The sequence below is a fragment of the Klebsiella scottii genome (genome assembly GCF_036561945.1).
Lineage (GTDB): Bacteria > Pseudomonadota > Gammaproteobacteria > Enterobacterales > Enterobacteriaceae > Klebsiella > Klebsiella scottii.
Genome location: NZ_JARXNI010000018.1, coordinates 288,358 through 392,722 on the forward strand (window position 1 = coordinate 288,358; position 104,365 = coordinate 392,722).

Annotated in this window: 90 protein-coding genes, 1 rRNA gene and 1 riboswitch; of the genes, 40 read left to right on the top strand and 51 right to left on the bottom strand. The window is 56.5% G+C overall.

Annotated features, from left to right (window positions below; translation table 11 throughout):
• The first annotated feature begins 40 nt into the window (after window positions 1-40).
• The gene (locus QFI97_RS03265) at window positions 41-724 is read left to right on the top strand and encodes a tetratricopeptide repeat protein (RefSeq protein WP_095104981.1); all 684 of its coding nucleotides are present in this window, start codon (window positions 41-43) and stop codon (window positions 722-724) included.
• Window positions 725-921: 197 nt separating this feature from the next.
• Here QFI97_RS03265 and gltP read toward each other — a convergent pair whose 3' ends face one another.
• Entirely contained in the window at window positions 922-2,232 is a 1,311-nt protein-coding gene (gene gltP / locus QFI97_RS03270) for a glutamate/aspartate:proton symporter GltP (RefSeq protein ID WP_095104979.1), read from the bottom strand.
• 414 nt (window positions 2,233-2,646) lie between these two features.
• On the opposite strand from gltP, the gene acs reads away from it, so the two are divergent.
• The 3 genes from acs (at window position 2,647) to actP (ending at window position 6,753) form a co-directional block, all read left to right on the top strand.
• A complete protein-coding gene (acs, locus tag QFI97_RS03275; protein ID WP_346430574.1) occupies window positions 2,647-4,602 on the top strand; it encodes an acetate--CoA ligase in 1,956 nt (651 codons plus the stop codon).
• Between the two features lie 190 nt (window positions 4,603-4,792).
• Complete coding sequence (locus tag QFI97_RS03280) at window positions 4,793-5,107, top strand: DUF485 domain-containing protein (RefSeq protein ID WP_045853423.1); 315 nt, start codon at window positions 4,793-4,795, stop codon at window positions 5,105-5,107.
• Window positions 5,104-6,753, top strand: coding sequence for a cation/acetate symporter ActP (gene actP, locus QFI97_RS03285; protein ID WP_095104973.1), 1,650 nt, complete (start codon window positions 5,104-5,106; stop codon window positions 6,751-6,753). The genes QFI97_RS03280 and actP overlap by 4 nt, the downstream gene beginning before the upstream one ends.
• Before the next feature lie 33 nt (window positions 6,754-6,786).
• Here actP and QFI97_RS03290 read toward each other — a convergent pair whose 3' ends face one another.
• Window positions 6,787-7,476 carry an LrgB family protein gene (locus QFI97_RS03290; RefSeq protein ID WP_095104971.1) on the bottom strand — a complete coding sequence of 230 codons (690 nt, stop codon included), beginning with the start codon at window positions 7,474-7,476 and terminating at the stop codon, window positions 6,787-6,789.
• Window positions 7,469-7,879: a CidA/LrgA family protein gene (locus QFI97_RS03295; RefSeq protein ID WP_331833776.1), complete on the bottom strand. Its 411-nt coding sequence runs from the start codon at window positions 7,877-7,879 to the stop codon at window positions 7,469-7,471. The genes QFI97_RS03290 and QFI97_RS03295 overlap by 8 nt, the downstream gene beginning before the upstream one ends.
• Window positions 7,880-7,982: 103 nt before the next feature.
• On the opposite strand from QFI97_RS03295, the gene QFI97_RS03300 reads away from it, so the two are divergent.
• Window positions 7,983-8,867, top strand: coding sequence for a LysR family transcriptional regulator (locus QFI97_RS03300; protein ID WP_331833777.1), 885 nt, complete (start codon window positions 7,983-7,985; stop codon window positions 8,865-8,867).
• Window positions 8,868-8,952: 85 nt separating this feature from the next.
• Here the strand turns inward: QFI97_RS03300 and QFI97_RS03305 are convergent, their stop codons facing one another.
• The 4 genes from QFI97_RS03305 to soxR all read right to left on the bottom strand — a co-directional run bounded on the left by QFI97_RS03305 (window position 8,953) and on the right by soxR (window position 13,876).
• A complete protein-coding gene (locus QFI97_RS03305) occupies window positions 8,953-10,599 on the bottom strand; it encodes a Na+/H+ antiporter (protein WP_095104965.1) in 1,647 nt (548 codons plus the stop codon).
• A gap of 148 nt (window positions 10,600-10,747) precedes the next feature.
• Window positions 10,748-12,097: an NCS2 family permease gene (locus QFI97_RS03310; RefSeq protein ID WP_095104963.1), complete on the bottom strand. Its 1,350-nt coding sequence runs from the start codon at window positions 12,095-12,097 to the stop codon at window positions 10,748-10,750.
• 393 nt (window positions 12,098-12,490) lie between these two features.
• A complete protein-coding gene (locus QFI97_RS03315) occupies window positions 12,491-13,159 on the bottom strand; it encodes a glutathione S-transferase family protein (RefSeq protein ID WP_331850313.1) in 669 nt (222 codons plus the stop codon).
• Window positions 13,160-13,417: 258 nt separating this feature from the next.
• Window positions 13,418-13,876: a redox-sensitive transcriptional activator SoxR gene (gene soxR, locus QFI97_RS03320; protein ID WP_095104955.1), complete on the bottom strand. Its 459-nt coding sequence runs from the start codon at window positions 13,874-13,876 to the stop codon at window positions 13,418-13,420.
• Window positions 13,877-13,960: 84 nt separating this feature from the next.
• Here soxR and soxS point away from each other — a divergent pair, with 84 nt between their 5' ends.
• Window positions 13,961-14,290 (top strand): superoxide response transcriptional regulator SoxS, encoded by a 330-nt coding sequence (gene soxS, locus QFI97_RS03325; protein ID WP_095104953.1) that lies wholly within the window; start codon window positions 13,961-13,963, stop codon window positions 14,288-14,290.
• Here the strand turns inward: soxS and pdeC are convergent.
• Window positions 14,275-15,879 carry a cyclic di-3',5'-guanosine monophosphate phosphodiesterase PdeC gene (gene pdeC / locus QFI97_RS03330; protein ID WP_346430575.1) on the bottom strand — a complete coding sequence of 535 codons (1,605 nt, stop codon included), beginning with the start codon at window positions 15,877-15,879 and terminating at the stop codon, window positions 14,275-14,277. The two genes, soxS and pdeC, sit on opposite strands and share 16 nt — an antisense overlap.
• A 542-nt stretch (window positions 15,880-16,421) precedes the next feature.
• On the opposite strand from pdeC, the gene QFI97_RS03335 reads away from it, so the two are divergent.
• Window positions 16,422-16,703, top strand: a complete 282-nt coding sequence (locus tag QFI97_RS03335; protein WP_095104949.1) for a YjcB family protein — start codon at window positions 16,422-16,424, stop codon at window positions 16,701-16,703.
• A 53-nt stretch (window positions 16,704-16,756) separates the two neighbouring features.
• Here the strand turns inward: QFI97_RS03335 and QFI97_RS03340 are convergent, their stop codons facing one another.
• The 4 genes from QFI97_RS03340 to QFI97_RS03355 all read right to left on the bottom strand — a co-directional run bounded on the left by QFI97_RS03340 (window position 16,757) and on the right by QFI97_RS03355 (window position 20,731).
• Complete coding sequence (locus tag QFI97_RS03340; RefSeq protein ID WP_095104995.1) at window positions 16,757-17,599, bottom strand: ABC transporter permease; 843 nt, start codon at window positions 17,597-17,599, stop codon at window positions 16,757-16,759.
• A 14-nt stretch (window positions 17,600-17,613) separates the two neighbouring features.
• Complete coding sequence (locus QFI97_RS03345) at window positions 17,614-18,444, bottom strand: ABC transporter permease (protein ID WP_095104947.1); 831 nt, start codon at window positions 18,442-18,444, stop codon at window positions 17,614-17,616.
• Window positions 18,445-18,512: 68 nt separating this feature from the next.
• Window positions 18,513-19,652 carry an ABC transporter substrate-binding protein gene (locus QFI97_RS03350; RefSeq protein WP_095104945.1) on the bottom strand — a complete coding sequence of 380 codons (1,140 nt, stop codon included), beginning with the start codon at window positions 19,650-19,652 and terminating at the stop codon, window positions 18,513-18,515.
• Between the two features lie 29 nt (window positions 19,653-19,681).
• A complete protein-coding gene (locus QFI97_RS03355) occupies window positions 19,682-20,731 on the bottom strand; it encodes an ABC transporter ATP-binding protein (RefSeq protein WP_346430598.1) in 1,050 nt (349 codons plus the stop codon).
• A gap of 171 nt (window positions 20,732-20,902) precedes the next feature.
• On the opposite strand from QFI97_RS03355, the gene QFI97_RS03360 reads away from it, so the two are divergent.
• The 3 genes from QFI97_RS03360 to QFI97_RS03370 all read left to right on the top strand — a co-directional run bounded on the left by QFI97_RS03360 (window position 20,903) and on the right by QFI97_RS03370 (window position 23,461).
• Complete coding sequence (locus QFI97_RS03360; RefSeq protein ID WP_346430576.1) at window positions 20,903-21,673, top strand: MBL fold metallo-hydrolase; 771 nt, start codon at window positions 20,903-20,905, stop codon at window positions 21,671-21,673.
• Complete coding sequence (locus QFI97_RS03365; RefSeq protein WP_095104939.1) at window positions 21,670-22,689, top strand: LacI family DNA-binding transcriptional regulator; 1,020 nt, start codon at window positions 21,670-21,672, stop codon at window positions 22,687-22,689. Before QFI97_RS03360 ends, QFI97_RS03365 begins: the two co-directional genes overlap by 4 nt.
• 76 nt (window positions 22,690-22,765) lie before the next feature.
• Window positions 22,766-23,461, top strand: a complete 696-nt coding sequence (locus QFI97_RS03370; protein ID WP_346430599.1) for an inositol monophosphatase family protein — start codon at window positions 22,766-22,768, stop codon at window positions 23,459-23,461.
• Window positions 23,462-23,475: 14 nt separating this feature from the next.
• Here QFI97_RS03370 and QFI97_RS03375 read toward each other — a convergent pair whose 3' ends face one another.
• The 6 genes from QFI97_RS03375 to QFI97_RS03400 form a co-directional block, all read right to left on the bottom strand.
• Window positions 23,476-24,153, bottom strand: a complete 678-nt coding sequence (locus QFI97_RS03375; protein WP_095104935.1) for a fimbria/pilus periplasmic chaperone — start codon at window positions 24,151-24,153, stop codon at window positions 23,476-23,478.
• A complete protein-coding gene (gene ecpD / locus QFI97_RS03380) occupies window positions 24,143-25,735 on the bottom strand; it encodes a fimbrial adhesin EcpD (protein ID WP_331833808.1) in 1,593 nt (530 codons plus the stop codon). Before ecpD ends, QFI97_RS03375 begins: the two co-directional genes overlap by 11 nt.
• 40 nt (window positions 25,736-25,775) lie before the next feature.
• Entirely contained in the window at window positions 25,776-28,304 is a 2,529-nt protein-coding gene (locus QFI97_RS03385) for a fimbrial biogenesis outer membrane usher protein (RefSeq protein WP_346430577.1), read from the bottom strand.
• Between the two features lie 24 nt (window positions 28,305-28,328).
• Window positions 28,329-28,997: an EcpB family pilus assembly chaperone gene (locus QFI97_RS03390; RefSeq protein ID WP_095104929.1), complete on the bottom strand. Its 669-nt coding sequence runs from the start codon at window positions 28,995-28,997 to the stop codon at window positions 28,329-28,331.
• A 61-nt stretch (window positions 28,998-29,058) separates the two neighbouring features.
• Entirely contained in the window at window positions 29,059-29,643 is a 585-nt protein-coding gene (gene ecpA / locus QFI97_RS03395) for a common pilus major fimbrillin subunit EcpA (RefSeq protein ID WP_346430578.1), read from the bottom strand.
• A 140-nt stretch (window positions 29,644-29,783) separates the two neighbouring features.
• The gene (locus QFI97_RS03400; protein WP_223261832.1) at window positions 29,784-30,380 is read right to left on the bottom strand and encodes a LuxR C-terminal-related transcriptional regulator; all 597 of its coding nucleotides are present in this window, start codon (window positions 30,378-30,380) and stop codon (window positions 29,784-29,786) included.
• A 449-nt stretch (window positions 30,381-30,829) separates the two neighbouring features.
• On the opposite strand from QFI97_RS03400, the gene QFI97_RS03405 reads away from it, so the two are divergent.
• Window positions 30,830-31,708 (top strand): transcriptional regulator, encoded by an 879-nt coding sequence (locus QFI97_RS03405; RefSeq protein WP_331833783.1) that lies wholly within the window; start codon window positions 30,830-30,832, stop codon window positions 31,706-31,708.
• A gap of 21 nt (window positions 31,709-31,729) precedes the next feature.
• Complete coding sequence (locus QFI97_RS03410; RefSeq protein WP_198389070.1) at window positions 31,730-32,197, top strand: hypothetical protein; 468 nt, start codon at window positions 31,730-31,732, stop codon at window positions 32,195-32,197.
• A gap of 11 nt (window positions 32,198-32,208) precedes the next feature.
• On the opposite strand, the gene iraM is transcribed toward QFI97_RS03410, so the two are convergent.
• Both iraM and bamA read right to left on the bottom strand, forming a co-directional pair.
• A complete protein-coding gene (gene iraM, locus QFI97_RS03415) occupies window positions 32,209-32,559 on the bottom strand; it encodes an anti-adapter protein IraM (protein ID WP_346430579.1) in 351 nt (116 codons plus the stop codon).
• Between the two features lie 443 nt (window positions 32,560-33,002).
• On the bottom strand, window positions 33,003-35,426 hold the full coding sequence (bamA, locus tag QFI97_RS03420) for an outer membrane protein assembly factor BamA (RefSeq protein ID WP_095104920.1): 2,424 nt from the start codon (window positions 35,424-35,426) through the stop codon (window positions 33,003-33,005).
• 653 nt (window positions 35,427-36,079) lie between these two features.
• Between bamA and QFI97_RS03425 the strand changes: the two genes are divergently transcribed.
• On the top strand, window positions 36,080-36,430 hold the full coding sequence (locus QFI97_RS03425; protein ID WP_095104918.1) for a helix-turn-helix transcriptional regulator: 351 nt from the start codon (window positions 36,080-36,082) through the stop codon (window positions 36,428-36,430).
• A gap of 83 nt (window positions 36,431-36,513) precedes the next feature.
• Window positions 36,514-38,064, top strand: coding sequence for an MltF family protein (locus tag QFI97_RS03430; RefSeq protein WP_346430580.1), 1,551 nt, complete (start codon window positions 36,514-36,516; stop codon window positions 38,062-38,064).
• An 84-nt stretch (window positions 38,065-38,148) separates the two neighbouring features.
• On the opposite strand, the gene QFI97_RS03435 is transcribed toward QFI97_RS03430, so the two are convergent.
• From QFI97_RS03435 to ssb1, 4 genes are all read right to left on the bottom strand, one after another.
• The gene (locus QFI97_RS03435) at window positions 38,149-39,492 is read right to left on the bottom strand and encodes a carbohydrate porin (protein ID WP_346430581.1); all 1,344 of its coding nucleotides are present in this window, start codon (window positions 39,490-39,492) and stop codon (window positions 38,149-38,151) included.
• A 277-nt stretch (window positions 39,493-39,769) separates the two neighbouring features.
• Window positions 39,770-41,164 carry an MFS transporter gene (locus QFI97_RS03440; RefSeq protein WP_346430582.1) on the bottom strand — a complete coding sequence of 465 codons (1,395 nt, stop codon included), beginning with the start codon at window positions 41,162-41,164 and terminating at the stop codon, window positions 39,770-39,772.
• Window positions 41,165-41,209: 45 nt separating this feature from the next.
• The gene (locus tag QFI97_RS03445) at window positions 41,210-42,298 is read right to left on the bottom strand and encodes a cellulase family glycosylhydrolase (protein ID WP_095104910.1); all 1,089 of its coding nucleotides are present in this window, start codon (window positions 42,296-42,298) and stop codon (window positions 41,210-41,212) included.
• 443 nt (window positions 42,299-42,741) lie between these two features.
• Entirely contained in the window at window positions 42,742-43,284 is a 543-nt protein-coding gene (gene ssb1 / locus QFI97_RS03450) for a single-stranded DNA-binding protein SSB1 (protein WP_095104908.1), read from the bottom strand.
• Between the two features lie 252 nt (window positions 43,285-43,536).
• On the opposite strand from ssb1, the gene uvrA reads away from it, so the two are divergent.
• A complete protein-coding gene (gene uvrA, locus QFI97_RS03455) occupies window positions 43,537-46,362 on the top strand; it encodes an excinuclease ABC subunit UvrA (RefSeq protein WP_095104906.1) in 2,826 nt (941 codons plus the stop codon).
• Here the strand turns inward: uvrA and QFI97_RS03460 are convergent, their stop codons facing one another.
• From QFI97_RS03460 to dnaB, 5 genes are all read right to left on the bottom strand, one after another.
• Entirely contained in the window at window positions 46,363-46,719 is a 357-nt protein-coding gene (locus QFI97_RS03460) for an MmcQ/YjbR family DNA-binding protein (protein WP_095104904.1), read from the bottom strand.
• Between the two features lie 238 nt (window positions 46,720-46,957).
• On the bottom strand, window positions 46,958-47,671 hold the full coding sequence (gene aphA, locus QFI97_RS03465) for an acid phosphatase AphA (RefSeq protein WP_095104902.1): 714 nt from the start codon (window positions 47,669-47,671) through the stop codon (window positions 46,958-46,960).
• Between the two features lie 286 nt (window positions 47,672-47,957).
• Window positions 47,958-49,151 carry an aromatic amino acid transaminase gene (gene tyrB / locus QFI97_RS03470; RefSeq protein WP_346430583.1) on the bottom strand — a complete coding sequence of 398 codons (1,194 nt, stop codon included), beginning with the start codon at window positions 49,149-49,151 and terminating at the stop codon, window positions 47,958-47,960.
• A gap of 221 nt (window positions 49,152-49,372) precedes the next feature.
• Window positions 49,373-50,452 (bottom strand): alanine racemase, encoded by a 1,080-nt coding sequence (gene alr, locus QFI97_RS03475; RefSeq protein WP_346430584.1) that lies wholly within the window; start codon window positions 50,450-50,452, stop codon window positions 49,373-49,375.
• Between the two features lie 143 nt (window positions 50,453-50,595).
• Window positions 50,596-52,011 (bottom strand): replicative DNA helicase, encoded by a 1,416-nt coding sequence (gene dnaB / locus QFI97_RS03480; RefSeq protein ID WP_045853454.1) that lies wholly within the window; start codon window positions 52,009-52,011, stop codon window positions 50,596-50,598.
• 63 nt (window positions 52,012-52,074) lie between these two features.
• Here dnaB and QFI97_RS03485 point away from each other — a divergent pair, with 63 nt between their 5' ends.
• Window positions 52,075-53,058, top strand: coding sequence for a quinone oxidoreductase (locus QFI97_RS03485; RefSeq protein WP_331833790.1), 984 nt, complete (start codon window positions 52,075-52,077; stop codon window positions 53,056-53,058).
• A gap of 608 nt (window positions 53,059-53,666) precedes the next feature.
• Here QFI97_RS03485 and pspG read toward each other — a convergent pair.
• From pspG to QFI97_RS03500, 3 genes are all read right to left on the bottom strand, one after another.
• Entirely contained in the window at window positions 53,667-53,909 is a 243-nt protein-coding gene (pspG, locus tag QFI97_RS03490; protein WP_331833791.1) for an envelope stress response protein PspG, read from the bottom strand.
• A gap of 146 nt (window positions 53,910-54,055) precedes the next feature.
• On the bottom strand, window positions 54,056-55,054 hold the full coding sequence (dusA, locus tag QFI97_RS03495) for a tRNA dihydrouridine(20/20a) synthase DusA (RefSeq protein WP_346430585.1): 999 nt from the start codon (window positions 55,052-55,054) through the stop codon (window positions 54,056-54,058).
• Window positions 55,055-55,157: 103 nt separating this feature from the next.
• Window positions 55,158-55,646 carry a cupin domain-containing protein gene (locus tag QFI97_RS03500; protein WP_095104892.1) on the bottom strand — a complete coding sequence of 163 codons (489 nt, stop codon included), beginning with the start codon at window positions 55,644-55,646 and terminating at the stop codon, window positions 55,158-55,160.
• Between the two features lie 114 nt (window positions 55,647-55,760).
• Between QFI97_RS03500 and zur the strand changes: the two genes are divergently transcribed.
• Window positions 55,761-56,276: a zinc uptake transcriptional repressor Zur gene (zur, locus tag QFI97_RS03505; RefSeq protein ID WP_095104890.1), complete on the top strand. Its 516-nt coding sequence runs from the start codon at window positions 55,761-55,763 to the stop codon at window positions 56,274-56,276.
• Between the two features lie 93 nt (window positions 56,277-56,369).
• Here zur and QFI97_RS03510 read toward each other — a convergent pair whose 3' ends face one another.
• The 4 genes from QFI97_RS03510 to QFI97_RS03525 all read right to left on the bottom strand — a co-directional run bounded on the left by QFI97_RS03510 (window position 56,370) and on the right by QFI97_RS03525 (window position 59,314).
• Window positions 56,370-56,579 (bottom strand): CsbD family protein, encoded by a 210-nt coding sequence (locus tag QFI97_RS03510; RefSeq protein WP_095104884.1) that lies wholly within the window; start codon window positions 56,577-56,579, stop codon window positions 56,370-56,372.
• Window positions 56,580-56,705: 126 nt separating this feature from the next.
• On the bottom strand, window positions 56,706-58,022 hold the full coding sequence (gene dinF / locus QFI97_RS03515; protein WP_346430586.1) for an MATE family efflux transporter DinF: 1,317 nt from the start codon (window positions 58,020-58,022) through the stop codon (window positions 56,706-56,708).
• A 71-nt stretch (window positions 58,023-58,093) separates the two neighbouring features.
• Entirely contained in the window at window positions 58,094-58,702 is a 609-nt protein-coding gene (lexA, locus tag QFI97_RS03520) for a transcriptional repressor LexA (RefSeq protein WP_095104880.1), read from the bottom strand.
• Between the two features lie 243 nt (window positions 58,703-58,945).
• Entirely contained in the window at window positions 58,946-59,314 is a 369-nt protein-coding gene (locus tag QFI97_RS03525; protein WP_095104878.1) for a diacylglycerol kinase, read from the bottom strand.
• Window positions 59,315-59,443: 129 nt separating this feature from the next.
• Between QFI97_RS03525 and plsB the strand changes: the two genes are divergently transcribed.
• Window positions 59,444-61,867, top strand: coding sequence for a glycerol-3-phosphate 1-O-acyltransferase PlsB (gene plsB, locus QFI97_RS03530; protein WP_331833794.1), 2,424 nt, complete (start codon window positions 59,444-59,446; stop codon window positions 61,865-61,867).
• A gap of 63 nt (window positions 61,868-61,930) precedes the next feature.
• On the opposite strand, the gene ubiA is transcribed toward plsB, so the two are convergent.
• The 5 genes from ubiA to malK form a co-directional block, all read right to left on the bottom strand.
• The gene (gene ubiA, locus QFI97_RS03535; RefSeq protein ID WP_095104874.1) at window positions 61,931-62,800 is read right to left on the bottom strand and encodes a 4-hydroxybenzoate octaprenyltransferase; all 870 of its coding nucleotides are present in this window, start codon (window positions 62,798-62,800) and stop codon (window positions 61,931-61,933) included.
• A gap of 12 nt (window positions 62,801-62,812) precedes the next feature.
• The gene (ubiC, locus tag QFI97_RS03540; protein WP_095104872.1) at window positions 62,813-63,310 is read right to left on the bottom strand and encodes a chorismate lyase; all 498 of its coding nucleotides are present in this window, start codon (window positions 63,308-63,310) and stop codon (window positions 62,813-62,815) included.
• Between the two features lie 187 nt (window positions 63,311-63,497).
• Window positions 63,498-64,442: a maltose operon protein MalM gene (malM, locus tag QFI97_RS03545; protein ID WP_346430587.1), complete on the bottom strand. Its 945-nt coding sequence runs from the start codon at window positions 64,440-64,442 to the stop codon at window positions 63,498-63,500.
• A 109-nt stretch (window positions 64,443-64,551) separates the two neighbouring features.
• On the bottom strand, window positions 64,552-65,862 hold the full coding sequence (locus tag QFI97_RS03550) for a maltoporin (protein ID WP_095104868.1): 1,311 nt from the start codon (window positions 65,860-65,862) through the stop codon (window positions 64,552-64,554).
• A gap of 100 nt (window positions 65,863-65,962) precedes the next feature.
• Window positions 65,963-67,072 (bottom strand): maltose/maltodextrin ABC transporter ATP-binding protein MalK, encoded by a 1,110-nt coding sequence (gene malK, locus QFI97_RS03555; RefSeq protein ID WP_095104866.1) that lies wholly within the window; start codon window positions 67,070-67,072, stop codon window positions 65,963-65,965.
• A gap of 369 nt (window positions 67,073-67,441) precedes the next feature.
• On the opposite strand from malK, the gene malE reads away from it, so the two are divergent.
• The 3 genes from malE (at window position 67,442) to malG (ending at window position 71,349) form a co-directional block, all read left to right on the top strand.
• On the top strand, window positions 67,442-68,632 hold the full coding sequence (gene malE, locus QFI97_RS03560) for a maltose/maltodextrin ABC transporter substrate-binding protein MalE (RefSeq protein ID WP_095104864.1): 1,191 nt from the start codon (window positions 67,442-67,444) through the stop codon (window positions 68,630-68,632).
• A gap of 125 nt (window positions 68,633-68,757) precedes the next feature.
• Window positions 68,758-70,302 (top strand): maltose ABC transporter permease MalF, encoded by a 1,545-nt coding sequence (malF, locus tag QFI97_RS03565; protein ID WP_346430588.1) that lies wholly within the window; start codon window positions 68,758-68,760, stop codon window positions 70,300-70,302.
• A 156-nt stretch (window positions 70,303-70,458) separates the two neighbouring features.
• Complete coding sequence (gene malG, locus QFI97_RS03570; RefSeq protein WP_041143584.1) at window positions 70,459-71,349, top strand: maltose ABC transporter permease MalG; 891 nt, start codon at window positions 70,459-70,461, stop codon at window positions 71,347-71,349.
• Window positions 71,350-71,543: 194 nt separating this feature from the next.
• Here malG and psiE read toward each other — a convergent pair whose 3' ends face one another.
• The gene (gene psiE / locus QFI97_RS03575; protein WP_095104860.1) at window positions 71,544-71,954 is read right to left on the bottom strand and encodes a phosphate-starvation-inducible protein PsiE; all 411 of its coding nucleotides are present in this window, start codon (window positions 71,952-71,954) and stop codon (window positions 71,544-71,546) included.
• A gap of 146 nt (window positions 71,955-72,100) precedes the next feature.
• Between psiE and QFI97_RS03580 the strand changes: the two genes are divergently transcribed.
• Window positions 72,101-72,619 (top strand): GNAT family N-acetyltransferase, encoded by a 519-nt coding sequence (locus tag QFI97_RS03580; RefSeq protein ID WP_346430589.1) that lies wholly within the window; start codon window positions 72,101-72,103, stop codon window positions 72,617-72,619.
• 2 nt (window positions 72,620-72,621) lie between these two features.
• Window positions 72,622-73,080, top strand: a complete 459-nt coding sequence (locus QFI97_RS03585) for an acyltransferase (RefSeq protein ID WP_331833796.1) — start codon at window positions 72,622-72,624, stop codon at window positions 73,078-73,080.
• Window positions 73,081-73,124: 44 nt separating this feature from the next.
• On the opposite strand, the gene pgi is transcribed toward QFI97_RS03585, so the two are convergent.
• Complete coding sequence (gene pgi, locus QFI97_RS03590; protein ID WP_095104854.1) at window positions 73,125-74,774, bottom strand: glucose-6-phosphate isomerase; 1,650 nt, start codon at window positions 74,772-74,774, stop codon at window positions 73,125-73,127.
• Between the two features lie 465 nt (window positions 74,775-75,239).
• Window positions 75,240-75,472, top strand: a riboswitch (Lysine riboswitch).
• Between the two features lie 173 nt (window positions 75,473-75,645).
• Here pgi and lysC point away from each other — a divergent pair.
• From lysC to QFI97_RS03605, 3 genes are all read left to right on the top strand, one after another.
• The gene (gene lysC / locus QFI97_RS03595) at window positions 75,646-76,995 is read left to right on the top strand and encodes a lysine-sensitive aspartokinase 3 (RefSeq protein ID WP_095104852.1); all 1,350 of its coding nucleotides are present in this window, start codon (window positions 75,646-75,648) and stop codon (window positions 76,993-76,995) included.
• Window positions 76,996-77,139: 144 nt separating this feature from the next.
• The gene (panS, locus tag QFI97_RS03600) at window positions 77,140-78,063 is read left to right on the top strand and encodes a ketopantoate/pantoate/pantothenate transporter PanS (RefSeq protein ID WP_331833798.1); all 924 of its coding nucleotides are present in this window, start codon (window positions 77,140-77,142) and stop codon (window positions 78,061-78,063) included.
• Between the two features lie 145 nt (window positions 78,064-78,208).
• Window positions 78,209-78,481 (top strand): YjbD family protein, encoded by a 273-nt coding sequence (locus QFI97_RS03605; protein ID WP_041143578.1) that lies wholly within the window; start codon window positions 78,209-78,211, stop codon window positions 78,479-78,481.
• Here QFI97_RS03605 and rluF read toward each other — a convergent pair.
• Complete coding sequence (gene rluF, locus QFI97_RS03610; protein ID WP_346430590.1) at window positions 78,478-79,347, bottom strand: 23S rRNA pseudouridine(2604) synthase RluF; 870 nt, start codon at window positions 79,345-79,347, stop codon at window positions 78,478-78,480. The genes QFI97_RS03605 and rluF overlap by 4 nt on opposite strands.
• Window positions 79,348-79,815: 468 nt before the next feature.
• Between rluF and QFI97_RS03615 the strand changes: the two genes are divergently transcribed.
• From QFI97_RS03615 to pepE, 9 genes are all read left to right on the top strand, one after another.
• Window positions 79,816-80,769: a sugar-binding transcriptional regulator gene (locus tag QFI97_RS03615; RefSeq protein WP_095104846.1), complete on the top strand. Its 954-nt coding sequence runs from the start codon at window positions 79,816-79,818 to the stop codon at window positions 80,767-80,769.
• A gap of 69 nt (window positions 80,770-80,838) precedes the next feature.
• Window positions 80,839-81,642: an SDR family oxidoreductase gene (locus tag QFI97_RS03620; protein WP_095104985.1), complete on the top strand. Its 804-nt coding sequence runs from the start codon at window positions 80,839-80,841 to the stop codon at window positions 81,640-81,642.
• Window positions 81,643-81,651: 9 nt separating this feature from the next.
• Complete coding sequence (locus tag QFI97_RS03625; RefSeq protein ID WP_095104830.1) at window positions 81,652-82,059, top strand: mannose/fructose/sorbose PTS transporter subunit IIA; 408 nt, start codon at window positions 81,652-81,654, stop codon at window positions 82,057-82,059.
• Window positions 82,059-82,553, top strand: coding sequence for a PTS sugar transporter subunit IIB (locus tag QFI97_RS03630; protein ID WP_041143573.1), 495 nt, complete (start codon window positions 82,059-82,061; stop codon window positions 82,551-82,553). The genes QFI97_RS03625 and QFI97_RS03630 overlap by 1 nt, the downstream gene beginning before the upstream one ends.
• A 137-nt stretch (window positions 82,554-82,690) precedes the next feature.
• Window positions 82,691-83,488 carry a PTS mannose/fructose/sorbose transporter subunit IIC gene (locus QFI97_RS03635; protein ID WP_095104828.1) on the top strand — a complete coding sequence of 266 codons (798 nt, stop codon included), beginning with the start codon at window positions 82,691-82,693 and terminating at the stop codon, window positions 83,486-83,488.
• An 11-nt stretch (window positions 83,489-83,499) separates the two neighbouring features.
• A complete protein-coding gene (locus tag QFI97_RS03640; RefSeq protein ID WP_041143571.1) occupies window positions 83,500-84,324 on the top strand; it encodes a PTS system mannose/fructose/sorbose family transporter subunit IID in 825 nt (274 codons plus the stop codon).
• Window positions 84,325-84,400: 76 nt separating this feature from the next.
• Window positions 84,401-85,630: an L-sorbose 1-phosphate reductase gene (gene sorE, locus QFI97_RS03645; RefSeq protein WP_095104826.1), complete on the top strand. Its 1,230-nt coding sequence runs from the start codon at window positions 84,401-84,403 to the stop codon at window positions 85,628-85,630.
• On the top strand, window positions 85,623-86,435 hold the full coding sequence (locus tag QFI97_RS03650) for a shikimate 5-dehydrogenase (RefSeq protein WP_331833801.1): 813 nt from the start codon (window positions 85,623-85,625) through the stop codon (window positions 86,433-86,435). The genes sorE and QFI97_RS03650 overlap by 8 nt, the downstream gene beginning before the upstream one ends.
• A gap of 235 nt (window positions 86,436-86,670) precedes the next feature.
• Window positions 86,671-87,360: a dipeptidase PepE gene (pepE, locus tag QFI97_RS03655; protein ID WP_331833802.1), complete on the top strand. Its 690-nt coding sequence runs from the start codon at window positions 86,671-86,673 to the stop codon at window positions 87,358-87,360.
• Window positions 87,361-87,460: 100 nt separating this feature from the next.
• Here pepE and QFI97_RS03660 read toward each other — a convergent pair whose 3' ends face one another.
• Window positions 87,461-89,092, bottom strand: coding sequence for a Na/Pi cotransporter family protein (locus QFI97_RS03660; RefSeq protein ID WP_095104820.1), 1,632 nt, complete (start codon window positions 89,090-89,092; stop codon window positions 87,461-87,463).
• A gap of 210 nt (window positions 89,093-89,302) precedes the next feature.
• On the bottom strand, window positions 89,303-92,986 hold the full coding sequence (metH, locus tag QFI97_RS03665; protein WP_346430591.1) for a methionine synthase: 3,684 nt from the start codon (window positions 92,984-92,986) through the stop codon (window positions 89,303-89,305).
• Between the two features lie 313 nt (window positions 92,987-93,299).
• On the opposite strand from metH, the gene iclR reads away from it, so the two are divergent.
• Both iclR and QFI97_RS03675 read left to right on the top strand, forming a co-directional pair.
• Window positions 93,300-94,127, top strand: a complete 828-nt coding sequence (iclR, locus tag QFI97_RS03670) for a glyoxylate bypass operon transcriptional repressor IclR (protein WP_095104816.1) — start codon at window positions 93,300-93,302, stop codon at window positions 94,125-94,127.
• A 10-nt stretch (window positions 94,128-94,137) separates the two neighbouring features.
• Entirely contained in the window at window positions 94,138-94,557 is a 420-nt protein-coding gene (locus QFI97_RS03675) for an ASCH domain-containing protein (protein ID WP_331833809.1), read from the top strand.
• A gap of 4 nt (window positions 94,558-94,561) precedes the next feature.
• On the opposite strand, the gene aceK is transcribed toward QFI97_RS03675, so the two are convergent.
• From aceK to metA, 4 genes are all read right to left on the bottom strand, one after another.
• Window positions 94,562-96,304: a bifunctional isocitrate dehydrogenase kinase/phosphatase gene (gene aceK, locus QFI97_RS03680; protein ID WP_331833804.1), complete on the bottom strand. Its 1,743-nt coding sequence runs from the start codon at window positions 96,302-96,304 to the stop codon at window positions 94,562-94,564.
• 49 nt (window positions 96,305-96,353) lie between these two features.
• Window positions 96,354-97,658: an isocitrate lyase gene (gene aceA, locus QFI97_RS03685; RefSeq protein ID WP_095104812.1), complete on the bottom strand. Its 1,305-nt coding sequence runs from the start codon at window positions 97,656-97,658 to the stop codon at window positions 96,354-96,356.
• Between the two features lie 34 nt (window positions 97,659-97,692).
• Complete coding sequence (aceB, locus tag QFI97_RS03690; protein ID WP_346430592.1) at window positions 97,693-99,294, bottom strand: malate synthase A; 1,602 nt, start codon at window positions 99,292-99,294, stop codon at window positions 97,693-97,695.
• A gap of 260 nt (window positions 99,295-99,554) precedes the next feature.
• The gene (metA, locus tag QFI97_RS03695) at window positions 99,555-100,484 is read right to left on the bottom strand and encodes a homoserine O-acetyltransferase MetA (protein WP_095104808.1); all 930 of its coding nucleotides are present in this window, start codon (window positions 100,482-100,484) and stop codon (window positions 99,555-99,557) included.
• Window positions 100,485-100,851: 367 nt separating this feature from the next.
• Between metA and QFI97_RS03700 the strand changes: the two genes are divergently transcribed.
• The 3 genes from QFI97_RS03700 to QFI97_RS03710 are packed head-to-tail and all read left to right on the top strand — an operon-like array spanning window position 100,852 to window position 104,193.
• Window positions 100,852-101,964, top strand: a complete 1,113-nt coding sequence (locus tag QFI97_RS03700; protein ID WP_346430593.1) for a mandelate racemase/muconate lactonizing enzyme family protein — start codon at window positions 100,852-100,854, stop codon at window positions 101,962-101,964.
• 59 nt (window positions 101,965-102,023) lie between these two features.
• Complete coding sequence (locus QFI97_RS03705) at window positions 102,024-103,394, top strand: MFS transporter (RefSeq protein WP_346430594.1); 1,371 nt, start codon at window positions 102,024-102,026, stop codon at window positions 103,392-103,394.
• Between the two features lie 52 nt (window positions 103,395-103,446).
• Window positions 103,447-104,193, top strand: coding sequence for a Crp/Fnr family transcriptional regulator (locus QFI97_RS03710; RefSeq protein ID WP_095104804.1), 747 nt, complete (start codon window positions 103,447-103,449; stop codon window positions 104,191-104,193).
• Window positions 104,194-104,244: 51 nt separating this feature from the next.
• Here the strand turns inward: QFI97_RS03710 and rrf are convergent.
• Window positions 104,245-104,360 (bottom strand): 5S ribosomal RNA (gene rrf, locus QFI97_RS03715).
• Between the last annotated feature and the right edge of the window lie 5 nt (window positions 104,361-104,365).

A 104,365-nucleotide genomic window follows, 5' to 3' on the forward strand; every position in this document is an offset into this window, starting at 1 on the left:
CCTTTATACTGCTCACAATGTTCTCTACCGATAATAAAAAATGAAATACCTCTATTTATTACTGGCGCTGGTCTCTGCCGCCACAAACGCCACGGAACCAGGCAGTCAGTACAAACAGCAGGCAGAATCGGGCGACCCGCGCGCGCAGTACTATCTCGCCGATACCTACGTCAGTTCGGGCGACTATCCGCAGGCCGAATACTGGGCGCAGAAGTCGGCGGAAAGCGGCGATGGCGATGCGCTGGCGCTGCTGGCGCAGCTGAAGATCCGCAACCCGCAGAACGCCGATTACAAGCAGGCCAGGCAGCTGGCGGAAAAGTCGGTGCAGGCCGGCAGCAAGGCCGGGGAGATCGTCCTTGCCCGGGTGCTGGTTAATCATCAGGCCGGCAAGCCGGACTATTCGCACGCCATAACCCTGCTACAGGACGCGGCCCAGGACCCGGAAAGCGACTCCGCCGTTGACGCGCAGATGCTGCTCGGGCTGATTTACGCCAGCGGCGTGCAGATTGCGGAAGATGACGCCGCGGCCACGCTCTATTTTAAACGCAGCTCCTCGCTGTCCCGCACCGGCTACGCCGAGTACTGGGCCGGGATGATGTTCCAGCAGGGGGAGAAAGGCTTTATCGAACCCAATCAGCAGAAGGCCCTGCACTGGCTAAACGTCAGCTGTCAGGAGGGATTTGATACCGGATGCGAGGAGTTTGAGCGGATAACCAAGGGGTAGCCTCTTCGCGCCCGGATGGCTTTTTACGGTGGTTTGGGCGAAGGCGTGCGTTGTGGCTAGCGCTGTAGCGTAAGTTCTGTGGAATGTGAACGGAACTTAAAACACGGCCTTCGCCCAAACCACCGTTGACTGGAATCCCCTGCCCTACGATAAAAAAACCCGGCGCATGGCGCCGGGTTTGCTATTTCATTACGCGTTTATTGCGCGGTCTTATCAAATTTGCCCAGCACTTCACGCTCGTACGCCAGCGCTTTCTTACGGTCAAATTTGTGTTCCCACTTGGCGATAACCAGCACCGCCAGGGCATTCCCCACCACGTTCAGCGCGGTACGCGCCATATCGAGGATACGGTCAACGCCGGCAATAAAGGCCAGGCCTTCCAGCGGGATGCCTACGCTGCCCAGCGTCGCCAGCAGCACCACGAAGGAGACGCCCGGTACGCCAGCAATCCCTTTCGAGGTCACCATCAGGGTCAGCACCAGGGTAATCTCCTGCCACAGCGACAGGTCAATCCCGTACAGCTGGGCGATAAAGATCGCCGCAATGCTCTGGTATAACGTCGAGCCATCGAGGTTAAAGGAGTAGCCGGTCGGCACCACGAAGCTGGTGATTGAGGCCGGCGCGCCGTAGGCTTCCATTTTCTCAATAATACGCGGCAGCACGCTTTCGGAGCTGGCGGTGGAGTATGCGAGGATCAGTTCGTCTTTCAGGATGCGAATCAGGATCCAGATGCTCAGGCCGCAGACCCGTGCGACGAGTCCCAGCACCACCAGCGCAAAGAACAGAATCGCGAAATAGACCAGAATCACCAGCTTGGCCAGCGGCCACAGGGAGGCGAAGCCAAAGGTGGCGACGGTCACGGAGATCAGCGCAAATACCCCCACCGGCGCGTAGCGCATCACCATGTGCGTCACTTTGAACATGGTCTCGGAAATGGAGCGGAAAACGGTCACCAGCGGCTCACGATGCGTTGCCGGCAGCGAGGAGAGGCCCAGACCGAACAGCACCGAGAAGAAGATAATCGGCAGCATATCGCCTTTCGCCATCGAGGCGACGATATTGGTCGGCACCAGCGACAGAATCGTCCCCATCAGCCCGTGCGCGTGGCTTTGCACTTCCGCCGTCGTACTTTGGTATTTCGAAATATCGACCGCCGCCAGCTGCGACATATCAATGCCGGTTCCCGGCTGGAAAACGTTGGCCAGGGTAATCCCCAGCACGATTGCCACCGTGGTGATCACTTCAAAATAGATAATCGTTTTGGCGCCAATGCGCCCCAGCTGCTTAGCGTCGCCAACGCCCGCAATCCCGACCACCAGCGTCGAAATCACAATCGGCACCACGATCATTTTGATCAGGTGGATAAAGATATCGCCCGCAGGCGTCAGGAGGTTCGAGATTAACCAGTCACGACTTTCGGCGTGGTAATGCAGATAACTGCCCAGGAGTATGCCCAGCACCAGGGCCAGCAAAATTTGCCAGGCCAGGCTGACTTTTGTTTTTTTCATCACTACAGACTTCCTCAATGAAAGGCACCATTACCGGAGGTAATGTTACCCACTGAAAGGGGTATGAATTGTGTTGCGTTGCTCTATGGGGTTTTTTAACGCGCGATATGAGTATCATTTGCACGGCCTGCTGCGCAAGCGTTTAAGAACAGGCCTTTACTCTGGTTTTATGCATAAAGCCGCTAATTCCCCCCACTTACATTGCATAAGTATCTGTTATAAAAAAATTTTAATCGATTCCATTTCTATAAATTCACTTGCGAAATTATTCCACTTAAAAGTTTCATTTGATTAATTTTCATTCAGTTGAATTAATGCGTGATCTGCCCCCCAAATAGCAAACAAAGCTCTCAAAGCCCCTACTATTAACGTTTATTTGACATATATTTAACAACCTACAGGAGAAAAAAAGCCATGAGCCAAATACATAAACACTCTATTCCCGCAAATATTGCGGACAGCTGCCTGATTAACCCGGAACAGTACAAGGCGCAGTATCAACAGTCTGTGACCGATCCCGACGCGTACTGGGGTGAGCAGGGAAAAATCCTCGACTGGATGCGGCCCTATACGCGCGTGAAGAACACCTCATTTGCCCCGGGCAACGTCTCTATCAAATGGTATGAAGATGGAACGCTGAACCTGGCGGCTAACTGTCTCGATCGCCACCTTGCGGAGCGCGGCGAGCAGACGGCCATCATCTGGGAAGGCGACGATGCCAGCCAGAGCAAGAAAATTACCTATCGCGAGCTGCATCGCGACGTGTGCCGCTTTGCCAACGCCCTGCTCGGCCTCGGGATTAAAAAAGGCGACGTGGTCGCTATCTATATGCCGATGGTGCCCGAAGCGGCGGTCGCTATGCTGGCCTGCGCGCGCATTGGCGCCATCCACTCGGTTATTTTCGGCGGCTTCTCGCCGGAAGCGGTGGCCGGGCGCATCATCGACTCCAGCTCGCGGCTGGTGATCACCGCCGACGAAGGGCTGCGCGCCGGTCGCGCTATTCCGCTGAAGAAAAACGTCGATGACGCGCTGAAAAATCCTAACGTAACCAGCATTGAAAACGTTGTCGTCCTCAAGCGTACCGGGGGCAAAACGGAATGGCACGAGGGTCGCGACCTGTGGTGGAGCGATCTGCTGGAAAACGCCAGCGACCAGCATCAGCCGGAAGAGATGAACGCGGAAGACCCGCTGTTTATCCTCTATACCTCAGGCTCAACCGGCAAGCCGAAAGGCGTCCTGCACACCACCGGGGGCTACCTGGTGTATGCGGCGACGACCTTCAAATACGTATTCGACTATCATCCTGGCGATATCTACTGGTGCACCGCCGACGTGGGCTGGGTAACCGGCCACAGCTACCTGCTGTACGGCCCGCTGGCCTGCGGCGCGACGACGCTGATGTTTGAAGGGGTACCAAACTGGCCGACTCCGGCGCGCATGTGCCAGGTGGTGGATAAACACCAGGTCAGCATCCTTTATACCGCACCGACGGCGATCCGCGCGCTGATGGCCGAGGGTGATAAGGCCATCGAAGGCACCGACCGCTCTTCCCTGCGCATTCTGGGCTCCGTCGGCGAGCCGATCAACCCGGAAGCCTGGGAGTGGTACTGGAAAAAAATCGGCAACGAGAAATGCCCGGTGATGGACACCTGGTGGCAGACCGAAACCGGCGGCTTTATGATCACCCCGCTGCCGGGCGCTATTGAGCTGAAGGCCGGCTCCGCCACCCGTCCGTTCTTCGGCGTTCAGCCGGTGATCGTCGATAACGAAGGCACGCCGCTGGAAGGGGCCACCGAGGGCAACCTCGCCATCGCCGACTCCTGGCCTGGCCAGGCGCGTACCCTGTTCGGCGACCACGAGCGCTTCGAGCAAACCTACTTCTCCACCTTTAAAAATATGTACTTCAGCGGCGACGGCGCGCGCCGCGACGAGGATGGCTACTACTGGATAACCGGCCGCGTGGATGACGTGCTGAACGTTTCCGGCCACCGCCTGGGCACCGCCGAAATTGAATCGGCGCTGGTTTCACACCCGAAAATCGCCGAAGCGGCGGTGGTCGGCATTCCGCATAACATCAAAGGTCAGGCAATTTACGCCTACGTGACGCTGAATCACGGCGAAGAGCCTACGCCGGAGCTGTACGCGGAAGTGCGCAACTGGGTGCGTAAAGAGATCGGCCCGCTGGCAACCCCGGATGTGCTGCACTGGACCGATTCGTTACCGAAAACCCGCTCCGGTAAAATCATGCGCCGCATCCTGCGCAAGATTGCCGCCGGCGACACCAGCAACCTCGGCGATACCTCAACGCTCGCCGATCCTGGCGTGGTGGAAAAACTGCTCGAAGAGAAGCAGTCCATCGCAATGCCATAGCCAGTACGTACTGAATCCCTACACCCTCTCCCCTACCGGGGAGAGGAGATCAACATAAAACCTTCCTAAGGATTCCAGGCAGCAGGAAAGCGGTAAGCAGGTGGATTCCCGACGGTTAGCTGTCGGGCGGACAAGTGCTGCCGACGTCTCGCGCGTGGATGACGAAAGGAATACCTCTGGAGACGCTATGATGAATGATCAAATTTGTCAGCGGATAGAAAATAGTGCGCATTTCAGGGAGTTAGTTGCAACCCGGCAAAGGTTTGCCGCCATCTTGTCACTGATCATGCTGGTTATCTATGTCGGCTTCATTTTGCTTATCGCCTTTGCCCCCGGCTGGCTGGGTACGCCGCTGCACGCGGGAACCAGCGTCACCCGCGGCATCCCCATCGGCATTGGCGTCATCGTTATCTCCTTCCTGCTCACCGGGGTTTACGTCTGGCGGGCCAACGGCGAATTCGATCGTCTGACGAAAAGCGTTCTCAAAGAGGTGCAGGCATCATGAAGAAAGTTCTGACGGCGCTTGCTGCCACGCTCCCGGCTGCCGCAAACGCGGCCGATACGATCGCCGGCGCGGTGCAGCGCCAGCCGACAAACTGGCAGGCGATTATCATGTTCCTGATCTTCGTCGCCCTGACGCTCTATATCACCTGGTGGGCGTCAAAACGGGTACGCTCGCGCAGCGATTACTATACCGCCGGGGGGAACATCACCGGCTTCCAGAACGGGCTGGCGATTGCCGGCGACTTTATGTCCGCCGCCTCCTTCCTCGGGATCTCCGCGCTGGTTTATACCTCCGGCTACGACGGGCTGATTTACTCCCTCGGCTTCCTGGTCGGCTGGCCGATCATTCTGTTCCTGATTGCCGAACGCCTGCGCAACCTCGGACGCTATACCTTTGCCGACGTCGCCTCCTATCGCCTGAAGCAGGGGCCAATCCGCACCCTCTCCGCCTGCGGTTCGCTGGTGGTGGTGGCGCTGTATCTGATTGCGCAGATGGTCGGCGCGGGCAAGCTTATCCAGCTGCTGTTCGGCCTTAACTACCACGTTGCGGTGGTGCTGGTCGGCGTGCTGATGGTGCTGTACGTGCTGTTTGGCGGCATGCTGGCGACCACCTGGGTACAGATCATTAAGGCGGTTCTGCTGCTGTGCGGCGCCAGCTTTATGGCCTTTATGGTCATGAAGCACGTCGGCTTCAGCTTCAATAACCTGTTCAGCGAAGCGATGGCGGTCCATCCTAAAGGGGCGGCAATTATGAGCCCTGGCGGACTGGTGAAAGACCCGATATCGGCGCTGTCGCTTGGGCTGGGGCTGATGTTTGGTACCGCCGGTCTGCCGCATATTCTGATGCGTTTCTTCACCGTGAGCGATGCGCGCGAAGCGCGTAAAAGCGTATTCTACGCCACCGGTTTTATGGGCTACTTCTATATCCTGACCTTTATTATCGGCTTCGGCGCCATCATGCTGGTGGGCGCGAATCCGGCGTTTAAAGACGCGGCGGGCGCGCTTATCGGCGGCAACAACATGGCGGCGGTGCACCTCGCCGACGCGGTGGGCGGCAATCTGTTCCTCGGCTTTATTTCGGCAGTGGCCTTCGCCACCATCCTTGCGGTGGTCGCGGGCTTAACCCTGGCCGGCGCGTCGGCGGTCTCCCACGACCTGTACGCCAACGTCTTCCGTAAGGGCGCCAGCGAGCGCGATGAGCTGCGGGTATCGAAAATTACCGTGCTGATCCTCGGCGTGGTTGCCATTCTGCTGGGGATTCTGTTCGAAAATCAGAACATTGCCTTCATGGTCGGACTGGCGTTCTCGATTGCCGCCAGCTGTAACTTCCCCATCATTCTGCTGTCGATGTACTGGTCGAAGCTGACCACGCGCGGAGCGATGATTGGCGGCTGGCTGGGCCTGCTGACCGCCGTCATCCTGATGATCCTCGGCCCGACCATTTGGGTCCAGATCCTCGGCCATGAGAAGGCGATCTTCCCGTACGAGTACCCGGCGCTGTTCTCGATTGCCATCGCCTTTATCGGCATCTGGTTCTTCTCTGCTACCGATACCTCGGCGGAAGGGCTGCGCGAACGCGAGCTGTTCCGCGCCCAGTTTATCCGTTCACAGACCGGTATCGGTATCGAACGCGGCCAGGCGCATTAAGCCTCTTAACCCCGGCCAGACGGCCGGGGCTCATCAAAACATCAGCAGGCGCACCAGCGGCGCCGCCAGCACCATCACCACTCCCGAAAGCATCATCACCAGGCTGGCGACAACGCCCTCCTGCGGCCCGAGCTCATAGGAGCGCGCGGTTCCGGCGCCGTGCGAAGCGGCGCCGAATCCCGCCCCTTTAGCCATCCCTGCACGAATCGACAGGCGCAAAAACAGCACATCGCCGATCGCCATGCCAAATACCCCGGTCACCACCACAAACAGCGCGACCAGATCCGGCTGACCGCCGAGGGGCCGGGCCGCGGCCAGCGCAAAAGGCGTGGTGACCGAACGCACCGCCAGGCTGCGCTGAATCTCATCGGAAAGGGTGAACAGGCGCGCCAGCCAGACCGAGCTGCAGACCGCCACGATTGAGGCCGTCAGCACCCCGGCGCTCAGCGACATCCAGTGGCGTTTAATAATAGCCAGGTTGTCATACACCGGCACGGCGAAAGCGATCGTCGCCGGCCCCAGCAGCCACAGCAGCCAGTGGGCCTCCCCCATATAGCTTTGATACGAAATATGGCCAAAGACCAGAATCAGCACCAGCAGTATCGGGGTAAAGACCAGCGGCATCAGCGGCAGCCTGTGGAAGCGGCGATAGAGGCGTTTATTGGCAAAATAGAGCGCCAGCGTCACGATCAGGCACAGGATGCTCAACAGGAGATCACTCATGCTTCATCCTGCTGATTTCGTAGCGATAAACTTTATCCACCACCCACGCCGTCGCCCCCAGCACCAGCGTCGTGCTCAGCGCAATCACCAGCAGAATGCGCCAGCCGTCCACCATCAGCAGCTGGGTGTAGTTGACCACCGCCACCACCGCCGGCACGAAGAACAGCAGCATTTCTGCCAACAGCCAGCGGGCGCCGGCACGCACCCAGTTCAGCGGGATCACCCGACAGACGATTAATGCCAGCAGCATCAGCATGCCGACTAAATTTGCCGGGAGCGGCAGGTGCAGCCAGTTAACCAGATATTGAGCGCAGACAAACAGTCCGGCATAAACCAGTACCTGAACCGGTACCTGAAGGCGTTGCACAACGAAGGGGGTAACGCGAGCTGGCACGAAGGCCATGAGCGATATTCCTGAAAAAGAAGCCAGGCGAGCAGTATAGTGAGCCGCCAGGTTGGACAGAAATGAATTAAAATCATCACAGGTATAGTCTCAGGGAATAATTATGGATATCCGCACGCTGCGTTATTTTGTCGAAGTCGTCCGCCAGCAGAGCTTCACTCGCGCGGCAGAGAAACTGTTCGTCACGCAGCCCACCATCAGCAAGATGCTAAAAAACCTCGAAGATGAGCTCAACTGTACGCTGCTTATTCGCGACGGCCGCAGGCTCCTGCTGACCGATACCGGCCGGGTGGTTTTCGAGCGCGGGCAGGCGATTCTGGGCGAATTTCGCCAGCTGGAATCTGAGCTTAGCGATATTAACCATCTGCATAAGGGCATTCTGCGGCTGGGGATCCCGCCGATGGTCGGGATGCTGATGGCCGAGCCTATCGGCCTGTTTCGTCAGCGCTATCCGGGCGTGGAGCTGAAAATTGCCGAGTTCGGCGGGCTGACCGTGCAGCAGGCGGTCAGCAACGGCGAACTGGACCTGGCGATGACGGCGCTGCCGGTCGATGAGGAGAGCGGCCTGGCGACGCTGCCGCTTTTCAACCATCCGCTGTGCGTGCTGGCACCGCGAACGGCGCCATGGGAGGGCGTTAGCTCGCTGTCACCGCAGGAGCTCGCCGCCCATCCGCTGGTGATTTATAACGAAGATTTCGCCCTCAGCCAGCAGCTGATGCAGCTGTTTACCGACTACGAGGTGAAACCCCGTATCGCGGTGCGCAGCGGGCAGTGGGACTTCCTCGCCGCTATGGTTCAGGCGGGAATTGGCGTGGCGATCCTGCCGCAGCCGATTTGTGAGCGCCTCGATACCCGGCATTTTTACACGATACCGCTGCAGAGCGAGCTGCGCTGGGAGCTGGGAATGATTTGGCGGGAGGGCGTTTACCTGTCGCATAGCGCGCAGGCGTGGCTGGCGTGCAGTAAAAGCTTCTGGCTGAATGAGTAAACGCCCGGAGGCGGCGCGTTGCGCCGGTCCGGGCTACCAACTACAGATCAGCCAACCGCACGGCCCCGACGGGGCGCGGCGGCGATTATTGATCTTCGATTAACAGCGCTTCCAGCAGGTCAAGGTCGTGCAGCAGCTTCTGCAGCGTCTCGTTGCTGATCTGGCGGGTCGCGCGCAGATGGTACAGCTCGCCGCGCTCTGAACGCAGCGCCGCCAGGCGGAACCGGCGCTCAAGCTGCTCTTCGAGGATTGAGGTTTCCACGTCGTTACGGCCGTCGACCCGCCGGCGCAGGTTACCGATCACGCGTGAACTGACCTCCGTCAGCAGCTGGTTATCGATATTCTCTTTGGTATCCGCCGCCAGCCGCTCCTCCATCTTTTGAATCGCCACGATCGCCACGTCCGCCGTTGCCGCGCGCGCCAGGCGCTCCTCTTTACGCTGCTGGACATGGTCGGTCGACTCAATGTGGCGCAGCAGGATCGGTAGCGCAATCACGCCGACAAACAGCGAGAACAGAATGACCCCGGCGGCAAGGAACACCAGCTCATAGCGTGCAGGGAAAACGTCGCCGTCCGGCAGCAGCAGCGGTATCGACAGTACGCCGGCGAGGGTAATCGCCCCGCGCACCCCGGCCACCGAGGAGATCAGCAGCTCGCGGTTTGTCCAGGAGCCAAACTCCATCGGTTTCTTCTTCAGGAAGCGCTGGCTTAGCTTGCGCATCGTCCACAGCCAGCCAAAACGGACCAGCATCAGCGCGGCGTAAATCAGGATAATGTCGGTAAACAGCATCCAGGTTTCAACGTTGGGGTCCGCTTCCGCCGCCACCAGCGAGCTCGACAGAATATCCGGCAGCTGCAGGCCTAAAAGCAGGAACACCATGCCGTTAAACACGAACTCCAGCATCGCCCAGGTGCTGTTCGCACGCAGGCGCATCGCCAGCGGCGCGGTGCGCATCACCCCGGAACGGGTGATGGTCATCCCCGCCGCGACCGCGGCCAGAATCCCGGAAAAACCGATGTGTTCAGCGATCAGGTAGGAAGCAAACGGCAGCAGGAACAGCAGCACAATCTGCGTTGCCGGCTCATCGCCGCCCCAGCGGCTGAGGAAGCGCATCGAGCGCCCGTACAGCCAGCTGACGACAAAACCGGCGAGGATGCCGCCTATCGCTACCTTGAAGAACTCGACCGTCGCCCCTCCGACGGTAAAGACCATCGTACCCATCGCCACCGCGACGGCAAACTTCAGCGAGACCAGGCCGGAGGCGTCGTTCATCAACGCTTCGCCCTGCAGTATCCCCATAATTTTTTTCGGGATGCGCCCTTCACCGACGATCCCGGACAGCGCTACCGCATCGGTTGGCGACAGAACCGCCGCCAGCGCAAAGGCCGGGATCAGCGGAATGCCTGGGACTATCCAGTAGATGAGGTAGCCGATCCCCACCACCGTTACCAGCACCAGCGCCAGCGCGAGGCCAAAAATCTCTCGCCCGTGCTCAATGAACTCGCGGGTCGGCGTCTTCCAGCCATCGGCAAAAAGCAGCGGCGGAATAAAGAGGACCAGGAAGAGTTCGGGGTCGAATTCGACGTGCAGGCCGAAGGTAGGCCAGGCCAACAGCGCGCCGATGGCGATTTGGATTAAAGGTAGTGGAACCTGAAAGGGCAGTACGCGTGTAACCACCCCGGAGAGAGAGACCACGAGGGTCATGATGAGTATGGTAAAGAATATTTCCATGTGTTCCCTGTTTGCTGCGTTTTCTTTTTTTACATCTGAGGCGTCATGTCTCGAAATGATACGCTACTCAGATTAACGCAAAAGGAAACAGGATGTGGCTTAAAAATTAAACGGGCGGCCTGAGCCGCCCGTTGTCAGCAAAAATAGCTTAAATTGCCCAACCGCCGGCGTAGAAGATAACCAGCGCCGCAGCGATGATCACGGTGCCGAGGTTCAGCTTGCGCCACTCCCCGGAAACCAGGCGTCCAATCACCAGCGACGCGAAGCCGATCATGATGCCGGTAACGATGTTGCAGGTCAGCACGATAAAGACCGCCGTAATCAGGCCCGCCATCGCATCGACAAAATCGTTAAAATCAATTTTCGCCACGTTGCTCAACATCAGCAGACCGACATACATCAGCGCCGGAGCGGTAGCGTATGCAGGAACCAGATAGGAGAGCGGAGAAAGGAACAGGATCAGCAGGAACAGCACGCCGACCGTCACCGCGGTCAGGCCGGTTTTACCGCCGGCGGCGGTACCTGCGGCCGATTCGATATACACCGCCGCCGGCGCCGCGCCGACCAGGCCGGAGAAGACGCTGCTCAGGGAGTCGGTGGTCAGCGCTTTACCGCCGTTGATGATCTGCCCATCTTTGTCCAGCAGGTTCGCCTGCCCCGCTACCGCGCGAATGGTGCCGGTGGCATCAAATACCGCCGTCATCACCAGCGCCAGCACGCTCGGCAGAACTATCGGATTCAGCGCGCCGATGATATCAAGGCTGCCGATCAGCGAATTGCCTTTGTCGTCGCTCAGCGACGGCATAGCAAAAATACCGGAGAAGTGGACGTTAGGGTCGAAAATCAGGCCCACGATCGACACGCCGATAATGGTCAGCAGGATACCGCCAGGCACCTTCAGCTTTTCGAGGCCGATAATCACCGCCAGCCCCAACAGCGACATAATCACCGGGAAGCTGTCGAAATTACCCAGCGCGACCGGCAGGCCGTCCAGCGGGTTCTTAATCACCAGGCCCACGCCGTTGGCGGCGATCAGCAGCAGGAACAGGCCAATACCGATACCGGTGCCGTGCGCAACGCCCTGCGGCAGGTTGCGTAAGATCCAGCTACGAATACCGGTCGCGGAGATAATGGTAAACAGCACGCCCATCAGGAACACGGCGCCCAGCGCAACCGGGATGCTGATCTGCTGCCCCAGCACCAGGCTGAAGGCGGTAAATGCGGTCAGCGAGATAGCACAACCGATTGCCAGCGGCAGGTTGGCCCACAGCCCCATAACGAGAGAGCCGACGCCCGCTACCAGACAGGTGGAGACAAACACCGCCGCCGGTGGGAACCCGGCTTTACCGAGCATGCCCGGTACCACAATTACCGAGTACACCATCGCCAGAAAAGTGGTTAAACCTGCAAGAATTTCCTGACGCACGGAGCTGCCGCGAGCCGAAATTTTAAACCAGGCGTCTAATGAACCGCCGGTACGCGCTGAAGGCGTAGACATAGAAAACTTCCCCTGAGAATTTTTATCATTCGTCGGTATGCGTGGTGGACCATCCACTGCCAGTTCAACGCGATCTCCTTGTGCTATATCGCAGCGCCAGGGGGGCTGCAAAAAAAGCAAACGTTTAACTCCGCGCATACAATACGGTGGTCAAAATTACTTTACTCACCCCCTGTTAGCAGGATAAATAGCGAGCAAAATAATAAGGCAAACGATTATCCAGCCTTTAGATGGCCCTTTTCAACTGAAGTTTGTCGTATTTCGCTAAATTTCGCTTATGACGTTCAGGAAATAACCAGCCGATGCGCAAACGTTATCGTCCATGCGCAATCTGCTAACATTTTGGCTTTGCGCTGATAGCAATTCGCACCGGCCATCGTAAAAGGTGATGCCTCAGGCGCCCGGTAGCGTGAAGGGGCCGCCGCGCTCAATGGCGCGCTGCCAGGCCGGACGCTGTTCGATACGCTGCGTCCAGCGGGCGATGTGCGCAAGGCCGTCAATTCCGCCACGTGACTGCAGCGCCAGCAGCGGAAAGCTCATCTGAATATCGGCCATGCTCAGGTTTTCGCCCGCGAACCACGGCCATCGGGAGAGGTGATCTTCGATAAAGCTGGCGTGGGTGGCAATCTGCCGGTCAAGCCAGGCCTTCTGCATCCCCTTCCCCAGCGCGCCGCCCAGCGTGCGCATGCCAAACGGCACCGGGGCCTTGCCGAGACGGGAAAAGACCAGCTTCATCAGCATCAGAGGCATCAGCGAGCCTTCGGCATAGTGCAGCCAAAAACGATACTGCAGCCTGTCCGCCATCGCCTGCGGGCGCAGCTGCTGCGTGCTATCGTAGGTTTCCTGCAGATATTCGAGTATCGCCCCGGACTCCGCCAGCACGTAGCCGTTGTCCTCCACGACCGGGGATTTGCCCAGCGGGTGAATATTTTTTAACTCCGGCGGCGCCAGCATATTTTTCTGCCGCGGATAGCAGACAAGCTGATAGGGCAGCTGCAGCTCTTCCAGCGCCCAGAGCACGCGCTGCGATCGCGATTGATTAAGGTGATGTACCGTCAGCATGGATTTCTCCCGTCGTTTGTTCAAATTAACTATAGGAACTGGCGGCGAATGACGGAAAAAATTCGCCAAAATAAACGGGTAGATTTAAGGGGATGTGCCACAATTAAGGTGTCGGCGCAATCCGGAACCTCCATCAACTTGTTGCGCAAAACTGAGGTGAGCCGACGTCGGGGGAAACCCTCCTGTGCACCAGCGGGATAGAGCGAAAGACAAAGACCGGAAAACAACTAAAGCGCCCTGTTGTGGCGCTTTAGTTTTTTAATCATCCTCCAGCAGCCGCGCACCGGTACCCTCTTCACCCAGCATGTCCCCCGGGTTACGCAGCGGGCAGTCCCGTCGCGACAGGCAGCCGCAGCCAATGCAGCCATCCAGCTGATCGCGCAGCGCGGTCAGCGTATGAATACGCCGGTCCAGCTCGTCCCGCCACACCGACGACAGCTGCTTCCACTCTTTGGCACTTAAGTTGTGGCCTTCGGGCAGTACGCCAAACGCGTCGCCGATAGTGGCCAGCGGAATGCCGATGCGCTGCGCAATCTTGATAATCGCCACGGCGCGCAGCACGTCGCGACGATAGCGCCGCTGATTGCCTGGATTACGCTGGCTGTGAATAAGCCCTTTGCTTTCATAGAAATGGAGCGCCGAGACGGCAACGCCGGTACGTTTCGCCACTTCTCCCGGGGTCAACAGCATTTTAATTCGGGGTGATTTCTTTTCCATAAAGCACTTTACCTCAAGTTAACTTGAGGAATTATACTCGCCCGCAGACAAAACGACGAATCGAGAATTGAGAGAGGCCGCTTTATGTCCCATCAGGATATTATCCAAACGCTTATTGAATGGATTGATGAACATATCGATCAACCACTTAACATTGATGTAGTCGCCAGAAAATCGGGGTACTCGAAATGGTATCTCCAGCGGATGTTCCGCGCCGTTACGCATCAGACGCTGGGTGATTACATTCGTCAACGCCGGCTCCTGCTGGCCGCTGAAGCCCTCAGAACGACCCAGCGCCCTATCTTTGATATCGCGATGGATCTGGGCTACGTCTCGCAGCAGACGTTTTCACGAGTGTTTCGCCGGGAGTATGACCGCACGCCTAGCGACTATCGCCATCAGATTTCCGCCTGACAGCTTCGCGCGCAGGAGTTAAGCAGCGCTGGCGCCTTGACCAGCCACTGCTTAAACTCCTGCACCGGCATCGCCTTCGCGAAATGCCAGCCCTGGCAGTAGCGGACGCCGCGCTTCTGTAGCCACTTAACCTGATCCAGCGTTTCGACGCCCTCGGCCACGGTTTTCAGATGCAGGCTGCGCGCCATCTCAATAATATGCTCGGCGATCATGTGGCTGGTGCCGTGGGTCGTCAGCGTATCGATAAAGGATTTATCGATCTTGAGAATGTCCACGTTGAGCGAAGAGAGGTTATGCAGGTTGGAGTAGCCGGTGCCGAAATCATCGATGGCGACTTCATATCCCGCCTCGCGAAAGGCCTGAATCACCGGCGTCGTTTTCTGCACGTCAATAAACCCGCGCTCGGTTACTTCGATTTTAATCTGGTTGATGCATACCGCGTGGCTTTGCGCCTTTTCACTAATTTGGCTAATAAGCCGCGCGGAGTGGAAATCCGTGGCCGAGAGGTTAATCGCGACGTACAGCTGAGGATGGCTGGCGAGAAATTCGCCCATATCGGCAAACACCTCATCCACGACATAGTCCGTAACCTGCGTAATCAGCCCTTCGTTTTCCGCCAGCGGAATAAACTCCGCCGGGCTCATCACCGGGCCATCGCACCCGGGCCAGCGCAGCAGCGCTTCGGCCCCTACGCAGCGGTTCGTTTTAATATCGACGATCGGCTGATAGTGCAGGCACAGCTGGCGACGGCTTAGCGCGCGCTGCAGCATGCAGCGCGGAGAGTGATACTGCCGCCGGGTTCGCAGCCACACCAGTAAAATCAGCGCGCTACAAATAAGGCCCAGCGGAAGGGTAAGCATTATCTGGTCATATAAATTTTGATAATAGCCAACGCGCGAGGTGGACATGATCACCGCAATAGGGCGGTTGGTCGAATGGGCAACGGTATAGACCCGGCGATCCCGCTGAAAAAAGGTATCTTCGGGGCGGATCAGCGGACGTAAGGTCGCGGCATCCGTATTTTTGCTGACGGAGAAAAACTGATTCGTTTTGGTATCGAACAGACCGTAGGCTAAATCTCTGTCGCTGGATATTAGCGTACTATAGGAAAGTGGATTAATAACCGCGACATAGTGACCGCGCTGCATATAGGTCATGGCAAAACCGGGATAGAACGGGGTATCGCGATAGTAATAGATCGCGATATCCGGCTTTTTTATATAATTAGCCGGCTCGACATGCCACGCCGTGTCGGGATGAAAGGCGGTTGAGCAAAAGAAATCAGCGCCTTTTGCATAGACTAAATCATCGACATAAAGCAGGCTGCGAACAATATCCAGCATATATCGCTGATGCTGCGGCGAACATATTATCCCCTGATATTGCATGGCCTTTTTACGCGCCTGTTCGACCTCATGAATAACCATTTCGGTTTTCTGCAGCGCCAGTTGAGAAAACGAGCGGAGCTGGTCGTCGGTTTCCACCTTTGCCCGGTGTTGGGCAAGCCACGATGCCAGGACCACTGGCAACAGGATGACCAAGGTAATACCGAATATTCTCAACGCCTTATGCGGCGCGCTACGACTCATTTCCGCTTTATATCCATGCGATACGCCTTAGTCACGGTAACAGTCCACAATGGCAGATGCCTACTCTTATACAACACTCAGTCATTTAGCAATCGGCTATTTGGCGTAAAAACCACACACCTGATAATGATGAATAATACTTACTTATAGAACAACCGAGAAACATTCTCGAAATAATGAGAGCGGTGCCGCTTTCTGATTCGGTTTATCCGTATGATTACCGCGAACAGGTAATAAAACCCGCAGATATAAGTCTGGCAAAAAGAATCCATCGTATTAAAGCGTCAGCTTTACCGTCATGGCGGGCATGGCTATGGCTCAATGAGCCATTAACCACAATATTAAAATGGTTTATAAGTACATAAAAAACGCAATTTTTGGCTGGTGAATAAAAGAACAAATGTGATATAGTTCACACATCCTAATGAAACGGAAACATTGTTTCATTATACGTTTGTTTGCCCGTCGATAGCCAGAGCGCCACGTCATCGTCAGTCTCGTCAGGTTGTCAAAGGCCCCGACTTTCTTTGAGGATCAGGTTAATGGCTTCCATTACTACCAGTGTCATACTCCTACGCTGGCCGCTGCTGAGCGCGGTGCTGATGTTTTTAGCCAGCTCGATGAATATTCAGCTGCGTAAAAGCGATTATGCCGGATTAGCGGTCATCTGTAGCTGCCTGGGGCTGGCCGCGGCCTGCTGGTTTGCCACCGGTCTGCTCGGCATCACGCTGCTGGATGTAGCCAAAATCTGGGGCAACATTAAAGACGTCATGGTTGAAGTGATGAGCCAGACGCCGCCAGAGTGGCCAATGATGATGACCTGATAGTAAAAACGCTTCCCATCGGGAAGCGTTTTTACTGGCGGACGGCCTGCGCGCTATTTCCCCATTTTTGCCAGCATTTCCGGGCGCATAAATTTATGAATAACCAGCATAAACAGCAGCGACGGAAGTAACAAAATCAGCGCAGTAATAGACGAAACCTGATAGTTCCCCGACATGCTGGCGTTGTATAGCAGCAGCGGCAGCGTGGTGATATCCGGCGCGCCGACAAAAAAGGTGCCGGTGAACTCATCCAGCGACTCCAGAAAGACAAAGATGCTGGCGGCAATAATCCCCGGCGATGCCTGGGGCAAAACAATATGCCAAAACGTATAAATCGCTCCGGCCCCCAGATTACGTGACGCTCTTGCCAGCAGCGGATCGACGGCTGAGAATGCCGCCACGCAGATCCATACCGAATACATCAGCCCGTGCACGCTGTGCACCAGCACCACGCCGGCCACGGTGCCGTTTAGCCCCCACTGATAGAAAAGCCGGGCAATATTCATATACACCGTCAGATTAGGGAACGCCTGCGGGATAAGAAACAGCAGCATAAAGCATACCCGCAGCGGCATTCCCCGTCTTGATAACGCATAGCCTGCGGGGATCGAAATCAGCAGGCACACCAGCACCGACAGCACGGCAATCAGCACGCTGGTCAGCAAAGAGCCCGAGACGTCGCTATAGGGGCTGAACACCTGATACCAGTATTTCAGCCCCCACTGGCTGGGCAGGCTATGGGGAAAGAACCAGCTTTCGGCCACCGTCCAGATAAGTAGATTCAGCAGCGGGCCAAACATCGCCAGCAGCATCAGAACCAGCAGCAGCGTCTGCAGCGGCAGGCTGGCGCTCAGCTTTCTCCGCCCTTTCGCCAGCAGCGTCGCAGGTGGTGTCATCCTAACCTCTTTCATTATTCTCCCCCTTTTTGCCGCAGGCTGTGGCGCAGATAAAACCACGACAGCGCGCCGCAGATAAGCAGCGAAACGACGCCCAGAGCATTAGCCACGGCGTAATCCCCGTAGGAGTTAACGCGAAACGCCATATCAACCGTGATCATCGTCGGCGTACCGACGCCTATCATCAGCGGCACGGACAGCACCGACATCATGGTGACGGTCGAGAGCACCAGCGCAACGCCGATAGCGGGCAGCACCTGCGGCAAAATAATATCGAACAGGATCCGTGGACGAGAGGCGCCCAGGTTGCGCGCCGCGAGAATTTGCGACTGCTCAAGCGCCGCCATTGCGCCGCAGATAAGCAGCGTAGCGAACGCCAGCTGCTTCCAGACAAACGTGATAATGATGCCCTTCCAGCCCAGCCAGGAGATAGTCTCCATCGGCGTTAGCAGATCGCTGGCGACCAGGGCATTGTTCATTAAGCCGTTTTTAGCCAGAAACGTCCGCATCATCTGCGCCGCAACGATAAAAGGAATAAACAGCGGCAGCCGATATAAAAATGCCAGCATCCGCACAATCGGCCGGCAGGAGGACAGGGTAATAACGGCGGAAAGGGTGATGGAAATGAGCGCCAGCAGCGCCACGGAGCTCAGCACGACGATCAGCGTAAACAGAATATCGTTGGAGTAGAGCGCGTAGACTTTGCGGAAGTGGGCCAGGGTTAGCTGCTGCGCATCGTTGGTAAAGGCGGCAATCAGCGAGAAGCCCAGCGGATATAAAAACAGAACGGCGATGGTCAGCGCGGCGGGAGCAACCAGCAGCAGATATTTCAACGAAATACGCATAGCAAACCTGATATCAGCGAGGAGAAACGCCCGGGCCGACGCTGCGTCGGCCCGGGCATCGACAGAGATTAGTTGGCGACCTGGCTTTCGTAGCCTTCTTTAATATCGTCAAAATAGGCGGTAATCGGGAAGCTTTTGCCATATTCCGCCAGCGCCTGCGGCGAGATCTCAGCAAACAGCTTTTGCCACGTCCCGGCATCCAGCTGCGGTTTAACGTGCTGCGCATCGATGCCCGGATACCAGTTAAACTGCTTAACGATCCCCTGCGCCTGAACCTCCGGGCTGGTCGCCAGCTCGATAAATTCGCGCGCCAGCTGCGGATTCGCCGCCTTCGCCGGAGTTACGTAATACATCGGCTGTCCCGGCATGCCCGGAGCCAGCAGGGACAGCTTGATCGACGGCGGCAGTTTGCCCTGATCTTTCCAGCTGTAGAACATGTCCACCCATACCGGCCCCATCGTGATCTCCCCGCGGGTCAGCATATCGAGCGTCCCGGCGTTCCCCGGCGTAAAGGTGACGTTTTTATTAAAAGCCTTCAGCTTTTCATAGGCCTGGCTCCAGTTCTTCTCCACGCCTTTATCATACGGCAGGGAGGAGAGACGCTGCGCGTCGGTGCCGTAAGCGTACATCCAGCCCACAACGAAGCTGACCCCGGACATGCCGTTCTTAATCCCGTTATAGCCGAAAGCCTGCGGGTTTTTCTGCGCCCAGGCGACCAGCTCATCGTAGGAGGCCGGCGGGGCTTTGATCGCCTCGCTGTTCCAGGCAATAGCGGTCTGGCTTAAAAACATCGGCATCACATAGCCGTCGACGTTAACGCCGAGGGCGTTTTTAGCGTTGTCGGCGGTGACCAGGCTGCCGGTCTTAATCTGCGGGCGGTATTTCTCTAACAGCCCTTTTTCCACCAGCTCGCCGCCGGCGTTTTGATGCACCACGGCGACATCAATATCCCAGCTGCTGGCGCCGCTCTCCTTCTGCGCCGTCAGCTTTTCGATAATTTTGTTCGATCCCGCGTCCCCCGGCCCGGTGCCGATGACCTGCACCTTTACGCCCGGATGAGCGGCCTCAAACTTTGGCCCCAGCCAGGTTTTTACGTAATCCACCATATTCTGATCGCCCGCCGTCGCGACGTTCAGGATGGTGTCGGCCTGCGCGCCGTAGCTCAGGAGTACGGCAGTCGCTATCGCAACGTTTGTTTTAGTAAACATGGTCTATCCCCAGAATGAACACGATGATGTCAACTTGCATGAGATGAAGGAAAAATATGCAGCGCCGGCGTTGGCACGTGCAGCCTGACCGGCGAACTGGCTGGCCAGCAGCGGGTAGAATCCGCCAGCAGCAGGCGATCGCGACAGCGCACGCTGTGGCGATATAAATGGCCGAGGAAGGCGCTTTGTTCGACGATACCGTCAAGCGTCAGCCCCTCCTGCGGCGCGCTATCCGCTAATGAAAAGAGCGCCGCGTCGGTACTGCGGAAATAAATAACCTGCTCCTCAGAATGCGCATCTGAATATGCCGCCGGGGTGCGCCAATGAATGCCGTCGAGGGAGCGGATATCGCGGGTATTTATTTTATTATCGGCCCCCATAAAATCGGCGACAAAAGGCGTAGCCGGACGTTGATATATATCTTCCGGTGTCCCTAATTGCTCAACTCTTCCGTTATTTAATACGGCGATACGGTCAGCCATGACCAGCGCCTCCTGCTGGTCATGGGTGACGATTAATGAGGTAAAACCGAGCTTCTTTTGCAGCGCTTTTATTTCATGACGGACGTTAAGGCGGACTTTGGCATCCAGATTAGAGAGCGGTTCATCCAGCACCAGCACGTCCGGCTCAATCGCCAGGGCGCGCGCCAGGGCAACCCGCTGACGCTGGCCGCCGGAAAGTTCGGTCACCTTCATTTCCGCCTGGCCCGGAAGGTTGACGATATGCAGCAGCTCCGCCACCCGGCGGTCGATATCGTCGCGACGCCACCTGCGCAGCTTCAGGCCGTAGCCGATATTGCGAGCCACCGTCAGATGCGGCCACAGCGCATAGCTTTGAAAAACCATCGTAATATTGCGCTGCTCCGGCGCGCTATGGGTGATATCCCTTCCGGCGACGACGATATCCCCGCTCTGTACCGGGATAAAGCCGCAGAGCGCATTTAGCAGCGTGGTTTTCCCGCAGCCCGATGGCCCCAGCAGGGCGATCATCTCGCCCTTCTCTACCGCCAGATCGATATTATGCAGGACAACCTTATCGCCGTAGCTAATTCTCAGATGGGCAATTTGCAAATAGCTCATATTCGGTACCCAAAACTCTTCTGTAGGCATTTTTTATTTATTCGCGCCAGGATGAACACGTGTTCATTTGGCTGTAAAAAAAATGCAACGTTGACTCGACATGATGTGAGCCTACTTTGTCGGGTATTTGTGACAATTTAATTAAGTGCGAAAATTTTTTGGCGAGGGTAAATGAAAATAGATGTTCTTGGCTGCGGTAGCGCGTTCTCAGAGAGCCAAAATACCTCTGCGCTGCGCATTATTGATGATGAAAATCGTCAGTGGCTAATTGATTGCGGCCCCACTATCCCCCGCGCCCTGTGGCAGCGAGGGGGCAATATTAACGATATCGATGCCATTTACTTCACCCACGTCCACCCGGATCACTGTACCGGCCTGACGACGCTGCTCAACTACTGGAAAAGCTTTTCCCGCCATAAGCCGCTGATTATCTACAGCCAGCCGCAGCAGCGTCCGGTGCTGATGCAGCTGGCGCAGCTGGCAAACTGGCCGGACACCACGCTGTGCTTTGCGATTGAGTGGCGCGACAGCGCCCCGGCATGGGCGTGGCACGGCTGGCAGATCCGAACCGCCGAAACCCAGCACGAGCTAACCAACCGCGCTATCCGCATCACCATCGCCGGGAAAAGCCTGTTCTACAGCGGCGATGGCCGCCCGACGCCGCAGTCGATCGCGCTGATGGCGGGCGCAGATCTGGCGTTTCAGGAGTGCGCTTCGCTCACCTCGCTGAGCGATGACGCCTCCCACGGCGATTTCCCGGCCTGCCTGACGCTGTTTCAAACGCTGGCGCTGCCCGCTATGGGGCTGTATCACTGCTATGACGCGATTCTGCCGGCGCTGCGGGTGGCCTGCCGGCCCTGGAACGGGTTGTTCGTCAGCCGCGACGGCTTACAATACGATCTTCATCAGCCACCGCGCAGCGGCGAGGAAAGCCCGGCATGAGCGCACTCCCCCGAAAACAGAGCATCACCGCCCAGGACGTTGCCCAGCGCGCCGGCGTCTCGCGCGCGGTCGTTTCCCGGGCGTTGAGTAATAACGGCAGCATCTCTCCGGTCACCCGCGAGCGGGTGCTGCGCGCTGCGGAAGAGCTGGGCTATCAGGTCAACTTTCTCGCCCAGGGGCTCAACCGCCGGCGCAGCCACCTGATCGGGGTGATCGTTTCCCGCATCAACGATCCGTTTCGCAGCAGCCTGCTCGACGGGCTGCTGAGCGAGATCCAGCGCCGCGATTTTCAGGCGCTGGTCAGCGAGATCCGCAGCGAGCAGGATCTGGCCCAGACCCTCCGCCGCTTTGCGCAGTTCCGCGTTTCCGGGGCGATCGTCACCTCCGGCCAGCCGCCAGAGTCGCTGGTCAACGAGTTCGCCCAGCAGCAAATTCCGGTCGTCGGCATTAACCGCCAGCCGAATATTCCCTGCGTCGATTACGTCTGCTCGGATAATGCAGCCGGGGCGACGCTGGCCGCAAAGCAGCTGGTGGCGGCCGGCTGCCGCCGCTTTGGCTGGTTAAACCATCGCCACTCTACCTGGGCCGGACAAATGCGCGGCGAAGCGTTTTATCAGGCGCTTACCGAACTTGGGGTCGATACGCGGCGCGATCTTCAGCCGCTGTTTGCCTCTCTTGAGGGCTATGAGGGCGGCCTGCAGGCCGCCGCCGACGCCGACGATGCGCTGGAGGGCATTTTTTGCGCCAACGCGCAGCTGGCCTGCGGCTTTCTCGACGGCATGCGCCAGCGCGGCAAACAGGCCCCGGCGGATTTTCAGCTCATCGGGTTTGATAACACGCCGCAAACGGCCCAGTACAGCTACCAGCTCACCACCCTGCATCAGGACGTGGCGGAGATCTCCCGCCAGGCGCTCACCCGCCTGCTGGAGCGGGCCAGCGATCCGCTACAGCCTTCACGCACCACGTGGGTGAAGGTCGATTTAATTCACCGGCGCACGTCGCCATCAACCACATAAGAGCCAGGCTATGACGGAAGAACAGCAGCAATCGCTATGTAATTTGATTCGCCAGTTGGGCGCGCGCGCGTAGGAGCTGCGCGATTCGGGACTGCAGGTAGATAAAAAAGCGCGCCAGGATTTTGTTTCGCAGGCCGACGTTTTTGTCGAGCAGCAGATCAAAAGCTGGCTGGCAGCCCACCGCCCCAACGATGGTTTTCTCGGCGAAGAGAGCGGCCTGCAGGCCGGAGAGCAGGGAACCTGGGTAATCGACCCTATCGACGGCACCACCAACTATATTCTGGGTATGGATTACTGGTGTATTTCTCTGGCCTGGGTCAGGCAGGGCGCGCTGGAGCTGGGAATTATCTATGCTCCGGACCGGAACGAATTTTTCTTTGCCCGCCGCGGCGAAGGCGCATTTCTCAACGATAAGCGCCTGGCGCTGCGCGAGCCGGACCCGGAAACGGTGGTTATTGGCATGGGGCGATCCAGCCGGGCGCCCGCCGCAAACTACGCCCGCATGCTTGAGCGGGTGATTGACGCCGGCATGGAGTATCGCCGCTTTGGCGCCGGGGCGCTCATGCTGGCTCACGTCGCCGCCGGCCAGGTGCACGCCTATTATGAGGAGCATATGAACAGCTGGGATGCGCTGGCAGGTATCCTGCTGATCGTCGAAGCGGGCGGCGCGAGCAGCGACTTTCTTGCCAACGACGGCCTGTTCAGCGGTAACCTGGTGCTGGCCGGCTGCCCCGAGGTTCAGTCGCGCCTGATGGCCCTGACTGACAAATAGCCGCCCGCAGATGGCTACGGGCAGTCGTTGGATATTTTGATAAATTTGTCGTTGTAAATAATGTACTTATCTCCAGGCTGCCGCAGTGCGGCCTGGCGCACCACGTCGCCAGGGCGTAAATACCAGGCGTCGCCGTCCTCTTCCGTTGCATCACATCCGGGCTTAATCAGCAGCTTAAACCAGGTGTTGCCGCTATTGCTGACGGTGCCCGCCTGGCGGTCAAAGGCCCACTTAAACGCTACCTGACGCGGACGCACCGCCATAATGGTCTCCACCACGACCACCGGGTCGATGCTCACCGCCGCCCCGGCGGTATTGCGCTCGACGCGGTTGCGGGTGGGAATTTCACGAAACGAGACCCGATAGTAGCGCTCGCGGTTGTCCTGGGGACCGTGATAGTAGAATTTAAAATATTCCCCCTCTCCCGCCTGCAGGGTCAGCTGGCGCGGGGCGAAGAGCAGCTCGCCGTCCGCCGGGCGGGAGCGAACCTCTTTCCCGCCCGGACGGTCAATACCGACCACCGAGACCTGATACAGGCGGGCGCTGCTGTTATTATTCAGCACCCGCTTCGCGGCAAAGCTCTCTTCCGCCCCCAGCGAGAAGGTCAGGTTACCTACCGATATGGCCTGTCCGACCGCCGGCAGGCAGAGGGCCAGCAGCCACGCCATCGCGCGTATCGTATTAGTTAACATTTCGCCACGTCGCCTGAACCCGAATTTCACCTGAAGCGCTCACTTCCCCGAACCAGCCGTCATCATCAATAGTTTTCAGCGAGATCCCGTCATTCATCGGGATGGAGAACTTCACCGTGGTTTTATTCATCACGCCAGGATCGCCTGAAGCATCGTTCCACGGCGTGCTCATCCACAGCGCCTCGGTCATGTCGCGCCAGCTATCGTCACAGCCGGCATCGTAGGTTTTGTTGCTGCCGCTCTGCGTCGTGAAGGTCAGCGTGGCCGGGAAAGGCACTTTCGTCGCATTGTCCGCGGAGCTGAAGATGCAGTATGAACGCCCGCCGATGGTCTGCGCCGGGCCGTTAACCTTGATCAGCACCTCATCGGCGGCGGTCCTGCCGCTGGTGGTGACGATATAGCCAAAATCCAGCGAAGGCCGGCCCTGCCCCACGTAGCCCTCGCGGGTCGGCGCGCTGATATACTCATCGGAAATAATGCTGATACTGAAATCGCGCGGCTTGATAATCAGGGCGTTAGAGGTAGAAAACTCATACCAGCCGGACTCCGGCGAAGTGGTGTTCTGGAAGCGGAAGTTAAACAAATCTTTGGTATTTATATCGCTGATCCCCAGCGCGACCATTTGCTTAAAGAAGTTATTCGAAAAGAAAATGTAAATTGAGTCAGAGGACTTCATTTCATTGAAGTTGTAATAGTATGCGATGCCGCTTACCGGTTTCCACGTATTACCGTTGAGGCTGAACTGCATATCATAGATGCCCACCGCAGAGACCAGCGACGAATTGCTGATGGCGGGGAAAATATGGATAGAGGCATTGCTCAGGCCGTTGTTTTCCAGAGCATAGTTAACCATCTTGCAGCTCAGGCCGGAGCGGGTGCCGATAGTCTGAGGCTGGCAGTTGGTGCTCCCCTCACCGACCGTTGGCACCCCGTCAGTGTTGATAAATACTTCGGTAAGGGAATGGGTGTTCAGCAGCCTTAAATTTGCGGCTTTGGTATGGGTGACCTTGCGGGTATACCAGCTCCCGGAAGCCTGATCCTTACAGCGCGCCCCGCTGCTGGCATCGTAATTAACGGAAGTCTGGCAGCCGTTGATGGTCATGGAGAAGCTGCCGCCTACCGGCATTTGCTGCAGATACTGGTAGAAGGCGTCGGATAACATACCGTGCATCCATTTAGCCCCGCCGGTGGTAACCGTCGCGCCATAGAAACCGCTCGCATCCAGCACCGGCGCCTGAATCAGGCTGGTCGCCATATCGCAGCCGGCGTACCAGTTAATACAGCGCAGGCCGCTCAGCGGGTTGGATACCGGCGAATTCTCCAGCCACATATCAAACTGCCAGTTGGCGTTCAGCACCGTGTTGTAGCCGTTATCGATATAGCCCAAGCTCTGCTGATAGATAGTGCCGGTACCGGTATACTTCAGCCCGGTCCAGCGGCTGGCGCCGGTCAGACGCGGGTCGAGTACGCCGCCTGGGGTGACGAAGAAGTTATCGTCAGAGTTGTTTTCCACAAACACATACTGCACCGCCACCGCATCGGGCCAGTTCGTTTTGGACACCGCCGCATAGGCCCGCGTCATTGCGGTCAAGGCGAGCAAAATCGTCAATAGCGCACCCCATTTAGCCTTCATAATTCTCTCCCGTCGACAGGTTGCTGGCGTAGGTTTTCAAGCCGTTACAGGTCACATCGCCGACCCATACCGCCCCGCGCGCTTTGTTAATCTCAAGCTCCACTTCGCAGCGCTGGTTGTTGCCGTAGCTGAAGTCGATGGTCGGGAATTTTTTATCTACATCCATCACAAACTCGCCGTTGTCATCGGTGCGGGTACGCCCGATGTGGTTATTAATGTGCGCATTGGCCAGCAGCGTGCCGTCTTCGGCGCGAATACGCCCGGATACGGTCACCATCTGCTTCACTTCCGGTTCGATAACCGCCACGTTGCCCGGATAGAGGGTCAGGCGGCTTTTGCGGCTGCTGACGATGTCGTAGCTGTCGAGCGAGTTTTTGCTGTTCTGCAGCTCTACTTCGTAGCGGCTGTAGGGCGAGAGCGGCAGATAGTTACGTTTACCCGAGAGCTGGAATACCCGCCCGTTAACCTTGGCGCTCAGCTTGCCGTCATCTTCAAGACCGGTATTAAAAATCACCCCGGCGTTACCGTCGGTACGCCCGCTGGCGGCAATATTTTTACCCTGCCAGCCCACGCTGCCGTTGGCGGTCAGGTTGGTGTTCACGTAGCCATCGGTGCCGCTGTTAACGTTCAGCGTCCCGCTGGAGTAACGGGTATCGAACCGGGCATAAGCGCCGCCGCTCAGGGTTTTGTCATCCCCGGTGTCGCCGGAGATTGCCCGGGAGATATTGGCGCCGACGGTGCGGATCGCGCTCCCTTCCTCAAACTGCTTGCGCGCCGACAGGTTGGCCATGGTGTAGCCGTTCTGGTGGGTCATCCCGGCGCTAAACCAGTTGCCGAGCGGCAGAGAAAAGTCGAGCGCGATATATTTCCCGGTGCTGGCGCCGCTGTTGCCATTATTAAAGCGCTGGACCCCCGCACGCAGGCCCAGCGAACCGTAGGCGTTGCTGTAGAGGGTCTGATAGTAGTCCGCGGTGTAGTAGTGGCTGCTATAGCGGCGATCGTCGTTATAGCTGATGCTGAAGGTGCCCAGCTTTGACCACAGCGGGTTAAGGTTCAGCGTCCCGCCAATCGCCCGGTTATCGGCGTCGCTGCGCCGCAGCCTGTCGCCGATTATCGTCTTTTCCTGGTTGACCCAGATTGAGCTAAAGCCGCCGGGCAGCGTGGCGCTGACGTTGCCGATACTGCTCCACGAGCTGTCGCTGGCCAGCATATTTTGCAGGTTGACGTTGATGGATTGCGTCAGCGGCAGCGTCAGCCGGGTCTCGCCAACGGCGTTGCTATCGTAGCCGTAGCCGGTTGCGGCCCAGCTGAAGGCGCCCACCGAGCCGGTTGCGGAGGCCCCGGCCAGCCAGCTCTCTTTGGCAGGCAGCGTCTTTCTGCCGCCCTCTGACCAGCGGTCCATATGGAAGCTTCCGCCCCAGACCTGCCAGGCCAAAGGCGCTCCGGCTCCGCGTCCCCGGCTGAACAGCTTGTTTACCCGCTGGATGCGTTTACTGACCACCCGGCCGTTGACGATAACTTCAACATCAACATCGTAAATCCCGTACGACAGGCCGCGGGTATCAACCTCATGGTTGCCCATCGTAAAGTTCTGCACGCTCAGCAGGCGGCCATCGCGCGACAGGTGCACCTCGCCGGCGGAGGGTAAGAACGCGATAATCGGCGTGGCCGACTGGGAGTTATCAAATACCGTCGAGCTGGCCTGGTTGCCCCAGGAGGCGCCGTAAATTTTCCCTGCCGAAATGGCGGTCATCGGACCGAGGGACTGCAGGTTCCACGTATCGAGCATCCCGCCCGCGAAGCGGTGACCGGCGAAATCACGCTCGTACATCGCCTTATACAGCTCGCTGTCCTGATTGCTGGTTCCGGCGCCGTACAGCGAGCCGTCCAGCACCAGATGATGCTCGCGCAGGGCGGTAACGCTGTTCATCGACAGATAGCTGGAAGTGCTGTTGCCGGCGTTGCGCATCTGGTTGTTATAGACGCCGAGGTTATAGTTCAGGGTGCTGCTGAGCGCGTTAACGCTGGACTGACCGATATCTTCGCTGCGCGATCGCAGCACGGTGCCCAGGGCCTCTTTTTTTACCACCAGCTGGAGCAAAAGCTGGCGCAGGCTGAGCTGCAGCTGCGCGTCGGCGGTGACCTTAATGCGCAGATCGCTGTCGAACGACTCGTTCGCCAGCGAGGACAGCATCTGCCGGGTTTGGGCGCTAACGGTGGCATTATTATCGCTCTCTTCCAGCCGGATCTGGCGTACGCGCAGCACGCCGTTATCCAGCCAGATAAAAGCGCTACCGAGTCGCTGATCGTCCTCGTTTCCCTTACTGCCTTCCAGATGAATAAAGAGCGGGATGCTCATCCCGTCCTGTAGCGCCTGGCTAAACGCCCGGGGAATAATTACGCCGCCGATTTGCGGTATCTGCTCCGGGGCCGCGCTGACGCTTAGCGGAACAGAAAAAATCACCATACCGTAAGCCAGGAGCGCTTTCAGCTCCGGGGAAATCCGTAGTCGTGGCATAAGCTTATCCCGTCAGCATCATTGTTATTTTACGGGAACAAACTGCTCGCCTTGCCAGAGAGCGACCCGTCCTTTTTTATCGGCAAGATTGACGCGCGTGAATCGGCGCTCTTTACCGGGCATGAGGTAATAATTTTCTTTGCAGTCTTTGCCGTCCGCCGCCTTCAGGCATGGGCCGTAGGCGAGAATACGCAGCGTCGCGTTTCCGCTATTCACCAGCGTTCCGTTGGCGTACTGATAGCGGTAATTCGCCTTGCGGGGAGCAACGACCAAAATGGTGCCAATACGGGCCGATGCCGTCGCTACCGCGCTGCGGGCTGCGCCATTGCGCTGCGCGTCGCTTAGCGCCTGATCGAACCAGACGATGCGGTAATAGCGCTCTTTGTCATCCGTCGGGCCTTTGTAGAAAAAGCGAATAACATCGCTGCTCTTCGCCGGCAGCAGCAGGCTGGCTGGCGTAAGCAAAACTTCATCCTGGCTTTCCATCGGAATGACGCTGCCGCCATCAAGCGGTGAGGAGAGGCGCTCCATATGGATATTGATCAGACGTCCACTCTCGGTGGTATTTTTTATCTCTTTGCTGAGCACGCTGCTGTCGCTGTTCATAAAAGAGGAGATATCGCCAACGTCCAGCGCCTGGGCCGGCATAATTGCGCAGAAACAGAGGCCAATAGCCAGAATACGGTTTTTCATGGGAATTCAATCCGTGAAAGAAAGCAGGGGGGAACTCCCCCCGCTTTGTGCTACAGGGAAATCAGCTGGTCCAGGTCGCGTCGAACTGTACGCTGACGTCGCCGCTCCAGATCCCTTCCGGCAGCGTGCTGTAATCCGTTACATCCGTAGTGCCGTCGAGGGTGCCGCTAACGATAGAGAAGTTGAAACCATCCTGAGCGGTCGTACGGCCAGTCTGGTCGTAGCCATTAGAGAGCGCGCTGAGGTTGCCGCCCAGTACGCCGTTTGCGGTGTCGATCATGATGGTGTCAGCAGATTTCTCTACGGACGCGCCGTTATAATCAACGCCGACGCTCAGCGTAGAGCCAGAGGTGTCCAGCTGAGTCAGGGTATTGGTGATCAGACGGGAAGTCAGTTTAAAGTCCGTTGCGGTAGCATCGCCTTCAATCGCAACATCAAACAGGCCTTTCTGCGAGTTAAAGCCTTTGATCCCTTCAGCATACTGGAAAGCCAGGCTGCCCAGCGGAGTGACAACCAGCTTGCTGGTGGTATCTTTTTTAGCGGTTGCAGACCAGGTCGCTACTGCCTGAGCCGTAACATCAGCGGCCTGAACAGCGCCAGCACAGAAAGTAGTAATCAGAGCTGCTGCCAACATTTTCAATTTCATATTTGTCACCTGATAAAGATAAGAGGCTTTTTATGGCCCATACTGTTCCATAGTTCTTTATGGAATGATCGCCTTTAAGAACCACGGGTCCTTAAAAACAAATACTTTAATAAATCGACAGGATGTGCTTGTCAGGCCGATTAAATAAATCGCACCCCACTCTTCGATGCCGGCAGAATAAATCGCATCAGGGCCAGCATCGTTATGTTGTTGGTGTTAATTAAACCGACTTTATTGCTGGTATTACTTTTATGTAAGCTAATCGTCTTGATGCTTAAACCGAGCATCTCCGAAATATCATTAATCAAATTACCGATAATCATTAATGACATTATTTTTTCTTCCCGTGCGGTCAGGCTTCTCTTTCTTATTTTATACTTTTTAAGTTTTAACATGTTCTCTACCGCCTTGACGCTGGCATTGGCCGAGAGAAAATAAATATCATTAATGTCCGAAACGTCGCTAACAAACTTTGCATCCGGTGCCACAACAACTTTCGCCAGGCTATTAGAAAGATAGTACCTGTAGAAACATAATATATGGTCTAAGTGTGAAAAATGGATAATCACATAGTCTTCAGCACTCAGCGCCATACACTGCTCACGGGCATTCGCACTATCAAAACTACCGGCACAACCGATATAACAGAAGTCATCGGCCAAATGGCTCAAGCCCTGCATAAAGAAATAATTATCAGTTACAATCAGTACAGCCATAATAACCAGCCTCTGTTCCATTGGGCCAACCAGTCCGAAAAAAACACCTCCACGACGCCTTCTTTATTGATTATATCGGACTCGTAACAACAACCTGGCACGATCTTGCTATTTATTAACATTGTTATCGCAGGACGACCACATCCTTTTATTAATATTGTTACGTCACCGCCGAAAAACTTTGTGTAGCAATAATAGTCGTAGCGCTCATATTTTATTACTCATAAAGTTATGAAGTGTAAAGAAATCACATTTGTTGATTTTATGTAAAAACGTAACTCATTGAAAATAAAATGATAAATATCCTTAAGTTAACAAATATGAGGCCTTTTATAACAAACATCCTGGTGGATTAAGATAATTCTTAGTTATGAATGAATGCTGCGGGTAAGCTTTAATGCTAGTATCGCAATATCAAATCTTAGATAAATATCAGCAGCGGTAACTATTCTCACGATAAGAAACGATATATGGATACTATTTACGTTATCGAGAACACGATCAGGTTCAACCCTACGGCGCATACTCTGCATTCTATAGAAAACAATGAGCGTATCACTCTGGCAATTCCAGCAAGCCTTTGCTTTGTTTTATTAATTAAAAACCAGGGCAGAATAGTCACCCAGGCGGAGCTGTTGCATAACGCCTGGGGAGAAAGAGGGATGAACGTTACGCCGAATACCCTACACCAAAACATCTCTCTGCTACGCAAATCACTAAATCGCCTGCAGGTTAACGGCACCATAATTCAAACGATCCCGAAACGGGGGTTTATGATTGCCGATGAGACCGCCATTTTGGCTCAGCGTATTGAAAACAAGCCGGGGCCCAAAGGCAATAGTGAACAGAATGTTGAGGAAATTGTTAATAACCTCCACCAACCTCCGGCAGTAGAAAGCATCGACCTGCAGCGACAAGACCCGGGACCTCCTCAGGATAACGTATCGTCGCCGCCGCCAGAAAAAGAACACAAGATCTCCCCGCGAATACTCTCTGGTCTCAGGTTCGCCGGAAAAGAAAAAGGAACATGTAAAATTGCGGGTTTCGCAAGCCTGCTGGCGATAGCACTGTTCGTATATATTTATTATTTTACTGAAACTCGCGCGCCTTTCGCCTCTTATACCGAACTGGCCACTCCCGGTGCCTGTACGGTGTTTCGCAATGATGATCTAAGATTTGATGAGTTTTTTATTCATTTTCTTCAGGAGAAGCACATCACCTGTTCCGATGGGCAAACGGTATATATTACCAATCACTATCCGTCGAGCAGAACGTCGCTGATCGTTTGTCGCTATCCGCTTAAATCAAGCAAGAAGTCATTTTGTACCTCATCTTACTACTTAAAATAAAACACAACATCGGTATATAAAATGAAGAAAGTAATAACTCTCATAATCATTGTTATGATGATCGGTGGTACCATATATTACATTAACTTCCGCGAAGATGATGATAGCATTGACTGTAACTCTGCCTTTTCGATTATCAATGATGATGAAGTGTTCTCCTTTTCAGTTACGTTTTTCACTAAAAATGGTAATGGTCTAATTACCTTTAGCGGCAATTCCGGAAATGCACGGGATAATATCATCATTCGCAAATACTTCTCTTACACTAAAAACAAGAGCAACATCTATATTTTCAAAAACAATAACTCAAACATGAGAACCAGCTCACCGGCATTCTCTGAAAAGTTCGATGATATTTTCCCGCCATTCTTTACAGAAATTAGCAAGGAAGATAACTTCATTATTAAAATAATAAAGGTAAAGTCTGATGCGTGGGTATTGATGTCGACAAATACGCCCTATTTCGTCTGTGAAAATACCCGCGCTTAATAGCCGCCAGTTTAGCATATAGTCTGGCGTTGATAGCTGACAGGACATCGTTTAATGACACAGTGCGGCTGGTAGCAGCAACCCTCTGCGGTCGTTGCACCGAAGTCATAGGGGCAGGATGGCCGCTCTCTCAGCGCCTCCCACTGCGTATCGCTGTAGGTCGCAATGTTATAAACTTTAAAGAAGTGGTATTTATTGTTTATCAGAACCTTAGATGAATACAGCTTCATTGACTCGCCGGGAATCAAAAGAATATCCGCTTCATACCAGATGATAAATTTTAAAAACCGTAATCCGCATATACTGGAGAACGCCACCCCAGAATGCGGGCATATGATTGTATTAAGCACCGTCCATTTCATATTTCGTCCTTGTATCCTTGGCCTGCAACCATGTGTCCAGAGATAGCAAATATTATAATTAATCGCAAGTCCTCACCGCAATAATGTGATATGCAACGGCCCCCCGTAAAAACTGATCCAGCCATTTACAAGTAACCACCCTAATATTTAATACGTAGATAAAGACCCTACAAATACATCTTTATAGATAAAGCCAGAAAATCATAAAATAACCCTGCATAACTTTACAAAAAAATATCGAGGCGGAATTCAGATTAAACAACGAGATAACGGGAAAACAGACTATTTTCGGGTCCGAGCTCTCACTTTCCCGCTGGCGGGAAAATAACCGCCGGGGGAATGTGAGTCGATCCGCCCCGCCCCCCGCTGGGTGAGTGATAACACTCCGACCGTCATCATTCACGCAGCGGCGTGGTGGTCGCAGGGCTGCTCTTTGCCTCCGCTTACCAGGTTTTGCCGATATTAAACTGGAACTGCTCGGTCTTATCGCCATCGTACTTTTTAAACGGCTCAGCCCATGAGAAGACCAGCGGGCCTAGCGGCGACATCCACTGTACCGCAATCCCCGCCGACATTCGGATATGCAGCGGGTCGCTATAGTCCGGGATCCCCGCAGCCAGCGTTTGGGCGCTATTCTGCCACGAGGTGCTCCATACCGTTCCCGCATCGACAAAGAGCGAGGTCCGCAAACTGTCGGCGTATTTGTCGCTAATAAACGGCGTAGGAATAATAAACTCGCTGTTCAGCACCGCCATCGCATTCCCCCCTACCGCGTCGGAAGAGGTATCCAGCGGGCAGCCGCTATAGCTGCTTTCAGAACCATTACAGCGATAGTAGGCCGCTTTCGGGCCGATGGTATTTGAGGAGAAGCCGCGTACCGATGACGATCCGCCGGCGTAGAAATTATCGTAAAAGGGCACGGCGTTACCCTGCAGGCCGCCGGCATAGCCCGCTTTCAGATGCTCCATCCACACCCAGCGTTGGCCTTCATTTAGCGGCACGTACTGGGTGGTATCGAGGGTCAGCTTGTAATAGCTGTTATCAGATCCCGGGACGGTCACTTTGCCACTCAGGCTGCTTTTGTTGCCGGAGCGGGGGAAAAACCCGCGATCGAGATCGTTATAGCTCCATCCCAGGCTGACAAAAAAATCATTGGCGCTATATTCCGCCCCGCTGTCGCCATCTTTGGTCACCACCTGCGGATAAATTCCCCGCGAGTTAAGGTAATTCCAGGTCGTGAGCTCCGGTTCCATATTGGTCAGGTGGTTGTGGACATAATCGACGCCCAGATTCAGCGAGTTATTTTCGCTAATCGGGAAGCCGAGATTGCTCCCAATGCCGTAGCTCTGCTGGTTATAGCTGCCGGAGTCGGCATCGGAGGCGTCGTAGCTGTTATAGAAAATTTTGCCGCCCAGGCTAACGCCGTCGACGGTAAAATAGGGGTCCGTCGCACCGAGCTCAACATAGGACTGATAGCTATTGCGGGTCCCGTTAAAGCTGACGCTGTTGCCGGTACCCAGCCAGTTATCCTGGGTCACTCCCAGCTGGTAGCTGACGCCGCTATCGGTACCAAACCCCAGACCGACGTTAAATGAGCCGGTATTACGCTCTTTAACCCTATAGACGACATCAACCCGATCCTGGCTGCCGGCAACCGGGGTTATCTCTTTCTCAACGGTCTCGAAATAGCCCGTGCGGTCAAGGCGCTCTTTTCCCTGCTGTACCTTTTCATCATTGAGCCACGCGCCCTCCATTTGGCGCATTTCACGGCGTAAAACGGCATCGCGCGAGGTATCGTTGCCGATAAAACGAATCTGCCGTACGGAGTAGCGGCGGCCGGCCTCAACGTTAATACGCAACGTCACGCTTTTCTGCCGATCGTCAATTTCGGCATGCGTCGCCACCTGCGGCCAGGCATAGCCATATTTACCGAAGCGCTTTTTAATCGCGTTTTCTACTGCGGTAATCTCTGCTCCGCTATACCACTGGCCGGACAGCGGCTGGGCCAGCGCATCAATTTCCTGGCCATGCGTGGCCATATCCCCCGTCACGATGGTGCGGTTTACCTTATAGCGTTCCCCCTCCGCAAGGTTGACCGTAAGATATAGCGATTTTTTATCCGGGGTAATACTGACCTGGCTGGAATTAATGGCAAAACGCGCATAGCCGCGATCGAGATAATAGCTGCGCAGCGTTTCAAGGTCGGCCGCCATTTTTTGTTTTTGATATTTTTTATCACCGACGACATTCCACCACGGAACATGATCGCGCAGCTGAAGCTGGTCGAGCAACGTTTCTTCACTAAATACTTTATTGCCAATAATATTAATCTGGGCAATAGTTGCCGACATCCCTTCCTGAAAGACGAATTTTAAATCTACGCGGTTGCGCGGCAGCGGCGTCACCACCGCATGGACCCTGGCGCTATATTTTCCGACGCTGTAATAAAAATCCTGTAATCCCTTTTCTATTTCGCTGAGAGCGTTACGATCCAGCGCGCTACCTGCCTCAACCCCGCTGGCGGTTAGATTATCTTTCAGCATCTCGTCTTTAACCGACTTATTGCCGGCAAAGCTTATGCTGGCAATGGTCGGGCGCTCTTTAACCTGTACCACCAGCGCACGGCCATCGCGCAGGATCTGCACATTCTCAAAGTTGCCGCTGGCATACAGGCCGCGTATCGCGTCGCTGATATCGTCATTGGAGACCTCTTCTCCCGGATGAACGGGCATGCTCAACAGTGCCGCTCCCACGGTAACGCGCTGCAGGCCCTCAAAGCGAATATCATCAACAGGGTTCGACGTTGCGGCATAAAGCGTTAAGGGTGAAATCAATAATCCGGCAATGATATTTGTTTTCTTTAGCATGGGCGTTTTATTTAAGAGAGATTTAGAAATAGCATGAATCTGCTGGGATTAACGTAAACGAGGCGCAGAATTGCACTTAATTATGATGAAACAATGGAGAAAACATGGATCTTAAAGAACCGTAAATAAAAATATTTATCAGCGGAACTCGAACCTGTTTTTTCGGTCTGAGAGAATCAGGAAGTAATATATAAAGTATTTTTCATTAATTATAAAAAATAAAAAAGCCCCCTTCCGCATTGGTTGAAAGGGGGAAAGATCTTGTTAGGAATGATGCTCTCTGGGGTTGACCAGGAACACGCAAAAATTAGCTTATAATGCCGCAGATAAAATGAAGAGATATTGAATAAATTATGCAGGCCGCGCCACGGAATGTGCTCAAAAATATATCACCAGATATATTAATCCTGTTTCTTCATATTTTCCTCAAAATGACAGGATAAGGTCGCAGAGGCTTATGGGAGCATCATGGAAAGCCGGTTGCGATATCTAAAAGCAAAGTAGTGGCGCCTTGCCAGGGACGGTAAGGCATTTTCCCGCGGCGGCGCTGGACACCGAGACCCGGCAGAGAGCCATGCCGGGCGGGAACCTGACCGTGACATCACCCTCTGCCCACGCCATGAAGCGGCGGGCGCCATCGTTCTGGAACTGGCATGAATCAGCGTAAAAATGGGGTCCAACAGGCCGTGCTGCACGAACTGGTGTGCTGGATAAAAAATAATCTGGAGAAAAAACTCACCGTGAATGCGCTAAGCGTATTTTCCGGCTATTCAGAGTGGCACCTGTTTCGCCTTTTCCAGCAATACTTCCGGATGTCGCCAATGGAATTCATCAGGCAGCAGCGGATGCTGCTTTGTCGGGATTTGCTGCAGATAAAACCGGCCTTTCGCATCGTCGATATCTGCATTATGGCCGGCTATGAGGACATCAGCGCATTTAATCGGACCTTTAAAAAATACTATTCAGTCACGCCTACGCAGTTTCGTAAAATTTCAGCGGCATAAGGCCGCCGTTCAGGCGCCAGGCGAACGCGCTAACCGCCCGGAGTTGACTAAAATGAAAGGATGCCCCTGCGGAGTGCCGCGCCATGAACATCCTCTATTTGCAGCGATTATTTATCGCTTACTTTACCTGTCTGATCGCGATGCTGTTTGTTGGCTCCGTTTATGCCGCTTCCGCGGAGAAAAAACCGCCGGCGCCCGAGCCGCGAGAGACCCTGGAGATCAATCCCGAAGAGATGCTAAAACCCTGGCGGGGGGATTTCTCCGGCATGCTCGAGCGGCGCACCATCCGGGTATTGACCACCTACAGCAAAACCTTTTTCTTTATCAATAAGGGCACCCAGCGCGGCGCCACGCATGACATTTTCATTGAGTACGAGCGCGACCTTAATCGTCAGCTGATGAAGGAGAATAAGCTCCGGCACCGCCACCTCAAGGTGCGGATCATCTTCGTTCCGGTGGCGCGCGACCAGCTGATCGACGCGCTCAATGCCGGTAAGGGTGATATCGTCGCCGCGAACCTCACCATCACCCCGGAGCGCCAGCAGCAGGTCGCCTTCAGCGCGCCGCTTTATACCCGCGTTCAGGAGCTGCTGCTTTCCGGGCCGGGCTCTCCCGCGGTCAGCGATATCGACCAGCTCTCGGGCAAGACGGTATTCGTGCGCCGTTCCTCAAGCTATTACCAGAGCCTGGTCGCGCTAAACGCGCGCTTTCTGAAAGAGTCGCGCCAGCCGGTGGTCATTGATGCAGCCCCGGAATCGCTTGAGGATGAGGACCTGATTGAGATGCTCAACGCCGGCCTTATCCCCCTGACCGTTGTCGATCGCCATAAGGCGCTGTTCTGGCAGCAGGTGTTCCCTAAAATCGAGGTACACCAGACTATCGTCCTGCGCGATGATGCCAGCATCGCCTGGGCGGTGCGCAAAGAGAGCCCCCAGCTGCTCGCTTCGCTTAATCAGTTTGTGAAGACCAACAGCCAGGGCAGCAGGCTGGGGAATACCATCCTGCTGCGCTACCTGAAAGATGCTAAATATGTCAAAAACGCGGCGGCGCAAAAGGAGCGGCGTAAATTTTTAGCGATGGTGGATATCTTTCGTAAGTACGGCGATCGCTACGACGTCGACTGGCTGCTGATGGCGGCCCAGGGCTATCAGGAGTCGCGCCTTAATCAGTCGGTGCGCAGCCACGTCGGGGCGATAGGCGTGATGCAGGTTATGCCGCGTACCGGTAAGGAGCTGAAGGTGGGCGATATCAGCAAGCTTGATCCGAATATCCACGCCGGGGTGAAATATATGCGCTGGATGATAGACCGGTACTACGGCGACGAGCCGATGACGCAGCTCGATAAGGCGCTGTTCTCCTTCGCCTCCTATAATGCCGGACCGGCGAGAATAGCCCGCCTGCGGGTTGAAACGAAAAAGCGCGGTTTTGACCCTAATATCTGGTTTGGCAACGTGGAGTACCTGGCCGCAGAGAAGATCGGCTCCGAGACCGTGACCTACGTCAGCAATATCTATAAGTACTACATCGCCTACCGGCTGATCGTCGATGAGATGACGCGCAGGCAGAAGGCAACCGCCGCCGCCCGACGCGCGGATATTTCGTTTAAAACAGGCGGCATACCGGTCGCGCAGTGAGGCGAAAAGACAATAAAAACCCCGCCGAAGCGGGGTTTTTGCCAGCCGGGATGGCGTATCTCAAAATACGCGCCGCTTGCCCTATCAGAAGAAGTATTTGAAACGTACCCGCGCGCCGTAGCGCTCATCGGTATTGCCGGTTTTCGTTGCGGACGAGTCCAGCCACGACGCGTAAGCCCCGAGGTAGATATTAAAGTTCGGCATATCCATGATATTCGGCAACTGCCACGAGGTGTGAATGGTGTGGATGTCATAGCGTCCCGGGGCCAGAATCGCGCAGTCCCCATCGCACTCCGCGCTCACCCCGGACAGATTGAACTGGTCGATTTTATTATGCGCGTAGATATAGCCAAGCTCCACGCGATGCCATAGCGCATTAATCCCGGCGCTGAAGTCCTTTTCGTCCGCCGCATCCAGATACGCGGTGCTCAAATTGACCACCGCCCCATCCTGCGGGTCAGCCTTCTGCGTATTCCAGCTGAGGGTCATACCGTAGCCGGTACGGCTGGACCGATCGACCCAGCGGCCATCCTGATTCTGGTAACCGTAGGCGTTATTCACGAGGTTGCTTTCCAGCGCCGCCGCCACCGACCAGGCACCGGACCGCCATGCCGCCACCGGGCGCACGTAAACCGCGTTTTTACGATTATCCAGCGCATTGCCGTGATAGCTCCGATCAACAAACAGCGAGCTGCCGTCCTCCACCAGCGTATTCACTTCAAAATACCAGTTATCCAGGGTTTTACTCAGCAGGAAGTTGCCGCCGCTGCTGCTGCGTCCGCGCCCCTCTTTCATCATATAAATATACCCGTAGCCGTCGCTATACAGGTCGTTCGCCGTGTTGCCAGAATACTCAATAAACGTATCCTGATTAAGCGGGAACATATCATAGGCTTCGAAGCGTCCGATTTTAATTTTCCAGTCATCCTCCTGACCAAAGAAAAATGCCGCATCATCAAGATTCATTTTGCCATTCATATCCGCCAGCGGCTGTACGCTAAATCCGGCGTATTTACCGTTAGCGCCTTTCCGTAATCCATCAAAGCCCAGCAGAATACGTCCGTTAATATCCCAGCGTTCTTTATCTCCCGGAGCCCAGTTTTTATTGGCGCTGGTTTTTATCGAGGTCAGGCTGCCGGTTCGGCTGGCGCCGTCCATATTAAACTCAACGTCGCCGTAAAATTTTATTTCGCCATAATCATTAAGTTCTAAAGCGGGTTTGGCCGGAGCGGCGCTGGCCGCCGCCGTTGGCGTATCCTGACGTTTTAATGCGTGGATCTCCGCCTCCGCGCTGGCCGCTCGCTGCTCGGTCGCCTTCAGCCGTTGTTCCATTTGTGCCAGTCGTTCCTCAAGGGATAACGACGCCTGAGCATTGACCACAGGGGTAAATAAAGACGTCAAAAAACAGCCGACCCATATTTTATTCATCGGTAAAGCCTTTTATTATTTAATTAAATGAAGTTTATTATTTAGGGTTTATGGATAAAGCATGACGATGATGACAATAATAACCCGCCCACCGTCACAGACGGGTTATTAACGACAGTAACACTATTATTTGCGCGACCAGACCCGGGCTCCAGCACGCCATAACGGCGTAAGCTCAGAGAGCTGCTGGCCTGTCAGTATGTTTTCTCCTGGGGGTGCTGCTCCCGCTCGGGGATATAATCGGTTATTTACCCGATAGCCTGTTTTAACGGCGTAACTAATTTATTGGCAGCGGTTGCTTAAGCGTTTCTTCGCCATCATTTTCCGGCTTCGTAGCCTGCCGACGATCCGCCAGTAAAGCGCAAATCTCCGCATGCTTGTCTTCCGTAAACGTGTAGCGCGACATGCAGCCCATCCTGATCAGTGAGCCAAATGCGGGCAGCAGACAGATGCCGAAGAACAGTCCGTTAAGCACGCTCTCGCTCTGAATTTGCGCCTGCGGCACGTAGCCTATCAGCGTCAAAAATACGCCGATTAATCCGCCGCCGACGGCCACCGACATTTTGCCGGTAAACGTTTGTCCGGAGAAGGTAATGGCCGCGCAGCGCTTGTTGGTATGATATTCGGCGTATTCAATGGTGTCGGCAATCATCGATGAGGTCAGGATATTGCTCATCATGATAAATAGCGTGCTTAAACCCAGCAGAATAAAGAGCAGCGCTGCGTGCTGATAGCCCGCAAACCACATCACCACGCGCACCAGAATATCCAGCCCGCAAAGGATCATAAACAGCTTCCGCTTCTGCATTCTGCGCGTCAGCATCGGGGCCACGAGGCACAGCACCGCCGCGACAATCCCCATAATACCGATCGCCATCTGCAGCCCGCCGTCGCCCATATTGTAGATAAAGAAATAGATGTAAATCCCGCCGGCGACGTTGTGGAATACGCAGAAAAAGAATGACAGCAGGACGATAAATAACGGTTTGTTCTGCCGCAGATTATGAAAGGTATCGCGCATGGTGACCTTTTCCGGACCGGCCTGCACGCGCTCTTTAATCTGGAAAAAACCGTTCAGCATCAGCGGCAGGCCGACCAGCATCATCACCAGCGCCGCCATAAAATAGCCCTTATCGTTGCTGTACTGGGCAAAGAATGCCGCAAGCCTGGGGAAGAAGATGTTGGCGCAGGCAATCCCGGCATTGACGCCGAGCATCGCCGCCGTCACCGCGCGGGTGCGCTGACCGGAGTCGTTGGTCATCACCGAGGACATCGACCAGAACGGAATATCCGATATCGCGTACAGCGTGCCCCACAATATATAGGTCACCCCGGCGTAGATAATCATGGTCGTCATATCTGCTTCGATTTTATAAAACGCCAGCAGCGTGACCCCGGTGATTAACAGCGGCGCAATTAGCAGGAAATGGCGAAACTTGCCAAAGCGGCTGTTAATGGTGTCCATGATGCTGGCGAACAGCGGGTCGTGAACCGCATCCCACGCGCGCGCAATGAGGAAAATCGTACTGGCCGCCAGCGCCGATATGCCCAGCACATCGGTATAAAAATAGTTAATAAACGAACCCACTAAACCAAAACTAAAACACTGACCTAAACCATAGCCAAAATAAGACCACAACTCGCGAGACGGTATTTTCATTGTCGTTGCCATAGTGTGTACCCTAATCCCGGCGGCGTACCGCCGGATATATTGTTATTATGCCCGTGACGGCTGGGCGATGTGACGAAGCCTGCGGATGAGCGCAATCTCTTTGCGGGAGAACGGGATCCCGTTCTCTTCAAAGACGTCGTGGAACCAGAGCCGGCAGTAATCGGTAGATTCCTTCATCACCACCGGCCACGGCAGCCAGGTCTGGGTTTTCCCGCGCACCAGGCCCCATTGATAAGGCGCGACTTTCGCCATATACATCAGCGGCAGCTGCTCTTCGATGGTGCTGCCAACGTGGCGAGCCAGCCACTCGGTGCAAAAAATCGGCCGCTCCAGCTGCTGCAGCTGCTGGATAATCGCCGTCATGCGGGCGGTGTTGGTATAGGCGTGATAGCTGACCACGTCCGAGAGGGTCAGCGCGGCCTGATCCAGCGGCTGCTGGTAGAACGTCTCGCCTTCCACTTCCTCTGACAGGCGCCAGGCGCAGACGGTCAGCGGCTGGGTCGGGTCCTCTTCCCTCGCCCAGCGGAAGGCGAGCTCCATCAGCTCATGGGCATAAGTTTCCAGCTTTTCGTCGTACAGCACCTCAACCGTGCCGGTGGCAAAGATGCCGCGATTCCCCGGCTCGTTATAGAGATCCCACAGCAGAACGCGCTTATCGTCGCGGAACTGGCGGATAACGTCGCGGATATAGCATTCGATCTGCGGCCAGCTGTCGCGGTCGCAGACCTTGTCCCGTCCGGGGCTCGCCGCCGCCTGGCTGTTATGCTTGCCGGGTACCGGCGGTTTTTGCGGCCCCAGATACGGTTCATCGCCCGAAAAACCGCAGTCGTCCATCAGCGTCAGCATGGTGCTAAAACCGTGGCTATCGGCAATTGCCAGGAAACGCTCGATGCGCGCCATCAGGCCGTCGCGATCGTCCTCCCAGACGATAAACGGCAGGTTGATGCGCAGCGTGTTGTAACCCGCCTCTGCCGCCCAGCCCAGTTCGCGATCGATGGTTGGCTCATCGAACGTCTCCTCCTGCCAGATATCGGTCCAGTTCACCGCCGTCGAGGGAAGATAGTTAAACCCGCAAAGCCAGCCCTGCTGCTGATACCACGCCTGCGCCTGCTCTTTGCTCCACTGCTGTTTCATCATTGCTCCTGATTACTGATAATAATTAGCTAATAAATATTAGTTATGCCCTAAATGAGCAAATGGCGGCATGCTGAAAAGAGATAATCCTCACAAACCTGGTGCGTTGATGAAGATGAAACGTGATCGACTACGCATAAGAAACGGGTCAGGGATGAGGCGATTTCTCAAGAAGGTGAGTAGCGGATAGGGAAGCTGTGGAACGCGGAAAAAACAAATTAACCTGTTGTTTAAAAACTAATTTATTTCAAATACATGTCAGGTACCGTGGCTGCCTGGCAGTGGCATCAGGAAGCAGGAAGCAGGAAGCAGGAAGCAGGAAGCAGGAAGCAGGAAGCAGGAAGCAGGAAGCAGGAAGCAGGAAGCAGGACACAATAGTACAAAAAAACCCTGCCGGAGCAGGGTTTATGATTCTGAGACCGCTATTCTAAAACGGGTGTTGATTAGAACGGGATGTCGTCATCGAAATCCATCGGCGGTTCATTAGAAGGCGCTGCCGGAGCCTGCTGCTGCGGGCGAGACTGCGCGCCGCCGCTGAACTGGTTCGGGTTGCCGCCCTGCGGCTGTTGCGGCTGCTGAGGCTGACCCCAACCGCCCTGTCCGCCCTGCCCGCCGCCTGCCGGAGCGCCGCCGCCCTGACGGCCACCCAGCATCTGCATGGTGCCGCCAACGTTGACCACGATCTCAGTGGTGTATTTCTCTGCACCGGACTGATCGGTCCATTTGCGGGTACGCAGCTGGCCTTCGATATAAACCTGCGAACCTTTACGCAGGTATTCGCCAGCCACTTCAGCCAGCTTGCCGAACAGCACAACGCGGTGCCATTCGGTCTGTTCTTTCATTTCGCCGGTCTGCTTATCGCGCCAGGATTCGGAAGTCGCCAGCGTGAAGTTAGCGACTGCGCCGCCACTTGGCATGTAGCGTACTTCCGGGTCCTGCCCCAGATTACCGACGAGAATCACCTTGTTTACGCCTCTGCTGGCCATAATCGAATCTCCTGAATACGTTTCTTAATAAGTGTAAACCGGTAATACTAACACCACAAAGGTGCATTTAGATAGCTGGGACGTCGATTCCAGTAAACATCTTATCGCTATACAATTTTTCACCATCAACCCCCGCTGCCATTCCAATACTGTATATTCAAACAGGTCGGATTGTGCCATAATTAGCCGTTTCCGCCGTTTGTTCTTCATACAAACCAGGCAATCCGTGTATCTACCTACCGGGAAAGGTGAATGGATAAGATCGAAGTTCGGGGCGCCCGCACCCATAATCTCAAAAACATCAACCTCGTTATCCCCCGCGACAAGCTGATTGTCGTCACCGGGCTTTCAGGATCAGGCAAATCCTCACTGGCTTTCGACACGCTGTATGCCGAAGGGCAGCGTCGTTACGTTGAATCGCTCTCCGCCTACGCGCGTCAGTTCCTGTCGCTGATGGAGAAGCCGGATGTCGACCATATCGAGGGGCTGTCGCCGGCGATTTCCATCGAACAGAAATCAACGTCCCATAACCCCCGCTCTACGGTAGGCACCATTACCGAAATTCACGACTATCTGCGTCTGCTGTACGCCCGCGTCGGCGAACCGCGCTGCCCGGACCACGACGTCCCGCTGGCGGCGCAAACCGTCAGCCAGATGGTCGACAACGTACTTTCCCAGCCTGAAGGCCAGCGCCTGATGCTGCTGGCGCCAATCATTAAAGAGCGTAAAGGCGAGCATACCAAGACCCTGGAAAACCTTGCGAGCCAGGGCTATATCCGGGCGAGGATCGACGGCGAAGTCTGCGATCTCTCCGATCCGCCAAAGCTTGAGCTGCAAAAGAAACACACCATCGAAGTGGTTATCGATCGCTTCAAGGTGCGTGACGATCTCTCCCAGCGGCTGGCCGAATCGTTTGAGACCGCGCTGGATCTCTCCGGAGGGACCGCCGTTGTCGCCAATATGGACGACCCGAAAGCGGAAGAGCTGCTGTTCTCCGCCAACTTCGCCTGCCCGATTTGCGGCTACAGCATGCGCGAACTGGAACCTCGGCTGTTCTCCTTCAACAACCCCGCCGGCGCCTGCCCAACCTGCGACGGCCTTGGCGTGCAGCAGTATTTCGATCCCGAACGGGTTATCCAAAACCCGGAGCTGTCGCTGGCTGGCGGCGCGATCCGCGGCTGGGATCGGCGTAACTTCTATTATTTCCAGATGCTGAAGTCGCTGGCTGAGCATTACCAGTTCGATATCGAAGCGCCGTGGGGCACACTCAATGCCGACGTGCAGAAAGTGATTCTGTCCGGCTCAGGCAAAGAGAACATTGAATTCAAGTACATGAACGATCGCGGGGACACCTCCGTACGCCGCCATCCGTTCGAAGGCGTTCTGCACAATATGGAACGTCGCTACAAAGAAACCGAATCCAGCGCGGTGCGCGAAGAGCTGGCGAAGTTTATCAGCAACCGCTCCTGTACCAGCTGTGATGGCACCCGTCTGCGCCGCGAAGCGCGCCACGTATTCGTCGAAAATACGCCGCTGCCCACTATCTCCGATATGAGCATTGGCCACGCGATGGACTTCTTCAACAACCTGAAGCTCTCCGGCCAGCGGGCGCAAATCGCTGAAAAGGTGCTGAAGGAGATCGGCGATCGCCTGAAATTCCTCGTCAACGTCGGCCTGAACTACCTGACGCTCTCGCGTTCGGCAGAGACGCTGTCCGGCGGTGAAGCCCAGCGTATCCGCCTGGCAAGCCAGATAGGTGCCGGGCTGGTCGGGGTGATGTACGTTCTCGATGAACCGTCCATCGGCCTGCATCAGCGCGACAACGAACGCCTGCTCGGGACGCTGGTTCACCTGCGTAATCTGGGTAATACGGTCATTGTCGTTGAGCATGATGAAGACGCTATTCGCGCCGCTGACCACGTGATCGATATCGGTCCCGGCGCTGGCGTGCACGGCGGGGAGGTGGTGGCAGAGGGCACGCTGCAGGATATTATGGCGGTGCCTGAATCCCTGACCGGGCAGTACATGAGCGGCAAGCGCAAGATTGAAGTACCTAAACAGCGCGTAGCCGCCGATCCGCAAAAGGTGCTGAAGCTGACCGGCGCACGCGGTAACAACCTGAAGGACGTTACCCTGACGCTGCCGGTCGGTTTATTTACCTGCATTACCGGCGTGTCCGGCTCGGGTAAATCAACGCTGATTAACGATACGCTGTTCCCGATCGCCCAGCGCCAGCTCAACGGTGCGACTATCGCCGAACCGGCGCCGTATCGCGATGTGCAGGGGCTGGAGCATTTCGATAAGGTTATCGATATCGACCAGAGCCCCATTGGCCGCACGCCGCGCTCTAACCCGGCAACCTATACCGGCGTGTTTACGCCGGTACGCGAACTGTTCGCCGGCGTGCCGGAATCACGTTCACGCGGCTACACGCCGGGGCGCTTTAGCTTTAACGTTCGCGGCGGCCGCTGTGAAGCCTGTCAGGGCGATGGCGTGATCAAGGTCGAGATGCACTTCCTGCCGGATATCTACGTTCCGTGTGACCAGTGCAAGGGCAAGCGCTATAACCGCGAAACGCTGGAGATTAAGTACAAGGGCAAAACTATCCATGAAGTGCTGGATATGACCATCGAAGAGGCGCGCGAGTTCTTCGATGCCGTGCCGGCGCTGGCGCGTAAGCTGCAAACCCTGATGGACGTAGGCCTGACCTATATCCGCCTTGGCCAGTCGGCGACCACGCTGTCCGGCGGTGAAGCTCAGCGCGTGAAGCTGGCTCGCGAGCTGTCGAAGCGCGGAACCGGGCAGACGCTGTATATTCTCGATGAGCCGACGACCGGTCTGCACTTCGCCGATATCCAGCAGCTGCTGGACGTTCTGCATCAGCTGCGCGATCAGGGCAACACCATCGTGGTCATTGAGCACAACCTGGACGTCATCAAAACCGCGGACTGGATTGTGGACCTCGGGCCGGAAGGCGGCAGCGGCGGCGGGGAAATTCTCGTCTCCGGGACCCCGGAGACGGTTGCCGAGTGCGAAGCCTCGTACACCGCGCATTTCCTCAAGCCGTTGCTGGGCTAATCACTGCGAAAGCTGCTGTCGGGTCGGCTCCGACAGCAGCCGAATCGCCTGCTGATAAGAGGCGTCGACCAGGTAGTAAATCTGCGAATCCGGCAGCGAACCATCAAGGAACACCGTACTCCAGTGGGCCTTGTTTAAATGCCGGCTAGGGCGAACGTCAACATGCTGCTCCCGCAGAAGCTCGGCAAGTTCCGGGCTGGCCTTCAGCGACACCGCAGGGCGCTTATCCTCCACCTCCTTGACCATCGCAAACAGCACGTCCGACACTTTAATCTGCGTAGCCTTCCAGTCGCTGTGTTCGCTTTGCTCCGCGCCAGGTTTAGCCATGCAGTAGCGCAATAACTCCGATATTGTCATCTAATATTCCCCCATGAGCGACGCGACGCGATAGCGCGAACCGCCGTGAATGCGATATTCCGCGAGCCATACCGCGGCCCGGCTGTCGATGCCAGATAAGCCATTCATGCTGCGAATGAATCTTTCTAAGTGTGCAGCAATAAGCGAAAAGGTAAAACCTTCCGGGGCGGATTTTGTACAAAAAAACGGCAGCCCGCTGGCTGCCGCTGTTGCTCGCTATCATTTCGCCCGCAGACGATCAGTAGTCGGAGTTCACAATAACCTCTTCCCCTTGAGCGCCGGCCATCGGTAAAGGCTTGTAGGAGGAGTTGGAGGCGCGCAGAATGCGAATGCCTCGCGCGCCCGCTTCACGGGCTGCGCCAATATCGTTATCCGAGTCGCCGTAGAAGACCTTAATATCTTTCTCCTGCAGCCACTGGGTTTTCGTATTCTGCCCCGGCTTATCGCCGGCAAAAATAACCGGATTCATGCTTGCCGCGGGGATCAGGAAATCATCCTGCAAGGTTTTCGATACCGTTTCGGTTTTGGTCTGACTGCGTCCGGTCACAAAATAGATGCTATCGCCGCGCTTAACGTGCATCGCAATCAGCTGACGCGCGACCTCTTTCGGCATGCTGAAATCATCCCAGCCGTTGTTCATTTTTTCCCAAAACTCGGGATTTTTCAGGTAAGCATCGCTGCCGGGAGAGAACGTTTTCTGGCCGCGCCAGAATCCTGGGCTGGAAAACAGCACGGTATCGTCAATATCAAAGCCCACCGCAATCGGCGGGCGCCCCAGCAGGCTATTTTCAATCTGCGCCACCGATACCCAGTGAATCGGCGCCTGTTCAGCGAGTTTAGCGACGTTGGTCCCCGTAGAGAGGGGCTGCGGCGTAGACGCGCGGGCAACGACGGCGCTATTTAGCGTGAACAGCAGGCAGACGGCCCCGAAGGCCAGAGTGATTTTGCGCATATTTATCCCTGTAAACGTCATCATTCAAACTGCCTCTTTGACGGCCACGGTTAGACGAACGCTCCCTGGGGCTTTGACGCATTTTGCATGATTGCGTGTGTAAATAATCGAATCATTATAATTTTCAATAATGTGGATGCTTATAAATTCACCATGACCTTAACCTCCGCATCCGGTGATGAAAAGAGGTTTCTCCTCGGATGTCATAGAAAAAGAGAATGATCACACTTCAGGAAGGGAATTGCCCTCTCCTTAACACCAGAAAGGGCCGGATATTACCGCGGGATTATATCACTGCAGAAAATGCCTGTGCGACGCGCTGAACGTTGCGCGAGTTAAGACCCGCCACGCACATCCTGCCGCTGGAAATCAGGTAGACGCCAAACTCTTCACGCAGGCGATCGACCTGAGCGGCGCTGAATCCCGTGTAGCTAAACATACCGCGCTGCTTGAGCAGGTAGTCGAAATTAACGCCGGGTACCGCGTCTTTCAGGACGTTCACCAGCTCCTGGCGCATCGCTAAAATGCGCGTGCGCATCTCTTCGACTTCCGCCAGCCATGAAGCCTTCAGCTCCGCGTCGTTCAGCACGGCGGCGACAACCTGCGCCCCGAAGCTCGGCGGGCTGGAGTAGTTGCGGCGTACGGTCGCCTTCAGCTGTCCCAGTACGCGGCTCGCGGTCTCTGAATCTTCGCAAACCACCGACAGACCGCCGACGCGCTCGCCGTACAGGGAGAAGATTTTCGAGAACGAGTTGCTGACCAGCATCGGCATGCCGGCGCTGGCAATCGTGCGGATCGCCCAGGCATCATCGTCCATTCCCGCGCCAAAGCCCTGATAGGCGATGTCGAGGAAAGGGATCAGGCTGCGCGCTTTCAGCACTTTTGCGACTTCATCCCACTGGGCATGGCTCAGATCGGCGCCGGTCGGGTTATGGCAGCACGGATGCAGCAGCACGATGTCGCCTTCAGGCAGCGTCCGCAGCGTCTCGAGCAGCGCGTCAAAGCGCACGCCGTTGGTCTCATTATCAAACCAAGGGTAAGTACTTACTTCGAAGCCAGCCCCTTCAAAGATGGCGATGTGGTTTTCCCACGTCGGATCGCTGACCCATACGCGCGCCTGCGGGAAGTAGCGTTTCAGGAAATCCGCGCCCACTTTCAGCGCGCCGGAACCGCCCAGCGTCTGAATGGAAGCGACGCGCTGTTGCAGCAGTACCGGATGCTCGGCGCCAAACAGCAGCGGCGCAATGGCGCTACGGTAAGGATTCAGACCTTCCATCGGCAGATACAGCGAGGCGCCGTGCGGCTGCGCGTTAAGACGCGCTTCCGCTTCCGCCACCGCCTGCAGCTGCGGGATAATGCCGTCTTCGTTATAGTACAAACCGATGCTGAGGTTTACTTTGTCACTCCGCGGATCTTCTTTGAAACGCTCCATCAGGGAAAGAATGGGGTCGCCAGCGTAGGCGTCAACTTTCTGAAACACGCGATGTTTCTCCAAGTTTACAAAAGGCAGGTAATAACACAATAAACCGGAAGCCGTGGCAGGTCGAGAGGATGTTGGCGGATAGCCGACGTCGATCGCCCCACCGAGCGCAACCGGAGCTTTTCCCCGGCTCGCGGCGTTAACGCCGTAGCCGGGCTGTCGCGTATCGCCCCGGTCCCGGTAACCGTAGCGCCACCGGGGAACGTTGCGGCAAATCAGGATTAATCGACGTACTTCATCGCAACGCGAGAAGTCAGGCGCGTGATAAGTTCGTAAGCACTTACTTTTGTAATTTCTGCAATCCGTTCAACGGGTAAACCTTCCCCCCACAGCACCACCGGATCGCCGGACTTATCCTGCGCCTCGGGGCCGAGGTCCACGCAGATCATATCCATTGCCACGCGGCCGACAATCGGCACTTCCCGGCCGTTAACCAGCACCGGCGTACCGGACGGCGCGGCGCGCGGATAGCCATCGCCGTAGCCCATCGCCACTACGCCCAGCCGGGTATGGCGTTCGCTAATCCAGGTCCCGCCGTAGCCCACCGGCTCACCCGCTTTATGCTCGCGAACGGCAATCAGGCTCGACGTCAGCGACATCACCGGCCTGCAGCCGAAATCGGCCCCGGTGGATTGATGCTCCAACGGCGACACGCCGTAGAGAATAATGCCCGGACGCGCCCAGTCGAAGTGCGACTGCGGCCACAGCAAAATCCCGCCGGAGGCGGCGATAGAGCGCAGTCCCGGCTTGCCATCGGTGAAGGTGGTGAAGATATCCAGCTGCCGCTCGGTGGCCCCGCATTCCGGCTCATCCGCCCGGGCAAAGTGGCTGACGACGTTCACCGGCTGGCGGACGTTTTTACACCGGCTCAGGCGCTGGTAGAACGCCTCCGCCTGTTCCGGCAGGACGCCCAGCCGATGCATGCCGGTATCGAGCTTCATCCAGACGCTGACCGGTTCGCTCAGCTCCGCGCTTTCCAGCGCTGCCAGCTGTTCGGGGCTATGCACCGCCGTTTGCAGCCGCTGGGCGGCGATAACCGGCAGATCGGTGGCCGCAAAAAAACCTTCCAGCAGCAGGATAGGCTGAGTGATGCCGCCCGCCCGCAGGCGTAAGGCTTCTTCAAGACGGGCGACGCCAAAGGCGTCGGCATCAGGGAGCGTTCGCGCGGTCTCGATAAGACCGTGTCCGTAAGCGTTCGCTTTCACGACTGCAACCAGCTTGCTGGCGGGTACCAGTTCACGCAGACGTTGCAGGTTGTGTCGCAGAGCGCGGCGGTTAATGACTACAGTTGCCGCTTGCATTTAAATTCCTTAATAAAAGAATCGCCCGTATCCATCGCGCTGCGGGAAGGCGACAGGCCAGAGGGCCCCGGAAGCTTAATGAACTAAGTGACCGAGGCGGGCGGGCGAGTCAACGCACCTGCGACGTGAAGGACGACGGAGATTTACTCATCATCATACTGAGGGCCGGCATAGTTATCGAAGCGCGACCATTGCCCGTTAAACGTCAGACGTACCGTACCAATTGGGCCGTTACGCTGCTTACCAATAATAATTTCGGCGATGCCTTTCAGGTCGCTGTTCTCGTGATAAACCTCATCACGATAGATAAACATGATTAAGTCGGCATCCTGCTCGATAGAACCTGATTCACGCAGATCGGAGTTTACCGGGCGCTTATCCGCGCGCTGTTCCAGCGAGCGGTTCAGCTGCGACAGCGCCACCACCGGCACCTGCAGCTCTTTGGCCAGCGCCTTCAACGAGCGGGAGATTTCGGCGATTTCCAGCGTACGGTTATCGGAGAGCGACGGCACCCGCATCAGCTGCAGGTAGTCGATCATGATCAGGCCAATCCCGCCGTGTTCGCGGGCGATACGCCGGGCGCGGGAGCGCACTTCCGTCGGCGTCAGGCCGGAGGAGTCATCGATATAGATATTGCGCTTTTCCAGCAGAATGCCCATGGTGCCCGAAATCCGCGCCCAGTCTTCGTCATCGAGCTGGCCGGTACGAATACGCGTCTGATCGACGCGCGACAGCGAGGCCAGGGTACGCATCATAATCTGTTCCGATGGCATCTCAAGGCTGAAAATCAGTACCGGCTTATCCTGCAACATCGCCGCATTTTCGACGATGTTCATCGCAAATGTCGTTTTACCCATCGACGGACGCGCCGCGACGATAATCAAATCCGACGGCTGCAAACCCGCCGTCTTTTTATTCAGGTCGTCATAGCCGGTATTCACGCCGGTAACGCCGTCGTGCGGCTGCTGGAACAGCTGTTCGATACGCGCAACGGTCGCATCAAGCACTTCGGCGATATTTCTCGGACCTTCGTCTTTATTCGCGCGGCTCTCGGCGATCTTAAAGACCCGGGACTCCGCCAGATCCAGCAGATCTTCGCTGGTGCGGCCCTGGGGGTCAAAGCCCGCTTCGGCAATTTCGTTCGCCACCGAGATCATTTCCCGGACAACGGCACGTTCACGCACGATATCGGCATAAGCGCTAATGTTCGCCGCGCTTGGCGTATTTTTTGAGAGTTCTGCCAGATAGGCGAAGCCGCCTACGCTGTCCAGCTGCCCCTGACGCTCCAGCGATTCCGCGAGCGTAATGAGGTCAATCGGGCTGCCGGTTTCCTGCAGGCGGGCCATTTCAATAAAGATATGACGGTGCGGACGCGTGTAAAAATCTTCTGCAACAACGCGCTCGGCGACGTCGTCCCAGCGCTCGTTGTCCAGCATTAAACCGCCCAACACCGACTGTTCCGCTTCAATCGAGTGCGGCGGGACTTTCAACCCGGCTACCTGAGGATCGCGGACTCGGGGTTCAGTCTGGGGTTTGTTGAAGGGTTTATTTCCTGCCATATTGAATGGAATTCCCGCTATAGAAATTGGCTCGAAAGGTTACCACATAGTTCAGGAGGAAGCATGGCAACACGTATTGAATTTCACAAGCACGGTGGCCCGGAAGTTCTGCAGGTGGTGGATTTTGTTGCAGGGGATCCGGCAGAACACGAGATACAGGTAGAAAACAAAGCTATTGGTATCAACTACATCGATACCTATATTCGCAGCGGCCTCTATCCGCCCCCTTCGCTTCCGAGCGGATTAGGTACCGAAGCCGCCGGCGTAGTAAGCAAGGTCGGGCGCGGCGTCACGCATATTAAAGCCGGCGATCGCGTCGTGTACGCCCAGTCGGCGCTGGGCGCTTACAGCTCGGTGCATAATGTCCCCGCCGATAAAGCCGCAATTTTACCTGCGGCCATCTCTTTCGAGCAGGCCGCGGCCTCCTTCCTTAAGGGTCTGACGGTCTATTATTTGCTGCGTAAAACCTACGAAATCAAAGCCGGCGAGACGTTCCTGTTCCACGCTGCGGCCGGTGGCGTCGGGCTGATAGCCTGCCAGTGGGCAAAAGCGCTGGGCGCCAGGCTCATCGGCACCGTCGGCAGCGCGCAAAAAGCGCAGCGCGCGAAGCAGGCCGGAGCCTGGCAGACGATCAACTATCGTGAAGAGAATATCGCCGAGCGGCTGAAAGAGATTACCGAGGGGAAAAAAGTTCACGTGGTCTATGATTCCGTGGGCAAAGACACCTGGGAAGCTTCGCTCGACTGTCTGCAGCGCCGAGGATTGATGGTCAGCTTCGGCAACTCCTCCGGACCGGTTACCGGCGTTAATCTGGGGATCCTCAATCAGAAAGGCTCGCTGTACGTGACCCGCCCTTCTCTGCAGGGCTATATCACCAGCCGCGAAGAGCTGGTGGAAGCCAGTAACGAACTCTTTTCGCTGATCGCCAGCGGCGTGATAAACGTCGACGTAGCGGAGAGCCAAAAATATCCGCTGGCCGACGCGCGACGCGCGCACGAGGTTCTCGAGAGCCGCGCCACCGAAGGCTCAAGCCTTCTGCTGCCGTAACGAGTAAGTCGAGGCAAGGTTAACGCTGCCAACGCTTCTGTAGTTCGAAGTATGACGGGAAGCCCTCCCTAAATAATTCGGGCTACAGGAAGGCGGCAAGATAGCGAATCCCCGGGAGCTTACTCCAGTAAGTGACCGGGGTGAGTTAACGTAGCCAACGCACCTGTAGTCTGAAGTATGACGAGAAGCCCTCCCTAAATAATTCGGGCTACAGGAAGGCGGCAAGATAGCGAAACCCCGGGAGCTTACTCCAGTAAGTGACCGGGGTGAGTTAACGTAGCCAACGCACCTGTAGTCTGAAGTATGACGAGAAGCCCTCCCTAAATAATTCGGGCTACAGGAAGGCGGCAAGATAGCGAATCCCCGGGAGCTTACTCCAGTAAGTGACCGGGGTGAGTTAACGTAGCCAACGCACCTGTAGTCTGAAGTATGACGGGAGGGGGAAAAGTTTAGGGCTTCCATATGGAAGCCCTGACTTTTTTTAGTTCGGCTGTATGTAGGGTACAGCGCGATGAATTCATTAACGCGCTAATAGTGACAGATTTAATAAGCAAAACCTACGCCGTTTTATGCAAAATTCCTCAGGTTGTGACCTACCACTCACTACCTTAATAACGCCAGCGGTTGTTGCTACGGTAGTGGGTGATTTTTGGCGTATTTATCGCCCGAATCACCCATACCACCGCAACGGCTAGCAGCAGCCACGGCAGCAGTTTAATCATCATCGCAAACAGGCCGCCAACGAACATCAGCGCCGTCGCCGCAACAATGGCGGCAATAATGCCCAGCAGCGATACGCCGGTTACCAGCAGCATGACAAAAAAACCAATGATAAATAGCAGTTCCAGCATCTTCTTCTCTCCCAAGCAATAGCCCTTTGTACTCAGACATTACAAGAAGCGTGCCAATTATAATCTATTGAATTTAAAGAAAAACGCCCTGATTTTTATTTCAGGGCGTGGCGTATTTGACTAAATTTTAGCGAAACAGCGAAACGTTAACGCTTATCGGCGACCAGCTTCAGCGCGTGTTCCAGGACGTTGATATCGGCACCGGCCTTATGCGCGTTCTCACTCAGGTAGCGACGCCACTGGCGAGCGCCGGGGATCCCCTGGAACAGGCCCAGCATATGGCGGGTCACATGGCCAAGATAGGTCCCGTTGCTCAGCTCACGCTCAATATACGGATACATGGCGCGCACCACGGCAACCGGGTCAGTATCCGCGCCATTGGCCGCAAAAATCTCCCGGTCAACGGAGGTCAGCATGCCTGGATTCTGGTACGCCTCGCGCCCCACCATCACACCGTCCATATGCTCAAGGTGTAGCTTCGCTTCTTCCAGCGACCTGATCCCGCCGTTGATCGCCATCGTCAGATGCGGAAAATCACGTTTTAGCTGATAGACGCGCGGGTAGTCCAGAGGCGGGATCTCGCGGTTCTCTTTCGGGCTCAGGCCGGAAAGCCAGGCTTTGCGGGCGTGGATGATAAACATATCGCATTCGCCTTTCCCGGATACGGTATTGATGAAATCACACAGGAACGCATAGCTATCCTGGTCATCAATGCCGATTCGGGTTTTTACCGTGACCGGAATCGAGGCCACGTCGCGCATCGCTTTAATGCAGTCGGCAACCAGCGGCGCATTGCCCATCAGGCAGGCGCCAAACATCCCGTTCTGCACGCGGTCAGACGGGCAGCCGACGTTGAGATTGATCTCATCATAGCCGCGCGCTTCCGCCAGCTTCGCACACTGCGCCAGCGCGGCCGGATCGCTACCGCCCAGCTGTAGCGCAACGGGATGCTCTTCTTCGCTGTAGGCCAGATAGTCGCCTTTACCGTGAATAATCGCCCCGGTGGTCACCATTTCGGTGTACAGCAGCGTATGGCGCGACAGCTGGCGCAGGAAGTAGCGGCAGTGCCTGTCGGTCCAGTCGAGCATCGGGGCGATGGAAAAACGGTGGGCAGCAAAGGCGGTAGACGTTGATTCTGGCATCATGGCGAATAAATAGGCATCCGGGTAAAAAGGGGCGCTACTATAGCACAAAGATAAACCACAGGCGCATAGCGCCAATGGCCGTATCCTGCGCTGGAAAAAAACGCTATTTCCTGCGCGGCTTACCGTCGTGAGGACCGAAGAACTGCGGCGGATGGTCGACCCAGCGATCCTGACGCGTCGCGGCATAGCTGGGGTTAAGCGGATAGTAGATCCGGTTAAATTTTTTATTCGCTTCGCCAACCACCAGCAGGCATGCCTCCTCCTCGGTGTTATTCAGGAAGGTGTGGCATACCCCGGTACCGGCGGGAAAACCGACGCAATCCCCCGGCTCCAGCTTCCACAGATAGCCGTTTATCCACACTTCCGGATACCCCTCTAGCACGTAGATGAACTCTTCTTCATCGCTTTCCGCATGCGGATAAGAGGTACGACGCCCTGGCGGCAGGCGCTCATGATGGATCCCCAGCCGGTTTAGCCTTAAACCACGGGCCAGCGGTGCGCCGATGGAAAAGAGCTCGCTGCTGTCGGGATAGGTGGCATCATCCGGCCCCTCCATCTCGCGCCAATGTCGAATGCAATCAGGTCGTTTCATCGTTTTCTCCCGAAAATGAGATGCATCAGGTATAGCACAAACCGTGGGTTCTCGGCGTTTTGCCTGGATCGTGATAAAGTAACAACTTCATCGTTACGCAACCAGAGGATGCTCATGGATAAGTCCACTTCGCAAGACATGTTAGCGCATGCTGAAAAGCTCTGCGCGCAGCGGGGCGTGCGCCTGACTCCGCAGCGCCTTGAAGTGTTGCGCCTGATGAGTCTACAGCAGGGGGCGATCAGCGCCTACGATTTGCTCGATCTCCTGCGCGGTAAAGAGCCGCAGGCTAAGCCTCCGACGGTCTACCGGGCGCTGGAGTTTCTGCTTGAGCAGGGCTTCGTGCACAAGGTGGAATCAACCAACAGCTACGTGCTGTGTCACCTGTTCGATCAGCCAACCCATAGTTCAGCGATGTTTATCTGCGATCGCTGCGGGGTGGTTAAAGAAGAGTGCGCGGAAGGCGTAGAGGACATCATGCATACGCTGGCGGCCAAAATGGGCTTCGCCCTGCGCCATAACGTGATCGAAGCGCACGGCCTGTGCGCGGGCTGCGTCGAGGTAGAGGCCTGCAACACGCCGGGGCACTGCCACCATGACCACACCATCCAGACTAAAAAGAAAGCCCGCTGAGGCGTTGGCCGCAGCGGGAATCAGGGATTTTTAGTACATCCTTGTACCGTTCAGGCAGGCAATAACAAAGGGTTAACGCTCTACATCTCGTCGCTACCAGCGATGGTCATTTTTGGTTTCCCAGTCAGACACTTCTTTTTCTGCCTGATCTTTAGCGTAGCCGTAACGCTCCTGGATTTTACCGACCAGCTGGTCGCGCTTACCCTCGATGACGGTCATATCATCGTCGGTAAGCTTGCCCCATTGCTCTTTCGCTTTACCTTTTAACTGTTTCCAGTTACCGCCGATTTCGTCTTTATTCATGATTCAGTCCTCATCGTTCGGTGAGTTAACAGCCCGCTGTGTGCCGGACATATGATTAACTATAGATGAGAATTCTGTGTTAATTTTATTATTCGGAATCTTTAACCATTTTCACACCAAAAGACGTTATGAAAACCAGGTGCCGCGCCGCCAGTGCCGTCGCCAGATCAGCGCCAGCGACAGACCTCGCAGCGCCAGGAATACCGTCAGCGCCAGCCACAGGCCGTGGTTACCGAGCACCGGCAGCGTCAGCAGGGTTACGGCAAAGCCCACGGCGGCCACCGCCATGCTGTTGCGCATTTCGCTGCCGCGCGTCGCGCCGATAAACATGCCGTCCAGCAGATAACACCAGACGCCGACCACCGGCAAAATCATCTGCCACAGCAGATAGCGGTCGGCGAGCTGCTGGAGCGAGGGTATCGAGGTCAGCAGAGCGATAATCTGCTCTCCCGCCACGCTGTAGATCAGCGCAAAAGCCAGCGCGACCATGCCTGACTGCCGACAGGCCGCACGCCACACCTCCAGCAGCTTGCTGCCATCGCGCGCGCCGTAGGCCTGCCCGGAGTGGGCCTCCACGGCATAGGCAAAGCCGTCCAACGCATAGGCGGTGAAGGTTAGCATGGTCATCAGAATGGCGTTCACCGCCACGATATCGCCCCCCAGACGCGCGCCGAAAACGGTCACCGCGCCAAAGCAGAGCTGCAGCAGCAGCGAACGCAGCATGATGTCGCGGTTGAGGGCCAGCAGCCGCCGGAGATCGCCGCGCCAGGCGCCCTTCAGCATAGAGAATGACACGCCCCGCAGCGTCAGCACGCGTTTCGCCATCAGCAGGCCAATGATAAAGGTGGCATATTCGGCGGTCACCGTCGCCAGCGCCGCGCCCTGCACGTTCATGTGCAGCCCCATCACCAGCCACAGATCGAGGACAATATTCAGCAGGTTGCCGACAATCAGCAGGATCACCGGCGCACGGGCATACTGGACGCCCAGCAGCCAGCCCAGCAGCACCAGGTTAGCTAACGATGCCGGGGCGCTCAGCCAGCGGATCTCCAGGAAACGCCGGGCCTGTTCCAGCACCGCTTCGCTGCCGCCGACGATATGCAGCGCCAGGTTAATGAGCGGCATACGAAACAGAACGATCAGCAGACCGGCGGCCAGCGCCAGCCCAAGCGGCTGCACCAGCGCTCGCGCCAGGCGCACGGGGTCCTTTGCGCCAAACGCCTGCGCCGTCAGGCCGGTGGTACTCATTCGCAGAAAGAGCAGCAGCATGAACAGGAAGCTGGTAGCCGTAGCCCCGACCGCCACGCCGCCCAGGTAAACCGGGCTATCAAGATGGCCGATAACCGCAGTATCCACCAGGCCCAGCAGCGGGACGGTGATATTGGAGAAAATCATCGGTAGCGCCAGGCGCCACAGGGCCTTATCAGCGGCATTAAAAAGCATGAGGGAAAGCCTGAGCGAGGAGAGACAGCGCAGCATCATGCATCAGACGATGCTGCGTTAAGAGAAGGCGCTTACAGCCACTCGCCGTTGCGGATTACGCCGACGGCCAGACCTTCAATGGTAAAGTTTTGCTCGCGTAGGTTCACTACGATTGGTGAAAACTCGCTATTTTCCGGCAGCAGTTCGACGACGTTACCCTGCCTTTTAAGGCGTTTAACCGTCACTTCTTCATCGATACGTGCGACCACAACCTGCCCGTTACGCACATCCTGCGTTTTGTGTACCGCCAGCAGATCGCCGTCCAGAATACCAATGTCTTTCATCGACATTCCGCTGACGCGCAGCAGGAAGTCGGCGCTCGGCTTGAACATTGCCGGATCGACCTGGAAGTGGCCTTCGATGTGCTGCTGCGCCAGCAGCGGCTCACCGGCAGCCACGCGGCCAATCAGCGGCAGGCCGGGCTCTTCTTCAGTCAGCAGACGAATACCGCGAGAGGCACCGGAAATGATCTCGATTGCGCCTTTACGCGCCAGCGCTTTCAGGTGTTCTTCCGCCGCGTTTGGGGAACGGAACCCCAAGCGCTGAGCAATTTCCGCACGCGTCGGCGGCATGCCAGTCTGGCTGATATGATCTCTGATGAGATCAAACACCTCTTGCTGCCTGGTCGTTAACGCTTTCATTCCGCCCCCTGGGTGTATATACAGTTATGCTGTGAGTATATACAGCTAACGGTGATTTTGGAATCAAATTTCACACAAAAATCAGGAGATTCTTTTCGTTTGCCGCGCGCTGCGGCCAGCTAACGCAGGGGGATTGCGGCGGAGCGTTTCTGCTCCACACGACGCAAAACAGGCCGCGTGGAGGGAGGTTGATCGGCCTCCAGCCCGCGGACGCCAAACCAAATAGTCTGATGCTACAGACCCTTAGCGATAGTGCGCCCACAGCAGCGTAACCCAGACGATCAGCGCAATGACGATCGCCAGAAATACCGCCGCAGAGCCCATATCCTTCGCGCGTCCGGAAAGCTCATGGTGGTCGGAGCCAATCCGGTCCACCACCGCCTCAATCGCGCTATTAAGAATTTCGACTATCATCACTATCAGGACCGAGCCTATCAGCAGCACGCGCGTAATGGCGTCAACATCCAACCAGCAGGCGATCGCAATGGCAATAACGGTGGCAATACCTTCCTGACGAAAGGCGGCCTCATTTATCCATGCCGCACGAAAACCTTTCCAGGAATACCCTGCCGCTTTAATGATTCGGGTTAACCCGGTGGTATTATTGGCCATCAAAAGAACCTTTTTATGTAAATGACGTCAATGAGTGTACGCGTTTGCCGCGTGGCAACGGAAATTTTGCGCACTTTCTGTTATTCTTGCCGCGCATTTGCATGATTAACCAGAGGCTTCACATCGTTTATGTCCGGCTGGCAACGAATTTACTATAAATTACTGAATTTACCATTACGGCTGCTGGTAAAAAGCAAGTCTATTCCCGCAGAGCCTGCTCAGGAATTAGGGCTGGATACCTCGCGTCCGATTATGTACGTTCTGCCCTATAACTCGAAGGCAGACCTGCTGACGCTGCGCGCGCAGTGCCTGGAGCACGATTTACCCGATCCGCTCGAACCGTTAGAAATCGACGGCACCCTGCTGCCGCGCTACGTCTTTATCCACGGCGGCCCGCGCGTATTTACCTACTACACGCCGAAAGAAGAGTCCATCAAGCTGTTCCACGACTACCTGGATCTGCACCGCAACCACCCTGACCTCGACGTGCAAATGGTGCCGGTTTCAGTGATGTTTGGTCGTGCGCCAGGGCGCGAAAAGGGCGAGCTCAATCCGCCGCTGCGCATGCTTAATGGTATTCAGAAATTCTTCGCCGTTCTGTGGCTGGGCCGCGACAGCTTCGTGCGCTTCTCGCCGCCGGTGTCGCTACGCCGAATGGCGTCCGAGCACGGAACCGATAAAACCATTGCTCAGAAGCTGGCCCGCGTGGCGCGTATGCACTTCGCCCGTCAGCGCCTGGCCGCGGTCGGCCCGCGTCTGCCGGCGCGTCAGGATCTGTTCAACAAGCTGCTGGCGTCAAAAGCCATCGCCCGCGCGGTGGAAGACGAAGCCCGCAGCAAGAAAATCTCCCACGAGAAGGCGCAGCAAAACGCTATCGCGCTGATGGAAGAGATCGCCGCAAACTTCTCCTACGAGATGATTCGCCTGACCGACCGCGTGCTGGGCTTTACCTGGAACCGCCTGTATCAGGGAATTAACGTTCATAACGCCGAGCGCGTGCGACAGCTGGCGCACGAAGGGCACGAGATCGTCTACGTTCCGTGCCATCGCAGCCATATGGACTACCTGCTGCTCTCCTACGTGCTCTACCACCAGGGCCTGGTGCCGCCGCATATCGCCGCCGGCATCAACCTCAACTTCTGGCCGGCAGGGCCGATTTTCCGTCGCGGCGGCGCGTTCTTTATTCGCCGTACGTTTAAGGGCAACAAGCTCTACTCGACGGTGTTCCGCGAATATCTTGGCGAACTGTTCAGCCGCGGCTACTCGGTAGAGTACTTCGTGGAGGGCGGGCGCTCTCGTACCGGGCGCCTGCTGGACCCGAAAACCGGCACCCTGTCGATGACTATCCAGGCGATGCTGCGCGGCGGCACCCGACCCATTACGCTGGTTCCGATCTACATCGGCTACGAGCACGTGATGGAAGTCGGGACCTACGCCAAAGAGCTGCGCGGCGCGACGAAAGAGAAAGAGAGCCTGCCGCAGATGCTGCGCGGCCTGAGCAAGCTGCGTAACCTCGGCCAGGGGTACGTTAACTTCGGCGAACCGCTGCCGCTGATGACCTGGCTCAACCAGCACGTTCCGGAGTGGCGCGAGTCTATCGATCCTATCGAAGCCATTCGCCCGTCGTGGCTAACGCCGACGGTAAACAGCATCGCCTCCGATCTGATGGTCCGCATCAACAACGCCGGCGCGGCGAACGCCATGAACCTGTGCTGTACCGCTCTGCTGGCATCGCGCCAGCGTTCGCTGACCCGCGAGCAGCTGACCCAGCAGCTGGAGTGCTATCTCGATCTGCTGCGTAACGTGCCTTACTCTCCGGATGCGACCACGCCGCCGGCTTCCGCCAGCGAGCTGATTGACCACGCGCTGAAGATGAATAAGTTCGAGGTTGAGAAAGACACCATCGGCGACATCATCATTCTGCCGCGCGAGCAGGCGGTGCTGATGACCTACTATCGCAACAACATCGCCCATATGCTGATGATGCCTTCGCTGCTGGCGGCGATTGTCACCCAGCATCGACGGATCACCCGCACGGAAGTGCTGCGTCACGTCGAGATGTTCTATCCGCTGCTGAAGGCCGAGCTGTTCCTGCGCTGGGAAAAAGAAGAGCTGGCGAGCGTTATCGATGCGCTGACCGCTGAGATGCAGCGCCAGGGCCTGCTGGCGCTGAGCGATGACGAGATAAGCATCAACCCGTCGCACTCCCGCCTGCTGCAGCTGCTGGCCGCCGGGGCGCGCGAAACGCTCCAGCGCTATGCCATCACCTTCTGGCTGCTGAGCGCTAATCCCTCGATTAACCGCAGTTCGCTGGAGAAAGAGAGCCGTACGATGGCCCAGCGCCTGTCGGTTCTGCACGGCATCAACGCGCCGGAGTTCTTCGATAAGGCGGTATTCAGCACTCTGGTACTGACGCTGCGTGACGAAGGCTATATTAGCGATACCGGCGATGCCGAGCCGGAAGAGACGCTGAAGGTTTACCAGATGCTGGCGAACCTGATTACATCGGACGTGCGTCTGACGATTGAAAGCGCCGCGCAGGATGAAGCGTAGCGCCTGAGACTTGCCCCGGCTTGCGCTACGTAAGCCGGGGAGTCAGGACCCTGCCAGGGAAAACTACGCCATATAGCCCATCGCCAGGCCGAGGAACAGCACCAGCCCAACGTAGTTATTGTTTAAAAACGCTTTGAAGCAGTCGTCGCGTTCACGACGGAAAATCAGCTTCTGCTGCCAGAAAAACAGCCCCGCCGCGATAAACAGCGACCAGTAATATTCCCAGCTCAGGCCGTTCAGCCACCCTACCGCCGCCATCAGGACCAGCACCGCGATCTGCAGCATACCGATAATCACGCGATCGTTTTCGCCAAACAAAATCGCCGTTGATTTGATGCCAATTTTAAGGTCATCGTCCCGGTCAACCATTGCATACTGGGTATCGTAAGCCACCGCCCACAGAATGTTGGCGAGGAACATCAGCCAGCAGCTCAGCGGCAGCGATTCGCTCACCGCGGAGAAGGCCATCGGAATCGACCAGCCAAACGCCGCCCCCAGCACCACCTGCGGCAGATGGGTGTAGCGCTTCATGAATGGATAGACCCACGCCAGAGCCAGCGCCGCCACCGACAGCAGAATGGTCATGGTGTTGAGGGTCAGCACCAGCAGGAACGAGAGCAGCACCAGCACGACAAACAGCACCCGGGCCTCTTTCTCCGTCACCTCTCCGCTCGGCAGCGGACGACGCGCGGTGCGCTTGACGTGGCCGTCAAATTTGCGGTCGGCATAATCGTTGACCACGCAGCCGGCGGCGCGCATCAGCCACACTCCGGCGACAAAAACGGCCAGAATCCACAGCGGCGGAACACCCGGCGTCGCCACCCATAGCGCCCACAGCGTCGGCCACAGCAGCAGCAGCGCGCCGATCGGTTTGTCAGTACGCATCAGGCGATGAAACGCCAACAGCTTATTCTGCGTCAGACTCCACTCCATTTTCTCTTCCTCTTAATACAGCGGCGATGCAGGCAGAAACAGTTCTGTCAGCAGCAGCGGTTTACCGCTCAGCCGGAGGCGGGAACGACGCCCCCAAAGCTCTGCATAACGCCCAATTTCAATAAAGTCACGGGTTAACGTCGACGAGGTGAACAAATAGCGGCCCAGCGGCGTCTGCCCAAGCTGCTGCAGCGCCAGTTCGGGACCGCTCAGCGTCGATTCCGGCACGATAGTTCGCCCGGCCAGCCAGGGTTCATCATCGGCGCAGAGAATGATTTCCCGCAGCCAGTAGCGCTCTTCATCTGGCAGCAACGCTTCTTCACCGACCAGCGCTTCGCGTCCGACAAAATCTTCGTTGACCAGCATAACGCTAACCTTTTTCCCTTGTTGCTCAAAGCGTTTGGTCATTGAGTCTTCCAGCAACAGCCAGTCGCGCAGCGAGGGTTCCAGCGGGGGCATAGCGGCAAAATAGCGCAGCGCACGTAGTTGCGTAAGCGCAGGATGTGACATGCCTGATTCTCCGATACATAACGTAAAGGCATTGTATCGCAGAATAGGCCGATCGGGGCGGGCAAACATCAAGATACGATCTTCCGCGCAACAGCCATGCAACAGAAGCCGCGCGCGAGAAAAAAAGGTGCGTCCAGGCGGACGCACCTAAAGGCTGTGCCTAAACATCAGCATTGTGGGGAGACGATCACCCCTTGCCTTTTACACTGCTGATAAAGGTGGAACGGGCAGATTTCGAGCCAAGGCGTTCAGCTTCGTTCATCAATTTGAGGGCTTTGTCGATATCTCCTTTAGCAACCGCCTGCTTAATGCCGTTGTTAAAGTAGGTTTCCGTATCATCCAGCATCGGCTCACTCTTCGCCGCCGGCGCGGCGACCGGAGTAACAGCCGGGGCGGCTGCTGGCGCGCTGTATACCGGAGCGGCCGTATTGCCGACGGTGACCGGACCCGGGCCGGAGGAGCCAAACAGCGGGCCAACCAGCACGCTGGAGCCAGACGATGTTTTCACTTTCAGGCCCAGCGTACCTTCGGTGGTATGTTTGGCAATCGGGTCCGGAATATCCGGGACCGCGTTACCCGTACCTTTGGCGTAGGCCTTCGCCGGATCGATTAATTTGGTGGTTTGCTGCAGATCCTGCGGCGTGGTAAAGACCAGGACGTAAATCTTTTGCTGGCCCAGCGCCGGCGTCAGACGCATCACCCCTTCGAGGCGATCCGAGCTCATCACGCCCGGCTCCAGGTAGGTGAAGTAGCTGCTTGGGAAGTACGCAGATGGCGTCATATTCTGGTCAAGAATCAGCACGTTCGGCGCAAAAACGCTGGTCTGCTTGTTGACTTCGCTGGTCAGCGTAATGGTCAGCTCACCGATATTCGCCGGGACGCTGTAGGCGGCGACCGGCCCGGTGATACCGGAGATATTCAGCGACTGTCCTGCCGTCGCTAAGTTGGTGACCTGGGACTTCGATTGATCGACCGGCGTCCAGGTTAACTGCTGTAACGCGGAGGCGGGGATCGTCGGTGCGGCAGCGGTGTTCTGCGGCACAAAATTCACATCAGCAAAACTGACTGCGGGTACGCTGGCCAGCAGGCCGGCGGACAGGCAGAGGGCAACGAGACTTTTATTCATTTTCATTGTTATCACCTCAATTCCGATGGCCGAGCGGTAGCCAGGCAATAGCTCGCTGGGCCTAAGATATAGAGGGGCTTGCGCCCCTCTTTTGCTCATGACAGGTCAGGTTGGATTACCACCAGATTTCCATCTGGGCGCCGAAGGTCCACTCGTCGTTATCGCCACGGCTGAAGGTCTTCGCGGAGGTGTCGTTATACGCCACGCCGGAGGTGTAGCCAGCACCGGAATCGCCGTTCGCGTAGCCCCATTTCTCATCCCACTTGGCGTAGGTTGCGAATACGCGGATTGCCGGACGGGACCAGATGCTGTCGCCAGCCTGCCACTGCTGTGCCAGGGTGATTTTGTACTGGTTGTTGTTGTCGCCGGTTTTCTGCGACTCGACGTTGTCGTAGCCAACTTCCAGCAGGGTGCTCATGATCGGCGTCCATTTGTACATCGGACGCACGCCGACGGTCCACCATTTGGTGCCGTTGTTGTTGTCCAGGTTGATATCCTGGTACATACCGACGTACATCAGATCCCAGCTATCGCCCAGCGAGATCGCGCCGTGGTCAAGCACGCGCCACAGGGAGCCGTCGTTGTTGATGCTGCCGCCCTGCGGAATGCCTTTACCGTTGGAGGTCATTGCGTCGGTGGCGTACTGCAGAACGAACTTGTTGTAGCCTTTCAGCATGCTCTGGGTGTGTTCAGCGGTCAGCATCCAGCCGTCTTTAGACGCGTCCGGCTGCAGGTAGTAGTTATCCGGAACGTTGGTGTGACCGTAGTCAACGCCGAGCTCCAGGGTACCGCCTGGGTTGATTTCCATCTGCGCTAAACGCACGTCGAAGACGTCGTTCGGCACGATGTTGTCATAAATACGGTTGCCCAGCGCATCGCGGTCAGCGAAGGTGGCAGAACCGCCGGACTCAGAAGAACGGGTTGCCGCCATAGACAGCTTACCGAAGCCCAGATCGATGTTTTCGATACCAGCACCAGGACCTGAAATATCCCAGTAGTAGAAGTCGATCATGTGAACGTCATGACGCTGGTAGAAACGCTTACCGGCCCAGATGGTGGAACCTGGCAGCCAGTCGATCAGGTTTTTACCCTGCACGTTGGCTTCACGGAATGCCGGGCTGGTTGATTCCCAGTCATTCTGCTGCGATACGGAGTACGCGACGTTAGTATCGAAGTAGAAGCTCTTATCACCTTCTTTCCATACTTCCTGGCCCAGTTTTAATTCCGCATAGGTTTCACATTCGTTACCAAGACGGTATTTACTTTGAGCACCGGTTGCCTGGAAGCACTGCTGTTCACCGCCGCTGCCGGTCCAGCCGATACCGGAACGAGCATAGCCGTGGAAATCGACGGCCATCGCCTGAGCAGACATAACGCCTGCTGCGACGGCGACCGCCAGTGGAAGTTTGCGCAGAGTAATCATCATTCTATCTCCTGAGATCATTGCTTTTCTTTGAACACTTCGCCCGTTGTTCTGCCTGCTGCTGCAGCGCTAAGGGGTTCGCGTTTTTTTTTAATGGGAAGCCTTACACGCCCGGCTCTTTATGCAACCGACGACACGCCGTGCCATCCTCACGGAATAAATGGCAACGTTCCGGTGGCAAACCGATAGCGAATGTGGCTCCCTCTTTTACCAACACCACGTCGTTCTGGCGGTAGACCAGGTTCTGACGGATGGCTGGGATCTGGATATGAATTTGCGTTTCGTGGCCAAGCTGCTCAACCACCTGCACTTCCCCTTCAAGGGTCACGTCGGCGATATCGCTGGGCAGCAGATGTTCCGGGCGGATGCCTAAGGACATATTTGCCCCAACCTGAACGCGGGCGCTGTCCACCGGCAGCCAAATTTGCTGGCGGTTTGGCAGCTCCACCTGAACCTGCTCAATGGCGGTTGCGGTGACTTTCACCGGCAGGAAGTTCATCTTCGGCGAGCCAATAAAGCCCGCAACGAAGCGATCGGCCGGGTAGTGATACAGCTCAAGCGGTCTCCCTACCTGCGCTACGCGACCGGCATCCAGCACCACAATCTTGTCGGCCAAAGTCATCGCCTCAACCTGATCGTGGGTCACGTAAATCATCGTGCGTCCCAGCCGCTTGTGCAGACGGGAGATTTCGATACGCATCTGCACGCGCAGCGCGGCATCGAGGTTTGAAAGCGGTTCATCCAGCAGGAATACGCGAGGCTCCGCCACCAGGGTACGACCGATTGCCACGCGCTGACGCTGGCCGCCGGATAGCGCCTTCGGCTTACGCTCAAGCAGGTGCGCCAGCTGCAGCACTTCAGCCACCTGAGTGACGCGCTGGTTGATCACATCTTTTTTGGCGCCGGCCAGCTTCAGGCCGAAAGACATATTTTCCGCGACGGAGAGATGAGGGTAGAGAGCGTAAGACTGGAAGACCATGCCGATGCCGCGTTCTGCGGGGGGGATATCGTTCATCCTGGTTTCGCCGATAAACAAATCACCGCTGGTTATGGTTTCCAGCCCGGCAATCATACGCAGCAGGGTAGATTTGCCGCAGCCCGATGGCCCGACAAACACCACGAACTCCCCTTCCTGGATGTCGAGATTGATATCTTTCGATACCACCACGTCGCCCCAGGCTTTCGTTATATTTCGCAGCTGTACGCTCGCCATGCCCATCTCCCTTCGTTACAACCTGTCACTTAAAGACACATTCAAGATGGGCTGACTATGCGGCATTCATTAACCTGGTGAATCCTCCACCCCCGGCTTTTTTATGGGGGAGGAGACGGGAGGATGAGAGATTGCCTCTCACTGCGGGGGATGGCGCGCCAAAGTCAATTTCGTGACGCAGGTTGCAAAAATAGCCTCCTTTTTATGTGCTCCACGCCCCAATACCGGCGTTTCTGCAAGCCAGATCACACAAACTACGGGTGGGGCGTAGACATAGGGAGGATGGAAAGGGGTTGTTAAAAAAGGAAACTCATCACCGTTAAGCCACCTAAGTGTATCCACGAGCACATCACCAAAAAGGACTGGTATATGAAAATCAAAACCGGCGCCCGCATCCTCGCGCTGTCAGCACTGACCACGATGATGTTTTCCGCCTCTGCCCTCGCCAAAATTGAAGAAGGTAAGCTGGTAATCTGGATTAACGGCGACAAGGGCTATAACGGCCTCGCTGAAGTGGGCAAAAAGTTTGAAAAAGACACCGGGATTAAAGTCTCCATCGAGCACCCGGATAAGCTGGAAGAGAAATTCCCGCAGGTTGCGGCAACCGGCGATGGCCCGGATATTATCTTCTGGGCACACGACCGCTTCGGCGGCTACGCGCAGTCCGGCCTGCTGGCCGAGATCGCTCCGGACAAAGCTTTCCAGGACAAACTCTATCCGTTCACCTGGGACGCGGTACGCTATAACGGCAAGCTGATCGCTTACCCAATCGCGGTTGAAGCGCTGTCGCTGATTTACAACAAAGACCTGGTCCCGAATCCGCCGAAAACCTGGGAAGAGATCCCGGCGCTGGATAAAACGCTGAAGGCGAAAGGTAAGAGCGCGCTGATGTTCAACCTGCAGGAACCGTACTTCACCTGGCCGCTGATCGCCGCCGACGGTGGCTATGCGTTCAAGCTTGAAAACGGCAAATATGATGTGAAAGATGTCGGCGTGGACAGCGCTGGCGCGAAAGCGGGTCTGACCTTCCTGGTCGATCTGATCAAGAACAAACACATGAATGCTGATACCGATTACTCCATCGCTGAAGCGGCGTTCAACAAGGGCGATACCGCGATGACCATCAACGGTCCGTGGGCGTGGGCGAACATCGATAAGAGCAAAATTAACTACGGCGTGACTCTGCTGCCAACCTTCAAAGGCAAGGCGTCTAAACCGTTCGTCGGCGTACTGAGCGCCGGTATCAACGCCGCCAGCCCGAACAAAGAGCTGGCGAAAGAGTTCCTCGAAAACTACCTGCTGACCGATCAGGGTCTGGATGAAGTGAACAAGGATAAACCGCTGGGCGCCGTGGCGCTGAAATCCTTCCAGGAGAAACTGGAAAAAGATCCGCGTATCGCCGCCACTATGGCGAACGCCCAGAAAGGCGAAATCATGCCGAACGTTCCGCAGATGTCCGCCTTCTGGTATGCCGTACGCACCGCGGTTATCAACGCAGCTAGCGGTCGTCAGACCGTCGACGCCGCGCTGAAAGACGCACAGGCTCGTATCACTAAGTAACCCTGCTAGTCCCCTCCCCCTTCTCGGGAGCGGGTCAGGAACCCGGACGGCGAACAGCCGCCCGATCCGGGCCCTCTCTCCTGAGGGGAGAGGGAGAACAAAATACGTTGTAGAGGATGATCCCCATGGATGTCGTTAAAAAGAAACACTGGTGGCAAAGCCCGCAGCTGACATGGTCTGTGATTGGCTTGCTGTGCCTGCTGGTGGGTTACCTTGTTGTTTTGATGTACGCCCAGGGGGAGTACCTGTTTGCCATCCTGACGCTGATTTTAAGCTCGGCTGGCCTGTATATCTTTTCTAACCGCAAGGCCTATGCCTGGCGCTATGTCTATCCGGGTCTCGCCGGGATGGGGCTGTTCGTCCTGTTTCCGCTGATCTGCACCATCGCTATCGCTTTCACCAACTACAGCAGCACCAACCAGCTGACCTTTGAGCGCGCTCAGGAAGTCCTGCTGGATCGCTCCTTCCAGGCCGGCAAATCCTACAACTTCTCGCTGTACCCGGCGGGAGATGAGTGGAAGCTGGCGCTGACCGATGGCGACAGCGGCAAAAATTATGTTTCCGACGCGTTTAAGCTCGGCGGCATGCAGAAGCTGGCCCTGAAAGAAGCCGATGCTCAGCCGGAAGGGGAGCGTGCTAACCTGCGCGTGATTACCCAGAACCGTACCGCGCTGAACCAGCTGACCGCCGTGCTGCCTGACGACAGCAAGGTCATTATGAGTTCACTGCGTCAGTTCTCCGGCACCCAGCCGCTGTATACGCTGGCGGCCGACGGCGAGCTGACCAACAACCAGAGCGGCGTCAAATACCGGCCGAATAATAAAGTCGGCTTCTATCAGTCAATCAATGCCGACGGCAGCTGGAGCGGCGAGAAGCTCAGCCCGGGCTACACCGTGAGCATTGGCTGGGATAACTTCACCCGCGTCTTTACCGATGAAGGTATCCAGAAACCGTTCTTCGCCATCTTCGTCTGGACGGTGGTCTTCTCAATACTGACCGTTATTCTGACCGTCGCGGTCGGCATGATCCTCGCCTGCCTCGTGCAGTGGGAGTCCCTGAAAGGAAAAGCGATTTATCGCGTACTGCTGATTCTGCCTTACGCGGTACCGTCGTTTATCTCGATTCTGATTTTCAAAGGGCTGTTCAACCAGAGCTTTGGTGAGATCAACATGATGCTCAGCGCGCTGTTCGGCATTAAGCCGGCCTGGTTTAGCGACCCGACGACCGCGCGTTCGATGATTGTTATCGTCAACACCTGGCTGGGCTACCCGTACATGATGATCCTGTGCATGGGCCTGCTGAAAGCCATTCCTGACGACCTGTATGAAGCGTCGGCAATGGATGGTGCGGGTCCGTTCCAGAACTTCTTTAAAATTACGCTGCCGCTGCTGATCAAGCCGCTTACGCCGCTGATGATCGCCAGCTTCGCCTTTAACTTTAACAACTTCGTCCTGATTCAGCTGTTAACCAACGGCGGCCCGGATCGCCTCGGCACCACCACGCCGGCCGGCTATACCGACCTGCTGGTGAGCTACACCTACCGTATCGCCTTCGAAGGCGGCGGCGGCCAGGACTTCGGCCTCGCGGCGGCTATCGCTACGCTGATCTTCCTGCTGGTAGGCGTGCTGGCGATTGTTAACCTGAAAGCCACACGAATGAAATTCGACTAACTGGAATGGCCAGGCGTCATTGACGCAGCCAGTTTGGGCCCGGCCAGCGCGCAAGAACCGGAGCGTACACGTAGTACGTGAGGATGATGAGCACTGCCCGGGTTCAAAATGGCAAGTGAGATAGCCTGGAGCGGTATCAAGGGGAATAAAAATATTATGGCTATGGTACAACCCAAATCTCAGAAGCTGCGTCTCTTCACCACGCACCTCCTGCTGCTCATTTTTATCGCGGCGATTATGTTCCCGCTGCTGATGGTTATCGCCATCTCCCTGCGCGAAGGTAACTTCGCCACCGGCAGCCTGATCCCGGATCAGATCTCCTGGGAACACTGGCGTCTGGCGCTCGGCTTTAGCGTTGAGCATGCGGATGGCCGCGTGACGCCGCCGCCGTTCCCGGTGCTGCTGTGGCTGTGGAACTCGGTGAAGGTTGCCGGGATCACCGCCATCGGTATCGTGGCGCTCTCCACCACCTGCGCCTACGCCTTCGCCCGTATGCGCTTCCCTGGCAAGGCCACCCTGTTGAAAGGGATGCTGATTTTCCAGATGTTCCCGGCGGTGCTGTCGCTGGTTGCTCTGTACGCCCTGTTTGACCGCCTCGGCCAGTATCTGCCGTTTGTCGGCCTGAATACCCACGGCGGCGTCATCTTCGCCTATATGGGCGGCATCGCGCTGCACGTCTGGACCATTAAAGGCTACTTCGAAACCATCGACGGTTCGCTGGAAGAAGCGGCCGCGCTGGACGGCGCGACGCCGTGGCAGGCCTTCCGTCTGGTTCTGCTGCCGCTGTCGGTGCCGATTCTGGCGGTGGTCTTTATTCTGTCGTTTATCGCCGCGATTACCGAAGTCCCGGTTGCGTCCCTGCTGCTGCGTGATGTGAACAGCTATACCCTGGCGGTTGGAATGCAGCAGTACCTCAACCCGCAGAACTACCTGTGGGGCGACTTTGCCGCGGCGGCGGTGCTCTCTGCTATCCCGATTACCGTGGTCTTCCTGCTGGCGCAGCGCTGGCTGGTGAACGGCCTGACGGCAGGCGGGGTGAAAGGTTAAGTTTCATCGTTATACCCGCCCCAAATTTCAGAGGAGGGACGGTGACTTAGTTGCTGTACACGAACCCCAACCGGGTACGGCAACTACCGCCCTCAGCTGAAAAAGTAAGGTAAATGCCACTGCTATCCTCAACTGGACCCTACATAAATTAAATTTGTGACTGTTGGTCAGCGGCCCTTAGAGGCCGCTTTTTTTTATTCGCGTTTCAGGCGATTGGAGTTACACAGCCACAGCGTAATCACCAGCAGAAGGATCGCCGCGGAATAGATCAGCACCGCCATCGGCGACTCGTGATCAACGATAATCAGGCGCACAATCGCGGTAATACCGATGTAGACGAAATAGCGCAGCGGGAAATGAAAGCCGGACTCAAAGTACTTCACAATCAGCGCGATAAACTCGAAATAGAGAAAATAGACCACCAGCCCTTCCACCAGCTTGTACTTGCTGACCGGCTCCGGAGTAAACAGCACGTGCGCCAGATGGAAGGTCTCCTTGCCGAGAAAGACCACCAGAATTACGCCCAGGCACAGCAGCGCCAGATTCAGAACGGCCTGCATGGCCGTCGCAACAAAATTAACCAGCGGACGATAGACCGACGGCATACTCACACCTCTTATATTCATTATTCCTGCCGATCTGTATAACGCAAAAACGTGATCCAGATCGATATTATTTGTTAACTTTTTGCGTCTGTTGCGCCAAATGTAACAATCACTTGCCAAACTGGCGGGTTAAAAAGGAGACAGCCATGCTGACAATACGTACGGCGCAACGGCAGGACGTTCCCCTGCTCGGTGAAATGGGCAACGCCAGCTATCGCCACCACTTCACCCACCTCTGGCACAGCGCCAGCGAGCTGGAGCGCTTTATCCAGCAGGAGTATGCCGCCGAGGCCCTGCAGCGCAGCCTGGCCGAGGCAAACTGCCGCTGGCTGATCGCCGAAGCGCAGCGCCCGGTAGGATTCGCCAAATACACACATCGTCAGCAGATTGAGCCCGACGGCCCGCAGGGCACCCTGCTGCATAAGCTCTATCTGCTACCCGGCGAAACGGGGCACCGCTACGGCGAACAGCTTTTTAGCGCCGTCGAAGCGCGGGCCAAAGATGAGGGCGAACGCTGGCTGTGGCTGGAAGTGCTGGCCGCGAATACCGGCGCCCGGCGCTTCTATGAGCGCCAGGGCATGCGGCATATTAAAGACACCGTTTTCCGCTCCGCCACCCAGCAAAGCACCCTGCATATTCTGGCCAAACGGATCGGAGAGGAATAATGATGCACACGCTTCGTGATACCGGCGTTCGCAACGTCGAAAGCGGCGAAAATGTGGTGATCTACCAGCCCGCCAACCTTTACAACTGTCGCCTCGGCGATAACGTCTTCGTCGGGCCGTTCGTCGAGATTCAGGGCAATACGACGGTCGGGGCGGACACCAAAATCCAGTCCCATACCTTTATCTGCGAGTACGTCACCCTCGGCGAGCGCTGTTTTATCGGCCACGGCGTGATGTTTGCCAACGACATGTTCCGCGACGGTAAGCCCAACGCCGATCGCGAGAGCTGGGGAAGAATTGTGATTGGCAACGACGTCTCTATTGGCAGCGGAGCCACCATTCTGGCGGTCAGCATCTGCGATGGCGCGGTGATTGGCGCGGGCAGCGTGGTCACCCGGTCGATTAGCGAAAAAGGCGTGTGGGCGGGGAATCCGGCGAAATTATTGCGCCGTCTCCCATAAAAAATGCCGACCCTGAGGCCGGCATTGAAGCGGATTAACGCTGATTACGCGCGCCAGGATTTATAGCGGTTAATCAGACCGTTGGTCGAGCTATCGTGGCTGCTAACATCAGCGCCATCTTTCAGTTCCGGCAGAATACGGTTAGCCAGCTGTTTACCCAGCTCAACGCCCCACTGGTCGAAAGTGAAGATGTTGAGGATCGCGCCCTGAGTGAAGATCTTATGTTCATACAGCGCGATCAGCGCGCCGAGGCTGAACGGGGTGATTTCACGCAGCAGGATCGAGTTAGTCGGGCGGTTACCTTCGAAGACTTTGAACGGCACCACGTGATCCAGCGTTGCCGGATCTTTACCTTGATCGCGATACTCCTGCTCAACCACGTCACGCGATTTGCCGAACGCCAGCGCTTCGGTCTGCGCGAAGAAGTTGGACAGCAGCTTCGGATGGTGGTCAGAGAGCGGGTTGTGCGTTACCGCTGGCGCGATGAAATCGCACGGCACCATTTTGGTTCCCTGGTGGATCAGCTGGTAGAACGCATGCTGGCCGTTGGTACCCGGCTCACCCCAGATAATCGGGCCGGTCTGGTAGTCCACGGCGTTACCGCTGCGGTCAACGTATTTGCCGTTAGATTCCATGTTGCCCTGCTGGAAGTAGGCAGCAAAGCGGTGCATATACTGGTCGTACGGTAGAATAGCTTCGGTTTCTGCGCCGAAGAAGTTGTTGTACCAGATACCGATCAGCGCCAGCAGCACCGGCAGGTTTTGCTCAGCCGGCGTGGTGGAGAAGTGTTTATCCATCGCGTGCGCGCCGGACAGCAGCTCAACGAAGTTGTCAAAACCAACGGAGAGGATGATCGACAGGCCGATCGCCGACCACAGGGAGTAGCGGCCGCCAACCCAATCCCAGAATTCAAACATGTTGGCGGTGTCGATACCAAACTCGCCCACCGCTTTACCGTTGGTGGAGAGCGCCGCGAAGTGTTTCGCCACGTGTTTGTCATCGCCCGCAGTTGCCAGGAACCAGTCGCGCGCGCTGTGGGCGTTGGTCATCGTTTCCTGGGTGGTAAAGGTTTTTGATGCCACCAGGAACAGCGTCGTTTCCGGATTCACGCCTTTCAGCACTTCCGCAATGTGGGTGCCGTCGACGTTGGAAACAAAGTGCATATTGAGGTGGTTTTTGTACGGACGCAGCGCTTCGGTCACCATAAACGGACCGAGGTCGGAGCCGCCGATACCGATGTTAACCACATCGGTAATCGCCTTGCCGGTATAGCCTTTCCAGCTGCCGGAGATGATCGCTTCAGAGAAGGTTTTCATCTTCTCCAGCACCGCGTTGACTTCCGGCATCACATCTTTGCCGTCAACGATGATTGGGGTATTGCTCCGGTTGCGCAGCGCGACGTGCAGCACGGCACGGTCTTCGGTACGGTTGATTTTCTCGCCGGAGAACATCGATTTGATGGCGCCTGCCAGATCCGTCTCTTTGGCCAGATCCTGCAGTTTCGCCAGCGTCTCTTCGGTAATGCGGTTTTTGGAGAAATCCACCAGCATCAGATCGTCGAACGTTGCGGAAAACTTAGTAAAACGATCGCTATCTTTCGCGAAAAGCTCGCTGATAGTGACGTCTTTCATTTCATCAAAGTGTTTCTGTAGCGCCTGCCAGGCAGATGTCTGCGTTGGGTTGATGTTTTTCATGAGCAATACTCTTCTGATTTGAGAATTGTGACTGCGGTCGATTGTAGCGCCGGAGGCAAAAAATTGTGATGATTTTTGTGTTATGCCGTTGACGCGCGTCAGGAACAGGGTCAGATCAGGGTAAAAAAACACTACCAGTATAGACATAAACCCGGGCAAAGCGCCCCGCGCCAGCGTGCGGGGGGACCGTCCCCAGGCGTCGGGCAGAGCGGCGGACTCCCGGCCACCGGGCGGCGGCCCGGCGGAGAGCGGCCGGGCTCATCATAAGGCTTTTTGCTGTTAATCGCCCGCGCATGAAAAATCCGCATAACCGCAGCGTTGACATACCCCCTCCGAAGCCTTTATATAGCTGCACTACCTGCGTATAACCAGGTATGTATTGCTCGCGCATTTCACGCTACAGCGAAAGGGTTTTGCAGGGGCTATCATGACCAGCGCTCCCAGGCAAAGTGAAAGACGTCGGTAATTGCCAGAAGAGGTGCGTTGCCCAGGTAACCGTATTGGAGGAACCAGTCCGGGGAAAATACGTGAGGGGGAGCAACGCCGAGGTGAAAGAGCGTCTGGTACGTTCATCACCGGCCACAGGGGCTGAATCCCCTGGGTTGTCACCAGAAACGTTCGCAGTCGGGCGTTTCATACTCAGGAACTGACGTAAAAGGTCGGGGAACGGGTCTACAAGGTGGAGCACTTCTGGGTGACATCGTAGCTGTTTATCTCTCTGCGCCCACCCTGTTTTTCGCTCTTCCCTTGTGCCATGGCTGAATAATTTGGCCTGGCTTATTAAGACATTTTATTACTGTTAGGTTGTGTCCAGCCCAAACCCAATCAGGAATCGTTTTAATAAGTCAGGCCCCCCTGACACGAGGTTGTTATGACAGATTTAGTTGTAGCCAAATTTGGCGGCACCAGCGTTGCCGATTTCGATGCCATGAATCGCAGCGTTGACGTTGCGTTGATTGATGAAAACACTCGTGTAGTGGTGCTGTCTGCCTCTGCGGGTGTAACCAATCTTCTGGTCGCGTTAGCTGACGGGCTGGAACCCACCGAGCGTTTCGATAAGCTCGAAGCGCTGCGCCAGATTCAGTTCAATATTCTTGAACGCCTGCGCTATCCCAACGTGATTCGCGAAGAGATCGAGCGCCTGCTGGAGAACATCACCACCCTGGCGGAAGCCGCCGCGCTGGCAAGCTCGACGGCGCTGACCGATGAGCTGGTCAGCCACGGCGAACTGATGTCCACCCTGCTGTTCGTCGAAATCCTTCGCGAACGCGGCATTGCCGCCCAGTGGTTTGACGTGCGTAAAGTGATGCGCACCAGCGATCGCTTCGGCCGCGCCGAGCCCGATGTCGCCGCCCTGGCAGAGCTAACCCAGCTGCAGCTGACGCCGCGCCTTGCCGAAGGTCTGGTGGTCACCCAGGGCTTTATCGGCAGCGAAGCGAAAGGCCGCACCACCACCCTCGGCCGCGGAGGCAGTGATTACACCGCCGCCCTGTTGGGTGAAGCCCTCAACGCCAGCCGCGTCGATATCTGGACCGATGTCCCGGGCATCTACACCACCGACCCGCGCGTTGCCCCGGCGGCAAAACGGATCGACGTTATCGCCTTTGCCGAAGCCGCCGAGATGGCGACGTTTGGCGCTAAGGTGCTGCATCCGGCCACGCTGCTTCCCGCAGTGCGTAGCGATATTCCGGTCTTCGTCGGCTCCAGCAAAGAACCGAAAGCCGGCGGCACGCTGGTGTGCAATAAAACCGAACACCCGCCGCTGTTCCGCGCGCTGGCGCTGCGCCGTCGGCAGACGCTGCTGACCCTGCACAGCCTGAATATGCTGCACTCCCGCGGCTTCCTGGCCGAAGTGTTCGGCATTCTGGCGCGCCATAATATCTCCGTGGATCTGATCACCACGTCAGAAGTCAGCGTTGCCCTGACTATGGATACCACCGGCTCAACCTCAGCCACCGATACGCTGCTCACCCAGGCGCTGCTGACCGAGCTCTCCTCCCTGTGCCGCGTAGAAGTGGAGCAGGATCTGGCGCTGGTCGCGCTGATCGGCAACGATCTATCGAGAGCCTGCGGCGTCGGCAAAGAGGTCTTCGGCGTACTGGAGCCGTTCAACATTCGCATGATCTGCTACGGCGCATCCAGCCATAACCTCTGTTTCCTGGTGCCGGGCGTAGATGCTGAGAAGGTCGTGCAGAAGCTGCATCATAATTTGTTTGAATAATATTCCTCCACGCGATAAATATTACCTATAGCCGGGCTCGAACCCGGCTTTTTTATAACTATATCAACACAACCTACTCGCAATCGTTCGGGCAGCAGGCGCAGCCAGCCTGGAAGATGACGAGCCAATTGCAAGGAAACCAACATGCTCGCTATGCTGACACGGCTGTTCCCGCTCTGGGCGCTGCTGCTCTCCGTTCTGGCCTATTACACGCCGGCCACCTTTACCCCCATCGGCCCCTGGGTCACCACCCTGCTGATGCTCATCATGTTCGGGATGGGCGTGCACCTGAAGCTGGAAGATTTTAAGCGCGTGCTGTCGCGCCCGGCACCGGTTGCGGCGGGGATTTTCCTGCATTACCTGGTGATGCCGCTCGCCGCCTGGGCGCTGGCGCTGCTTTTCCGCATGCCGCCGGAGCTGTCGGCCGGGATGGTGCTGGTGGGCAGCGTTGCCAGCGGTACGGCATCTAACGTAATGATCTACCTGGCGAAAGGTGATGTGGCGCTCTCGGTCACCATCTCTTCCGTCTCCACGCTGGTTGGCGTGGTGGCGACGCCGCTGCTGACGCGTCTGTACGTCGATGCGCATATTCAGGTCGACGTCGCGGGCATGCTGCTCAGCATCCTGCAAATCGTGGTTATCCCGATTGCGCTGGGGCTTCTCATTCATCATCTGCTGCCGAAGGTGGTGAAGGCGGTCGAGCCTTTCCTGCCCGCGTTTTCCATGCTCTGCATTCTGGCGATCATCAGCGCCGTGGTGGCCGGCTCCGCTTCGCACATTGCCTCCGTTGGCCTAGTGGTGATTGTTGCGGTGATCCTGCATAACGCCATCGGGCTGCTCGGCGGCTACTGGGGCGGACGGCTGTTTGGTTTTGATGAGTCGACCTGCCGCACGCTGGCCATTGAGGTAGGGATGCAAAACTCCGGACTGGCGGCGGCGCTGGGGAAAATCTACTTCGGTCCTCTTGCCGCCCTGCCCGGCGCGCTGTTTTCGGTCTGGCACAACCTTTCCGGATCGCTGCTGGCCGGCTACTGGTCCGCTAAGCCGACGGAGAAGAAAGAGAAGTAGCGCCACGCCTTCGTCGCCCGGACAGGCCGCTCACCGTGCCTGGCCGGGCGTTTTCCCGCCCTCTCAGCGCTTAGCGCGGTAACCAGACTGTCAGTCGACCCCGTATTGCCGTACACTGAATTATCGGCTGACTGAGGGTTCTACTATGGCACTTCCCCGCATTACGCAACAAGACATGACCGAGCGCGAGCAGCGCGAGCTAAAAACGCTGCTTGACCGGGCGAGAATCGCGCACGGCCGTCTGCTGACCAACGCAGAAACCAACGCCGTAAAAAAAGAGTACATCGATAAGCTGATGGTGCTGCGCGAAGCTGAAGCAAAAAAGGCCCGCCAGTTAAAGAAAAAGCAGGCCTATAAACCCGACAGCGACGCGTCATTCTCCTGGTCGGCAAGCACGCCGACGCGCGGCAGGCGCTAACGCCCTTTCTTTTTACGTCCCGGCTGGTTAAAACGTTTCCCGTTTGCCGCCGGGCGTCCTTTCTCGCTGTTCTTTTCCACGTTCACCACCGGGCGCTTGATGCTCGCCGTTTTCGGCTTCGCTTTCGCCTTCGGTTTGGCCTCAGAGGACGAATTCTCGATCAGCTTAAATAGCGCAACCAGCTCATCATCCGTCAGATCGCGCCACTCGCCGAGGGGTAATCCCGACAGGCCAATATTCATAATCCGCGTGCGCTCAAGCTTAGTCACCTCATAGCCAAAATGTTCGCACATCCGGCGAATCTGCCGGTTAAGCCCCTGAACCAGGGTAATGCGGAAGACGAACGGCGCTTCTTTTTTCACTTTGCACTTCTTCGTCACCGTGCCGAGGATCGGTACGCCCGCCCCCAGCCCGCGCACGAACTCGTCGGTAACCGGCTTATCGACGGTCACCAGGTACTCTTTTTCGTGATCGTTTCCGGCGCGCAGGATCTTATTCACCAGATCGCCATGATTGGTCAGAAAAATCAGCCCCTGAGAGTCCTTATCCAGCCGGCCGATAGGGAAAACGCGTTTGCTATGGTTCACAAAATCGACGATGTTGTCGCGTTCGCTGTCCTCGGTGGTGCTGACGATCCCCACCGGTTTATTCAGCGCGATAAACACCAGGTCCTCCGCTTCACGCGGCTCGATCGACTGACCGTTGACCTTCACCACATCGCCTGGGACGACCCGATCGCCAATGGTGGCGCGCTTGCCGTTGAGGAAAACGTTACCTTGTTCAATGTAGCGATCCGCCTCGCGACGCGAGCAAATTCCGCTTTCACTGATGTATTTATTGAGTCGGGTTGATGAGTCGGGCAGCATAACGTCTCCTGAAACACTTCATCCTTCAAGTTGTCTCCGTGTTGGCTACGCTCACTCATCCCAGCCACATAGATTTCTATGCTGCCGGGAGTTCGTTCTCTTGCCGCCTTGATAAAACTTGAATGCTTGTATGTTTAAAACGAGAAATATACCTCAGCCGGCGAGCAATCGAAAATAATCACGCGCCGGCGCGCTGCCGCTAAATGTGATCTGCCGCGTCTTTCTACACAAAAGTGTCCTACGGAACCGCCTGCAACTTTGCCCAGCGAAAATAAGCAGAATCAAGCGATTAGGCAATCCGGCACAAAGGTGCCAGCCGCCGACGGGCTGATAATCAAATGTGCAATATAAACGCCCGACATATCGTAATGAAATGGGCGAAAATTGCTTTGTGGTCGGCCGTTGATAGGGTTATATCAGATCAAGGCAGCAATAACGTGATTTGCACAAATGTGCAGGAGCCCGCAGATGACCACCGAAAATAGCGACGACATCCGCTTAATCGTGAAAATTGCCCAGCTCTATTATGAGCAGGACATGACCCAGGCGCAGATTGCCCGCGAGCTGGGGATTTACCGCACCACGATTAGCCGTCTGCTAAAACGCGGCCGCGAGCAGGGTATCGTCACTATCGCCATCAACTATGACTACAACGAAAATCTGTGGCTGGAGCAGCAGCTGAAGCAAAAATTTGCCCTTAAAGAAGCGGTGGTGGCTTCCTGTAGCTCGGCGCAGGAAGAGGACCAGCTCAATACCATCGGGCAACACGGCGCTCAGCTGGTCGATCGGCTGCTGGAGCCCGGCGATATCATCGGCTTTTCCTGGGGACGCGCGGTGCGGGCGCTGGTAGAAACGCTGCCGCAGGCCAGCCAGTCGCGGCAGGCGATCTGCGTACCGATTATCGGCGGCCCCTCCGGTAAGCTGGAGAGCCGCTACCACGTCAACACCTTGACCTATAGCGCGGCGGCGAAGCTGAAGGCCGAGTCGCATCTCGCCGACTTCCCGGCGCTGCTGGAAAATACCCTGATCCGTAACGGTATCATGCAGTCCAGGCACTTTCAGACCATCTCGTCCTACTGGGACAATCTGGATATTGCGCTGGTGGGCATCGGTTCACCGGCGATCCGCGACGGCGCTAACTGGCATGCGTTTTACGGCAGCGAAGAGAGCGACGATCTCAACGCCCGTCACGTCGCCGGCGATATTTGCTCGCGTTTTTACGATATCAACGGCGGCGTCGTTGAAACCAATATGAATGAAAAAACCCTCTCTATTGATATCGCCAAACTAAAGCACGCGCGCTATTCCGTGGGCATCGCCATCGGCGAGGAAAAATATAGCGGGATCGTCGGCGCCCTGAACGGCGGCTACATTAATTGCCTGGTCACTAACAGAGAAACGGCTGAGTTATTACTGAAATAAAATAAGAATATCTATTCACGCAGCCTGTGCTGCGCGGACTCCCTTTATCTAAATAACGAGACTACGATGATGAAAACATGGTTAAACCTCAAAGATAAAATAGTTATTGTCACCGGTGGCGCCTCCGGGATCGGGCTGGCCATTGTCGATGAATTAATTAAACAAGGCGCCAACGTGCACATGGCAGATATTCACGGCGGCGACAAATATCATGATAGTGAAAATTATACGTTCTGGCCGACCGATATTTCCAGCGCCAGCGAAGTGAATCACAGCGTCGAGCAGATTATTCAGCGCTGCGGACGTATTGACGGCCTGGTGAATAACGCCGGAGTTAACTTTCCCCGGCTGTTAGTTGATGAAAAGGCGCCCGCCGGCCGCTATGAGCTGAATGAAGCGGCTTTTGAGAAAATGGTCAACATTAACCAAAAAGGCGTCTTTTTAATGTCGCAGGCGGTAGCCCGGCAGATGGTGAAACAGCGCGAGGGGGTGATTGTTAACGTCTCGTCAGAAAGCGGGCTGGAAGGCTCTGAGGGCCAGAGCTGCTATGCGGCCACCAAGGCGGCGCTGAATAGCTTCACCCGTTCATGGTCGAAAGAGCTGGGAAAACACGGTATCCGCGTGGTGGGCGTCGCGCCGGGCATTCTGGAAAAAACCGGGCTGCGCACGCCGGAGTATGAAGAAGCGCTGGCCTGGACGCGCGGCATCACCGTTGAACAGCTGCGCGAGGGCTACAGCAAAAACTCGATTCCCATCGGCCGCTCCGGGCGTCTGAGCGAGGTTGCGGACTACGTTTGCTACCTGCTTTCAGAGCGTGCGAGCTATATAACCGGAGTAACCACTAACATTGCTGGCGGTAAAACCCGCGGTTAAGGAGATCGTATGGTCAACGCTATTTTCTGCGCCCACGGCCAGCTTGCCTGCGCCATGCTGGATTCCGTCCGCATGGTCTATGGCGACGTCAACGTCAGCGCCGTGGAGTTTGTCCCCGGGGAAAATGCCGGCGATATCGCCGCTAAGCTGGAAAAGTTAGTAAGCACCCACAGTACTGATGAGTGGCTGATTGCCGTCGATTTACAATGCGGCAGCCCGTGGAATGCCGCCGCCGGGCTGGCGATGAAAAACCCGCTGCTGCGGGTGATCAGCGGCCTCTCTCTGCCGCTGGCGCTGGAGCTGGTGGATAACCAGCAGACCATGAGCGCCGACGCCCTGTGCGACCATTTGAGCGCAGTTGCCAGCCAGTGCTGCGTGGTCTGGCGGCTCCCACAAACCGTTGAGGAGGATTTCTGATGAACATTACGCTCGCCCGCATCGATGACCGGCTGATCCACGGCCAGGTGACGACCGTCTGGTCCAAAGTGGCCAATGCCCAGCGCATTATTATCTGCAACGACGATGTTTATAACGATGAGGTACGCCGGACCTTACTCCGCCAGGCCGCGCCTCCGGGAATGAAGGTTAACGTCGTTAACCTCGAAAAAGCGGTTGCCGTTTATCATAATCCGCAATATCAAAATGAATCCGTTTTTTATTTATTTACCAATCCGCAAGACGTTTTAACTATGGTGCAGCAGGGGGTCAAAATAGCCACGCTAAATATCGGCGGCATGGCCTGGAGACCGGGGAAGAAACAGCTAACCAAAGCCGTTTCATTAGATCAAACGGATATTGACGCATTTCGCCAGCTGGACCAGCTCGGCGTTATTCTGGATTTACGCGTAGTGGCTTCCGATCCATCAATTAATATTCTCGACAAACTTGCTCAGCAGTCCGTTACAGAATAAGAACGCCTGTTTTAATACCCGGTCATGGCGGAAGCATCGCGGCGAACACTAAATAAATCACCGACAGCATAAATAACGATGTGACTGGTATAAGTGCCGTAACAGGCAGGGTTCCCTACACTTTAAAGGTTATAATTATGGAAATTAGTACCCTACAAATAATAGCCATATTTATTTTCTCCTGTATTGCCGGAATGGGCAGCGTGCTGGATGAATTCCAGACGCACCGCCCGTTAATCGCCTGTACGGTGATTGGTCTGATTCTCGGTGATTTAAAAACCGGAATTATGCTCGGGGGCACGCTGGAGCTGATCGCCCTCGGCTGGATGAACGTCGGCGCGGCGCAGTCTCCGGATTCAGCCTTAGCCAGCATCATTTCGGCCATTTTAGTCATCGTCGGCCATCAAAGCATCGCGACCGGTATCGCCATCGCGCTGCCGGTTGCCGCAGCAGGACAGGTGCTGACCGTCTTTGCCCGCACTATTACGGTGGTCTTCCAGCACGCGGCGGATAAAGCCGCCGAAGAGGCCCGCTTTCGCACCATCGATCTGCTGCACGTCTCGGCGCTTGGCGTTCAGGCATTACGCGTCGCCATTCCGGCGCTGGTGGTGTCGATGTTCGTCAGCGCCGATATGGTTAGCAGCATGCTGAATGCCATTCCAGAGTTCGTTACCCGCGGCCTGCAAATTGCCGGCGGTTTTATCGTCGTGGTCGGCTACGCCATGGTCCTGCGCATGATGGGCGTGAAATATCTGATGCCCTTCTTTTTCCTCGGCTTTCTCGCCGGCGGTTACCTCAACTTTAGCCTGCTGGCCTTCGGCGGCGTGGGGGTCATCATCGCGCTGATCTATATCCAGCTCAATCCGCAGTGGCGCAAGCCTGAACCCCAGGCTACCGCCGCCTCTTCCACCGCCCTTGACCAACTTGACGACTGATGGAGCAGACCATGGAACAGAAAAAACTCACGCAAGGCGACCTGGTTAGCATGTTTCTGCGCTCCAACCTGCAGCAGGCCTCTTTTAACTTCGAACGTATTCATGGCCTGGGATTTTGCTACGACATGATCCCGGCGATCAAACGCCTGTACCCGCTGAAGGAGGATCAGGTTGCGGCCCTCAAGCGTCACCTGGTGTTCTTCAATACCACGCCCGCGGTTTGCGGCCCGGTGCTGGGCGTCACCGCCGCGATGGAAGAGGCGCGCGCCAACGGCGCGGCGATTGACGACGGCGCGATTAACGGCATCAAGGTCGGGCTGATGGGTCCGCTGGCCGGGGTCGGCGATCCGCTGGTCTGGGGAACCCTGCGTCCGATTACCGCCGCGCTCGGCGCCTCGCTGGCGCTCTCCGGCAATATTCTTGGTCCGCTGCTGTTCTTCTTTATTTTCAACGCGGTACGTCTGGCTATGAAGTGGTACGGCCTGCAGCTTGGCTTCCGTAAAGGGGTCAATATCGTCAGCGATATGGGCGGCAACCTGCTGCAAAAACTCACCGAGGGCGCCTCAATCCTCGGCCTGTTTGTAATGGGCGTGCTGGTGACGAAGTGGACCACCATCAACGTGCCGCTGGTGGTTTCCCAAACTCCGGGCGCTGACGGCGCCACCGTCACCATGACCGTACAGAACATCCTCGACCAGCTTTGCCCGGGCCTGCTGGCGCTGGGGCTGACCCTGCTGATGGTGCGCCTGCTCAATAAGAAGGTGAACCCGGTCTGGCTGATCTTCGCCCTGTTTGGCCTGGGGATTATCGGTAACGCGCTGGGCTTCCTGTCCTGATCTTTCGCCCCGGCGCTGCCGTCGGGGCGTCTTCAATAAACTGACCCCGTAAGATAAAGGGGATGAGGTGGTAAATATGAAAACTACGGCTCTACGTCTTTATGGCAAACGCGATCTGCGCCTGGAAACCTTCGAACTCCCGGCCATTGCGGATGATGAAATTCTCGCCCGGGTGGTCACCGACAGCCTGTGTCTCTCCTCATGGAAAGAGGCTAATCAGGGCGAGGACCACAAAAAGGTCCCGGACGATGTTGCGGTCAATCCGATCATCATCGGCCATGAGTTCTGCGGCGAAATCCTCGCGGTCGGCAAAAAGTGGCAGCATAAATTTCACGCCGGCCAGCGCTACGTCATCCAGGCCAACCTGCAGCTGCCGGATCGCCCGGATTGCCCCGGCTACTCCTTCCAGTGGATCGGCGGCGAAGCTACCCACGTGGTGATCCCCGATGAGGTGATGACGCAGGACTGCCTGCTCTCCTGGGAGGGCGATACCTGGTTTGAAGGCTCGCTGGTTGAGCCGCTGTCCTGCGTTATCGGCGCCTTCAACGCCAACTATCACCTGCAGGAAGGCACCTATAACCATACGATGGGCATCCGGCCGCAGGGGCGCACGCTGATCCTCGGCGGCACCGGTCCGATGGGCCTGCTGGCCATTGACTATGCTCTGCACGGCCCGATCAACCCCTCTCTGCTGGTGGTCACCGACACCAATAAACCCAAGCTGAGCTACGCCCGCCGACACTATCCTTCAGAGCCGCAAACCCTGATCCACTACCTGGACGGCCGTGACGCCAGCCGGGAGACGCTGATGGCGCTGACCGGCGGCCACGGGTTTGACGATATTTTCGTTTTCGTGCCGAATGAGCAGCTCATCACTATGGCCTCCTCGCTGCTGGCCCCCGACGGCTGCCTGAACTTCTTCGCCGGCCCGCAGGATAAACAATTTAGCGCGCCGGTTAACTTTTACGACGTCCACTACGCCTTTACCCACTACGTCGGCACCTCGGGAGGCAACACTGACGATATGCGCGCCGCCGTTGCGCTGATGCAGGCGAAAAAGGTGCAGGCCGCGAAAGTGGTGACCCATATTCTTGGGCTCAATGCGGCGGGCGAAACCACCCTCGATTTACCGGCCGTCGGCGGCGGCAAGAAGCTGGTTTATACCGGGAAATCTATTCCGCTGACCCCGCTGGGCAGCATTGCCGATCCGGAGCTGGCGGCAATTATGGAGCGCCATCACGGGATCTGGTCCGGCGAAGCCGAACAGTATCTGCTGGCCCATGCGGAGGATATTACCCATGATTAATCGCGATACTCAGCTCTGCATGTCGCTGGCCAGCCGCCCGGGTAACTTCGGTACCCGTTTTCATAACTATCTGTATGAAAAGCTGGGGCTGAACTACATCTACAAAGCCTTTACGACGCAGGATATTGCGGCGGCGGTAAATGGCGTTCGGGCGTTGGGCATTCGCGGCTGCGCGGTATCCATGCCGTTTAAAGAGAGCTGCATGCCGTTTCTCGACGCTATCGACCCTTCAGCAAAGGTGATTGATTCAGTCAATACCATCGTCAACGATAGCGGCAGGCTGACCGGCCTCAACACCGACTATATCGCGGTGAAAAGCCTGATCGACAGCCACCAGCTGGCGCGCACAGCGAAGGTGATGATTCAGGGCAGCGGCGGCATGGCGAAGGCGGTCATCGCCGCGTTTCGCGATGCTGGCTTCCGCGATGTCATTATCGCTGCCCGCAATCGCGATAGCGGCCTGGCGCTGGCAAAACAGTACGGCTTCCAGTGGCAGCCGCAGCCTGAGGGAATAGCGGCGGATATTCTGGTCAACGTGACCCCTCTCGGCATGGCGGGCGGGGAGTACGGCGAAACGCTGGCCTTCAGCCAGGACATGGTTGAAGGTGCCGACGTGGTATTCGACGTGGTGGCCCTACCGCCGGAAACGCCGCTGATCCGCCTGGCGCAGCGGCTGGAAAAACGCACCATCAGCGGAGCGGAAGTGATCGCCCTGCAGGCGGTCGAGCAGTTTGCGCTGTACACCGGCGTACGCCCGGACGAGGAGCTGGTCAGAGAAGCGGCAGCGTTTGCCCGCGCGGGCTAAACGCCAGCGGCGCCCGGAGATACGCGAGTCGTGATGCGCAGGTTGCGGCGGCGTGGAGTGCCGCAACCTGACAACATCGTGAGCCATGTCAGCGAGCGCGGAGGCAAGCGGTGGTAGGATCGCCAACCGACTTTGTCATTATGGCTATACCAAAGGACTTCAGGCGCAGTGGCGCATTTTGCGGCTCCGCCAATGCGCAAATAGCCTGAATGACGGTGGTTATCACGGAGAAAAGATGGAACTACTGCTACTCAGTAACTCAACGCTACCCGGCAAAGCATGGCTGGAACACGCGCTGCCGGTCATTTCCGGGCAGCTGAACGGCCGCCGTTCGGCGGTGTTTATCCCTTTTGCCGGCGTCACGCAGACCTGGGATGATTACACGGCTAAAACCGCTGCGGTTTTTGCCCCTCTGGGCGTTAGCGTCACGGGTATTCACAGCGTCGCGGATCCTGTCGCGGCGATTGAGACCGCCGACGTGGTCATCGTGGGCGGCGGCAATACCTTCCAGCTGCTCAAAGAGTGCCGCACGCGCGGCCTGCTGGCGCCGGTGGTGGACGTGGTCAAGCGCGGCGCGCTGTATATCGGCTGGAGCGCCGGCGCGAATCTCGCCTGCCCGACCATCCGCACCACTAACGATATGCCGATCGTCGACCCACAGGGGTTTGACGCCCTGGGGCTGTTCCCGCTGCAGATTAACCCCCACTTCACCAACGCCCTGCCGGAAGGACATAAAGGCGAGACCCGCGAACAGCGGATCCGTGAACTGCTGGTCGTGGCGCCAGAGCTGGTGATTATCGGTTTGCCGGAAGGAAACTGGATTCAGGTTGCCGACGGTCACGCCACTCTCGGCGGCCCAAACCCGACGCTGGTGTTTACTGCCGAAAAAGAAGCGGTCCCTGTCGAAGCCGGCCATCGGTTTTAACCGCCCTCCTCCTCTTCCCGCCGGGAAGAGTCGTTAGCCCGGCCGGCCGCAGCGCCTGCGGGATTTTCCCGGGGCGCTGCGGCCGGCGCGGCCTTATCGCTTAATAATCATCCCGCTCGTCATCTTCGTCCGGCTGCTCCATCACGCTGTAGGCGACCGAACAGAACAGCGAGTTGAGACGCTTCATATCGCCCAGCAGCCCCAGATGCAGCGAGCTGGTTTCAATGCTCTGCACGTTCTGCTGGTGCAGGCGATCGACGTGCGCATGCGCGTAGCGGCGGTTCATGATGCGGAAACGATGCTTGTTGCGGCGCAGGCGCCGGGCGCTCGGGACGTCGCTGGAGAAGAAGACCGACATCGCCAGCTGGAGGTTGCTCAGCAGCTGATCGTACAGGCCGTCCAGCTCCTTCAAGCCTTCAATGGAGAACGCCCGCCGCGCGGCCAGCGACTTATCGGCGATTTCGCTGCCCATTCTCTCGACGATATCGGAAGCCTGCTCGAGGTTGAGGGCCATTTCGATAATCTCCGCCCAGCGGCGAGACTCCTCTTCGGCCAGCTCATCTTTCGGCATCCGCGCCAGATAAAGCTTGATGGCGGTATAGAGCACGTTGATATCGTCAGCCATTCTGCGCAGCTCTTTCTCTTCCCGCGGCTCGCCGTGCATTACCTTACGCAGGCCGTCCAGCATCTGCTCCATGGCGTCGCCAATGCGCAGCGTCTCGCGCGCGGCATTGGCCAGCGCCAGGGCCGGCGTATCCAGCGCCGAGGTATCCAGATGCTTCGGTTTCAGGTGCAGATCGTGATCGGGCTCCTCATGAATCAAGCGCCTGCACAGCCGGGCCATCGGCTCCGCGAACGGCACCATCGCCACGCAGCGGATCAGGTTGTAGAAGACGTGGAAGTAAATCACCAGCTCCGCTTCCGGTAACGGTAGCTTGTGCATCGCATCGGCCAGCAGGTGGACAAAAGGCAGGATAATCAGGCTGCCCACCAGCTTAAACAGCAGGCTGCCAAGCGCGACGCGGCGCGCGGCGGCGTTGGCGGCGCTGTTGTTGATCATCGCCAGGATCCCGGAGCCGAGGTTCGCCCCGATGACCAGGCACAGAGCGACCGGAAACGAAATCACGCCGGTGGAGGTAAGCGTTGCGGTTAACAGCACCGCCGCGAGGCTGGAGTAGCTAACGATGGCGAACATGGCGCCAATCAGCGCATCCAGCATGATATCGCCGGTCAGCGAGGCGAAAATAACCTGTACGCCGTTGGCCTGGGTGATGGGATGCACCGCCTGCACGATCAGCTCCAGCGCTAATAAAATCAGCCCCAGCCCGATACCGACCCGCCCCAGCTGTCCCGCGCGGGTTTGCTTGCGGCCAAGGAAGAAAATAACGCCGATAAAAATAAGCAGCGGCGAGAGCCATGAGAGGTCGAAAGTCAGCACCCTCGCCATCAGCGCGGTCCCCACGTCGGCGCCCAGCACAATCACCAGCGCCGGCGCCAGCGCGACCAGATCCTGGGCGACAAACGAGGTGACCAGCATGGTGGTGGCGTTGCTGCTCTGAACCAGAGCCGTTACGCCAATACCGGCGCAAAAGGCGAGCGGTTTTTTCTCGACGCTACTGCTGAGGACGGCGCGCAGGCGTGCGCCATAGACGCGCATCACGCCGGTACGAACAATATGGGTACCCCAAACCAGCAGGGCGACGGCAGAAAGCAGGTGCAGCAGAGTTAACACGGATTCTTGTTCTCCTTATTATCCGACGGATAAATGCAGGTAACCCCATAAGGAATTCCCCCGGCGACGCTGCGCGTAGCCAGGCTACATAGTCCGGGCATTCTGAATCAATACCCCAGTATAAGGGTTTAGCAGCAATAAAGAGACAGGGCGCCCTCGGAGCGCCCTGTAAGTTGTAAGATAAGATGACGGATTTGTGACAGTCTGCGGCTAGTCCGCGTCGTAGCCCAGGTTCGGCGCCAGCCAGCGCTCAACTTCGCCTGGGGTCATTCCTTTGCGCAGCGCGTAGTCCTCCACCTGATCGCGCTGGATCTGCGCCACCGCGTAGTACTTGCTGTCCGGATGGCTGAAGTACCAGCCGGAGACCGAGGCTCCCGGCCACATGGCAAACGATTCGGTCAGCTTCATGCCGGTATGCGTCTCCACGTCCAGCAGCTCCCAGATAACGGCTTTTTCGGTATGCTCCGGGCAGGCCGGATAGCCCGGCGCCGGGCGAATCCCCTGATAGTTCTCGCGGATCAGCTCCTCGTTGCTCAGGTTCTCGTTCGCGGCATAGCCCCAGTAAACTTTACGCACCCGCTCGTGCAGATATTCCGCAAACGCTTCGGCCAGTCGGTCAGCGATCGCTTTGACCATGATTTTATTGTAATCATCATGCTGAGCGTCAAAAGCCTCGGCCAGCGCATCTTCTTCCAGCCCGCCGGTAACCGCAAATGCGCCAAGATAGTCGGCCTTGCCGCTCAGCTTCGGCGCGACAAAATCGGCGAGGCAGTAGTTGGCAAACCCGACTTTCTCCGTCTGCTGACGCAGATGATGGCTGACGGTCAGAACGTGGGTGCGCGTCTCGTCACGGTAGATTTCGATGTCGTCACCGACGCGGTTAGCCGGGAATAATCCCACCACCCCGCGCGGGTTCAGCGACTTCTCCGCGCTCAGCTTATCCAGCAGATCGTTGGCATCTTTAAACAGCCGCTGCGCCTCTTCGCCTACCACTTCATCTTCGAGGATGCGCGGATATTTCCCGGCCAGCGACCAGGTCATAAAGAACGGCGTCCAGTCGATATAGTTACGCAGCGTTTCGATGCTGGCTTCGACCTCCTGCACGCCGAGGCGATGGGCCACCGGCGGCGTATAGCTTTCCCAGTCGAACGCCAGGTCGTTATCCCGGGCGGCCGCCAGGGTGACCGGCGGAGTGCGCGGCTTCTTGCGCCCATGCTGGATACGCACGGTTTCGTACTCTTTGCGCGTGCGGGCGACAAAGTCATCGCGCTGGGTATCGGAGAGCAAGGCTGAGACCACGCCCACGGTACGCGAGGCGTTCTGCACGTAGACCGTCGGTCCGCTGTAGTTCTGCTCGATTTTTACCGCCGTATGCGCTTTGGAAGTGGTCGCGCCGCCAATCAGCAGCGGCACGGTAAAGCCCTGGCGCTCCATCTCCTTCGCCACGTTGACCATTTCATCCAGCGACGGGGTAATCAGCCCGGAGAGGCCAATCAGGTCAGCGTTGACCTCGCGCGCGGTTCTGAGGATTTTTTCTGCCGGAACCATCACGCCAAGATCGATGATTTCGTAGTTATTACACTGCAGCACCACGCCGACGATGTTTTTACCGATGTCGTGCACGTCGCCTTTGACGGTGGCGATCACCATCTTGCCGTTGCTGGAACCTTTTTCTTTGCTGGCTTCAATATACGGCTCAAGGTAGGCCACCGCCTGCTTCATCACGCGGGCCGATTTCACCACCTGCGGGAGGAACATTTTGCCCTCACCGAACAGGTCACCCACCACGTTCATGCCGTCCATCAGCGGGCCTTCAATCACCTCAATTGGGCGGGTCGACTGCTGGCGCGCCTCTTCGGTGTCGAGCTCGATAAATTCGGTGATCCCTTTCACCAGCGAGTATTCAAGACGCTTTTTGACGTCCCAGCTGCGCCATTCCGCCTGCTGGGCGTTGGCGGAGTCGTCCGTTTTACTGCCGCGATATTTTTCCGCCAGCTCCAGCAGGCGATCGGTGCCCTCGTCGTGACGGTTGAGGATCACGTCTTCGACGGCATCGCGCAGCTCGGCAGGCAGGTCGTCATAAATCGCCAGCTGCCCGGCGTTAACAATCCCCATATCCATGCCGTTACGAATGGCGTAGTACAGGAAGACGGCGTGAATCGCCTCGCGTACCGGATCGTTGCCGCGGAATGAGAACGAGACGTTGGAGACGCCGCCGGAAATCAGCGCATGGGGCAGCTCGCGTTTGATATCTTCACAGGCGCCGATAAAGTCCTGCGCATAGTTGTTGTGCTCTTCAATACCGGTCGCCACCGCGAAGATATTGGGGTCGAAGATAATATCTTCCGGCGGGAAGCCCACCTCTTCGGTCAGAATTTTGTACGCCCGGCGGCAAATCTCGATTTTGCGGGCGCGCGTATCGGCCTGGCCCTGTTCGTCGAAGGCCATAACCACCACGGCGGCGCCGTAGCGGCGCACTTTTTTAGCATGATGGATAAACGGCTCGATCCCCTCTTTCATCGAGATAGAGTTGACGATGCCTTTACCCTGAATGCACTTCAGCCCCTTTTCGATGACCTCCCACTTCGAGGAGTCGATCATGATCGGCACGCGGGCAATATCGGGCTCGCCGGCAATCAGGTTGAGGAAACGCACCATCGCCGCTTCCGCGTCGAGCATCCCCTCATCCATGTTGATATCGATAATCTGCGCGCCGCTCTCTACCTGCTGGCGGGCAACGTCCAGCGCTTCATTATATTTTTCTTCTTTAATCAGTCGCTTGAACTTCGCAGAGCCGGTAACGTTAGTCCGTTCGCCGACGTTAACAAACAGGCTGTCGTCACCAATATTCAGCGGTTCGAGACCGGCGAGGCGGCAGGCCACCGGGATTTCCGGCAGCGCGCGCGGCGCCAGCCCCGCAACGGCGCGCGACATGGCCGCGATATGTTCCGGGGTCGTGCCGCAGCAGCCGCCGACGATATTCAGGAATCCGGATTCAGCCCATTCGCGAATTTGCGCGGCCATAGTATCGGCATCAAGATCGTATTCACCAAAGGCGTTCGGCAGGCCCGCATTGGGGTGCGCGGTGACGTAGCATTCGGCAATGCGCGAGAGCTCCTGCACGTACTGGCGCAGCTCGTCCGGACCCAGCGCGCAGTTGAGGCCGAAGGTGAGCGCATCGGCGTGGCGCAGCGAGTTGTAAAAGGCTTCGGTCGTTTGCCCGGAGAGCGTACGGCCGGAGGCATCGGTGATGGTGCCGGAAATCATGATCGGCAGATCGACGCCCAGCACCTCAAGCTCCTCCTTGACCGCAAAGATTGCCGCTTTGGCGTTCAGGGTGTCGAATACCGTCTCAATCATAATCAGGTCGACGCCCCCTTCCACCAGCGCCTTCGTTGACTCACGGTAGGCTTCCACCAGCCCGTCGAAGGTGATGTTGCGGTAGGCAGGGTCGTTGACGTCAGGGGAGATGGAGGCGGTGCGGTTAGTCGGGCCGAGAACGCCCGCGACGTAGCGCGGTTTTTCCGGCGTCCGGGCGGTCCACGCATCGGCGCTGGCGCGCGCCAGCTGTGCCGCGGCAAAGTTGATTTCCGCCGACAGGGATTCCATCTGGTAATCCGCCATCGCGATAGTCGTCGAGTTAAAGGTGTTGGTTTCAATGATATCCGCGCCGGCCTCGAAATAGGCGTCGTGAATGGCGCGGATCACGTCCGGCTTGCTGAGCACCAGCAGGTCGTTATTGCCCTTCAGATCGCAGGGCCAGTCGGCAAAGCGCGCGCCGCGGAACTCCTCTTCACTCAGACGATAGCCCTGGATCATGGTGCCCATGCCCCCATCCAGAACCAAAATACGTTTTTTTAACTGCTGATGCAGTTGCTCAACTTTGCTGCTCACACTCGCTCCCGACAACGCTCAACCAGACCCCAGAAATACACAAAATCATTCAAGCTGGGTCAAGGCGGCACGCGAGCCAGCCCCCAGGCGCTTTTACAAGCAGGTAACCGGGGTGAACCAGAGCAGCCAACGCAGAAGCAGTTTGAAGGATGAAGTGTATGACCATACTGGCATAAACCACAGGGTCGGGAAAGAGAGCGGCGGGCAATATGAGACATGTTCAGCTTCACTCATCCGATCAGTCCGGTTGTGATTGCAAAATGGGCAAATAAAACGAAAACTATTTCCACGATACAGAAAAAAGGAATCTGCGATGGCCACTCCCGTTCCCGCAAAGCGCGGCAGAAAACCCGCGACTCCCGCCGCCCCTCAGGCCAGCGGGCAAGTTCAGTCGCTTACCCGTGGGCTAAAATTACTCGAATGGATTTCTGAATCACACGGCAGCGTCGCGTTAACCGAGCTGGCGCAGCAGGCCGGCCTGCCGAACTCGACAACGCACCGCCTGCTGACGACCATGCAGCAGCTGGGCTTCGTGCGCCAGGTGGGCGAGCTCGGGCACTGGTCCGTAGGCGCTCACGCCTTTGTGGTCGGCAGCAGCTTTCTGCAAAGCCGCAACCTGCTGGCCATCGTGCACCCTATTTTACGCCAGCTGATGGAAGAGTCAGGTGAAACGGTTAATCTCGCGGTGCTGGATCAGAGTGACCACCAGGCGATTATCATCGACCAGGTGCAGTGTACGCAGCTGATGCGCATGTCGGCGCCGATTGGCGGCAAGCTGCCGATGCACGCCTCCGGGGCGGGTAAAGCCTTCCTGTCACAGCTGAGCGAAGAGCAGGTCACCGGCCTTCTGCACCGTAAAGGCCTGCACGCCTACACCCACGCCACGCTGGTATCGCCGGTGCATCTGAAAGAGGACCTGGCCCAGACGCGCAAGCGCGGCTATTCGTTCGATGATGAAGAGCATGCCCTGGGTCTGCGCTGCGTCGCTTCCTGCATTTATGACGAGCACCGCGAGCCGTTTGCGGCGATCTCCATCTCCGGGCCCATCTCGCGGATGACCGACGATCGCGTCACCGAGCTGGGCGCGCTGGTGATTAAAGCCGCGAAAGAGGTGACCCTGGCTTACGGCGGGGTTCGCTAACATGATCGATCTGAAATCCCTTTGGCAGCAGCGCTATCCCGGCGCCTTTTGCTGGTCATTTGGCGATTCCCCCGCGCTGGCCGATGAGCTGGCGGCGCTGGTTATCGCCGGGAAAAAGCGCGGCACCTGCGGGTCTCTTGCCAGCTATCGCCAGGAAGATCCGCCGGTAATCCCTGGCGCCTGGCATATCGTGCTCAACGGGGCGGGCGAGCCGGTCTGCGTCATCCGCACCCTGGTACTCAGAATGATTCGCTTTAATGAGATGACCGCGGAACTTGCCGCGCTGGAGGGTGAAGGCGATTTGAGCCTGGGCTACTGGCAGCAGGCTCACCGGGCGTTCTTCGAGCGTGAAGGGACCTGGTCACCGGAGATGGAGCTGGTTTACGAAGAGTTCGCGCTGATCGAGGTCGCCGATACGCACTCCTCCTGAGCCGCTAACCCGCCTGCTGCATCGCGCCATAGCGCACGCAAAAACGCTGGCGGCGGCGATAGGCATAGACATCCTCCACGTGGCCGTTACGAATGCGCGTCTGCAGCTCCCGCCAGTAATCGGCCCGCAGCAAATCGGCGTGCATCTCCTCAAACAGCGGCCCAATACGCGGGTCCGCGCAGAGCCAGTGGCGGAACTCTTCCGGGAAAACATCCCCCGGCGACACGCTGTACCACGGCTCGCTCGCCAGCTCATCTTCCGGATAGCGCGGCGGCGGGATCTCGCGGAAATTGACCTCCGTCATGTAGCAAATCTCATCGTAATCGTAGAACACCACCCGGCCGTGGCGGGTCACGCCAAAGTTTTTGAACAGCATATCGCCGGGGAATATATTGGCGGCGGCCAGCTGGCGAATGGCATTACCGTACTCCTCGACCGCATCGCGCAGCGCCTGGCCGTCAACCTGCTCCAGCCAGATATTCAGCGGCACCATTCGCCGCTCGATATAGAGATGGCTGATGGCAATCCGATCGCCGAGGTCGGTAATTTTAGCCCCGGCTTCCGACTGCAGCAGCGCCATCAGCTGCGGCGCGATTTGCCGCTTATCCAGCACGAAGTTTTCAAACTCCTGGGTATCGGCCATGCGCCCGACGCGGTCGTGCTCCTTAACCAGCTGATAGCAGGCGCGGACGTGGGCGGCGGTCATCTCCTTTTGCGGCGCAAAGCGGTCCTTGATGATCTTAAATACCCGGTCGAAGCCCGGCAGGGTAAAGACCAGCATCACCATCCCGCGGATGCCCGGCGCCTCGATAAACTGCTCGTCGCTGCGGGCAATGTAGTGCAGATATTCACGGTAGCTTTCCGTTTTTGCGTGCTTCTGGCAGCCAATCGCCATATAGAGCTCGGCGGTGGTTTTCCCCGGCAGGATATCGCGCAGCCACTCAACCAGCGCGCCAGGCAGCGGGGCGTAAACCATAAAATAGGAGCGCGCAAAGCCAAAGACGATGCTCGCTTCAGCATGGGTGGTCAGACAGGCATCAATAAACAGCTCGCCTTCATCGCTGCGATGGACAGGCAGCAAAAAAGGCAGCGTAGCCACCGGCGTAACCAGTTTGCCTACCAGCCAGGCCGCCTTATTGCGATAAAAGAGTTCGTTGGCTATTTGCAGATGGGAGCGGGACAGCATCTCGCTGCCGAGAGCTTCCACCAGGCAGGCCGTGATATAGCCAATATCCCGCGCCTTATTTTGCCACGCCAGCCGCAGGGGGAGATCGGATAACACTTTGCTTAATAACGTTTCCCAGCCGCGCTCGGGGAAAAACGTTTTCGCCAGCGGACGGGGAATTGAGCGGAAGCTGCGCTCCGGCTGCGAACTGAAAATAAAAAGCCGCTCGGGAGTCAGCGAGCGGTGGTCAAACAACCGACAATAGACGGAATTGAAAAAGCTCTCCGCAATTTCGAAGCGAGGGTAATCCGGTAGCAGGTGGGTGTAGTGCTCTTTCACCCGCAGTAAAAAATCGACGTCGGTACTTTTTCCTTCGGTAATACAGCGCAGCTGTTCAACCACCAGGCCGACGTGATGATCGTAGAGGTGGATACGCTGCTTCATCGCCTGCTGAACGGCGTGCCAGTCGGCGTGTTCAAAGCGCTGCTGCGCGCCCGAGGTGACTTCGAGAAAACGGCCATACTGGGCGTCAAAGCCCTGCAAAATAGTCTGTGCAATCAGTAGTTCCAGGCCACGCGTCATACCTTCCCCCTCACCCAGCCCTCTCCCCGGCAGGGAGAGGGGGAAACAATCAGAACTGCTCTTCTTCCGTTGAGCCGGTCAGGGCGGTGACTGATGAAGCGCCGCCCTGAATAATGGTGGTCACCTTATCGAAGTAGCCGGTGCCCACCTCCTGCTGGTGGGAAACGAAGGTGTACCCTTCCGCTGCGGCGGCAAACTCCGGCTGCTGCACCTTCTCAACGTAGTGCTTCATCCCCTCACCCTGCGCATAGGAGCGGGCGAGGTCGAACATGTTGAACCACATGCTGTGAATGCCCGCCAGAGTAATGAACTGATATTTGTAGCCCATATCGGACAGCGCCTGCTGGAAGCGAGCGATGGTGGCGTCATCGAGGTTTTTCTTCCAGTTAAACGACGGCGAGCAGTTATAGGCCAGCAGTTTGCCAGGGAAGCGCGCGTGGATAGCGTCGGCAAAGCGCTTAGCCTGTTCGAGATCCGGCTTAGACGTTTCGCACCACACCAGGTCAGCGTACGGCGCATAGGCCAGGCCGCGGCTAATCGCCTGCTCAATGCCGGCGTGAGTGCGGAAAAAGCCTTCACTGGTGCGATCGCCGGTAATAAATTCACGATCGTACGGATCGCAGTCGGAGGTGATCAGATCCGCAGCATCGGCGTCGGTTCGGGCGATGACCAGCGTCGGTACGCCCATGACGTCTGCCGCCAGGCGAGCGGCCACCAGCTTCTGGATAGCTTCCTGCGTCGGAACCAGCACTTTTCCGCCCATATGGCCGCATTTTTTCACTGACGCCAGCTGATCTTCAAAGTGAACCGCCGCTGCACCGGCCTCAATCATCGATTTCATCAGCTCAAACGCATTCAGCACGCCGCCGAAGCCGGCTTCAGCATCCGCCACGATCGGCAGGAAATAGTCGGTATAGCGCGGATCGTCTGATTCAATGCCGGCAGACCACTGGATCTGATCGGCGCGACGGAAGGTATTGTTGATCCGATCCACCACCGCCGGCACCGAGTTGGCCGGGTACAGCGATTGATCCGGATACATGCTGGAAGCCAGGTTTGCATCCGCCGCCACCTGCCAGCCGGAGAGATAAATCGCCTCGATCCCCGCCTTCGCCTGCTGCAGCGCCTGCCCACCGGTCAGCGCGCCAAGGCTGTTGATATAGCCCTTCTTCGAGCCACCGTGCAGCAGTCGCCACATTTTGGCCGCACCAAGCTGCGCCAGGGTACATTCCGGGTTGACCGAGCCGCGTAATTTCACCACTTCTTCTGCGCTATATGGGCGGGTAATGCCTTCCCAACGCGGCTGTGTCCACTCTTTGTTTAATTCTTCGATTTGCTGAGTACGAGTTTTCATGTGCAGATGCTCCATAGGGTCACGAGTGGGTGAATTACGCCAGCAGGCGGTAGCCAGGCAACGTTAAGAAATCAATCAGTTCGTCTGAGGTAGTGATTTGTTCCATCAGCCGCGCGGCATCGTCAAAGCGGCCGCTGCTGTAGCGGTGCTCGCCCAGCTCGTCCTGAATAACCATCAGCTCCTCGCCCAGCCACTGGCGGAACAGCGCTTTGGTCACCGGCGTCCCGTCGCTTAGCGTCTTTTGATGATGGATCCATTGCCAGATAGAGGTGCGCGAGATTTCGGCCGTGGCCGCATCTTCCATCAGGCCATAAATCGGTACGCAGCCGTTGCCGGAGATCCAGGCTTCGATGTACTGCACCGCCACGCGAATGTTGGCGCGCATCCCGGCTTCGGTGCGCTCGCCGTCGCAGGGCTCCAGCAGCTGCTCGGCGGTAATCGGCGCATCCTGTTCCCGGCTGACGCCCAGCTGATTGGTCCGTTCGCCCAGCACGCGATTGAAAACCTCCATCGCCGTATCCGCGAGGCCCGGGTGGGCAATCCAGGTGCCGTCATGGCCGTTTTTGGCTTCCAGCTCTTTATCGGCGGTGACTTTGCCGAGCACCTGGCGGTTCCGTTCGGCGTCCTTGCTGGGGATAAAGGCCGCCATGCCGCCCATCGCAAACGCGCCGCGCTTGTGACAGGTCTTTATCAGCAGGCGTGAATAGGCGTTGAGGAACGATTTGTCCATCGTCACCACCTGGCGGTCGGGTAAAACACGGTCAGCATGGTTTTTTAAGGTTTTGATGTAGCTGAAAATGTAGTCCCAACGCCCGCAGTTCAGGCCAACGATATGGTCCCGCAGCGCATGGAGAATTTCATCCATCTGGAACACCGCCGGTAGCGTTTCAATCAGCAGCGTCGCCTTGATGGTGCCGCGCGGCAGTTCAAACCGATCTTCGGTGTAGCTGAAAACTTCGCTCCACCAGGCCGCTTCCTGCCAGGCCTGCGTCTTCGGCAGATAGAAATAGGGGCCGCTTCCTTTCGCCAGCAAAGCCCGGTGGTTATGGAAGAAATAGAGCGCGAAATCAAACAGGCTGCCGGGAATCGACTCCCCGCGCCAGGTGACGTGCTTTTCCGGCAGATGCAGGCCGCGCACCCGGCAAACCAGCACCGCAGGATCGGGCTTCAGCTGGTAGATTTTTCCCGCTTCGTTGGTATAGCTGATGGTGCCGTTGACCGCATCACGCAGGTTAATCTGACCATCGATAACTTTGTTCCAGTCAGGCGCCAGCGAATCCTCAAAGTCAGCCATAAATACTTTCACGTTGGCATTCAGAGCGTTAATCACCATTTTGCGTTCAACGGGGCCGGTGATCTCCACCCGGCGATCCTGTAAATCAGCCGGAATACCGCGAATCGTCCAGTCACCGTTACGAATGGAAGCTGTTTCCGAAATAAAATCTGGCAGCTTTCCGTCGTCTATGTCCTGCTGCTGCTGGATACGTGCCGCCAGCAGCCTATTGCGCTCAGGCGTAAAGCGGCTCACCAGTTCCGCCAGGAACTCCACCGCCTCGGGCGTTAAGACCTGCTTTTCCTGCTCGCCATAAGGCTGGCCGAAGGCCAGTTCGTCAGTGATTGTCGCCTGTTGCGTCATTGTGCAGCTCCTCTTGGTTGATCCAGTTGGCGCGAGTGAAAGATCGTTGTCTGGTTTTCGCTCAACACAATTAAGACTACGCATTATTTTTCCAAAATCAAAAACAATTTCCATTTTAATTTTAATATCAATTCAACATATTGATAACATTAAAATTAAAGTTTATTCCGCGTATGAATTGAATTTCGGAAACAAAAAAGGCACCCGAAGGTGCCAGAGGCAAAATGCTGAAACGCTTTAGGATCGCGTTGGCTGGAGGATTAATCCAGAGTCGGATTCATATTCCGCAGATCGTATGGCGTGATTTGGTAGACATAGTAGTTCAGCCAGTTGGCAAACAGCAGGTTTCCGTGACTTCTCCAGCTGGCCCGCGGTTTGTTTTGCGGGTCATCATGCGGGAAATAATTGGTCGGAACTTCCGGGCTGAGTCCCGCTTCCACATCGCGGAAAAACTCGCCCGCCAGGGTACCGGCATCGTATTCCGGATGCCCGGTGACGAAGGCAATGCGCTTATCTTTGCTGGCAAACAGATAGGCATCGCCCTCTTCGGTTTCTGCCAGGATCTCTAAATCGGTATAGTCGCGGATCAATGCGGCCGGAAAATCGGCATAGCGCGAGTGTGGCGCGAGGAAGGTATCGTCGAAACCGCGGGTCAGTAGCGCATGCGGGTGCAAAATATGGTGTTCAAATACGCCGGAGATTTTTTCAGTGCGGGTTTGCTTGGGGATGCCATAAAGGATATTGAGCGCGGCCTGTACGGCCCAACAGACAAAAAGCGTCGAGGTCACATGATCCTTTGCCCACTCCAGCACCTGCTTAATCTGCGGCCAGTAGGCCACATCGTTGAATTCAACCAGCCCCAGCGGTGCGCCGGTGACGATCAGTCCATCAAAGTTCTGGTCGCAGATGTCCTCAAAGTTGCAGTAGAAGTTGTTCAGATGCTCGGTTGGCGTGTTGCGGGATTCACGCGCGTCGATACGCAACAGCTGGATATCAAGCTGGAGCGGAGAATTTGATAGCAGCCGCAGGAACTGATTTTCAGTCTCGATTTTCTTCGGCATCAGGTTGAGGATAAGCACCTTCAGCGGACGAATTTCCTGGGTCGTTGCGCGCGTTGTCGTCATCACAAAGACGTTCTCACTACGCAAGAAATTGACGGCCGGTAGCTCGTCCTGCACCCGAATAGGCATAACTTTATTACCTCATAGCATACGTATAAACGTTTAGACATCCAGACAGCTAACAATAACCAGGAATAAATAAAATGTCGAGTCTGCACGTAGAAGGTGAAAAAGTTTCAACCCCATTCGGTTTAACGTGGCGAAACGTTGTGAGGTTGACGGCCCGAGCCGTGTCTATCCGTTACTGCTTAGCAAAGAATAAAAAAGATAAAAAGGCCATCCCCGCCAGGAGGATGTGAGCAATTCGCGATCCGTATCAAATATTTTAATTAATCTCGCCAGCCGCTGGTGATGTGTAAACCGTTTGACAGCCTTCCCGAAAGACCATTGCTACATTGCGGCAATCCATCAGGTCTTACAGCCACAGGAAGCAAGCATGAAAATCACCAAACTGACGACATTTATTATGCACGTGCCGGTAACCAAAAATATCATCGGCGATTCTACACACAGCATTACACACTGGGGCATGCCCGGCGTCATGATTGAGACGGACAACGGGCTGGTCGGTTACGGTTATACGGGTACCCATGCTGATATCGCTACCGACAGATTGCTCACCACCATTATCAGCGATGTTTTCGGTCCGATGCTACTCGGGGAAGATGCCAATGAAGTTCGTTACCTGCACCGTAAATTATCCCGCAGTTCAACCAATATCTGGGTAGGACGCGGAGGATTGATGCAGATGGCGCTCTCTGCCATTGATATTGCGCTGTGGGATCTGAAAGCCAAGATGGTTGAACAGCCGCTGTGGAAAATTTTTGGCGGCTCACAGCACACTCGCATTTCCGCCTATAACACCGATTGTGGCTGGTTAGTCAGGGAGACCGACGAGTTGGTCGATGACTGTAAGAAGATGATTTTTGAAGAGGGCTTTAATGCCATCAAAATGAAAATCGGCAAGCCAGACCCGCGAGAAGACCTCAGGCGGATTGAAGCCGTCAGAAAAGCGATCGGCGATGACGTCAATCTGATGGTGGATGCGAACGCCAAATGGGATATCAGCACTGCCAAACAGTATGGTTCACGGCTGGCTGATTTTGACATTACCTGGTTTGAAGAGCCGATGTGGCATGACGATGTATCCAGTCACCGCGCGCTGGCCAAGCATATCAGCACACCTCTCGCCCTGGGAGAACTACTATATCATTTTGATTCTTTTAAAGAGTTTGTACTCGCTGGGGCGGTCGATTACCTACAACCAGACGCCACGCGCTGCGGTGGACTGACGGCAGTCTGGGAAATTGCCGACCTCGGGCAGGCATTTAACCTGCCGGTAACACCGCATCACGGTGACATGATGCAGGCTCAGTTGCATCTGGTCATCGCGCACCCGGCCTGCTCGCTGCTGGAATTTATCCCCTGGACGTTGGAGTGTTTCGTCGATCCGGTAGAAGTGAAAGAAGGGTTCTATTCTCTCCCCACGGCGCCAGGCGCAGGCACCACGCTGCGGCGGGAAGCCCTTGAGCGTTTTAGCGTCAGATAACCCTCACAGGTACATCGTCTGGACGACAAAAAATAATGACAAATACCAAGAGGTGAACTATGCCCGCCCCTACCGATCTTGATTTATCACAGGCAATACGTAAATCCATACGACGGATCATCCCGATGGTCACGCTGATGTTTATTCTGGCCTATCTGGATCGTTCAAATATCGGCTTTGCAAAACAAGAATTCCAGCTGGACACAGGGCTAAGCGATGCAGCCTACGCCTTTGGCGCCGGCATCTTTTTTATCGGTTATGCCATTTTTGAAGTCCCAAGTAATATTCTGCTTTACCGCATTGGCGCCCGGGTCTGGCTGGCGAGGATCATGATCACCTGGGGTCTGGTCTCTGCGGCAATGATGTTTGCACATACCGAAACGATGTTTATCTTCTTACGTTTTCTGCTGGGGGTGAGTGAAGCAGGGTTCTTTCCCGGCGTCATTCTCTATCTGACTTTCTGGTTCCCGCAACATATCCGCGCACGTGTTACCGGCTATTTTCTGTTTGGCGCACCGCTGGCCTTTATCATCGGCGGCCCGCTTTCCGGCTCGCTGCTTTCTCTGGAAGGTACGACGCTGGCATTCGGCCTGCATGGCTGGCAGTTGATGTTCGTCGTCGAAGGTTTGTTGGCCTCAGCCGTCGGGATTTGGGTCTTTTTCTATCTGGACGATCGTCCTGACGACGCCAGGTGGTTAACGCAGCAAGAGAAAGCGGCGCTAAGCCAGACACTTAATCATGAAGAGCAGATGAAACTGGCCCATGGTCCAAAAGGCGTGTGGCAGGCCCTACTGGATGTACGCGTGCTCTACCTATGCCTGATTTGGTTCACCGTCCAGGTTTGCGGTTACGGGATCTATTTCTTCCTGCCAACCCAGATCGCCACTCTGATGGGCACGAAAGTCGGTCTGCTGGTTGGCTTTGTCACCGCTATCCCACCATTGTGTGCCGCCATTGCGGTGTATTACGTGCCACGGATCGCCGAAAAACTGCAGGAACGCCGCTACGTTGCAGCTGTCACTTTCATGTGCGGAGCCGTGGGCATCGCGTTATCTGGCTTCGCTGAGAGTATACCGCTCATCGCGATTGTCGCCCTATGCGTTGCGGCTGCGGGACACCTTGCCATGCAGCCACTTTACTGGACATTTCCCTCATCGTACCTGGGCGGAGCAGCCGCAGCTTCGGGGATCGCTCTCATTAACTCAATGGGCAATTTAGGAGGCTTCGTCGCCCCAAATCTACGCGTCTGGGCAGAGCATTCCTTCAACTCACCGCAGGCAGGGCTCTATTTCCTCGCGCTGGTCACGGCATCAGGTAGCCTGATGATTCTGGCATTGCGACGGTTTGGGATTGATAAAGCGCAGACGATACCCTCCCCGGCACACGCCATGAAATCCGGTGAGGCGACATATCTCCGGCACTCTGATTAATCGGAAATGATACAGTGCTGCGACAATAATCAACATCAGGACAGCAACAACGATGGTTAAGATATTGGCCGTAGCACAGGAGTCACATGAATGGAATCTTCAGCAGGATGAGATCCAGGCGATCCTGCTGACCAGTAGCTGGTTCCGGGCGCTACCTGATTATCTTAGTGGGCAGATGTTGTCCCGTGCCAGCTTTTATCAGTATGAAAACGGTGAAGTGATCCACTATCGCGGAGATGAATCACAGGCGCTGTATGCGGTCATTACCGGATCCGTCAAAGTCAGCTCCGTCTCAGCCGATGGCAAAGAGTGTATTTTTCGCTATCTTTCGCCCGGCAACTGGTTTGGTGAAATCGGTATGATCGACAAATCAGTCCGTACCCACGATGCCAGAGCTCTTGGCAAAACAATACTGCTGACGCTGAAGCCGCGCGACGTGGAGTCGCTTTTGCAGCACTATCCCATCCTCCACCATTTTCTGGCACTACTGCTGTGTAAAGTGGTGCGCAACGCCTTCACGATGCTCCATGACAGCGCGCTTTTATCCGTCTCAGCCCGTCTGGCGAAACGTCTGGTGAGCTTGTCGGAAGGCTATGGCGAATGGCATGAGAAAGGCGTATTAATCAACCTTTACTTAACCCAGGACGACCTGGCAACCATTATCAATACCACCCGTCAGACGATTAATAAGCGTCTGGTTGCATGGGAAAAGTTGGGATGGATCGAGGCAAAATACGGCAAGATTTTAATCGTGAATATGAGCGCGCTCAGGCAACTCTATATCGATGAAGATGAATAGCCCAAAACGCAAAAAGCCCATCCTCGCGGATGGGCTTCTTACTGGTTTGATGCCTGGCAGTTCCCTACTCTCACATGGGGAGACCCCACACTACCATCGGCGCTACGGCGTTTCACTTCTGAGTTCGGCATGGGGTCAGGTGGGACCACCGCGCTGTTGCCGCCAGGCAAAT

What these genes read in the sequence shown, in the direction of transcription:
- gltP (WP_095104979.1), bottom strand. Translation starts at nt 2,232, where the DNA reads ATGAAAAAAACAAAAGTCAGCCTGGCCTGGCAAATTTTGCTGGCCCTG.
- QFI97_RS03405 (WP_331833783.1), top strand. Translation starts at nt 30,830, where the DNA reads ATGGATACTATTTACGTTATCGAGAACACGATCAGGTTCAACCCTACG.
- QFI97_RS03355 (WP_346430598.1), bottom strand. Translation starts at nt 20,731, where the DNA reads ATGAGCTATTTGCAAATTGCCCATCTGAGAATTAGCTACGGCGATAAG.
- alr (WP_346430584.1), bottom strand. Translation starts at nt 50,452, where the DNA reads ATGCAAGCGGCAACTGTAGTCATTAACCGCCGCGCTCTGCGACACAAC.
- pspG (WP_331833791.1), bottom strand. Translation starts at nt 53,909, where the DNA reads ATGCTGGAACTGCTATTTATCATTGGTTTTTTTGTCATGCTGCTGGTA.
- QFI97_RS03435 (WP_346430581.1), bottom strand. Translation starts at nt 39,492, where the DNA reads ATGAATAAAATATGGGTCGGCTGTTTTTTGACGTCTTTATTTACCCCT.
- aceA (WP_095104812.1), bottom strand. Translation starts at nt 97,658, where the DNA reads ATGAAAACTCGTACTCAGCAAATCGAAGAATTAAACAAAGAGTGGACA.
- QFI97_RS03640 (WP_041143571.1), top strand. Translation starts at nt 83,500, where the DNA reads ATGGAACAGAAAAAACTCACGCAAGGCGACCTGGTTAGCATGTTTCTG.
- QFI97_RS03350 (WP_095104945.1), bottom strand. Translation starts at nt 19,652, where the DNA reads ATGTTTACTAAAACAAACGTTGCGATAGCGACTGCCGTACTCCTGAGC.
- malF (WP_346430588.1), top strand. Translation starts at nt 68,758, where the DNA reads ATGGATGTCGTTAAAAAGAAACACTGGTGGCAAAGCCCGCAGCTGACA.
- malE (WP_095104864.1), top strand. Translation starts at nt 67,442, where the DNA reads ATGAAAATCAAAACCGGCGCCCGCATCCTCGCGCTGTCAGCACTGACC.
- QFI97_RS03335 (WP_095104949.1), top strand. Translation starts at nt 16,422, where the DNA reads ATGGCTTCCATTACTACCAGTGTCATACTCCTACGCTGGCCGCTGCTG.
- QFI97_RS03385 (WP_346430577.1), bottom strand. Translation starts at nt 28,304, where the DNA reads ATGCCACGACTACGGATTTCCCCGGAGCTGAAAGCGCTCCTGGCTTAC.
- QFI97_RS03620 (WP_095104985.1), top strand. Translation starts at nt 80,839, where the DNA reads ATGAAAACATGGTTAAACCTCAAAGATAAAATAGTTATTGTCACCGGT.
- QFI97_RS03705 (WP_346430594.1), top strand. Translation starts at nt 102,024, where the DNA reads ATGCCCGCCCCTACCGATCTTGATTTATCACAGGCAATACGTAAATCC.
- dusA (WP_346430585.1), bottom strand. Translation starts at nt 55,054, where the DNA reads ATGATGCCAGAATCAACGTCTACCGCCTTTGCTGCCCACCGTTTTTCC.
- QFI97_RS03605 (WP_041143578.1), top strand. Translation starts at nt 78,209, where the DNA reads ATGGCACTTCCCCGCATTACGCAACAAGACATGACCGAGCGCGAGCAG.
- panS (WP_331833798.1), top strand. Translation starts at nt 77,140, where the DNA reads ATGCTCGCTATGCTGACACGGCTGTTCCCGCTCTGGGCGCTGCTGCTC.
- QFI97_RS03460 (WP_095104904.1), bottom strand. Translation starts at nt 46,719, where the DNA reads ATGACAATATCGGAGTTATTGCGCTACTGCATGGCTAAACCTGGCGCG.
- QFI97_RS03340 (WP_095104995.1), bottom strand. Translation starts at nt 17,599, where the DNA reads ATGACACCACCTGCGACGCTGCTGGCGAAAGGGCGGAGAAAGCTGAGC.
- QFI97_RS03650 (WP_331833801.1), top strand. Translation starts at nt 85,623, where the DNA reads ATGATTAATCGCGATACTCAGCTCTGCATGTCGCTGGCCAGCCGCCCG.
- aceB (WP_346430592.1), bottom strand. Translation starts at nt 99,294, where the DNA reads ATGACGCAACAGGCGACAATCACTGACGAACTGGCCTTCGGCCAGCCT.
- aphA (WP_095104902.1), bottom strand. Translation starts at nt 47,671, where the DNA reads ATGCGCAAAATCACTCTGGCCTTCGGGGCCGTCTGCCTGCTGTTCACG.
- acs (WP_346430574.1), top strand. Translation starts at nt 2,647, where the DNA reads ATGAGCCAAATACATAAACACTCTATTCCCGCAAATATTGCGGACAGC.
- QFI97_RS03500 (WP_095104892.1), bottom strand. Translation starts at nt 55,646, where the DNA reads ATGAAACGACCTGATTGCATTCGACATTGGCGCGAGATGGAGGGGCCG.
- ecpD (WP_331833808.1), bottom strand. Translation starts at nt 25,735, where the DNA reads ATGACGCGGGCCTATGCGGCGGTGTCCAAAACGAACTGGCCCGATGCG.
- QFI97_RS03430 (WP_346430580.1), top strand. Translation starts at nt 36,514, where the DNA reads ATGAACATCCTCTATTTGCAGCGATTATTTATCGCTTACTTTACCTGT.
- QFI97_RS03615 (WP_095104846.1), top strand. Translation starts at nt 79,816, where the DNA reads ATGACCACCGAAAATAGCGACGACATCCGCTTAATCGTGAAAATTGCC.
- QFI97_RS03290 (WP_095104971.1), bottom strand. Translation starts at nt 7,476, where the DNA reads ATGAGTGATCTCCTGTTGAGCATCCTGTGCCTGATCGTGACGCTGGCG.
- ubiC (WP_095104872.1), bottom strand. Translation starts at nt 63,310, where the DNA reads ATGTCACATCCTGCGCTTACGCAACTACGTGCGCTGCGCTATTTTGCC.
- pgi (WP_095104854.1), bottom strand. Translation starts at nt 74,774, where the DNA reads ATGAAAAACATCAACCCAACGCAGACATCTGCCTGGCAGGCGCTACAG.
- soxR (WP_095104955.1), bottom strand. Translation starts at nt 13,876, where the DNA reads ATGGAAAAGAAATCACCCCGAATTAAAATGCTGTTGACCCCGGGAGAA.
- malG (WP_041143584.1), top strand. Translation starts at nt 70,459, where the DNA reads ATGGCTATGGTACAACCCAAATCTCAGAAGCTGCGTCTCTTCACCACG.
- QFI97_RS03345 (WP_095104947.1), bottom strand. Translation starts at nt 18,444, where the DNA reads ATGCGTATTTCGTTGAAATATCTGCTGCTGGTTGCTCCCGCCGCGCTG.
- plsB (WP_331833794.1), top strand. Translation starts at nt 59,444, where the DNA reads ATGTCCGGCTGGCAACGAATTTACTATAAATTACTGAATTTACCATTA.
- QFI97_RS03630 (WP_041143573.1), top strand. Translation starts at nt 82,059, where the DNA reads ATGAACATTACGCTCGCCCGCATCGATGACCGGCTGATCCACGGCCAG.
- soxS (WP_095104953.1), top strand. Translation starts at nt 13,961, where the DNA reads ATGTCCCATCAGGATATTATCCAAACGCTTATTGAATGGATTGATGAA.
- QFI97_RS03410 (WP_198389070.1), top strand. Translation starts at nt 31,730, where the DNA reads ATGAAGAAAGTAATAACTCTCATAATCATTGTTATGATGATCGGTGGT.
- iclR (WP_095104816.1), top strand. Translation starts at nt 93,300, where the DNA reads ATGGCCACTCCCGTTCCCGCAAAGCGCGGCAGAAAACCCGCGACTCCC.
- QFI97_RS03440 (WP_346430582.1), bottom strand. Translation starts at nt 41,164, where the DNA reads ATGGCAACGACAATGAAAATACCGTCTCGCGAGTTGTGGTCTTATTTT.
- malM (WP_346430587.1), bottom strand. Translation starts at nt 64,442, where the DNA reads ATGAAAATGAATAAAAGTCTCGTTGCCCTCTGCCTGTCCGCCGGCCTG.
- malK (WP_095104866.1), bottom strand. Translation starts at nt 67,072, where the DNA reads ATGGCGAGCGTACAGCTGCGAAATATAACGAAAGCCTGGGGCGACGTG.
- ecpA (WP_346430578.1), bottom strand. Translation starts at nt 29,643, where the DNA reads ATGAAATTGAAAATGTTGGCAGCAGCTCTGATTACTACTTTCTGTGCT.
- dinF (WP_346430586.1), bottom strand. Translation starts at nt 58,022, where the DNA reads ATGCTTTTTAATGCCGCTGATAAGGCCCTGTGGCGCCTGGCGCTACCG.
- QFI97_RS03445 (WP_095104910.1), bottom strand. Translation starts at nt 42,298, where the DNA reads ATGAAACAGCAGTGGAGCAAAGAGCAGGCGCAGGCGTGGTATCAGCAG.
- pepE (WP_331833802.1), top strand. Translation starts at nt 86,671, where the DNA reads ATGGAACTACTGCTACTCAGTAACTCAACGCTACCCGGCAAAGCATGG.
- QFI97_RS03375 (WP_095104935.1), bottom strand. Translation starts at nt 24,153, where the DNA reads ATGTTAACTAATACGATACGCGCGATGGCGTGGCTGCTGGCCCTCTGC.
- QFI97_RS03360 (WP_346430576.1), top strand. Translation starts at nt 20,903, where the DNA reads ATGAAAATAGATGTTCTTGGCTGCGGTAGCGCGTTCTCAGAGAGCCAA.
- QFI97_RS03280 (WP_045853423.1), top strand. Translation starts at nt 4,793, where the DNA reads ATGAATGATCAAATTTGTCAGCGGATAGAAAATAGTGCGCATTTCAGG.
- iraM (WP_346430579.1), bottom strand. Translation starts at nt 32,559, where the DNA reads ATGAAATGGACGGTGCTTAATACAATCATATGCCCGCATTCTGGGGTG.
- pdeC (WP_346430575.1), bottom strand. Translation starts at nt 15,879, where the DNA reads ATGAGTCGTAGCGCGCCGCATAAGGCGTTGAGAATATTCGGTATTACC.
- lexA (WP_095104880.1), bottom strand. Translation starts at nt 58,702, where the DNA reads ATGAAAGCGTTAACGACCAGGCAGCAAGAGGTGTTTGATCTCATCAGA.
- QFI97_RS03580 (WP_346430589.1), top strand. Translation starts at nt 72,101, where the DNA reads ATGCTGACAATACGTACGGCGCAACGGCAGGACGTTCCCCTGCTCGGT.
- QFI97_RS03635 (WP_095104828.1), top strand. Translation starts at nt 82,691, where the DNA reads ATGGAAATTAGTACCCTACAAATAATAGCCATATTTATTTTCTCCTGT.
- QFI97_RS03400 (WP_223261832.1), bottom strand. Translation starts at nt 30,380, where the DNA reads ATGGAACAGAGGCTGGTTATTATGGCTGTACTGATTGTAACTGATAAT.
- aceK (WP_331833804.1), bottom strand. Translation starts at nt 96,304, where the DNA reads ATGACGCGTGGCCTGGAACTACTGATTGCACAGACTATTTTGCAGGGC.
- QFI97_RS03550 (WP_095104868.1), bottom strand. Translation starts at nt 65,862, where the DNA reads ATGATGATTACTCTGCGCAAACTTCCACTGGCGGTCGCCGTCGCAGCA.
- QFI97_RS03315 (WP_331850313.1), bottom strand. Translation starts at nt 13,159, where the DNA reads ATGCTGACGGTACATCACCTTAATCAATCGCGATCGCAGCGCGTGCTC.
- QFI97_RS03700 (WP_346430593.1), top strand. Translation starts at nt 100,852, where the DNA reads ATGAAAATCACCAAACTGACGACATTTATTATGCACGTGCCGGTAACC.
- QFI97_RS03525 (WP_095104878.1), bottom strand. Translation starts at nt 59,314, where the DNA reads ATGGCCAATAATACCACCGGGTTAACCCGAATCATTAAAGCGGCAGGG.
- ubiA (WP_095104874.1), bottom strand. Translation starts at nt 62,800, where the DNA reads ATGGAGTGGAGTCTGACGCAGAATAAGCTGTTGGCGTTTCATCGCCTG.
- QFI97_RS03265 (WP_095104981.1), top strand. Translation starts at nt 41, where the DNA reads ATGAAATACCTCTATTTATTACTGGCGCTGGTCTCTGCCGCCACAAAC.
- actP (WP_095104973.1), top strand. Translation starts at nt 5,104, where the DNA reads ATGAAGAAAGTTCTGACGGCGCTTGCTGCCACGCTCCCGGCTGCCGCA.
- lysC (WP_095104852.1), top strand. Translation starts at nt 75,646, where the DNA reads ATGACAGATTTAGTTGTAGCCAAATTTGGCGGCACCAGCGTTGCCGAT.
- dnaB (WP_045853454.1), bottom strand. Translation starts at nt 52,011, where the DNA reads ATGGCAGGAAATAAACCCTTCAACAAACCCCAGACTGAACCCCGAGTC.
- ssb1 (WP_095104908.1), bottom strand. Translation starts at nt 43,284, where the DNA reads ATGGCCAGCAGAGGCGTAAACAAGGTGATTCTCGTCGGTAATCTGGGG.
- QFI97_RS03365 (WP_095104939.1), top strand. Translation starts at nt 21,670, where the DNA reads ATGAGCGCACTCCCCCGAAAACAGAGCATCACCGCCCAGGACGTTGCC.
- QFI97_RS03390 (WP_095104929.1), bottom strand. Translation starts at nt 28,997, where the DNA reads ATGAAAAACCGTATTCTGGCTATTGGCCTCTGTTTCTGCGCAATTATG.
- QFI97_RS03710 (WP_095104804.1), top strand. Translation starts at nt 103,447, where the DNA reads ATGGTTAAGATATTGGCCGTAGCACAGGAGTCACATGAATGGAATCTT.
- rluF (WP_346430590.1), bottom strand. Translation starts at nt 79,347, where the DNA reads ATGCTGCCCGACTCATCAACCCGACTCAATAAATACATCAGTGAAAGC.
- bamA (WP_095104920.1), bottom strand. Translation starts at nt 35,426, where the DNA reads ATGCTAAAGAAAACAAATATCATTGCCGGATTATTGATTTCACCCTTA.
- QFI97_RS03295 (WP_331833776.1), bottom strand. Translation starts at nt 7,879, where the DNA reads ATGGCCTTCGTGCCAGCTCGCGTTACCCCCTTCGTTGTGCAACGCCTT.
- zur (WP_095104890.1), top strand. Translation starts at nt 55,761, where the DNA reads ATGGATAAGTCCACTTCGCAAGACATGTTAGCGCATGCTGAAAAGCTC.
- QFI97_RS03425 (WP_095104918.1), top strand. Translation starts at nt 36,080, where the DNA reads ATGAATCAGCGTAAAAATGGGGTCCAACAGGCCGTGCTGCACGAACTG.
- metA (WP_095104808.1), bottom strand. Translation starts at nt 100,484, where the DNA reads ATGCCTATTCGGGTGCAGGACGAGCTACCGGCCGTCAATTTCTTGCGT.
- QFI97_RS03625 (WP_095104830.1), top strand. Translation starts at nt 81,652, where the DNA reads ATGGTCAACGCTATTTTCTGCGCCCACGGCCAGCTTGCCTGCGCCATG.
- QFI97_RS03310 (WP_095104963.1), bottom strand. Translation starts at nt 12,097, where the DNA reads ATGTCTACGCCTTCAGCGCGTACCGGCGGTTCATTAGACGCCTGGTTT.
- QFI97_RS03485 (WP_331833790.1), top strand. Translation starts at nt 52,075, where the DNA reads ATGGCAACACGTATTGAATTTCACAAGCACGGTGGCCCGGAAGTTCTG.
- QFI97_RS03300 (WP_331833777.1), top strand. Translation starts at nt 7,983, where the DNA reads ATGGATATCCGCACGCTGCGTTATTTTGTCGAAGTCGTCCGCCAGCAG.
- QFI97_RS03510 (WP_095104884.1), bottom strand. Translation starts at nt 56,579, where the DNA reads ATGAATAAAGACGAAATCGGCGGTAACTGGAAACAGTTAAAAGGTAAA.
- QFI97_RS03305 (WP_095104965.1), bottom strand. Translation starts at nt 10,599, where the DNA reads ATGGAAATATTCTTTACCATACTCATCATGACCCTCGTGGTCTCTCTC.
- sorE (WP_095104826.1), top strand. Translation starts at nt 84,401, where the DNA reads ATGAAAACTACGGCTCTACGTCTTTATGGCAAACGCGATCTGCGCCTG.
- QFI97_RS03585 (WP_331833796.1), top strand. Translation starts at nt 72,622, where the DNA reads ATGCACACGCTTCGTGATACCGGCGTTCGCAACGTCGAAAGCGGCGAA.
- psiE (WP_095104860.1), bottom strand. Translation starts at nt 71,954, where the DNA reads ATGCCGTCGGTCTATCGTCCGCTGGTTAATTTTGTTGCGACGGCCATG.
- uvrA (WP_095104906.1), top strand. Translation starts at nt 43,537, where the DNA reads ATGGATAAGATCGAAGTTCGGGGCGCCCGCACCCATAATCTCAAAAAC.